Here is a 115343-nt window from a genome sequence, read left to right as displayed (position 1 = left end):
GTGTTCGTCCTCGTCGACCCGCAGCATTGATGCGCGCAGCAGCGGGGCGGTGGTCAGGTCGAACGGGCGCAGGATCTCGGCGTGAACGAGATCGAGGGTCAGCTGCGTCCGGTGTTCCGCGGGCTCGGTCCGGAGGTCCGTGACGGGCAGGTCGAGCGGCCGGGCCGGCTCGACCGAGGGGCTGGGGCGCCCGTCCTGCTCGGGGAAGGCGGTGCGCAGGACTTCGTGGCGCCGCACCAGCTCGGTGAGGCTGTGGCCGAGGGCGGCCACGTCCAGCGGCCCGTGCAGCCGGAAGACCTCGTGGACGTTGTACATCGCGGGGCCGTTGGACAGCCGCTCGATCAGCCACATGCGTTCCTGGGTGAACGACGTCACCTGCGCACCCTCCGGGCGGGGTGGGACCGCGGCCTCCGGCTTGCCCCCGGCGGCCCTGCTCCGGGCCGCGCGGACGCGTTGATCGAGCAGGGCCCGGGTGGCGGCCGGCGTGGCACCGGTCGAGGGGATGGCTCCGGGCGTGGCACCGGTCGGTTGGCCGGGCTCGGGTCGACTGTGCTGTGCCTTCACGGGTGACGGGCCTTTCCGGCGGGAAGCGGTTCCGCTTCGGCGGCGGCGCCGAGGTCCGCCAGCAACGCCGCGTCGATGCCGCCGGCGAGTTCGGCGACGGTCGGGTGGTAGAACAGCAGGGCGACCGGCAGTTCGAGGTCGAGTGCCCGGCCGAGTCGGGACATGACCTTCGAGGCGAGGAGCGAGTGGCCGCCCAGCTCGAAGAAGTCGCTGTGCACGCCGTCCGGGGTGACATCGAGCACCTCGGCCCAGGTCTCCAGCACGAGAAGCTCGGTCTCGGTCCTGGTGGCGGGAGCGCCGGCCTGGTCGGCATCGGGCTGCGGGGCCGTGGGCTGGACGGCGGGAGTGGCGGGAATGGCGGGAGCGGAGCGGCTCACGCGGAGGCCGGGAGGGGTCTCCCACGCCGATATCGGCCGTTCGGGACTGCCGACGAGATGGTCGAGCAGCGTCCTGAAACCCTCGGAGAGCTGCCGCACCGTGTCGCGGTCGAAGAGGTCGGTGGCGTAGCGGATGACGCCGGTGAAGCGATCGCCGCGGTCCGTTATGGAGACCTCGATGTCGAACTTCGCCACGTCGTTCGGTATCTGATGGTCACTCACCGCAAGCCCTGGAAGTCCGGACGGGAGCGCGGGCGGATCCTCCAGCTGGAACATGACGGTGAACAGCGGGTGTTGGCCGAGATCGCGTTCGGGCCGCAGCTCCTGCACCAGCCGTTCGAAGGGGACGTCCTGGTGGGCGTAGGCCTCCACCGCGCACCGCCGTACCCGGGCGAGCACGTCGGTGAAGCCGGGGTCGCCCGACAGGTCGGTGCGCAGGACGAGCGTGTTGACGAAGAAGCCGACCAGCGGCTCCACCTCGATCCGGGTCCGCCCGGAGATCGGTGTCCCCACCGTCACGTCGGCCTGTCCCGTGCAGCGCGCGAGCAGGACCTGGAAGGCGGCCAGCAGCGTCATGAACGGCGTCACCTCGTGGGCGCGCCCCAGTGTGCGTATGCGGTCGGCGAGTTCTGCGGGGATCTCGATCTCGACCTGGTCGCCCCGGCCTGACCACACCGCGGGGCGGGTTCGGTCCGTCGGGAGCGCCGACGGGCTCAGGTCGGCCAAGCGCTCGTGCCAGTAGGCGAGTTGGTCCAGCAGTGCTGTCCCGGCCTGGTGGCTCCGTTGCCAGTCGGCGAAATCGGCGTACTGGACGGGCAGGTCCGCCAGGGCGATCGGCCGGCCGTCGACGGCGGCGCCGTACACGGCGGAGAACTCCTGCCACAGCACCGACAGCGACCAGCCGTCACAGGCGATGTGGTGGATCACCAGGAGCAGCAGATGGTCGTCGGGGGCGGTGCGGATCAGTCGGGCCCGCAGCATCGGAGCGGTCCCGAGGTCGAACGGGGCCGCCAGATCGGCGGCCACCAGCTCCCGGGCCCGCTGCCAGGCCTGCTCCGCCGAGGTGTGCGTCAGATCGGTGATCGTCGGCACGAAGGTCTCGACCGGCTCCGTGACGTGGCACGGGCCGTCCTCGGAGTCGACGATCCTGCCGCGCAACACCTCGTGGCGCCGCACGACTTCGGTCAGCGCCCGGGCGAGCGCCCCCTGGTCCAGTCGGCCGCGCAGGCGAACCGCGGTCGGGACGTTGTGGTCCGGCCGACCCGGCCGCAGCCGATCGAGGAACCACAGCCGTTGCTGGGCGAAGGACAACAGGGTCGGAGCGTGCGCGCGCCGATCGGGGCCAGGCATGACGGATCCACCTTTCACGGCGATCGGGAACGCTTCAGCGCCCCGGAAATCCTCTCGCCGATTCGCTACTTCGCGAACAGTACGGCGGATACTAGGTGGCTCCCGTCTCACTCCACAAGATCGAGAAGAGGATTGCGGGCATCAAGACAATATTTACGCCAGCCCACGGGAATCCTTATGTAGATCGAACACGCTCCACGGCTAGCATCGGCGCGGCAGGCCATGGCACCCTCTCTGACGTCCCGTCATGGTGCGGTTCGAGGGCCACACTTCCGTGGACGGGCACCACGTGATAATTCTTCTGTCGCCAGCGGGCGGCCGGGTGGGCCCCTTTCGTGTCGGGCCCTCATTGTTCCGAATGAGATCGGTGAACCCGTTGCATGAACTCATCCGTTGTCTATGAACTCACCCCGTTGCATGAACTCGGAGAAGTCGTGATGCAGCAGCAGAACCTGGTGGGTTCATTCGTCTCGCACGCCACCAGCCACCCCGGTGATCCGGCGCTGGTATGGCACGGAGAAGAGACGACCTACCGTGAACTCCACCAGCTGGCGGAGCGGGAGCGCGTCCGGATCGCCCGGCTCGCCCCGGGCGAGGACGAGCCGATCGGCATCCTGGCCGCCAAGTCGCCCTCGGCGATCGCGCTGGTGCTCGCCTGCCTGCTGGAGGGGCGGCGCTTTCTGCTGCTGCCGGCGCCCACGCCGGAGGGGAGAACGTCCCACGCGTTGGTCGAGCAGGCCGGAATCCGGCACGTCCTGTCGCCGGAGAGCCCCCAGGCGCCCGGACCCGGGCCGGGTGCCTCGGACCGGCCGGCGCAACCGAAGGCGCCCCGCCGTACGGAGCCCGCCGACGTCTCCTTCATGTTCACCACCTCCGGTTCCACCGGGCGGCCGAAGATCGTGCCACTGAGTACGGGGGCGGTGGACCGCTTCACCACCTGGGCCGGCGAGCGGTTCGGCATCCGTCGGGGAACGACGGTCCTCAACTACGCCCCGCTCACCTTCGATCTGTGTCTGCTGGACATCTGGACCACGCTCAAGTACGGCGGCCGCGTCGTCCTGGTCGATCCGGCCCGGGCCACCCACCCGGGCCACCTGCTGGACCTCGTGTCCCGCCACGCGGTCCAACTCGTCCAGGCGGTACCGATGTTCTACCGGCTGCTGGTCGACGCGGCCACGGGGAGCGGCCGGCGGCTCGACACGGTCGAGCACGTCGTCTTCACCGGTGACAGCATGCCCGCCCGCTGCCTGGCCGAACTTCCGCAGCTGTTCACCGGCGCGCGGTTCTACAACGTCTACGGCTGTACCGAGACCAACGACAGCTTCCTGCACGAGGTCGACGGCACCGAGCCGGCGGACGGCCCGGTGCCGATCGGGCGCCCGCTGCCCGGAGTCCACGCGGTGATCGTCGGTGCCGACGGCGGGATCCTGACCGGGCCGGGAACCGGCGAGCTCCAGGTCGCGACGCCTTTCCAGACCGACGGCTATCTGGACCGGGAACAGGACGCGGACACGTTCGCGACCCACCACCACGACGGGGAGACGCGGCGCTACTTCCGCAGCGGCGACCTCGTGCGGCGTGACCGGGACGGCTGCATCACCCTGGAAGGCCGAAACGACCACCAGGTCAAGGTCCGCGGCGTGCGGGTCAACACCCATGAGGTCGAGCAGGTGTTGCTCGACCATCCTGACGTCGTCGAGGCGGCCGTGGTGGCCGTGCCCGACCCGGTGGCCGGCCGCCTGCTGCGGAGCGTGGTCCGTCGCGCCCCGGACAGCCGGCTGAACTCGCTGGCGCTGCGCCGGCACTGCGCACAACGGCTTCCGCTCACCGCGGTCCCCTCGGCCCTGCTGATCGTGGACGACCCGCTGCCCAGGACGTCCACCGGAAAGATCGACCGCAGGCCCGTCGAGCGCGCCTGCTCCCCGTCCCAGCCAAACGAAGGAACGGCCACGTGAAACACGCCGCGGTAGTCACGCAGTTCATCATCGAGGAGTTCCTGCCGGACGTCGGCGCCGGCGAGCTGGACTCCGACTACGACCTCGTGGACGGCGGGGTCATCGACAGCCTGGGCCTGCTCAAGACGATCGCCTGGCTTGAGGATCGCTTCGACCTGCGCGTTGAGGAGATCGACCTCGACCCGGACAGCTTCCGCTCCGTCGGCTCGATCAGCAGGTTCATCGAACGGGCCCAGCAGCACCGGACGGACTCCCACTAGTCATGCACGAGGTGCTGCGAGCGCTGATCGACCGGGACCGCTCCGTCGATCAGGAGATGTGGGGGTCCTTCTGGGACCAACTGCGTGACGGCGCTCTCCGGTCCGGCGAGACGGTGGCGCTGCTGTCCTCGCTGTCCACCCGGATGCCCGATCGGGACACGCTGGTCGGGATGCTCCGCTCGCTGGACGAGCGCCGGCCGGCCGTCGCCGCGCGGCTGGACGACACGGCCAACATCGTCGGCACCGGAGGCGGGCCGGCCACGTTCAACATCTCCACCGCGGCGGCGTTCGTCGCCGCCGCCCTGGGCGTCCGCATCGTCAAGACGGGATCCCGCGCCTACACGAGCACCTGCGGCTCCCACGATCTGCTCGACCGTCTCGGCATCGGAACGACCACCTCGTACGAGCAGACCGACGCCGTACTGGAACGCTTCGGCATCGCCTTCCCGGGGAACTTCGTCTACCCGCGGGAGGTGACGCTGCTGGCCCGGAGCATCGTGCCGATGGACCTGCGGATGATCGGCGGATTCATCAACTCCGTCGGCCCCTTCCTGGCCGCGGTGCCGGTCTCCGCCCAGCTCGTCGGTGTCTCGGACCATTCGCTGTTGCCGACCCTGGGCCATGTCGCCGCCACCGTTGCTGACCGGAGGATCTGGCTGTGCTCCAACGAGCTGGGAATCGACGAGCTCGTCAGCTCCGTCGACAACGTCGTCCTCACCAATGACGGCACCGACGGGATCCGGCTGCGGGCCGAGGCTCCCGGTCCCGGGCCCGGCGCGATCGCCGAACTGCGGCCGAGCGGAGGGGGAGCGGACGTGGTCGACCACTTCCTCGGCGTGCTCTCCGGAGACGGGACGGGTCTTGCGACGCGGACCGTCTGCCTGAACGCCGCCGCACTGGCCGTCGCGAGCGGGCTGATCGACGAGTGGCCGGAGGCGGTCAGGGCGGCCGACGACGTCCTTCGCAGCGGCGCCGCACGCGACCTCGTCGACCGCTTGCGTGCGCAACCGGCGCGCCGCGTGGTGGCTACGGAGCGTGCGCGGTGAGCGGGTTCTTCGCCCGCCGGCCACCGGACCAGCCCGGTCTGGCGATGTTCCTCAACGCCGGAGACCCCCCGCTGCCCGTCCTGGCCGACGTCATGCGGATGCTCGACGACTGCCGGGTGGACTGCCTGGAGCTGGCGGTGCCCTTTCCCCACTCGGTCACCGACGGGCCGGTCATCCGCCGATCGGCGCAGCGGGCCCTGGCCGACGGCGGCGGACTCGACGAGGTGCTCGACTTCCTCAGCGGGATCCTGCCCCGGCTGCGCCACCTGCGGGTGGCACTGCTGGCCGACTGGAGCCATACGGTCAGAGACCTGACCGTGCCCGGCTTCGTCCGGCGGGTCGCCGACTCGGGCGTCGACGGGCTGCTGGTCCACGGCCTGCCACCGCGGCTACGGGCCGACTGCCTCGAAGCGGTGCAGGAGGCGGGGCTGCCCATGGTCGCCACCTGCTACGCCGCGTCGGCGGCCGAGGTGAAGGCCGCGGCCGCCGAGTGCGCCACCGCGTACCTGTACCTGGTGGCCCACTACGGCCGCAGCGGCGGCAGGCTCACGGCCGACCGCCAGGAGCTGGCCGCCGCGCTGGCCGCACTGCGGAAGACGACCGCCGTACCGATCGCCGTCGGATTCGGCGTCCGCTCCAGGGCGGACATCGCCCTGCTGCACGGCCTCGGCGCCGACGCCGCGGTCGTGGGCAGCGCCGGGGTCGCCCGCATCGAGCACGCCCTCGCCGAAGGGGTCGACGTGGTCGAGGAGTTCCACACCTTCGTGCACACCATTTCGCCGTATTCAGCAAGCCGCTAGGAGGCACACCCGATGATCGTCCGACGCCTTGACGAGGTGACGACCGTGGACTGGGGCAACGGGCTCAGCCGCAGGTTCCTTCTCGAATCCGACGGCCTGGGCTACACGATGACGGACACCACCGTCCGCGCCGGCACCAAGTCGAGGCTGGAGTACCGCCGCCACCTGGAGGCCTGCTACTGCATCAAGGGAACGGGCGAGGTCGTGGACGCCGACGGCACGTCCCACCCGATCGAGCCGGGCACGCTGTACGCGCTCGACCGGCACGACGCCCACTTCCTGATCGCGGGCCAGGACGAGGACCTCCGCCTGGTGTGCGTGTTCTCGCCCGCGTTGCGCGGCGACGAACGCCACAACCTGGACTCAGCCGATTTCTCCGAGTACTAACAGGACTGACAGATGATCAGGTGGAACGCCGACCAGATCGCTCTGGGCGAGGGGATCGGCCAGTGGTGCGAGGAGCTCAGCTCCGGCCATCTCGAAGGGGACGCGGAAGGCGCCTTCCCGTGGGACAAGTGGAAGCTGATCCAGCGGTCCGGAATCCTCGGCCTGCCGTTCGACGAGCAGTGGGGCGGGCTGGGCCAGGACCTGCTCACCACCATGCACGTACTCGAACAACTCGGTACCGGGTGCCGTGACGGCGGACTGAACTTCTCGGTCGCCACCCACCTGGTCAGCGTCGGAGTCCCGCTGCAGCGGTTCGGCTCGCCGGAGCTCAAGGCGCGCCACCTGCCGGGGATCTGCTCCGGAGAGACGATCGGGGCGCACGCGATCAGTGAGACCGAGAGCGGCTCCGACGCACTGGCGATGAGGACCACGGCCACCCGCGAGAACGACGGCTTCGTGCTGCGGGGCGGCAAGTCCTTCGTCACCAACGGCCCGGTGGCCGACGTGTTCGTGGTCTACGCGCGCACCCACCCGAAGCACGGCCCGCTCAGCATCACCGCCTTCGTCGTGGAGCGGGACACCCCGGGGCTCGTCGTCGGGCCACCCGTCGCCACCATGGGGCTGCGGACCGCGCCGCTGAGCGAACTGCACTTCGACGACTGCAGGATCCCCGCATCCGCCGTGATCGGCCGGGTCGGATCCGGGTTCCTGGTCCTGGACCACGTGATGAAGTGGGAGATCCTCTGCTCCTTCGTCATCAACACCGGGCAGATGCGGTACCGGCTCGACCGCTGCGTCGAGTACGCCAAGGAACGCGTCCAGTTCGGCAAGCCGATCGGCTCGTACCAGTCGATCTCCCACAAGCTCGTGGACATGGAGATCCGCCTGGACACCGCGCGGAAATGGCTCTACGACACGGCGGTCCGGCTGACGGAGGGCGAGAACGTCACGAAGGACATCGCCGTCAGCAAGCTGCTCGCCAGCGAGAGCAACCTCTCCTCCGCGCTGGCCGCCGTGCAGATCTTCGGCGGCAGCGGGTACCTGGCCGAGTACGGACTGGAGAAGGACGTGCGCGACGCGGTCGCCGGTCCGATCTACTCGGGCACGTCGGAGATCCAACGCAACCGCATCGCCGCCATGTTGGGGTTGTGACACCTGATGCTGGTCAAGATCTGCGGAGCCGCCTCGGCCGAGGACGTGGCATCGCTCGACAGCGCCGGGGCCGACCTCGTCGGCCTGTGGCACGGCGTTCCCGGGGGTCGCGCGGAGCTGACGCTCCGTCAACTCACGGTGCTCGCGGACGTCGTACACCGAACGGCGCGACTGCATCCGGTCCTCGTGACCTTCCTCCGCGACGCCGAGGTGCTGCGCGCGGCGACGGCCGCGGCCCGGGTGCGGTGGGTCCAACTGCACGGCTACCAGCCGCCGGGCCTGGTCCGCGCCCTGAAGAGCACCACGGACCTCAACGTGGTCAAGGTGCTGCACCTCGGTGCGGACACCCGCGCGGAGCGGTCCCTGATCGCGGCGTACGAGCGGGCGGGAACGGACCTCTTCCTGCTGGACGCGGTGGCCGGGGACGGCCGGATCGGCAGTACCGGGCAACCGGCGGACTGCGGGGCCGTCATCGAGATCGCGGACCGCCTCTCGCGACCCTTCCTGCTGGCCGGCGGCATCTCGGCCGACAACCGGGAGGACTACCGGGCAGTGGTGGACCACCCCCTGTTCCTGGGCATCGACGTGGACACGGCGGCCAGGGACCTCGACGGACGGCTGAGTACCGACCGGGTCACGGCCGTGCGGCGCGGCTGGGGAGTGACGGACGGCACGGGGGCGGCCAGGCCCTCTCTTTCGGATCACGTCGGATCAGCGCGCGGCGTCGGAGTGCGTGCATCGCAAGGCGGAGGAGGGAGTCCATGCGGAGCATCGGCGACCGACGACAACGCGGCGAGGTGCGTGCTCCGGCGTCGTGCGCCCGGCGTGATCCGAAAGAGAGGGCCTAAATGACGGGCGAGTTCATCGAGGCGCTGCTGGACGCCCGCCGACCGGTGATCATGGAGCTCAAGCGGCAGGACGCCGCAGGGCACGACCTGTTCGGTGACAGGTCGGCCGCCCGTTTGGTCGCCGACTACCAGGACGTCGGCGCACCCTGCCTGTCCGTGGTGACCGGGCGGTGGTTCGGCGGCACCCGGGACCTGTTGCACGAGGTCGTGGCAGCGACGGACCTGCCCGTGCTGCAGAAGGACTTCATCACCCGCCGGAGCCAACTGCACCAGGCCCGCGAGAGCGGCGCGTCCGCGATCCTGCTCACCGCCGCGCTGCTGCCGCGCGCCACCCTGGGCCAGCTGGTCGACCTCGGCCTGCGCCTGGGCCTGACGCCGTTCGTCGAGGTCACCACCGAGGAGGAGATCAGCCGCGTGCCACGCGCCGAGGAGTGCGTGGTCGCGGTGAACAACAAGGACATCGCCACCCGCGAACGCGGCGCGGGCGACCTCGGGCGAAGCTCGTCACTCCTGCCCGCAGTGCTGAGCAGCGGCACCCGGTGCCCGGTGAGTGCCGGGGCCGTCCGCTGCCCCGATGACGCCGCCCGCCTGCTCGGGGAGGGCTTCGCCGGTGTGCTCATCGGGACGGGCCTCCTGCGCGCCGCCAGCCTGCCGGAATGGCTGGACGGCCTCGACGCCCGCCTCGACGCCCGTCTTGGCGCCCGCCTCGACGCCGGCCTCGACGCCGGCCTCGAACCGGATCCACCCGTCCGCCGCCCGGCGGACCCCCCAACCACCGACCTCTGGAGGTAACGGCATGACCAGCGAAGCACCCGAGCAGTGGAAGGTCGTCGTCAACGACGAGGAGCAGTACTCGATCTGGTCCGCCGACCGCGAGTCGCCGGCGGGCTGGCACGAGATCGGTGTACGGGGTGCGAAGGACGAATGCCTCGCGCACATCGAACGCGTGTGGACCGACATGCGCCCGCGCAGCCTGCGCCTGCGGTCCGTCCCGGAGGACGGTGCGCAGTGAACCGGACGCTCGCACCGCACGGTGCGCGCCGGGTGACCGAGCCCATGCTCTCCACCACCCTGAACCTCCCCGGGTGCCAGGCCCGAGGCTGGGTCGTCGTCGACTCCATGGTCGACGGCCTGGCCATGGGCGGCACCAGAATGACCCGGACGGTGACCGAGCAGGAGCTGACCGGGCTCGCCAGGGCGATGACCCACAAGCTGGCGCTGGTCGGCCTGCCCATCGGTGGCGCCAAGGCCGGCATCGCACCCGATCCGGGTGCCACCGTCGAACGGCAGGCGGTGATGCGGGGGTTCGGCCGCGCCGCGGCCCCGCTGCTGCACGGCGGGGTGTACCTGGGCTGCGACCAGGGCACCACCTACGCCGACCGGCAGCTGGCCTTCGAGGCCGCCGGGTACGACGTCACCCGCCGGCCCGGCACCACCCGCCTCACCGTCGGCTGGGCCGAACTGTGGGACCGCATGGCCGACATCACCGGGTTCGGCGTGGCCGTCGCGGTGCTCGGCGCCCTACGGGCCTCCGGTGCGCGGACCCCGCAGCGCATCGCGATCCAGGGCTTCGGCACCGTCGGGCGCGCGGTGGCCGGTCACCTGGCCGCCCACGGCCACCGGGTGGTGGCCGTGGCCGACGTCCGGGGCACCATCGAGGACCACCGCGGACTGCCCGTCGCCGAACTCGCCGCGCTCACCAGCAGCGACGGCACGATCGACCGGAGCCGGCTGCCCGCCCGGGTCACGGTCCACGGGCCCGGGCAGGCGTGGCTGCACGTCGACGCCGACGTGCTGGTGCTGGCGGCATCCGCCGCCGCGGTCGACGAGGAGGCGGTACCGGCGGTCCGGGCCCGCCTGGTGGTCGAGGGCGGAAACCTGAGCTGCACCGCACCGGCCCGCCGGTTGCTGCGCGAGGCCGGCCACACCGTCCTGCCGGACGTGGTGGTCAACGTCGGCGGAGCGGCGGCGACCGGGTGCGTGCTCGCCGGGCTGGCCCCGTCCGACCTGCCGCTCCCGCACCTGTCCGAGTGGCTGCGCGAGTGGGTCTCCAGCAGGATCGCCAGGAACTGCGAGCTGGTGCAGGAGCTGAGCGCCTCGGGCAGCGCCGATCCGGTCGCGCAGCTCCTCGGTCAAGCGGGTCGCCGATAATCGGGTTGCCGCGGCGGCCGGGCGTACGGCAGGGTCCGCACCATGTCTGAACTGCGCGAACTGCCTGAACCGCACGAACCCGAGCGGCCCGAACCCGAGCGGCCCGAACCCGAACTGCGCCGCCTCAGCTCCGACGACTGGCCGCTCTGGCGCGAGCTGCGCCTGGCCGCGCTGACCGAGGCGCCGTACGCCTTCGGCTCGACCCTGGCCGACTGGCAGGGCGCCGGCGACCACGAGGCCCGCTGGCGCTCCCGGCTGGAGATCCCCGGCGCCCTGGACCTGGTGGCGGTGCTGGACGGCCGCCCGGTCGCGATGGCCAGCGGCGTGCCCGCCGACGAGGACGAGACCGCCGCCGAGCTGATCTCCCTGTGGGTCGGCCCGGCGGCGCGCGGCCGGGGCGTCGGGGACCGGCTGATCGGCGAGATCGCCCGCTGGGCCGCCGAGCAGGGGTACGCCACTCTCAAGCTGGCGGTGAACCCGGACAACGACGCCGCCATCGCCCTCTACCGCCGCAACGGCTTCGCCGACACCGACGAGCCCGGCGACCTGATGGCCGACGGCGAGCGGCGCGAGCTGGTCCTGGCGCGGAAGCCCTGACACCGGGGCCCCTACGTCCGGCTGGTCACCTTCGAACGGGCGTGGGACGGGAGGCCGTTGGCGAGGTCCTCGATCATCAGGCGCCAGGCGATGGCGTCCGCCGCGGTGCGCAGCTGGGCGCTGCGCGGGCGTCCGGCGTCGGCGTCCAGGCGGGCGTTGAGCCAGTCCGACCAGGCCCGGGCCAGGGCGCGGACCTCCCGGGTGCCGGCCTCGGTGGGGGAGAGCCGGTCGCCGTCGCGGGTGAGGTAGCCCTCGGCGGCCATCCGGTCGAAGACCGGCTCCAGCACCTCGGGCGGTACCCGCTTGCGGGTGGCGATGAGGTCCAGGGAGGCCTGGCCGACGGCCTTGGTGTGGCCGGCGACCTCCATCAGCGCCCAGGCCCCGGCCAGGTCGACCCGGGTGTCGGCGTCGTCGACGATCGTGCGGACGGTGTCGAGGTCCACGCCGCGGACGAGTTTGCCGACCGCGAACTCCAGGTGCGGGTCGGAGTCGCTGGTGGTCGGCTGGGCGAAGCCCTCGCCGATGTCGGTGGAGCCGGCCCGGGCGGTGTCCCGCAGCTGCACCTGCTTGAGGAAGAGCGCGACCACGAAGCCGACCAGGGCGACCGGCACCGTCCACAGGAACACGGTGTGCAGGGCGTCGGAGTAGCCCTGGACGATCGGCGCCGCCTGCGCGGCGGGCAGTCCGTGCAGGCCCTGCGGGCTCTCGGCGGCGCGGGCGATCAGCGCCGGGTCCGCGCCGGTGAGGCGGGCCGAGGCGGCCACGCCCTTGGCCAGTTCGGTCTTGAGGCTGTTGGCGTAGATGGTGCCGAACACGGCGGTGCCGAAGGAGCTGCCGATGGTGCGGAAGAAGGTCACCCCTGAGGTGGCGGTGCCGAGGTCCGCGTAGTCGACGGTGTTCTGCACGGCGATGGTGAGCACCTGCATGCTCAGCCCGATGCCGACGCCGAGGACGAACATGTAGAAGGAGGCGAGCGCGGTGCCCGTCCCGGGTTCGAGCCGGGAGAGCAGGTAGAGGCCGACGGCCATCACCAGGGTGCCGACGATCGGGAACAGCCGGTACTGCCCGGTCCTGCTGACGGCGGTGCCGCTGCCGATCGAGGCGAGCAGCAGCCCGATCACCATCGGGAGCATCCGTACGCCGGAGACGGTCGCGGAGTCGCCGTCGACGTACTGCAGGTAGGTCGGCAGGAAGGTCAGCGCGCCGAGCATCGCGAAGCCGACGATGAAGCTGAGCACCGAGCAGACCGCGAACACCGGGTTGCGGAACAGCCGCATCGGCAGCATCGGTTCGGCGGCCCTGGTCTCCGCCCAACAGAACAGGCCGAGGGCGACGGCGCCGCCGGCGAACAGGGCGATGATCACCCCGGAGCCCCAGGCGTACTCGTTGCCGCCCCAACTGGTCGCCAGGATCAGGGCGCTGGCGCCGACCGCGACCAGCGCGATCCCCAGGTAGTCGACGACCGGGCGCAGCGCCGAGCGCACCGAGGGAATCGTCCGGGCGGCCGCGGCCACCACCACGATCGCGATCGGCACGTTGACGTAGAACGCCCAGCGCCAGGACAGGTGGTCGGTGAACAGCCCGCCCAGCAGCGGCCCGATCACCGTCGCCACGCCGAACACCGCGCCGATCGCGCCCTGGTACTTGCCGCGCTCGCGCAGCGGGATGACGTCCGCGATCAGGGCCATGGCCGTCACCATCAGACCGCCCGCGCCGATGCCCTGGAGCGCCCGCCAGGCGATCAGCAGCGTCATGTTGGTCGCCAGGCCGCAGAAGAACGAGCCGGTGATGAAGACGATCGCCGAGACCTGGAACAGCAGCTTGCGCCCGTACAGGTCGCCGAACTTGCCGGCCAGCACGGTGGCCACCGTCTCGGCCAGCAGATAGGCCGTCACCACCCAGGACATGTGCGCGGCCCCGCCGAGGTCCGCGACGATGGTGGGCAGCGCGGTGCCGACGATGGTCTGGTCCAGGGCGGCCAGCAGCATGCCGAGCACGATGGTGGCGAAGACGACGTTCCGCTGCCGGATGTCCAGCACCGGCGGGGCGGACGGCGGGCTTTCGGTGGCGGCGCTCATTCCCTCAGCGTCCGGGGCGCGCGCGCCGGACGCGATCGGGCTCGGCCGTCCGGGTGAACGGGCCGCGCGGGCGGGCCAGCCCGCCTGGCGGTGGCGGGCGGCGGGGGCGCACGATGGCCGGACGGCGTGTGCCCGGTGCCCGCCTGGCTCTCTCGTCCGGTCGGCGACGTGCCCGCCGGACGTTCGGAAGGGGCGCCCATGACGGCCCAACCCTCGCGCAGGATCCCGGACGGCCCGCCGCCCAGTGCCTCCGCCGTCAGCGGGCGGGCCGCGGCGCGGCGCTGGCGGGCGCTCGCGGTCTGCCTGGTGGCCGGGTTCATGACGTTGTTGGACGTCAGCATCGTCAACGTCGCCCTGCCGACCGTCCGGGCCGGGCTGCACATGTCCGACAGCGGCCTGCAGTGGGTGCTGAGCGGCTACGCGCTCGCCTTCGGCCTGGTGCTCGTCCCGGCCGGGCGGCTGGGGGACGCGCGCAGCCGGCGGACCGTCTTCCTCACCGGGCTGGCCCTGTTCACGCTGGCCAGCGCGCTGGCCGGGGCGGCGCGCAACCAGGATTGGCTGGTGCTGGCCCGGCTGTTCCAGGGCGCGGCGGGCGGTGTGCTCGTCCCGCAGGTGTCCGGGTTCATCCAGGTCCTCTTCCAGGGCGCCGAGCGCGGCCGGGCCTTCGGCGCGCTCGGCGCGACCGTCGGTCTGTCCACCGCCGTCGGCCCGCTGCTCGGCGGGCTGCTGATCCACCTGTTCGGCCCGCACGACGGCTGGCGCTGGGTGTTCTACGTCAACCTGCCGATCGGCGTGGCCGCCCTTCCGCTGGCCTACCGGCTGCTTCCGGCGCCGCAGGCCGCCGCGCGGGCCGGGCACCGTGACTTCGACCCGGTCGGGATGCTGCTGCTCGGCTCCGGGACGGTCGCGGTGCTGCTGCCGTTCGTCCAGGAGCAGCAGTGGCACAGCGCGGCCCGCTGGCTGCTGCTGCCGCTGGCGGCGGTGCTGCTCGCGGCCTTCGTCGGCTGGGAGCGGTACTACGCGCGGCACCGGGAGCCGCTGGTGAGCATGGGGCTGTTCGCGGTCCGCCCGTACGCGGCGGGGGTGACGCTGTCGCTGGTGTACTTCGCCGGGTTCACCGCGATCTTCTTCATCTTCACGCTGTACCTGCAGACGGGCCTGCACTACTCGGCGCTCGCGGCGGGTGTGGCGGTCACGCCGTTCGCGCTCGGCTCGGCCGTGGCCGCGGCGGTGGGCGGACGGCTGGTCGGGCGGCTGGGGCGGCGGCTGGTGCTGGCCGGGCTGCTGCTGGTGCTGCTCGGCCTGCTGACCTCGGCGCTGGCGGTACAGCAGTGGCCGGGACAGTCGGTGGCCTGGGCGACGGCCCTGCCGCTGCTGGTCGCCGGGGTGGGCAGCGGGCTGGTGATCTCCCCGAACCAGACGCTGACCCTCCAGCAGGTGCCGGTCGCCCGCGCAGGCAGCGCGGGCGGTGTGCTGCAGACCGCGCAGCGGGTCGGCTCGGCGGTGGGCATCGCGGTCGTCGGCTCGGTGTTCTTCGCCCACGCCCAGGGCCCGCGCCCGGACTGGGCGTGGGCCTTCCAACTGGGCGTGGCCGTCGCGGCGGGCCTGGTGCTGGCGGCGCTGCTGGTCGCGGTGGCGGACGTGGCGGCGGGCTGGCACGGCGATTAGGAATCCGGGGTCGGTCAGTGGTCGCGCCGGTGGACCACCGCCACGGCGACCGCCACCGAGGCGAGCGCCCAGGCCGCGTAGGTGGCCCAGGATCCGGCGACGGTGGCGGGGTGCGCCACCGGGAGCGTGTGCGTCAGGTCGACCTGGGACAGTCGCCGCCAGGCCTGCAGCGGCATGGCGTGCAGGAGGTCGGCCGACCAGCGGTAGCGCTCGTTGAAGAACGCGGGCAGGAAGAACAGCACCAGGACGGTGGACACCACGGCGCCGGCGGTGTGCCGGATCAGCGCGCCGAGGGCGAACCCGGCCAGTGCGCAGACCGGGGCGAACAGCGCGGCGGCCGCGACGAAGCGCAGCGCGGCCGGGTGGGCGAGGGACAGGCCGATGTGCGTGTCGGCGAGGACGGCCTGGCAGGCGACGAAGGAGACGCCCGCGGTGAGGACGCCGTAGCCGAGCATGACCACGGTCAGCACGCAGGCCTTGGCGGTGATCACCGCCCGGCGGTCCGGGACGGCCACCAGCGTGGTGCGGATCAGCCCGCTCGCGTACTCGCCGACCACGGCGAGCGCGCCGACGCTGCCCGCGACGATCATCACGACGTCGGCCGCGATGACGGTGAAGGAGTCGCCGAGCGCGACCTGCAGCATGGTGGTCGGATCGCCCTCGCCGACGGTGTAGTGGTCGTAGGTGTACCGGGCCGACTTGAGGTTGGCGGCGATGACGAACAGGGCGCTCAGGCCCAGGACCCAGGCGGTCGAGCGCAGCGACCAGAGCTTGATCCACTCGGCGGCGAGCAGGTCACGCAAGCGGGTGCGCGGGGCGGCGCCGATACCGGTCGAGGGCGTGGCGGTGGTGAGGGTCGGGGTGGTCATCGGGGCTCTCCGGCGAGGTATTCGACGCTGTCGGCGGTCAGTTCCATGAACGCCTCCTCCAGGGAGGCGTTGCGGGTGGTCAGGGAGTTCAGCAACAGGCGGTGTTCCAGGGCGAGTTCGCCGATCCGGGTGGCGTCGAGACCGGTCACGGCCAGCGCGCCGTCCGGGCCGGGCCGGACGGTGGCGCCCGCCGCGGTCAACACGGCCGCCAGCCGGTCGGGTTCGGCCGCCCGGACGGTGACGTCGGTGTGGCCGGCCCGGGCGGCGAACTCGGTGAGGCTCTCGTCGGCGATCAGCCGGCCCCGGCCGACCACCACCAGCCGGTCGGCGGTGTGCTCCATCTCGGCCATCATGTGGCTGGAGACGAAGACCGTCCTCCCCTCGGCGGCGAGGCGGCGGAACAGCCCGCGCACCCACAGCACGCCCTCCGGATCGAGCCCGTTGAGCGGCTCGTCGAACAGCAGCACCGGCGGGTCGCCCAGCAGCGCGCCGGCGATGCCGAGCCGCTGCCGCATCCCGAGCGAGTACCCGCGGATCCGGCGCCCGGCGGCCTTGGTGAGCCCGACCTCGTGCAGCACCTCCTCGACCCGCGCGGCCGGGATCGCGTTGCTGCGGGCCAGCGCCCGCAGATGGGCCGCGCCGCTGCGCCCGCCGTGGACGTCGCCCGCGTCGAGCAGCGCGCCGACGTCGCGCAGGCCGCGCGACCGGGCCCGGAACGGGCGGCCGTCGACGGTGGCGGTGCCGCCGGTCGGGTCGTTGAGGCCGAGGATCAGCCGCAGGGTGGTGGACTTGCCCGCGCCGTTCGGGCCCAGGAAGCCAGTGACATGGCCGGGCCGGACGGTGAAGGTGAGGCGGTCGACGGCGGTGGTGCGGCCGAAGCGCTTGGTCAGCTCGGTGACTTCGATCATGGGCTCAACGGTGCCTGGCAGGGCCCGGCCACCGCATCGGACCGGCGCTGACACCCCGCGCCCCGGCTGCCACCTCCGGTCGTACAACCACGGTCCGATGACGGGACCCGGGCCCGTCGTTACGATCTTCACATGTCTGCGACGCCCTCTCCGCCGCTGTTCCGGCGCGTCCCGCCCGAGGTCTGGGTCGGGGCCGCCTGGTGCGTGGCCGCCGCCTACCCCGCCGTCCTGCTCGGCGGCGCCGCCCGCCAGCACCACGGCGCCGCCGCGCACGGCGGGCTGGCGTTCACCCTGGCCACCACGGCGGTGGCCTTCGTCGGCGCCGCGCTGGTGCGCCGGTTGCCGGTGCTCTCGATCGTCCTGCTGCTCGTCGCCGCCTTCACCGAGACCGACGGCTGGGCCGCGAACACCCAGGTGCCTCCGGCCGCGCTGCTGGCCGTGGACGTCGCGCTCTGCCTGATCACCGCCACCCGGCCGCGCCGCAGCTCCCGGGCCGCGTTCGCGCTGGTGATGGTCTTCCTGGTGCTGCACATCGGCCTGGTGCATGGCAACACCGTCGGCATCTTCACCGGCACCCACATCGGCTCCGCCGACGGCGCCGCGCTGCTCGCCCTGATCGCCTGGCTGGTCGGCCGCTCGATGCGCGAGAACCGCGAGCACGCCCGGGCGTTGAGCACCCGGGCGGCGGCCGAGGCGGTCACCGCCGAACGACTGCGGATCGCCCGCGAGATGCACGACACCGTCGCCCACAGCATCGGCATCGTCGCCCTGCAGGCCGGCGCCGCCCGCCGGGTCATCGACACCCGGCCCGACCGGGCCCGGGAGGCGCTGGCCGAGATCGAGAACGCCGGACGGGAGACCCTGGCCGGGCTGCGCCGGATGCTGGTCGCGCTGCGCCGGGCCGACGGCGAGGCGTCCGCGATCGTCCCGCAGGGCCTGGCCGACCTCGACCGGCTGGCCGCCGCGACCACCGCCGCCGGCGTCCGGGTCGAGGTCCGGCGGCAGGGCGACCAGGGCCCGCTGCCACCGGAGGTCGACCTCTCGGTCTTCCGTGTCATCCAGGAGTCCGTCACCAACGTGGTGCGGCACGCGGACACCCGCTCCTGCCTGGTCCGGGTCGACCGCCGGACGGCGGGCGAGGTGTCCGTGGAGATCACCGACCGGGGCCGGGGCCGGGGCGGCGAGCCGGGCGGCGGCTTCGGCCTGGCCGGGCTGCGCGAGCGGGTCGCCCTGCTGCACGGCGAGTTCGACGCCGGGCCGCGCCCCGAGGGCGGCTTCCGGGTCACCGCCCGGCTGCCGCTCGCCGTGGAGGTGGGCGCGTGATCCGCGTCCTGCTGGTCGACGACCAGCCGCTGGTCCGGGCCGCGCTGGAGATGGTCATCACGGAGACCACCGACGCCGAGGTGGTCGGCGAGGCCGGCACCGGCGCCGAGGCCGTCCGGCTGGCCGGGGAACTGCGGCCCGACGTGGTCGTGATGGACCTGCGGATGCCCGGCATGGACGGCATCGAGGCCACCCGCCTGATCACCGGCGGCGGCGGGCCGGCCAGGGTGGTCGTGCTCACCACCTTCGACGACGACGACCACGTGTACGCGGCGCTGCACGCCGGGGCGTCCGGCTTCCTGGTCAAGGACATGGCCTTGGACGACATCCTGGCCGCCGTCCGGGTGGTCGCGGCCGGGGACGCCCTGATCGCGCCGAGCGTCACCCGTCGGCTGATCTCCTCCTTCGCGGAACAGCGGCCGGCCCGGGTGCCGGCCGCCGCACCGGGGCAGAGCCCGGCCGCCCGGCGGCTCGACGCGATCACCGACCGCGAGCGGGAGATCCTCACCCTGGTCGGCCGGGGCCTGTCCAACACCGAGATCGCCGCCGAACTGGTCCTCAGCATCGCCACCGTGAAGACCTACATGACCCGGCTGCTCGCCAAACTCGACGCCCGCGACCGGGTCCACCTCGTCATCCTGGCCTACGAGGCGGGCCTGGTCTCCGTCACGGGCTGAGGAGGTTCAGCGCTTGATCGCCACGCCCGCGTACATCGCGATGTCCTGGTCGCGGATCGGCGCGGCGTCGGCGTCCGGGCGCCAGTGGTGGACCAGGGTGACGCCGGGGTCGAGGAGTTCGTAGCCGTCGAAGAAGGCCGTGGTCTCCGCCTGGTCCCGGATCTGCAGCGGGATGCCGCGTGCGTTGTACTCCCGGCCGACGCCGCCCACGCCCACCGGGTCGGTGTCGCCGGTGAACACGGTCAGGGCGAGGAAGCTGCCCGGTGCGAGGGCGTCCATGAAGCGGCGCACGATGCCCTGCGGGTCGTCGTGGTCGAGCACGAAGTGGACGATGGCGATCAGCGACAGCGCCACCGGCTGGGACAGGTCCAGGACTTCGCGCAGCCGGGGGTTCCGGATGATCGACTCCGGGTCGCGGAAGTCGGCGTCCACGTAACAGGTGCGGCCCTCGGCCGTGCTGGACATCAGGGCCCGCGCGTGGGTGAGCACGATCGGGTCGTTGTCGACGTAGGCGACCCGGGCGTCCGGGGCGATCCGCTGGGCGATCTCGTGCACGTTGGGCGAGGTCGGGATGCCGGTGCCGACGTCCAGGAACTGCCGGACGCCGTGCTCCTCGGCGAGGTGGCGGACGGCGCGCTGCATGAACTCCCGGGTGGTGCGCATCGAGATCGGCAGCGAGGGCCAGGCCTGCACCGAGGCGTGCGCGGCGACGCGGTCCGCCTCGAAGTTGGTCTTGCCGCCGATGAGGTAGTCGTAGACCCGCGCCGAGTGCGGTACGTCCATCCGCAGATCCACCGAGGGGTACTCCTCCTGCGGACCGCGCTGCGCCCGGACCTCGTTCGACATGCTCGTCCTCCCGTTGCTGGGGTGCCGTCACCGGCCGCCACGGTGGCGGGCCATGGTGCGCATGGTAACGGTGTTCCGGGACGACGAGATGACGATCACTCAGCCTCCGGGTCGCCCCGCCGGGCTGCCGGCAGGGCGACCCGGCCGACTACTGGGGCTGGGCCGTCGGGTTGTCGGCGGTGAGGGCGCCGGCCTGCCCCGGGAGGACCGGGTGCTTCCCGTACGATCCGCCGGCGGCGGCGAGTTCACGCGCCGCGCCCGTCCAGGCGGCGCCGAAGGCCCAGGTCGAGAACCACTCGCAGAGGTACAGCGGCCGGACGGCCCAGTTCGAACCGATGCCGGTCACCCCGGCGACGACGGCGAGCAGCAGGAGGACCAGGATCAGCACCCCGGCCGCCAGGTACGCCCAGCCGACCCGGGACGGCTGGGCCGAACTCGGGTTCCGGAAGGAGAAGAGGCAGAACATCGCCAGCACGAACAGCAGCAGGCTCGCGAAGACGAGGTGCAGCACGCCGACCGTGGCCTGGAACGTCGTCGCGTCCCGGGGTGCGGTCGGGCACAGGGCGACCCCGAGCGCGAACACGCCGGCGGCGGTGCTCCAGCGGTCGTCGCGGCGGTCGAAGCGGTAGCAGATCAGGAACACCCCGAGCGCGCACAGGCCGCCCACGAAGAGGTTCCGGGTGCTGGTGTAGTACGAGCCGCTCATCGAGGCCGGCCAGAAGCCCGCCGTGCTCTGGCCTCGGAACTCGGCGAACAGCCAGTTCCCCAGCGGCAGCGCGAGCGGCAGCACTATGCCGATCAAGCCGACGCCGAGCCGTAGGAATGTGATGGTCCGTTCGTCCTGGTTGGTGTGGGTGCCTCCCCGGGCGGCGACCTCGTCGCGCCCCCGGGCTTCCGCCGTCCGTCCGTCGTGAGTCACGGACGCCTCCTTGCCCTCCGTGCAGTGACCAGCTGTCACCTGGTGTACCCGCCTCGCCGCCCGCCGCACCCCGGGTGACCGGGCGGTTTCGCGAAGTGTCACGCGATGGGCGGCGGGGCCGGAAGGGGAGTCAACCGGTGGGGCTGGCGGCCCTGGAGATGAGGGAGTCGAGCAGGGCCGCGCCGCGCTCGGCGTCGTCCACGCTGACGGCGAACTCGCCGCCGCGCCGGGTGCGGACCACCAGGCAGACCCCTCGGCGCAGCATCACCGTGGTGCCGAGCCCGTTGATGCGGTAGCCCCAGCCGCCGGCCTGGGCGGGGGTGCGGGTCTCGGCGCGGGCCGATTCGAGGTCGGCGGGGGACCAGCGCCGGCTGGGCCAACCGAAGGGGCCGAAGCCGACGGACAGGCCCCGGTCGGTCACCCGGGCCTGCACCGAGGAGCAGGCGAGCACGAGGACGGAGGTGGAGGCGAACGGCACGATCAGCGACCAGTTGAGCGCGATCAGCCCGCTGGCCGGGGCCAGCACGCCGCCCACCGCGCCCAGCCCGAGGACGGCGGCGGCCAGCTGCAGCCAGGGGTTGACGGCCCGGGAGAGCCAGACCAGCTGCTCGCCCGGGGCGGCCGCCGGCACCGTCGCCCCCGTCGCCGGGCGTGCCCCGGCCGGGGAGGCCTGGTGCGGGCGGGTGGCCAGCCAGGTCAGCAGGCCGGCCAGGCCCGCCGCCGCGATGATGAGGACCACCTCGACGCCCATCGGCGCGGCGTCCTGCCAGCGGGCGCGGTCCAGGTTGGCGTGCACGATGGAGGTCTGCGCCCCGGTCAGGAGCACGCCGCCGGTGGCCAGTGTCACCCCGGTGGCGCCGCGCGAGCGGGCGGGCCAGAAGCGGAAGGCGGCGGCGGTGGCCAGCACCAGCACCAGCCAGGTGGCCGCCGGGAACAGTGCGGCGGCCGTCAGCGACATGGCACCGTCCGGGTTCCGCCCGCTCCAGTGGGTGGCGAGCCGGTCCGGCAACCGGGAGCGCGCGGCCCACGGCAGCGCGATCAGCAGTCCCAGCACGCCGGCCGACCAGGCCGCCGCACCCCAGACCGCGCCGCGCTGCGGCCCGTTCCCCCGCCGCGCGTTCTCCCGACGCCCCTTCCCCTGACGCCCGTTCGTCCTGGGCCCCTCGTCCGTCACGACATCCCCCTGATCATGTCCACGAGATCGTTCGCGCTGTAGCCGGCCCGGGCCGCGTCTGCGACCAACTGCCGGACCCGCTCGGTGAGTTCGGAGCGGGTGTCGGCCTCCGCCGCGACGGTGATGCCGCGGCCCCGGCGGAACTCCAGCACGCCCTCGTCCCGCAGCGTGCGCAGCCCGCGCAGGATGGTGTTGGTGTTCACCCCCAGCGCCCGGGAGAGCTCCCGGGCCGGGGGCAGCCTGTCCCCGGGCGTGCACTCGCCCTCGGCGATGGCCCGCCGGATCGCGCCCGCGACCTGCTCGTGCAGGGGGCGGGCGTCGCCGGTGTCCAGCTTCAGCAACATGGTGCTATTGACGATAGCACCATCCGGATCATCCGGCGTCTGCGCGCAGGAGGGGGCGAAGCCAGGCCCTGGCCGTCCCCTCGCGCGCCCCGGCGCCCGGGCGGAGCATGGACACCGAGGAGGTGGCGGCGCGGCGGTGAGCGGACGACTGCGGGTGTTCCTGGGGGCGGCGCCGGGGGTCGGCAAGACGTACGCCATGCTCGCCGAGGGCCGCCGGCTGCGCGACGAGGAGGGCCTGGACGTCGTCGTCGGACTGGTCGAGACCTACGGCCGCCGGGGCACCGAGCAGCAGCTCGGCGACCTGCCCGTCCTGCCCCGCCGGACGGTCGGCCACCGCGGCACCACGTTCACCGAACTCGACGTCCACGCCCTGCTCGCCCGCCGCCCCCAACTCGCGCTCGTCGACGAACTCGCCCACACCAACGCCCCCGGCAGCAGCCACGACAAGCGCTGGCAGGACGTCCGCGAACTCCTCGACGCCGACATCGACGTGGCCACCACCGTCAACATCCAGCACCTGGAGAGCCTCAACGACGTCGTCGAACAGATCACCGGCGTCGCCCAGCGCGAGCGGATCCCCGACGAGGTGGTCCGCGCCGCCGACCGGATCGAACTCGTCGACCTCAGCCCGCAGGCCCTGCGCACCCGGATGGCCCAGGGCGCCATCTACCCGACCGACCGGATCGACGTCGCCCTCGACCACTACTTCCGGGCCGGCAACCTCGGCGCGCTGCGCGAACTCGCCCTGCTCTGGCTGGCCGACCGGGTCGAGGAGGAACTCGCCGACTACCGCGCCCGGCACGGCATCCGGGCGCCCTGGGAGACCAAGGAACGCATCGTCGTCGCCCTCAACGGGGCCCCGCAGGGCGAGCACCTGATCCGCCGCGGCGCCCGCATCGCCGCCCGGGTGCACGGCGACCTGATCGGCGTGCACGTCCGGCTCGACGACGGCACCGCCGTCCGCGAGCCGCCCACGCTCGCCGGGCAGCGCGCGCTGCTGCACGAACTCCACGGCGGCTACGTCGAGGTGAGCGGCGGCGACGCCGCCCGCGCCCTGGTGGACTTCGCCCGCACCGAGAGCGCCACCCAGATCCTGCTCGGCCCGACCAGCCGCAGCCGCCTGCGCGAACTGGTGTCCGGTTCGGTGATCAACCGCGTCATCCGGCTGGCCGGACCGATCGACGTCCGGGTCGTGCCCCCGCCCGAACCCGGGCTGCTGGCCGTTCCGCCCGCGCCCCGGCGCCGGCGCCCGGCCGCCGTCCCGGCACGCCGCCGACGCCTCGCCTGGCTGACCGGGCCGGCCGGGACGGCAGCCCTCGTCTGGGCGCTCTCCCCGCTGCGCGACGCGCTCGCACTACCCGGCGCCCTGCTCTGCCTGCTGCTCGCCGTCGCCGCCACCGCCCGGCTCGGCGGCCTGCTGCCCGCCGCCGGCAGCACCGCCGTCGGGCTGCTCGCCGCCGACTACTTCTTCACCCGGCCCTGGCACAGCCTCGCCGTCGCCCGCGGCGCCGACCTCGCGGCACTGCTGCTCTTCCTCGCCGTCGCCGGGATCATCGCCCACCTCATCAACGGCCTCGCCCGCCGGTCCCAGCAGGCCGACCGGGCCCGCGCGGAGGCGGCCGTGCTGGCCCGGCTGGCCGGCGACACGGTCGACGGCGGGGCCCGGGCACTGCCCGACCTGGTCGCCGACCTGCGCCAGGTGTTCGGCCTGGAGGGCTCCGTCGTCCTGGTCCGCTCCGGTCCGCTCTGGCGCCCGGTCGCCGCCTCCGGCGCCACCCTCCCGCAGCGCCCCGACGAGGCCTCACTCGCCGTCGACCTCGGCGCGGACACCGTCCTGGCGCTGCGCGGACCGGCGCTCACCGAGGAGGACACCCGGCTGCTGGGCCCCTACGTCACCCAGCTGCGGCTGGCCCGGGAGCGCGAGCGGCTGGCCGTCCAGGCCGCGGCGGCCGAGACCCTCGCCCACGCCGACGCCCTGCACACCGCGCTGCTGGAGGCCGCCGGGCAGGACCTGCACGCGCCGCTCGCGGCGCTGCGCCGCGAGGCCGCCGCCCTGCCGGGGCCGCCGGGGCGGCGGATCGCCGCCGAGACGCGCCGGATGGAACGCCTGGTCGCCGACCTGCTGGACCTCAGCCGGCTGCGGGCCGGCGAGAAGCCGGTGCTGCTGCGCCCCACCGCCCTCGCCCCGGTGCTCGCCGCCGCCCTCGCCGACCTGCCCGGCGAGCAGGGCGGCGTGCGGCTCACCCTCGCGGACGGCCTGCCGCCCGTGCTCGCCGACGCGGGCCTGCTGGAACGCGCCCTCGCGGACGTCCTCACGGCGGCCGCCCGGCCCGCCCTGGTCGACGCGGGCGCGGTGGCCGGGCGGGTCCACCTCCGGGTGACGGCCCCCGGCCCGGCCGCCGAGGGCACCGGCCTCATCGTGGCACGCGGCTTCGTCGAGGCGATGAACGGCGAACTGACCGCCGAACCCGCCCCCGGCGGCGGCACCGCCTACACCTTCGACCTCGCCCGCGCCCCGGGTGCGCCCCAGCGCTAGGGTCGGTAGCCCTCGGTCAGGCCGAACTCCCGGAGTGGCGCGCCGACTTCGGTCGACTCCGCCCGGTGCGGCCATCGCCGGCGCCGGAACTCCGGGCCGGGCAGGTCCGGCTCGGCCGGACGGGTGACGGTGGGTGCCGGTGGCCGGTCCGCGTATGGAGTGCGTTGGGAAGGCGGCCCCGGGCGTCAGGAAGGCGTCAAGGACGGGCGGCGGGCGGCGGGCGCGGCGGTTGGGTGGAGGGCGACGGACCAGGCAGGCAACGACGACGCGAGGACGGATCATGCACGGCAACGGACGGCACGAGGGCAGTGGCGGCGGCAGGGTGGTGGTCGGGGTCAGCGGATCGCTGGGCAGCCTCGCCGCCCTGCACCGCGGCGTGGCGGAAGCCCGCCACCGCGGCGCCGAACTCGTGCCGGTGCTGGCCTGGGAGCCGCCCGGCGGTGAGTTCGGATACCGCCGGTCGCCGTGCCCGCCGCTGCTCGCCGCGGTGCGCGAGGCGGCCGAGCGGCGGCTGCTGGACGCCCTCGACGCGGCGTTCGGCGGCGCCGACCCGGGCGTGCCGTTGCGCCCGCTGGTGATCCGGGGGGAGACCGGGCCCGCCCTCGTCCAGGCCGCCGACCGGCCGGAGGACCTGCTGGTCCTCGGCCAGAGCGGCGGACTGCTGCGCCGCCGGCTGCGGGGCTCGGTGCCGGCGTACTGCGCGCGGAAGGCGGGCTGCCCGGTGCTGACCGTCCCGGTGCCCGGGCTGCTGCACGAGCTGGAGGCCATGAACCGGCGCACCCGGTGGCACCTTCCGGTCGGCGAGATGTCCGAACTCCTCTTCGTGAAGGGTTAGTTCGCGGTGCGGATGTACGCGGCCCGGCCCGGCGGGCGGCACTACCACCCGGTGCTGGAGCGGCTGTCCGCCCCGACCTCGGGCACGGTGGCCCTGCTCGCCGGTGGCGCCCTGGCGCTGGGCCTCGGCGGGCTCGGCGAACTGCACTCCGGCTGGCTCGCCCACGTCGCCTACCTCGCGCTGTGCGGAATCGTCGGCGGCTTCTCCCGGCCCCGGGCGGCGCCGCTGATCGGACTGGCGGCCTGGCTCTGCTGCAACGCCTTCGCCGAGCACCGGTACGGCGAACTGGGCTGGTCCGGGCCGTGGCCGGAGGGCGGGCACCTCGCGATGTTCGCCGCCACCGCCCTGCTGGTGGCCCTGCCCACCACCCTGCCGCGCCGGACGGTCCGGGTGGCGCGGCTGCGCCTCGACACTCCCGTCTGAGGCCCCGAGACGGCCCGTCACCGGCCTTCGGGCCGGCCGGCGGGCTACGCCGAACCCCGGGCTCCGGCCGGTACTCCGGAGCCCTCGGCAACCGGTGGAACACAGGTAGGCGGCGCGCGGCGCCGTGGCGGCGGAGCGGTCGCCGTTCGGACAGCGGTCCCGTCGATCCGGTCGGGCACCGCCGCGACCGCACCACCGCCGCGCGCCGCGCGCCCCGTCCGCCTCCCACCCCGGGCCCCCGCCGCCCGGCCGCCCGCCCCGGTGGGCGCTACGCTGAGACGACCAGATCGGTCCTCGCGGCCCCCGCTGCGCACCTAAGGGGATGGGACCAGTGTCGGCCTCCCCGACCAGCCCCCCAACCGGCGTTCCGACCGGTTCCGGCGCGGGTGAGAAGGGCCTGAAGAGCGGCGCCCTGGGCCTGCTCTCCTCGGTGTGCATCGGCCTCGCCTCCACCGCCCCCGCCTACAGCCTGGCCGCGACGCTCGGCATCGTCGTGGTCGGCGTCGGCCTCCAGGCGCCGATCGTCACCGTCCTGGCGTTCATCCCGATGCTGCTGATCGCCTACGCCTACAAGGAGCTCAACGCCGCCGACCCGGACTGCGGCACCACCTTCACCTGGGCCGCCCGCGCGTTCGGCCCGCGCACCGGCTGGATGGGCGGCTGGGGCATCGTCGTCGCCGACGTCATCGTGATGGCCAACCTGGCGCAGATCGCCGGGGTGTACGGCTTCCGGCTGGTCGGCCTGGACTCGCTCGCGGCCAGCCGGGTGTGGACGACCACGGCGGGGGTGGTGTGGATCGTCCTGATGACGGCCATCTGCTACGTCGGCATCGAGCTGTCCGCCGCCCTGCAGCGGTGGCTGCTGGCCGTCGAGGTGGTGGTGCTGGTCCTCTTCTCGGTCACCGCGCTCGTCACGGCGTACAGCTCCGGCGCGCCCGCGACCGCCATCCCGGTCGACGCCTCCTGGTTCAACCCGTTCAACGTGCCCTCGACCTCTGCCTTCACCGCCGGGATGCTCGCCGCGGTCTTCATCTACTGGGGCTGGGACACCGCGGTGTCCGTCAACGAGGAGACCGCCGACTCCGCGCGCACCCCCGGCCGCGCGGCGGTCATCTCCACCGTGCTGCTGCTCTTCATCTACGCCCTGGTCGCCACCTCGGCGCAGTCCTTCGCCGGGGTCGGTGCCGACGGCATCGGGCTCGGCAACCCGCAGCACTCGGGGGACGTGCTGTCCGGCCTCGGCGACGCGGTGTTCGGCACCTCCGGCTTCGGCGCGGTGCTCAGCCGGCTGCTGATCCTGATGGTGCTGACCTCGGCCGCGGCCTCCACCCAGACGACGATCCTGCCCACGGCCCGCACCACCTTCTCGATGGCCAGCCACCGGGCCATCCCCAGCGGCTTCGCCCGGGTGCACCCGCGCCACCGGACCCCGACCTGGTCGACGGTCGCCATGGGCCTGGCGTCGATCGGCTTCTACGTGCTGCTCACCGCGATCAGCGGCAACGTGCTGGCCGACTCGATCGCCTCGGTCGGCCTCGGCATCGCCTTCTACTACGGTCTGACCGGCTTCGCCTGCGTCTGGTACTACCGCCGGGCGCTCACCCGCAGCGTCCGGGACTTCGTGGGCAAGGGCGTGCTTCCGCTGGCCGGCGGCCTGATGCTGCTGTACTTCTTCGCCTACGGCGCCTTCGACGTCTACGCCGACCCGGACTACGGCGCCACCTCGATCGACCTGCCGGTGATCGGCCGGGTCGGCGGGGTGACGGTGATCGGCCTGGGCGCACTGCTGCTCGGAGCGGTGTTGATGCTGGCGCAGCGGGTGCTGCAGGGGTCCTGGTTCCGCCACCCGGACGTCCCGGTGAGCGCCGCCGACCCGGCCGCCGCGCCCTGAGCCGGGCGACGGCCCCGAATCGGCCGGTTCTGACGCCTCCTTGACGCACGGCCACGTGTAAAGGGTGGGCAAAGCAGGCATATAGTTCCGGCAAATGACCGTTGCGGGAGGGGCCGGTATGGAGGCGACGCTGGAACCGGACTGGCGCACGCTCGGCGTCCTGGGCGCGGCCCGGGCCGCGCGCGGCGGCGGCGACGGCCGACTGGGGACGGAACACCTGCTGGCCGCCGTCGCCGGGACGAAGGGCCCCGCCGGCGAGGCCCTGGCGGCCGCCGGGGCGACCGCGACCGCCCTGCTCGCCGCGCTGCGCGACCGCCAGGGCGGCAACGGCGCGGCGCGCTGGAGCTCGGACGACGAGGCCGGCGCGAGCGTGCCCGCCCGGGACGCGCTCGGCCCGACCGGGGACCGCGGCCTGCTGCTCAGCGGCGCCGCCGCCCGCGCCCTGACCGGCGCGATGGACCGGGCCCGGCAGGGCGGCGAGCGGAAGTTCACCGCCGAACACCTGCTGCGCGCCCTGCTCGCCGACCGGCACGCCCGGGCCGTCGAACTGCTGCACGCGGCCGGCGCCGCACCCCGGGCGGTCCGCGACCGCCTGGACGCCGACGACCCGGAGGCCCCCGACACCGCCCCTGACGGCCCCGGCGCTCCCGCCGACGGCCTCGACCCGCTGCTGCGCCCCACCCGGGACGCGCTGCTCGGCCGCCGCCCGTACCCGCTCCCGCGCTGGAAGCGGCTGCTGGGGCGGGGCTCCGCCAAAGCGAACATCGCCACCACACCGATGGCCTGGGTCCGGCTGGAGACCGACGAGCAGGCGCAGCGCCTCGGCCGCCGCGCGCCGGGCACCGAGCACGTCCTGCTGGCCGTCCTGGCCGTCCACGAAATCGCCTGCCGGCACCCGCAGTTGGCCGGCGGGGGCGGCGCCGACCCGGCCGAGCGGCACGCGGGCGGCGTGCTGTTGGCCCGACTCGGCCTCGACTACGCCCGGGCCCATACCGCGCTGACCGTCGGCCAGGTGCGGCTCCCGGCCGACCCACGCGCCGTGGACGCCTACCTGGACGGCGCCCCCGCCGGACAGGGCACCGGGCCGCTGGTCCGTACCCTGCTGGAGGAGGACACCCGGGCCCGCCGCCTGGCGGACACCCTGTGCACCGACCCCGACGGCCTCCAGCGCGCGCTCGCCGCAGTCCTGCCGGACAGGCCCTCGGACACGCCCTAGAACGATCGGACCGAGGAGAGGAGCACCACCTGCGCGGCACCATCGGCGCGGAGCCTCAGCGGACGGCGAGTGCCAGGGTGATCGAGGTCAGCACCATCAGCAGCCCGAGCGCCACGAAGGCGTACTCCAGCGGCCTGCGCTCGCGGCCGTCCACCAGGACCTGCCGGGGATCGGCCGGGTCGTAGCGGACCGGCACGTGGCCGCCGTCCGGCAGCGGGTGGCGCGGGGTGGACGGGACGGGGGAGAAGACCTCCACCACCCGGCCGTCCGCGGTCTCGAACTGCAGCAGCGGGCGCGGCGGAAGCGCGCGGTCCTCAGGCGTGGGGACGCGGGCGCGCACCAGCGCCAGGGCCGGGACGCCGACCCGGCGCAGCCGTCGCAGCTCGCGCAGCCCGACGACCCCGGCGAGGTAGGCGACCACGCCGCCCAGCGCACCGAACACCACCACGGCGAACCCGGCCGTACCGCCCACCGTGCCTCCTTGCCCGCATCGCCCCCGGAATCCCAGTATCGCCGACCGCAGGCGGTCTTGACGCCCGGAATGGTCCAGTCCATTGTGGGGGCCCGGCCTGTTCCTTCCCCCCACCCCGTAGGAGCACCGTCCGTGACCTCCCCCACCTCCGCCCGCCGTACCCTCGCCGTCGGCGCCGCGCTGACCGCACTCGCCCTCGGCTGCGCGCCCTCCGCCGTCGCCGATCCGACGGCGGCCGCCGTCGTCAAGGTCACCACCACCAAGCAGCTCCAGGCGGCGCTCGCGGCCGCCGTGCCCGGCCAGACCATCCAACTCGCGGACGGCACCTACACCGGCAACTTCAAGGCCACCGCGCCCGGCACCGCCGCCGCCCGGATCACCCTCAGCGGCTCGGCCAAGGCCGTGCTCACCACCCCGACCGGCGGCGGCTACGGCCTCTACCTCAACGGTGCGAGCTACTGGACCGTCCAGGGCCTGACCGTCACCGGCGCCCAGAAGGGCATCATGACGGACGCCGCGAACTACGTGGTGATCGACGGTGTGACGGTCCATCACACCACCATGGAGGGCGTGCACTTCCGCAACTCCAGCGCGCACGGCACGCTGCGCAACTCGCGCATCCACGACACCGGCCTGAACCGGGACGGCATGGGCGAGGGCGTCTACGTCGGCACCGCCAACACCCTCGCCGACCGCAGCGACTACGTGCGGATCATCGGCAACACCTTCGGCCCGAACATCGGCGCCGAGAACGTCGACCTCAAGGAGGGCACCACCGGCGGCCTGGTCTCCGGCAACTCCTTCGACGGCGACGGCCTCACCGGCCGCAACTACGACGACTCCTGGGTCGACGTGAAGGGCAACGGCTACGTCGTCGAGAACAACACCGGCGTGCGCACCACCGACGACGGCTTCCAGACCCACAGCGTCCAACCCGGCTGGGGCTGCGGCACGGTGTTCCGGGGCAACCGCTCCGACCTCACCGGCGCCACCGGGCCGGACCGGTACGCGATCGACGTGACCGACTACGCCGCCGCCTGCCCGGTGACGATCGGCCCGGGCAACACCGTCACCGGGGGGCGGGGTCTGGTCAACCCCGGCGTCCCGGTCGGCTGACCCCTCGGGAGTCCGGGCGGCGGGTGGGGGTTCCCCCGCGATCGGGTCGGGCGGCAGCAGCCGTCCGGTCGGCAGGCCGGGCGACCTCCCCGGTGGTCTCGACGGGCGGCACCAGGCCTGCGGGCCGCCGGTCGGGCACGGGCGAGGTGTGTCACCCGGACGGGGGATGTTGGCGGGCGATTTGATGGATTTGCCCGGACTTCCCGCCTCAACCGGCGGTACGGGGCAGTAGGTTCGCTGGTCATGGCGGACGGTGGCGCGGCGGTGGGCCTGCGTGCGGTGACCAAGAGCTTCGGCGTGGTGCGGGCCGTCGACGGGGTGGACCTGGAGATCCGGTCGGGCGAGTTCTTCTCGATGCTCGGGCCCTCCGGATCCGGGAAGACCACGGTGCTGCGCCTGATCGCCGGATTCGAGGAGCCGTCGTCGGGCCGGGTGTGGCTGAACGGGCGGGACGTGACCCGGGCCGCGCCCTTCGACCGTGACGTCAACACCGTCTTCCAGGACTACGCGCTCTTCCCCCACCTGTCGGTTCACCGGAACGTGGAGTACGGGCTGAGGGTGAAACGGGTGCCGCGCGCCGAGCGGGCGGAGCGCATCGCCGCGGCACTCGCCATGGTCCGCCTCGACGGTCTCGCCGACCGTCGCCCGGCCGGGCTCTCCGGCGGTCAGCGCCAACGCGTGGCCCTGGCCCGGGCCTTGGTCAACCGCCCCCCGGTGCTGCTGCTGGACGAGCCGCTCGGCGCGCTCGATCTCAAACTGCGGCTGGAGATGCAGTCCGAGCTCAAGCGGATCCAGCGCGAGGCGGGCATCACCTTCGTCTTCGTCACCCACGACCAGGACGAGGCGGTGACCATGAGCGACCGGATCGCGGTCTTCAACGCCGGCCGGATCGAGCAGGTCGGAACCCCCGCCGAGGTGTACGAGCGCCCGGCGACACCGTTCGTCGCCGGCTTCGTCGGCACCGCGAACCTGCTGAGCGGCGAGGACGCCGCGCGGGTCTTCGGCTCGCCGGGCAGGTGGGCGGTCCGGCCGGAGAAGATCCGCATGTGCCGCCCGGACGATCCGGCCAGCCCGGACGAGGTCCGGGCGGCGGGCCGGATCACGGACGTCGTCTACGCCGGCGCGCAGACCCGGTTCGCGGTCGACCTGGCGGGCGGCGGCCGGCTCGTGGCCCTGCGGCAGAACCGGGACGGCTCCGGCGAGGACCTGGCCGGACTGGGTCGAGGCGGGGCAGGCGGGTCGTAGCGGAGGCCGCCGCGGGAGGAAGCGGCGACGGTCCGAGCCTCGGACCCACCGGTGGGCACCTCGTGGACTCCGGCCAGGTGTGAACCGCTGGATCCGCCACCGGTGGGGGCCGACGACCGGCCCTACAGTTCGCCGAGCGGTACGCCCGGGTCGGCGAGCGCCTTCGGGTCCACCGCCCGCCCGGAGCGGACCAGTTCGCGGATCGGGTCGGTGACGTCCCAGACGTTGACGTTCATCCCCGCCAGCACCCGGCCGTCGGCCAGCCAGAACGCGATGAACTCGCGGGTGGCCGGATCGCCGCGGAACACCACCCGGTCGTAGCCGCCCGGTTCGACGTAGCCGACGTACTCCATGCCCAGGTCGTACTGGTCGCTGAAGAAGTACGGCACCCGGTCGTACACCGCGTCCGGCTGCCCGAGCATCGCGCGGGCGGCGGTCTGCGGCTGGTTGACGGCGTTGGCCCAGTGCTCGACCCGGATGTGCTTGCCGAACAGCGGGTGGAAGGCGTTGGCGGCGTCGCCGGCCGCGTAGACGTCCGGGTCGGAGGTGCGCAGGTGCTGGTCGGTCTTCACCCCGTTGTCGACCTCCAGCCCGGCGGCCGCGGCCAGACCGGTCGCGGGGGAGATGCCGATGCCGACGACCACCGCGTCGGCCGCCACCGTCGTGCCGTCGCCCAGCCGCACGCCGCTCACCGTGCCGCCGGTGCCGGTCAGTTCGGTCACCTGGACGCCGAAGCGCAGGTCCACGCCGTGGTCGCGGTGCAGGTCGGCGAAGACCTGCGCGACCTCGCGGCCCAGCACGCGCAGCAGCGGGAGCTCGGCCGCCTCCAGCACCGTCACCTCGGCGCCCGCCGCCCGGGCCGCGGCCGCCACCTCCAGGCCGATCCAGCCCGCGCCGATCACCGCGATCCGGGCGCCCGGCCGCAGCACCGCCTTGATCCGCTCGCTGTCCTCGGCCCGGCGCAGGTAGAGCACGCCGTCCTGCTCCTCGCCCGGCACCGGCAGCCGGCGCGGCACCGAGCCGGTGGTGAGCAGCAGCTTGGCGTACGCCACCTGGCCGTCGTCGGCGAGCGTCACGGTGTGCCCGGCCGGGTCGATCGCGACCACCGAGGTGCCCAGCCGCAGCGTGATGTCGTTCTCCCCGTACCACTGCGGCGGGTGGACGTAGATCTTCTCCCGGGGCGTCGTGCCGAGCAGGTACCCCTTCGACAGCGGCGGCCGTTCGTACGGGCGTTCGTGCTCCTCGCCGATCAGGACGATGCCGCCCTGGTGGCCGGCCGCGCGCAGCGCCTCCGCGGCCTTGGCGCCGCCCAGGGACGCCCCGACGATCACGATCGGGCGCTCGCGCCCGCCGCCCTCCGCCGTTCCCGCCGTACCCGTGCCCATGCTGAACTCCTCACTCTCCGGCCGGAACCAGGGCCCGTCCTCGGACTCCCGCTCTCCGGAGACTCCCGCCGTCCGGACGCCCGGCGGGCGTGTGCCAGCGGGCCCTCGGGGTCAGCCTGCCGCCGTCCGGGTGGCGTGTCGAGGCCGGACCGGGCGCGCCGCGCCACGCTCCCCCGTACGAGTGAACGTGGGCCGCTGGGGGTGAAGGTGGGCCGCTACGGGTTCATGGCCTCCCTGACCAGCGCGGTGTCGGTGAACTGCTCGAAGCGGACGATCCGGCCGCCGCGCACCGTGAAGTGGTGGGCGGCCCGCACCGCGAGCGGCCTTCCAGTGGCCTTGTGCACGGCCGTGTAGCGGGCCAGCACGACCACGTTCTCGCCGTCGACGACGTAGGTGTCGTCGTGCGCCGTCCAGTTGTCCCACTCGGCCGCCAGACGCTCCATCACATTGGCGGTGACGCCCTTCGGGGTGCGGTAGGTGCCGGCCAGCGGGAAGCCGGCCATCTCGGTCCACTCGACGTCGTCGGCGAGCGTGGAGCGCAGCGCGGCCAGGTCGCCCCGGGCCGAGGCCAGGTACTGGCGGCGCACCACGTCGGCGGGGGCGGCGGACTCGGCGAACGAGGCGGTGTCCCTCGGGATCTCGATCATCGCGGCTCAGCTCCAGGCCATTTCGCCCAGGACGACCTTGGTGCCGATGTCGACGGCGATCCGCAGCCCCAGGTCCGGGAAGCGCCGTTCCAGCGCCTCCTTGGCGGCGGCCGCGTCCGGGGCCCGGTCGATCTCGGTCTCGAAGGCGCGCAGGTAGTCCCGGGTCTGCTGGACGGAGGTCAGGTCGGTGGGCGTCCCGGCGATCCGGTGGCCGGCCGCCACGAACTGCGGCTGGAGGGCCTCGATGCCGTCCAACAGGTCGATCCAGGCGGACCGCTGGGCGTAGGAGGGGGTGTCGGCCGTCCACACGTGCAGGCCCTCGAAGAGCAGCACGCCGCCGAGCACCGCGTGGTGGTGGTGCTGCCAGAGGTAGTGCCGGTCGGGCAGGTGGAAGTCGGCGCCGCGCAGCTCGAACCGGTGGCCCTCGAAGACGATCTCGTCGCCGTGCATCACCTCGGGCCGGACCAGCCGGGTGGGCAGCTCGGGGCCGAGGTGGGCCCAGGCCTTGAGCTTGCCCTCGTACGTCTCCTGGATGTGCTCGACGGTGTCGGCGGTGGCCAGGAACCGGGCCTGCGGGAAGGCGTCCTGGACCTCCTGGGCGCCGAAGTAGAAGTCCGGGTCGCCGTGGCTGATGAAGACGGTGGTCAGCCGCTTGCCGGTGGCACGGATCCGCTCCACCAGGCGGCGGCCGTCGGAGCGGGTGAACCCGGCGTCCACCAGCAGGACGTCCTTGGGGCCGGTGACCAGCACGGAGGTCTTGTTGAGCGAGCTGTCGGGGCTGTCGATGATCTCGAAGTCGAGTGCGCTCATGGGGGAGTTCCTTCCTCTGGGCCGGGCACGCCTCGCGGCCAGCATCGGCGCTGGGCGCCCCGCCCGCATCCGGAGGGACCCGACGCTCGAAAGGCCCTAGACACGGCTCCAGAGGGTGAGGTCGCTGCTGGTGGCCACGGCGAGGGTGCGGCCGGAGGGGGAGAAGCCGGCGGCGCGGAAGGTGGACCAGCGGGAGTCGAAGACGTGCCACCAGGTCTCGCCGTGCGTCCCCTTCCATGCCGGTGCCGCGCCGCCGATGAGCAGCACCCGGTGGTGCGGCCACTCCGGGGCGACCACCTCGACCTCCCAGCCGTCGGCGCTGGTGTGCAGGCCGCCGCCCCACAGCCCGGCCACCGGGATCCGGAGGTCCGCGACCGGGCCGAGGCCGGGGCAGGAGAGGTCCGGGCCGTCCGGGTCCTCCTCCGGGTCGTACTCGCGCTCCAGCTTCTCGCCGGTGACCGCGTCGAACAGGCCGTGCCCGCTGCTGGAGACCACCAGCACCAGGTCGTGGCCGGTGCCCGGGTCGGTGGCGAAACCGATGCCGAGCAGCCCGCCGACCGGGACCATCCCCCGGCCCACGGGCCGCCAGGGCTCCGGCGGGGCCGTCACCTCGGCATCGAGGACCCGGTCGCGAAGCTGCTGCTGGAAGGGGGTGAGCGCCATGCGGACGATCATGCCATCGCACCCGGCCGGGGCACCGCGCAGGCGGGGGCATGAGACGGCGGGGTGCCCGCCCTCGGCGTCGAGGCCGGGTCACCGCGCAGGCGGGGGCGTGCGGACGGGCCCCAGCCGGAGCACCGCCAGCGCCCCCAGCAGCGTGGCGCCGGCGAGCACCGGCCACAGCAGCCCGGGACCGACCGCCAGCAGCGCCGTCAGCACCGCCGGCGCCGCCGCCCGGCCCACGCCCGACGACACCTCCCAGCGCGCCAGGGCCCGCCCCAGCAGGTGCGGCGGGGCGACCGCCGCGACCAGGGCCGTGCCCGAGCCGGTGTAGAGGATCTCGCCCAGCGTGTACAGCACCGAGACCACCGCGACGCCCGCCGCCCCCGGCACCCCGCCCAGCGACCCGGCCGCCCAGAACCCCAGGTAGGACAGCGCCAGCACCACCCCCGAGGCCGCCAGCACGGCCCGCCGCGACCGGTCCGCCAGCCGCAGCACCAGGGCCAGCTGCAGGGCGATCACCAGCACCGTGTTGCCCACGAACACCCCCGAGGACCAGGCCGGCGAGGCGTGCAGATGCAGCACCAGCAGCGCCGGCAGCGCCACCTCCAGCACGTCGAAGCAGAACGCGTACGGCAGGTTGGCGAGACCCAGCAGGCTGATCCGCCGCAGCGGCTCGCCCGCCTCCTGCGGACGAGCCGCGCGGTCGGTGACGGCCTGCGGGGCCCGCACCCGCAGCGACAGCACCAGGGCGGCGGCGACCAGGCAGGCCGCGCCCGTCACCCAGGCCAGCGCCCGGACCGCGCCCGCCCCGCCGGTCACCGCCACGGTGGCCAGCAGCGCGCCCGCGCCCAGCCCGGCGTTGCGCAGCGACCGCCCGGCGGCGAGCGCGGCGTCCCGCAGCCGCCCCTCGGTCAGCGTGGACACCACCGCGGCGTGGGTGGTCGGCCAGGACTGGCTGCCCATCCCGAACAGCACCGCCGCCACGGTGAACCAGGCCAGGCCGTTCGCGGCCGGCAGCGTCAGCGCACCCGCCGCCCGCAGCACCAGCGTCGCCGCGGCGGGCAGGGTCCGGGCACCGCGGTCGATCCAGCGGCCGGTCAGCGGCACCACCAGGAGGCCGGCGACCATCCCCGCCGACATCGCCAGCCCGGCCGCGCCCGCGCCCAGGTGTAGCACCCCGACGCCGTACAGCAGCAGGAACGGACGCAGCATGCCGCCGCCCACCGCGTCCACCGCCAGCGCGACCGCGTAGCGGGGCCCGCCCGCGGCGGTCAGCAGGCTCAGCAGCGCGGACGGGCCCCGGCGGCCGGCCCCGACCGGCGGGGCGGGCGGTTCACCGGCCCGTACGGCGGCGTGGTCGTGGACGGACTTCTCCTGGATCAGGCTCATGGCCGGTACCGTCCGCCGCCCGGCGGCCGCCGGGCACGCGGATTGACGGTTCGCGTCAATCGACGCCGGCCGTGATCGGGCCGGGTGGCAGGATCGGGGCCGTGAGCGTGACCATCGACATCACCGCCCTGCCCGACGAGCGCCTGCTCTTCACGCCGTCCCCGCTCGGCGAGCTGAACGCGATGCTGCACGTCCTCGCCGAGCCCGCGCATCACCCCGCGCTGCACGGCTGGGCGTCCAGCACCACCGCGGCCGTCCCGCCCGAGCTGTCCGAACGGCTGCTGGAGGCCGACTTCCTGTGGCGCTCCTCCCGCGCCGACTTCCTCGTCCCAGGGCTTCCCGGCGCCACCCTCAGGGCCGAACTCGACGCCGTCGACCGGATCGACGACGAGCTGTACGTCGCCGCCGCCCTGATCACCACCTGCGGCTCCTCCCGGCTCGCCCACCGGCAGGCCTCGCCGCTCACCGACCCAGCCGCCAACGAGCGCGCCCGCGAACTCGCCCTCGCCCGCGGCCCCCGGCAGGCCGCCTTCGCCGACCGGCTGCTCGCCGACCCGCCCGCCGTCCGCGCCCTGGTCCGGCGGATGCTGGAGGACTGCGAGTCCGCGTTCTTCGCCGACGCCTGGCAGCGCGTCCTGCCCGACCTCGCCGCCGACGCCCGGTACAAGGCCGACCTGCTCGCCCGGCGCGGCCCCGGCGAGGCGCTGGCCGCGATCTCACCCTCCGTCACCCTCGACCAGGGCGCGGACGGGCGGCGGCGGATCGTCATCGACAAACTCCAGGACAACTCCACCAGCGGCACCGACAGCGGGGGAGTCACCTTCATCCCGACCGCCTTCGGCCGACCCCACCTGCTCGTGGTGCACGCCCCCGGCTGGCGGCCCGTCCTCCAGTACCCCGTGGCCGAGGCGGGCCTGCCCGAACCGGTCTCGCTCGCCCTCGTCCAGCAGCGGCTCGAAGCCCTCGCCCACCCCGTCCGGCTGCGCCTCGCCCGCACCATGGCGCGCGGGCCGCACACCACCGGCGAACTCGCCGCCGCCTGGATGCTCAGCGCCCCCGAGGTGTCCCGGCACCTGGCCGTGCTGCGCAAGGCGGGGCTGCTCACCACCCAGCGGCGCGGGCGGTACATGCTCTACCAGCTCGACCTCGCCGGCAGCGCCCGGCTCGGCTCGGACCTCCTGGAGGCGGTGCTGCGGTGATCACGCCGCGCTGGCCGTGCTGTGGTGACCGTGCTGCGGTGACCCTGGTGCGGTGACCGGGAACAGCGGCGGAGCGGAACGCGTTCGTCCGGGCATGACTGACGACGCCTCGCCCCGCATCCTGCGCTACGCCGCCTTCACCACCCGCCCCGAGGGCGGCAACCCGGCCGGGGTGGTGCTCGACGCCACCGGACTGACCGACGAGCGGATGCTCGCCATCGCCGCCGGGCTCGGCTACTCCGAGACGGCCTTCCTGACCGCGGGCCGGACCGAAGGCGCCCACCACGTCCGGTACTTCAGCCCGCTCACCGAGGTGCCGTTCTGCGGCCACGCGACGGTCGCCGCCGCCGTCGCCCTCGCCGGGCGCACCGGCCCCGGGCGCTACGTCTTCACGACGGCGGCGGGCGAGGTCCCCGTCCAGGTCGACCAGGACGCGGACGGCGTGCTGCGCGCCACCCTCACCAGCGTCGAGCCCCGGGTGGCGGACGTGACCGCGGCCGACGTCGACGAGGCCCTCGCGCTGCTCGGCTGGGCCCGCACCGACCTCGACCCGACGCTGCCGCCCCGGGTCGCCTACGCCGGCGCCCGCCACCTCGTGCTCGCCGCCGCCACCCGCGACCGCCTGGCCCGCCTCGCCTACGACTTCGACGGCCTCGCCGCCTACATGCGCGCCCGCGACCTGGTGACCCTCCAGCTGGTCTGGCGCGAGAGCGCCCACGTCTTCCACGTCCGCGACCCCTTCCCGGTCGGCGGCGTCGTCGAGGACCCCGCCACCGGCGCCGCGGCCGCCGCCTTCGGCGCCTACCTGCGGGACCAGGGCGCGGTGACGGCCCCGGCGGTGCTGACCCTCCACCAGGGCGAGGACCTGGGCCGCCCGGGCGTGCTGCGGGTCGAGCTGCGGGCGGAGGACCCCCGGGTGCGGGTGTCCGGCGCGGCGGTGGCGATCCCGTAGGGCCCGCCGCCACGACCCCCTCGGCCGCCGGATATTCGCTCGCGCACCCGGGCGGCGTGGGCGAAGCTGCCCGGATGCAGCGAGCGAGCGAACGCACCGTCACGGTCCACCTCACCCACGGGGACGAGTACTTCGGGCCGGTGGGCCCGTTCGAGGCGGCGGGCGGGTGGTGGTCGTCGGTGGACGGGGTGGTGGCGCGGACGTCCGAACTCGCCGGGGTGCCGGTGCTGGTGGTGCGGCTCGTGCGGGGGCGCAGCGAGCAGGGCGGGCACGGCGGGCAGGTGTGGTACCACGCCGAGGCCCTGGAGCGGCCCGGCGCGCTGGCGGCCCGGACGCCGGACGCCGGCACCGCCGCCCTGCTCGGCCCCGCCGAGCACCGCGCCGCCTGGGCCACCCCGGCCGGCCTGCGGGACGCGTTGGCCTGGGCGCGGGCGGAGCTCACCCGGGTGGGCCGCCCGGCGGCCGGACCCGCACGGCAGGTCCGCACCTGGAACCTCTCGGGCCTCGTCCGCATCCCGACGGCCACCGGCCGCGACGCCTGGCTGAAGACCACGACGCCCGCCTTCAACGCCCGCGAGGGCGAGGTCATCGCGCTGCTCGGCGGGGTCGACCAGGCCCTCGTGCCGCCGGTGCTGGCCGCCGACCCGGCGGGCGGGCGGCTGCTGCTGGACCACGTGCCCGGCACGGACTGCTGGGGCCCGTCCGCCGCCACCGTCGCCGACGTGGTGCCCCGGCTGGTCGCCGCCCAGGCGGCACTGGCCGCCGACGGGCGCGCGGCGGCGGCCGGGCTGCGCGACCGGACGCCGCGCACCCTGCTCGCCCAGGCCCGGGCGCTGCTCGACCGGCTCCCCGGCACGACCGGCCTGACGGCGCGGGAACTGGCCGACGCCCGTCGGCTGGTCGACGAACTCCCGTCGCTGCTGGAAGAGTTGGAAAGCTGCGGACTCCCGCAGGCGCTGGTGCACGGCGACTTCCACCCGGGCAACTGGCGCTCCGACGGCGAGCGTTCGGTGGTCGTCGACTACGCCGACTCCTGCCTGGGCCACCCCGCCCTGGACGGGCTGCGCCCGCGCGCCTACCTCGCGCCGGAGCGCTGGGAGCAGCTCGCCGCCGTCTGGTCGCGGGCCTGGCAGGAGCACGTTCCCGGCGCGCGGCCGCAGCGGGCGCTGGAACTCGTCGAGCCGCTGTACCACCTGTCCTACGCGCTGCGGTACCAGGAGTTCCTGGACCACATCGAGGCGAGCGAGCGCCCGTACCACGAGGGCGATCCGGCCGCCGAGCTGCGCGCGGCCCTGGCCTGCGCCGTCCGCCCGCGCTGACGGCGGGTCTTGAGGCCGGCGGGCCGGCGGACCGTAGACTTCCGGGGTGGATCGGACGACGCCAGGCCCCGTGCTGCCGGAGCTGCCGCTGCAGGAGCTGGAGTGCTTCTCCGTGCTGGTGCACCAGTTGCACTTCGGGCGGACGGCGGAGCTGCTGGGCGTCTCGCAGGGGCGGGTCTCCCAGCTGATCAAGCGACTGGAGAGCCGGGTGGGCGCCCCGGTGTTCCGACGGACCAGCCGCCGGGTCGAGTTGACCGAGCTGGGCCGCGCCCTGGCCGAGCAGGTGGTGCCCGCCTTCGACCGGCTGCGGGCGGGGTACGAGGCCGCCCGGGCCCGGGCGGCCTCGACGCACCGGCCGTTGCGCCTGGGCTTCCAGTGCGCCGTGTACGAGCCGGTCGCCCGGGCGATCGCGGGCCTGCCGGAAGGGGCGGCCCACCTGGTGGAACTGTCCTGGGGCGATCCGTTCTCCCACCTGGGCCGGGGTGAGATCGACCTGGCGATCGTGCTGTCCCCGTGCCGGGAGGAGGGCCTGCGGGTGCTGCTGGAGTTCTCCCGGCAGCCGATGTACGTCGCGCTGTCCGCCGCGCACCGCCTGGCCGGGGCGCCGAGCGTCGCCGGGGACGAGCTGGCCGCTCTGGCACTGATCGAGCCGCGCGGGCCCGCCCCCGACTACTGGCGCCGGGCGAACGCCCCGCGGCGGACCCGGGACGGGCGGGAGCTGGCCTACCAGGCCGGCGCCGCCACCGTCCAGGAGGGGCTGTCGACGGTGGCCAGCACCCGCCGGGGGCTGCTGCTGTGCGAGGCGAGCACGGCCTACGTCCAGCGGCCCGACATCCGCTACCTGCCGGTGCCGGACCTGGAGCCGTCGACGCTGCTCGTCGTGGAGAGCGAGCGGAGCTCGCACCCGCTGGCCGACCGGTTCGTGGAGCTGCTGGCGGGCTCCGTCAGGTGAGCCGGCCGCCGCGCGGCCGGGAGACCGCGGCGAGCAGCAGCCCGACCGCGGTGACCAGCCCGGCCGAGAGCAGCACGGCGCGGTTCCCGGCCCGGTCGATGACCAGCCCGCCGGCGAGCGAGCCGAGCGCGATGCCGGCGTTGAACACGCCCGCCCACAGCGCCGCCGAGGCCTCGATCCGGGCCGGGTCGGCGGTGCGGACCCAGGTCTGGGTGGAGATCGAGACCCCGCCGTACGAGGCGCCCCAGACGACGAGCGCGAGCAGGACCGCCGCGAGGCTCCCGGTGAGGAACGGCAGCAGGGCGGCGGCGAGCGCGACACCCGCGAGCGCGGTGGTCACGGCCGTCTTCGGGTGCCGTCCGGCCAGCGGGCCGAGGGTGAAGTTCCCGGCGACGCCGGCCAGTCCGTAGACGAGCAGGCAGGCGGCGATGGCGCCGCTGCTCAGGCCCGCGTCGAGTTCGAGCACCGGCCGTACGTAGGTGTAGCCGGTGAAGTGGCCGAGCACGACGAGCGCCGTGACGGCGAGCCCGGCGGCGACCCCCCGGTTGCGCAGGGCGTCGGCGATGCCGTCGAGCCGGCCCCGCTCGTGGACCGGGAGGGCGGGGAGCGTGCGGGCGAGGACGGCGGCGGAGACCGCGCCGAGCAGGGCGAGGGTCCAGAACGCGGAGCGCCAGCCGAGCAGGGCCGCGAGGTAGGTGCCGAGCGGGACGCCGAGCACCGAGGCGATGGAGACACCGGAGAAGATCAGCGTGGTGGCGAGCGCGATGCGCGGTCCGTCGGCGAGCCGGGGGCCCAGCCCGGCGGTGATGCCCCACACGATGCCCATCGCCAGGCCGAGAAGGACCCGACTGACGGCCAGGACGGGGTAGTTGGGCGCGAGTGCGGTGAGCGCGTTCGCCAGGGACAGCAGCAGCAGGAAGGCGATCAGCACGCCCTTGCGGTCCCGGAGGCCGATGAGCGCCGGCACGAAGGGGGAGAGGACCGCGGCGAGGATCCCGGTGATCGTCAGGGAGAGCCCGGTGACGCCGTCGGAGACGGCGAGGGTCTTCGAGATGGGCGTCAGCAGTCCCACCGGCATCATCTCGGAGGAGACCACGGTGAAGGTGGCGAGGGCGACGGCGACGATCGGCGCCCAGCGGGGCGGACTGCCGGGGGCGGCCGGGGGCGCGAGGGTTTCGGCGGTGGTCATGGGGCCAGCCCACCACCCGCGCCGAGGGCCGAACAAGATCGATGAGCTCATCCATCCATGAGCCCGGCTCATCGATCCGAGGGTGTCCCCGGTGCCGCCCGCCGCAGTGCGGAAAGGCGGCACCGGGGCGGGGTCACTCGGCCGGGGCGATCCGGTGGCCGCCGAGCGCCGAGTGGAGGGTGAGCGCCTCGACCGGGCAGAAGTCGACCGCCTCGGTCAGCGCCTCCGTCAACTCCGCGCCGCCGGCCGCGTACTCGGCCACCGGCTCGGCCAGCCCGTCGGCGCCGAGCGCCAGCGAGCCGGGGGCGCTGAGGGCGCACATCCCGGAGCCGATGCAGCGGTCCCGGTCGACCCGGACGACCACCGGGTCGGCGCCCGTCTCTGATCGGGCCGTCACCAGGAGACCTGGAGGGACTCGGGGCTGCGGGTGAGCAGACCGCGCCGCCAGTCGATCCCCTCGATGGGCCCGGTCAGGCGCAGCGAGGGCAGCCGGCGGGCCAGGCGGTGCAGGGCGAGTTCGAGCTCCATCCGGGCCAGCCAGGCGCCCAGGCAGTGGTGCGGCCCGGCGCCGAAGGTCAGCATCGGCGCCGCCAGCGGGGAGAACAGCTCGGTCAGCAGGTCCCCGGTGAAGACCGACGGGTCCTGGTTGGCGGCGCCGGTGTCGGCGGCGACGACGCTGCCGGCCGGGATCACCACCCCGCCGATCTCGACGTCCTCGATGGTGCGGCGCAGCAGTCCGGGCGTGTGCTGGACGTCGCCGAGCGGGACGGCGCGCAGGATCTGCTCGGTCGCGGCGGTGGCGCTGGCCTCGTCGGCGGCCAGCCGCTGCCAGGCCTCGCGGCCGTCGGAGAGCAGGTAGACCAGGGCGTTGCCGAGGCTGGTCATGGTGGTCTCGTGGCCGGCCACGACGAGGCCGATGACCAGCGTGACCAGCTGCCCCTCGGTGATCGAGCCGTCCTCGGCGGCGGCCGCGAGCAGGCTGCTGACCAGGTCCTCGCCGGGGTCGGCGCGACGGTCGGCGATCACGGCGGCGCCGAAGCCGGCGAACTCGGCCATGGCGGTGCCGATCTCCTCGGCCGTGTAGGCGGTGGCGGAGAGCGCGTGGTCGCTCCAGTGCGCGAGCTTCTTGCCGTCCAGGTTGTCCAGCCCCATCAGCCGGCTGATCACCTGGACCGGGAGCGGGCGGGTGTAGCCGGCGACGATGTCGGCGGGGGAGCCGTGGTCGATCAGCTCGTCGATCAGGGCCTCGATCACCGAGGCGACCCAGGGCCGCCAGCGGGCGATGGCACGCGGGGTGAAGGCCCGTTGCACGGTGCGGCGCAGCCGCTGGTGCTCGGTGCCGTCGATGTTCAGCATGCTCTGCGGGTCATCCAGGATGTTGGGGATGACGGTGATCTGCGGCGCGTCCGGGGCGTACAGCGGGGCGCGGCCCAGACGGGGGTCGGTCAGCACCTGCCGCACGTCCGCGTGGCGGCTGACCAGCCAGACGGGGGTGCCGGTGGGCAGCGCGGCGAGCCGGGGCGGGCCGGGCTCCAGGCGGCGCAGGCAGTGCATCGGGATGAGCGGGACGGTGCCGGTTCCGGCACCGGTCGCACTGTTCTCGGCGGACATCCGTACTCCAGACTCCAGGGCGGGGGGCCGCGCGGTGCGGCCCGACGGGGGGTGGAACCGGGATGGTGCGGGGACGGGTGGGGCGGGCCGGCGGCTCGGCTCGGGCCGGGTTCGGGCGGACCGGGACGAAGGTGGATCGGTGGAACGGGTGGATCGGAGGAACGGGTGGATCGGAGGAACGGGTGGGTCGGGACGGGGCGAAGGGGCGAAGGGCCGATCGGTGGGATGGATGGCGCGAATCGTGCGACGGCGGACGGTCGGTACGCCTCGGCACGGACGGTTCGCGGTGGCGCACCGTCGGGTGGGGCGAGTGTGCTGAGCGTGGTCGAGTGGACCGCTTCTGCTACGACCGTACGTGGGCCGCGGTGCGTGCGTCAGCGGCACTTCCAGCCAACGGCGGTCCTTTCCGGGCACTTCGGGGCTCGCTGACGGGCGCTCGGCGCCGCCCGTGCGCCCCGCTCGCCGGGCCGGGCCGGGTGACCGGCGGATATCTCGGCGGCATATGACGGTCGATCCGGCCGTCCCGGCCGCCGCGGTGAGCCGGATCACCCCGCCCGTTCCGTCGGTGGCCGCCGCAACGGGCGCTACGCTTCGTGGGCAGTCGTTTGTCGCAGGTCACGCCGGTGCAGAGCCGCATCGGCCGACGGAGGTGGATTTCGGATGGCCCAGCAGGTCAAGGCAGTCATCGCGCGCGCCAAGGGCGCGCCCGTGGAGGTGACCACGATCGTGGTGCCGGACCCTGGCCCGGGCGAGGCGGTGGTCAGGATCCAGGCCTGCGGCGTCTGCCACACCGACCTGCACTACCGCGAGGGCGGCATCAACGACGAGTTCCCGTTCCTGCTCGGCCACGAGGCGGCGGGCATCGTCGAGTCGGTCGGCGAGGACGTCACCGAGGTCGCGCCCGGTGACTTCGTCGTCCTCAACTGGCGCGCGGTGTGCGGCCAGTGTCGCGCCTGTCGGCGCGGCCGCCCGCAGTACTGCTTCGACACCCACAACGCCAAGCAGAAGATGACGCTCCTGGACGGCACCGAGCTGTCCCCGGCGCTGGGCATCGGGGCGTTCGCCGAGAAGACCCTGGTCGCGGCCGGCCAGTGCACCAAGGTGGACCCGGAGGCCTCGCCGGCCGTCGCCGGCCTGCTGGGCTGCGGTGTGATGGCGGGCCTCGGCGCCGCCATCAACACCGGGGGCGTCGGCCGCGGCGACTCGGTCGCGGTGATCGGCTGCGGTGGCGTCGGCGGCGCGGCCGTGATGGGCTCCCGCCTCGCGGGCGCGGCCCGGATCATCGCCGTCGACATCGACGACCGCAAGCTGGAGACGGCGCGCCGGCTCGGCGCCACCCACACCGTCAACTCCCGCACCACCGACCCGGTCGAGGCGATCCGCGAGCTGACCGGTGGCAACGGCGCGGACGTGGTGGTGGAGGCGGTCGGCCGCCCGGAGACCTATCGGCAGGCGTTCTACGCCCGCGACCTCGCCGGCACCGTCGTCCTGGTCGGCGTGCCCACGCCGGAGATGACGCTGGAACTGCCGCTGCTCGACGTGTTCGGCCGCGGCGGCGCGCTGAAGTCCTCCTGGTACGGCGACTGCCTGCCCTCCCGGGACTTCCCGATGCTGATCGACCTGTACCTCCAGGGCCGCCTGGACCTCGGCGCGTTCGTCACCGAGACCATCGAACTCGACGCGGTGGAGCAGGCGTTCGAGCGCATGCACCAGGGCGACGTGCTCCGCTCGGTGGTGGTCCTGTGAACGAGCGTAGCGAGCGAACCGTCGAGAGGTGCGCGTGGGGCGAAGCGCCTGCCGAGCGAAGCGAGGTGGACGCATGAGCGCCCGCATCGACCGGCTGGTGACGGCCGGGACCTTCGAGCTCGACGGCGGCAGCTGGGAGGTGGAGAACAACGTCTGGATCGTCGGCGACGACGAGGAGGCGGTGGTGATCGACGCCGCGCACGACGCCGACGCGATCGAGGCCGCGCTCGGCGGGCGCCGACTGCTGGCGATCGTCTCCACCCACGCGCACAACGACCACATCGACGCCGCCCCGGCGCTCGCGGCCCGCACCGGCGCGCCGATCCTGCTGCACCCGGACGACCTGCCGCTGTGGAAGCTCACCCACCCCGAGCGCCTCCCGGACGGCGAACTCGCCGACGGGCAGCGGATCGAGGTGGCCGGCACCGCGCTGACCGTCCTGCACACGCCGGGCCACGCCCCGGGCGCGGTCTGCCTGTACGCACCGGAGCTCGGCACCGTCTTCACCGGCGACACCCTGTTCCACGGCGGCCCGGGCGCGACCGGCCGGTCGTTCTCGCACTTCCCGACCATCATCGACTCGATCCGCGAGCGGCTGCTGTCGCTCCCGGCCGAGACGGTGGTCCGCACCGGCCACGGCGACCCGACCACCATCGGCGCCGAGGCCCCGGCCCTGCCGGACTGGATCGCCCGCGGGCACTGAGCGCGTTCACCGAACGCGGGCAGTGAGCACCGTACGGCCCCTGGAAGCAGCACCCTGCTCCGGGGGCCGTACGATCGCGACCATGTCCCACGACCCGCGTGACCTCGACGACGCCTTCCTCGCCTTCTGGCGCGAGCGTCACATCGCCACCCTGACCACCGCCCGCCCGGACGGCTCGCCGCACGTGGTGCCGGTCGGCGTGACGTACCAGCCGGAGACCGGGACGGCCCGGGTGATCACCAGCCGCACCAGCCGCAAGGCGCGCAACGTGGCGGCGGCCGGGCCGCAGGGCCTGCGGGTCGCGGTCTGCCAGGTGGACCGGGCGCGCTGGTCGACCCTGGAGGGCGTGGCCGTGATCCGGGACGAGCCGGAGCAGGTCGTCGATGCCGAGCGGCGCTACACCGAGCGCTACCGCGAGCCCCGGGTGAACCCGGACCGGGTGGTCATCGAGATCGCCGTCGACCGGGTCCTCGGCCGCGCCTGAGACCCACCCGTCAGGCGCGGTCGTGGTCCCCCGCCGCGCCGTCGATGAGCTCGCGCAGGATGTCGACGTGGCCCGTGTGCCGCGCGGTCTCCGTCGCTATCCCTCTTCTCCCAGGGAATCCCGGCCTTCAGGCCGGGCGGGAATGGGTCCTTGACACGGAGGCGCGGAGCGGCGGAGCGCAGTGCGCACTGTCAGTGACGTGTGGCATGTTGATCACCTCAACGGCCGAGGGGGTGTGCCCAATGATCCGCGCGTACAAGTTCCTCATGAGGCCCACCGTGGGACAGGCCCAGACCCTCGGGGAGATGCTGCGCGACCACTGCTCGCTGTACAACGGGGCGCTCCAGGAACGCCGGGACGCCTACCGGCACATCTCGAAGACGAGCATCCGGTACGGCGATCAGTCGGCGCAGCTCAAGGACATCCGGGCGTTCGACCCGGAGCGTCACGGGCGTTGGTCGTTCAGCTCGCAGCAGGCGACGCTTCGCCGTCTCGGCAAGGCGTTCCAGGCGTTCTTCCGGCGGGTCAAGTCCGGGGACACCCCCGGCTACCCGAGGTTCCGGGGCGTCAGCTGGTTCGACACGGTGGACTTCCCCAAGGACGGCGACGGCCGCCGCTGGTCCCGGTCATCAGGTGGTCGCGGTTGGTGTTGGTGTTGCCTGCATGAACACCACAACGTGCTGAATGTCCGCCAGCCGCCCGGGCCGGGCCGGCGCGGCGAGTGCCTGCTGGATGCTGATCGGGAGGGCGGACAGCACGGCGGCCGCCGCCGCGCCGCCGAGCAGGCTGCGGCGCGACAGTTCGGGCATCGGACTCATCGGGTGGGGCTCCTTGCTGACGGGCGCCGGGCCATCTGTTCGACCCGGACGAGCCTTGTTGTAAGGGACCGAGATGACCGGGGCCGGGGAGTTCGATGACGATCCGATGGCCGCCAAGGGGACCGGAGATGTACAGACAACTTGACGACTTGTCGAGGTGCGGGCCGGTTGGCGCACCGACCGGATGCGGCAGGCGGGGCTACCGCGTGGCCGTGCGGCGGGCAGGCTCGACGAGCTGACGGTCGAGGTGTTCGGCGCGGGGGGCGTCGCCGTGGGCGGTGTAGAGCTCGGCGGCGGCGTGGTGGTGGGTGGCGGCTTCGGCGGAGCGGCCGCCGACGGTGAGGAACTCGGCGAACTGCCGGTGGGCGAGGGCGTGCAGGCGGACGTTGCCGGTGGAGCGGCAGCGGTGGAGGGCGTCGTGCCAGGCGAGTTCGGCGCGGTCGCGGTCGCCGAGCGACTGGTGGGCGAGGGCTTCGCTGACCACTGCCCAGATGGCGGCGTTGGCGGTGGGCCGGTGGGGCAGCAGGGTGTGGGTCTCCCGGGCGTGGGCGAGGGCCGCGGCCGGGTCGCCGAGGCTGAGCTTGATCGCGGCGGCGTTGCTGAGGATGGTGGCGGCGTGTTGGCGCAGCCCGCTGCTCCGGACGAGGGCGAGGGCGGCCCGGGAGATCCGGTCCGCCTCGGCCGGGTCGCCGGACAGGGCGGTCATCGAGGAGAGGACGGAGAGGGCGTGGATGTGGCGGTCGCCGTCCTCGGGGGTGGTGCGGTCGACGGCCCGGGCGGCAAGGGGCAGCGCCTCGGCGACGTACCCGACGGTGCCGAGCGCGCAGGCGGTGGCGGCCTCCATCGCGGCGAGGCCCTCCCGACCGCCGTCGAGCCGGGCGGCGTGGAGGCCGGCCCGCAGGCAGGAGAGCCGGTCGACGACCCGGTCGGCGCCGTAGTACAGGATGGCGGTCACCTCGGCGAGGCGCCAGGCGCGTTCGTGGTCGGCGCGCTCGGCGGCGGCGGTGACCAGGGCCCGCAGGACCGGTTCCTCGGCGCGGCACCAGTCGAGGGTGGCGCGGACATCGGACAGGCGCGGGAGAGCCTGCGGGCCGGGGCCGGGCGGCCGGTACGGCCGGTAGTGGGGGTTGGTGCGCTGGACGGCGTGGCCGCCGGCGGCGAGCTCGTAGTCGGCGAGCCGTTGGAACGCCGTGTCCCGCCGTTCGGCGGGGAGGCCGTCGAACAGTTCGGCGCCGTAGAGGCGGACGAGGTCGTGGCGACCGTAGCGGCCGGGCGCGGGTTCGGTCAGCAGGTGGTGGGCGGCGAGGCTGCCGAGGGCGTGCCGGGCGGTCTCGGCGTCGGCGGCGAGCAGGGCGGCGGCCGCGGACACGTCGGTGGTGGTGCCGGGGTGCACGGTGAGCAGGGCGAGGAGCCGGCGGGCGGGTCCGGGGAGGTGGGGGTAGGTGCGCGAGAGCGCGGTCCGGACGCTGACCGCGCCGCCGTCGGTGCGGAGGGCGGTGAGGCGGGTCCGTTCGTCGGCCAACTCGTCGACGAGGGAGGCGAGTTCCCAGCCGGGGCGGGCGGCGAGGCGGTCGGCGGTGATCTGCAGCGCCAGGGGGAGGCGGTCGCACAGTTCGATCAGCCGGGCGGCCGCCGCGGGCTCGGCGGCCACCCGCTCGGCGGTCAGCCGATGCTCCAGCAGGCGGTGCGCGTCGGAGGCGGGCAGTGCGTCGATGTGGAGCAGAGCGGCGCCGTCGGTGACGACGAGTTCCTCCAGGGTGTTGCGGCTGGTCAGGACCGTGACGCAGGCGGGTCCGGCGGGCAGCAGTTCGGTGGCCTCGGCGGCCGTGCGCACGTTGTCGAGGACCACCAGCAGCCGACGGCGTCGGGTGAGGGCGCGGAACAGGTCGGCCCGGGCGGCGAGGCCCTCCGGGACGGCCTGCTCGGGCAGGCCGAGGGAGCGGAGGAAGCGGCCGAGGATCTGGGCCGGGTCGGCGGGGCCCGCCGGATCGAAGCCGCGCAGGTCCGCGAAGAGGCGGCCGTCGGGGAAACCGGCGGCGGCGCGGTGAGCCCAGCGCAGGACGGTCGCGCTCTTGCCGACCCCGGCGGGGCCGACCACCACGGCGAGCCCGCCGCCGCCCTGCTCGGCCCGGCCGTGGTGGTCGAGCCACCGCTCCTCGGCTTCGCGGCCGACGAACCCGTCCGGCGCGGAGGGGAAGTGGCGGATCGTCGGGGCGCCGTCGGTGAGGGCTTCGCCGGCCTCGGTCAGCTCGGCCAGGGCGGCCCGGAGCTCCGGTCCAGGGCCGACGCCGAGTTCCTCGTCGAGCCGGGCCGTGGCCTGCCGGTGGACGCGGACGGCGTCGGCGCCGCGCCCGCTCTGGTGCAGGCACCGGACCAGCAGGGCGGCGGTGGGTTCGCGCAGCCCGTCCGCGCGCACGCTCTGTTCCAGCGCCGGCACGGCCGCATGGCCGCGCCCGAGGCGCAGCAGGCATCGTGTCCACGCGGTGAGCAGCTCGGTCCGGGTGTCGTCGAGGCGGGCGGCGAGCGCGGCGGCGAGCGGGGTGGCGGGGAGGTCGGCGAGGGCCGCGCCGCGCCACAGCCGCAGGGCCCGCTCCAGCAGCGCGGCGGCGGTGGTGTCGTCGTCGGTGGCGGCGGCGCGCGCGGCCAGGGCTTCGGCGTGCAGGGCGTCGACGGCCTCGGGGTGCCCGGTGAGCCGGTAGCCGGGGGCGCTGGTGGTGATGGCGAGGCCCGAGCCGTCCAGCAGCCGGCGCAGGGTGGCGACGTGCCCCTGCAGCGCGGCTTTCGCGCGGGTGGGCGGCCGCTCGGCCCAGAGCAGTTCGAGGAGTTGGCCGACCGCGACGGTGCGGCCCAACTCCAGTGCGAGCAGGGCGAGTACGGCCCGCCGTTGCGCGCTGCCGACGGGGACGGCGGAGTCGGTGCCATCGTCCGCACCGGTGCCGTGCCGTAGCTCGACCGGGCCGAGCAGTCGTATCCCCATGTCTCCCGTCCCGCCGTCGTCCGGAGGGACCGGACAGGCCGTCGGGAAGTTTACCCGTGGGTAACCGGTGGTCGGCACCCCGTCGTCCGGGGAGTGCCGGACGTCGACCTGCCGTCAGGGCCTCTTCCGGGTGGGACCGATCACCGGCAGGTGGTGACACCCGGGGTGAGGTGGAGGCGCTCGGGGCGGGACGGGGGGCGGAGCTCGTCCGGGGAGAGGAGGTCGCGGCGCGACTGCCAGGCGAGCAGTCGGACGCGGGCCTGCTGGTCCCGGTCGTCCGCCGTCCCGGACATGGTGCCCGGGCCGACCTCGCGGAGCAGGACGCGGGCCGGGAGGTCCTCGCCGCCCGGCAGGACCTCCAGGACGGAGAACCACGAGCCGGGCGGGAACACCACCTCGGGCTCGCCGTCCTCGGAGATCACCGACGTGCGGCGGCCGGTGGCGGACCACACCAGGAACTCGACGGACGTCCCCGGCACGACCTCCGCCGCAGGCGTCCCGACCACCGGCGCGGGCTCCGCCAGCAGCGCTCCCGGCGCGTAGTGGCGCAACTCCTCCTCGCCCGCGTCGGCGCCCAGCAGAACGGCGCCCCGGTGGTTCGGCAGCCGCCGCAGTCCGGACCCCAGACACGCCAGATACGGATCCAGCGGTCCGGAGCCGGGCCGGCGGGCCGCCTCGACCAGCTCTGCGTGGAAGGCCGGGACACCCGTGTCGGTGTGGTGCAGGTAGACCGCCGCGAGGTCACTCTTCAGGTCGTCCCGGGCGTGCGAGCGCAGCGCCGGGAGCCGCATCGCGACCTGCTCGGCGCGGCTGGCGCAGCGCTGGAAGTGCTCGCCCAGCAGTGCCCGGAAGGCGGTCCGCTCGGCGGCCGTGCTCGGCCGCCCGGAGACCGCCGTGCCGTCGGGCGTGAGGAGTCGGGCGGTGCGGGGGGCCTCGGGCGCGGTGCCGGCGCGGGGTGCGGGCTCCTCGGCGGTGTCGGGAGGTGTGGCCGGCTCAAGGTTCGGGGCGGCCGGCTCGGGGGAGGATTCGGGGTCGGCAGCGGACTCGGCGTCGGGGTGGGGGACGGGGTCCGGCGCGGCGGCGGGCGCGGCGTCGGGGGTGGTTCGGCGGATCGTGCCGTGGGCCGGTGGCTCGGGTGCGGGGGTGGGTGCGGGCGCGCTCGTCGCGGTGGCGGACCGGCCCTCGGGGTCAGCGGTGTGGGTCCGGACGACCGGGGCCGGTCCGATGGCCGCCGTGGCGGTCTGGACGGGCGGCTCGGGGGCGGTGACGGCGGGCTCGGCGGTGGCCTGCGGTGCGGGTGCGGGTGCGGGTGCGGGTGTGGGAGCGGGCGTGGGTGCCGGCGTGACCGTTGCCGCGACGATGGTGAACTCGCCTGCAGAGTCAGGCTGTTCAGCGAGCTCGGCAGGGGGCTGCGGGGTGGCCGGGAGGGCGGGCCGGGCGGGTTGTTCCGAGCGGAGGGCGCCTGGGCGGCGCGCGCCGTCGATCAGCAACTCGGGTGCGGTCGTGCCGGGGGCGGTGAGGGCCGCGCGCAGGTCGTCGAGGACGGCGAGCACCTCCGGGGGCACCGTTCGCCCGTCCGCCCCGGCGATCAGCAGCGGGTGGGCGGGGTCCGGGTCGCGCAGGCGTGGGCCGCGGTCCTGCGGCGGCTCCTCGGGGCGCAGCCACAGGCCGGCGGGCACGGCTTCAAGCCGCCAGCCCGTGACCGGGGACTCGTAGAGGGCGGGTCCGCAGGTGGCCGGGCCGTCGGAGGTGGTGCGCCAGGCGGAGGCGACGACGCGGTGCCGCTCCGGTGAGGCGGTGAGCTCGGTCAGCCACGGCTCCCAGCCGGGGGTGCCGTCCGCGGTCAGCACGCGGGAGGAGAGGCCGCTGGTGGTGTGCATGGGCAGGCCGACGGCGGCGCGGAGGTCGTGGCCGAGTTCGGCCGCGAGCCCGGCGGCAAGGGCGGTGAGCGCGGTGGTGGGGGCCCAGGGGGCGCTGAGCAGCAGGTCGGCCGAGGGGCCGGGGAGCAGGGCGCGGAGCCGGGCGGCGAGGTCGGCGGCCGGGGGCAGGGGTGTGCCCGGGTGCCCGACGACGAGGATCACCGTGTCCTCGCCCGCGGTGGCCCTGGTGAGCGGGCCAGGGGGGCCGTCGGGGTCGGGCTTGCTGCGGAACCAGTAGCCGTGCGGCAGCGCGGTGACCAGCGGGTCGGCGGCGCCGACCGGCGGCGTGGCCGGGCCGCGCCGGACGGGCTCGGCGGGCTCGGCGGGCTCGGGCGTCGGCGGGACGGGCACGGCCGGGACGGACACCGTCACGGTCGGCTCGGCCGCCGCCACCGGGCTCGCCATCACCACGGTCTCCGCCGCTTCGCCGCCCGCCGGTTCCTCCGTCGGTGGATCGGCGGCCGGCTCCGTCGGCAGCGGCCAGACCGGCCCGAGCCGGCGCAGTTGTCCGGTCGGGGTGCAGAGCCACCAGGATGACGGCGCGTCGTCGGTCGGCCCGCTGGTCAGCAGGGTGCCGTCGGGCCGGAGGGTGACCAGCCCGTCCGGGGCGACGACGCCGAGGCCGGTCAGTTCGGCGATCCGTTCGGCGGGCCGGCGCCCGGTGTCCGGGGCGGTGGCCAGGCCGGAGGCGGCGAGGACGAGCGCGGTGGCGTCCCGGGTGGTGGCGGTGCGGGTCAGCTCGTCGAGCCGGCCGAAGAGGACGGCCGGCGCGTCGGGGGCGGCGGCGAGGACGGTGACGGTCCGGGCGACGTGGGTGAGCCGGGCCAGTGCCGCGGTCAGTGCGGCGGGTGGGGCGGCCGGGCCGGTGCCGTCCCCGCCACCGGGGGCGATGACGAAGTGCGGGCCCACCTGGTGCAGGGTGGCGGGCGTCGCGGCGGCGGAGTTCCGACGGAGGGTCAGCCGGCGTTTCGCCGGTGCGGCGCCGGGCGCGTCCCCTGCCGCTTGCGCTGATGTGCTCATCGTCCCGCCCTCCGTCCGCCCGGCCGCGTCTGCCGCACGTGTCACCCGGCTCTACGGCCCCCGTGCCCCTCCGGGTTCACCCCTCGTCCTCGTCCTCCTCCAGGACGGCGGTCTGCACCTGGACCGTGCGCCGGCGGGTGATGTGCAGGCCGCGCCCGGTCGGGAAGGCGCGGGGCTTGGTGGAGCCGAACAGGAAGCCCTCGCTGGGCGGGCAGGACAGCAGCACCACCGGGGTGTTGACCTCCTCCAGCTTGCGCAGCAGCTGGTCGGAGGAGGCCCGCCCGATGCCGTTGGCGCTGCGGGCGACGATCAGGTGCAGGCCGAGTTCGACACCCTGCGCCAGGTAGTCGAGCAGCGGCGCGAAGGGGTGGTCGTGGAGGCCGCCGGGGGAGCCGGAGACCAGCTCGTAGTCGTCGACCACGATGAACAGTTCCGGCCCCTCCCACCAGTCGCGCAGCCGCAGCCGGGCCGGGGCGATGTCGGCGCCGGGCAGCCGGTTGGCCATGGCGCGGGCGGCGCCGTCGACGATCTGGCGCAGCACGTCCACGCTGACGGCGTGGCCCAGCCGGTACTCCTGGGGCACCGCCTCCTGCAGGACCCGGCGGTAGTCGATGAGCATGATCCGGGCCTCGTCGGGCCGGTACGCGCTGGTGACGGCGGCGGCGACGAGCTTCAGCAGGTTGGTCTTGCCGGCCTCGCTGTCGCCGACGACCAGCAGGTGCGGGCTCTCCTCGAAGTCGTGCCACAGCGGGGTGAGCGAGACGTCCTGGAGGCCGATCGGGATGCGCAGCCGGCCTTCGGGGGCGGGCAGGGCGGCGGCGGGCAGTTGCAGCGGCAGCATCCGGATCTCCGGTGCGCGCGGGCCGGTCCAGTGGTCGGCGACGGCGTCGACCAGGTCGGCGACGCCCTCGCCGAGGTCGGCGGCGGTGCCGCTGCCGTCCAGCCGGGGCAGGGCGGTGAGGAAGTGCATCTGGTCGGAGGTGAGGCCCCGGCCGGGGATGTTCGGCACGGTGCCGGCGGCCCGCATGTTGATGGCGGAGTCGACGGCGTCGCCGAGCCGCAGTTCGAAGCGGGTGCCGAGGAGGTCGCGCAGGGCGCTGGAGACCTCGCCCCAGCGGGTGGTGCCGACGATCAGGTGGATGCCGTAGTTGAGGCCGCGCTGGGCGATCAGGGTGAGCGCGGGGGCGAGGTCGGGGAACTCCTGGCGGATGGTGTTCCAGCCGTCGATGACGAGGAAGACGTCGCCGTGCGGCTCGTCGGGCAGTTCGCCGGCCGCGAGGCGGCGGCGGAAGGCGGAGACGGAGTCGATGCCGAGCTCGGCGAAGCGCTGCTCGCGCCGGCTCAGGATGCTGTTGACCTCGGCGATGGTGCGCAGCACCCGCTCGGGGTCGTGCCGCCCGGTGATGCCGCCGACGTGCGGCAGGCCGCGCAGCGAGGACAGCGTGCCGCCGCCGAAGTCCAGGCAGTAGAACTGCACTTCGCGCGGAGTGTGGGTGAGGGCGAGGGCGGTGATCAGGGTGCGCAGCAGGGTGCTCTTGCCGCTCTGCGGGCCGCCGGCGATGCCGATGTGGCCGCCGGCGCCGGAGAGGTCGGCGGTGAGCAGGTCGCGGATCTGCTGGAAGGGGCGGTCGATGACGCCCACGGGGACGGCCAGGGTGCCGCGGTCGGCCGCGCTCTCGGTGGTGAGGCCGTGCTCGGGGTGCGGGGCGAGGGGCGGCAGCAGCTGGTCGAGGGTGGGCGGGACGCCCAGCGGCGGCAGCCACACCTGGTAGGCGGGCGGGCCGGCGTCGGTGAGCTTCTCGGCGGCGAGGTCGAGCAGGGTGTGGGTCTGCTCCGGCGTCTCCTCGGGCTCCTCGGCGGCCGACGGGGCGAGGGGCTGACGCGGCGCCACGTAGGCGGTGCCGTACCGGGCGACCTGGCCGGCCGCCTGCTGGCGGGCGGCGGCGGCGCGCCGGGCCCGGTAGGGGCCGGAGACGTACGCGGCCTTGAACCGGGTCAGGGTGGCGATGTCGCTGCGCAGGAAGCCGTTGCCGGGCTGGGAGGGCAGCTGGTAGGCGTCGGGGACGCCGAGGACGCCCCGGCTCTCCATCGCGGAGAAGGTGCGCAGGCCGATCCGGTAGGACAGGTGGGACTCCAGGGCGTGCATCCGGCCTTCGTCCAGGCGCTGCGAGGCCAGCAGCAGGTGCACGCCGAGGGAGCGGCCGAGGCGGCCGATCATGATGAAGAGTTCCATGAAGTCGCGGTGGGCGGCGAGCAGTTCGCTGAACTCGTCGACCACCACGAACAGCGTGGGCATCGGCTCCAGCGGGGTGCCGGCGGCGCGGGCGGTCTCGTAGTCGAGCAGCGAGCTGTAGTTGCCGGCGGAGCGGAGCAGCTCCTGGCGGCGGACGAGTTCGCCGTGCAGGGCGTCGCGCATCCGGTCGACCAGGGCGGCCTCGTCGGCGAGGTTGGTGATCACCGCCGAGGTGTGCGGCAGCCGGTCGAGGCCGAGGAAGGTCGCGCCGCCCTTGAAGTCGACCAGGACGAAGTTGAGCACCTCGGAGGAGTGGGTGAGGGCCAGCGCCAGCACCAGGGTGCGCAGCAGTTCGGACTTGCCGGAGCCGGTGGCGCCGATCAGCATGCCGTGCGGGCCCATGCCGCCCTGGGCGGACTCCTTGATGTCCAGTTCGACCGGCGTGCCGTCGCCGGAGACGCCGAGCGGCACCCGTAGCCGGTCCCGGACGCCGCGTCCGGCCCAGCCCTGGGCGATCTCGTGCCGGTGCAGGTCGCGGATGCCGAGCAGGGAGGCGAGGTCGTAGTCGGTGGCCAGCGGCTCCCCGGCGTCCGCCGAGTCGCCGATCCGGTACGGGGCGAGCAGGGTGGCCAGCCGGCGGGCGGCCGTCCCGGACAGGGCGTCGGGCCGGCCGAGGTCGGTGACGTCGTCGCGGTGGTTGCGGTCGGCGCCGACCATGTCGAGTCGGCCGTCCTCGATCCGCAGCCGCAGCCGGAAGCGCAGCGGCTTCCATTCGAGGGTGTCGCCGAGGTCGATCAGGACGGCGTTGCGCCAGCCGGCCAGCGCGGCCCGGCTGGTGGCCCCGGCCTGGGGGCCGTCCAGCACGATCACGGTGAACGGCTCGTCCCGGCCGGGCTGGGTCTCCGGCTCGAACGGGGGCCGGCCGGCGAACTCGCCGCCGAGCAGCTGCTCGATCTCCACCACGGATCCCGCGACCAGCCGCACCGGACCGACCCCGTCGGTGTCCTCGGGGTGCAGGGCGTGCGGCAGCCACTTGGTCCACTCCCACTCGGCCTGGTGCTCGGCGTCGGTGACGACGGCGATCCGCAGCTCGTCGGGGGCGTGGAAGAGCGCCAGCTGCGCCAGCATGGCGCGGGCCAGGGCGCGGGTCGCGGCCCGGTCGTCGCCGCGCAGCAGGACCTGCGCGTACCCGCGCAGGTAGACGGCGATGGGCTGGTCGGCGACGGTGCCGTAGGCGTTGATGAACCGGCGCAGCGCGTGCGCGCACAGCGGTTCCAGGTCCTCCACCGGCTTGGTGGACAGCGGTGCCAGCCGTACCGCGAGCCGCTGGTGCCCGAGGCCGATCCGGACGTCGCCGAAGTCGGGGTGGGTGCTGCGTCGCTCCCACAGCCGGGAGGTGCGGGCGAGCGAGGCGAGCGTGTCGGGGGCGGGGTGGCGCCAGGCCAGCGCCTCCTGCTGGCGGGCGATGTGGCCGCGCACCTGGCGGCGGACCTGGGAGAGGTAGCGCAGGTAGTCCCGGCGTTCGGCGCGCAGTTCGCGCTTGCGGTCACTGGCGCCGCGGATCAGCTGGGTGACCAGCATGCCAACGGCGGACAGCGCCATCATGCCGATCGCGACGTAGGTCAGGACGCCGCCGCCGTCGCCGGGGCGCAGGAAGACGAACACCATCGAGAGCGAGCTGAGCGCCATCGGCGCCATCGCGATCATGTTCGACATGCCGCTCTGCGCCTCGGGGAGGACGGGCGGCTCCTGCAACTGGATCTCGCCGTCGGGCATCGCCGGGCCAGGGCGCCGCGGCGGACGGTCGACCAGCACCACACTCAACGAAGGGCTCCTCGCGCAGGGGAACGGCCGCTCGGTGCTTCGGCGGCCCGGGACGCGCACCGTCCACCCGGGACGACGGGCGGCGGGCCCGGCCGGGTTCACCCGGTTCGCCGGGAACGCTCGCGGCGCTGCCGGGAACACTCGCCGGGAACGGCCGCGCGAACGGATTCCGCCACGCGCTGAACCCCGCGGGCGCCACCGGCCGTCCCTCCTGGTGAGGTGACGCCCGGGCTCGTCCTCCCCCAGGCGCTCCCGGGCCGTCACCTCGCCACGCCGTTCGGAGGCCAGGGCAAAAGGGAGAAGTGTGAACGGGAGCGCGACCGGCACCGCCGTCGCCGGACTGTGCCGACTGAGGTTCCGGACGCCGGAGGCGGTCCTGGAACTCGCCGTCCCCGCCGATGTACCGCTGGCCGACCTGCTGCCGGCCGTCCTCGCGCAGGCCGGCCCCGAGCTGGAGGAACAGGGCGTCGAGCACGACGGCTGGGTGCTGCAGCGCCTCGGCGGCCCGCCGCTGGACGAGGAGCTCGGCGCCGACGCGCTCGACCTGCACGACGGGGACGAGCTCTACCTGCGCCCGCGCCGCGACGCCCTGCCCGAGGTGCACTACGACGACCTGGCCGACGGCGTCGCCACCGGCATGCGGGCCCGTTCCGACACCTGGCGCCCGGCGCTCACCCACCACGTGGCGCTCGGACTGGCCGTGGCCGTCCTGGCCGGCGGGCTCGCGGTGCTGCTGCTCCCCGGCCCGGCGCAGACGCGCGCCCTGGCCGCCGCCGTCACCGGCCTGCTGCTGCTGCTGGGTGCGCTGAGCGCCTCCCGGGCGGTCGGCGACGCCGGCGCGGGCACCGCGCTCGGCGCCATGGCGGTGCCCTACCTCGCGATGGCCGGGGCGCTGCTGCCGGCCGGTGGCGGGGCCGGCGCGGTCGGTGCCCGGATGCTGGCGGGCGGCTGCGCGGCCGCCGGGGCGGCGGTGCTGGCGCTGGCCGCCGTCGGCTGCTCGGCGCCGCTGTTCCTCGGCGCGGTGCTGTTCGCCCTGTACGTCATGGTGGCGGGCGGGCTGACGCTGGGCGGGGAGGGCGGCCCCCAGGTGGCGGCCGTGCTGGCGGTGCTCGCGGTGATCCTCGGGGCCTTCGTCCCGGGCATCTGCTTCCGCCTGTCCGGGCTGCGGCTGCCCGCGCTGCCGCGCAACGCCGAGGAGCTCCAGGAGGGCATCGCCCCGGTCCCGAGCGCCACCGTCCGCAGCCGCAGCGACGTCGCCGACGGCTTCCTGACCGCCTTCCACCTGGCGCTCGGCACGGTCCTCACGGGATGCGTGACGCTGGTGGCCGGCGAACCCGGTTGGGCGGCCACGACCCTGACGGTGACCCTGTCCGTCCTGCTGCTGCTGCACTCCCGGGCGATCGGCAGCATCCCGCAGCGGCTGTCCGTCCTGCTGCCCGGCGCCTACGGCCTGGCGCTGCTGCTCGGCCACCTGGCCCTCGGCGAGGGGACCGGGGGCCGCCTGCTGGTGCTGGTCGGCCTGCTCGCCCTGGCGGCCGCCCTGGCCGTCGTCTCCTGGACGATCCCCGGACGCCGGCTGCTGCCCTACTGGGGCCGGGCCGCGGACCTGCTGCACACCGCCGCGGCGATGGCGGTGATCCCGCTGGCCCTGGCCGTGGCCGGGGTCTACCACGAGCTGCGCGCCCTGGCCGGCTGAGCCGACCCTGACGGACCCTCACCTTCCGCCGCCCCGAGGAGAACCACGAGATGCAGTCGAAGCGCGACCAGGTGCAGGCCCACCTGTTCGTGATGGGCAGGCTCGCCACCGGCATGCTGCGCGGCGAGCCCGATGCCGCCGACACCCCGGCCGGGCGCACCTCGCGGGGCACCGTCATCGGGGTGATCATCGCCGTGCTGGTGTGCCTGGGGGCCGCCGTGTTCGGGGCGCTCGTCCCCGGCGGCGCCACGGGCTGGCAGAAGCCCGGCACCCTGGTGGTGGTCAAGGAGAGCGGCGCCCGCTACCTCTTCCTGGACGGCAGCCTGCACCCCGTCCTGAACGAGGCCAGCGCCCGGCTGCTGGCCGGCGACCAGCTGGTGGTCGACCAGGTCAGCGTGCGCTCGCTGGCCGACACCCCGCGCGGCGCCCCGATCGGCATCCTCGGCGCCCCCGACGGCCTGCCCGGGGCCGACCAGCTCGCCGACGCGCCCTGGCTCGCCTGCGCCGTCAGCACGCCCGGACCGTCCGGCGGCCGCCTCCCGGAGCTGGCCCTGGCGGTCGGCCCGGGCCGCCGCGGCACCGGCCTGACGGACGGCCAGGGCGCCCTGGTCTCCGCCCCGGACGGTGCCGTGTACCTGCTCTGGCACGGCCGCCGGCTGCGCCTGGACACCGCCAACGGCGCCCGCCAGGCCCTCGGCCAGACCGCCGTCGCCCCCTACCCGGTGACGGCGGCCTTCCTCAACGCGCTGGCCGCCGGCCCGGACCTGGCCGCCCCCGACCCGGCGGACCGCGGCAAGCCCGGCCCGCAGCTCGGCACCCACGCCACCCGGATCGGCCAGCTGTTCACCGGCCCCGGCGGCGACCCCTACCTGCTGACCACGGCCGGGCTCGCCCCGCTCAGCCGGATGGCCTTCGAGCTGCTGCGCAACGACCCCCGCACCCAGAACGCCGCCTACGCGGGCGAGGCCGTCGCCCCCGCGCAGCTCGGCCCGGCCGACCTCACCGCGCACACCGCGCCCGCCCCGGCCGCCCCCGCCGCGGCCGGGCTGCCCACCGCGCCGCCCGAACTGGTGACGGTCCCCCAGGGCCGGGGCGTCTGCGCGGACCTGAGGCTCACCGACCAGGCGCCGACCACCTCCGTCACCCTGGTCGACACCGGTGCCGTCGCGGGCCCGCCGCCGGCCGCCCAGCCGGGCGTGGACCCGGCCTGCGCCGGCGCCGACAGCATCGCCGTCAAGCCCGGCGGCGGCGCCCTGGTCCGGGCGCTGTCCAGCGCGGGCGTCGGCGCCACCCTCTACCTGGTCACCGACGCCGGGGTGAAGTACCCGCTGGCCTCCGTCGCGGCCGTCAAGCAGCTCGGCTACGGCGAGACCGTCCCGTCGGCCGTCCCCGAGGCCCTGCTGTCCCTGCTGCCGACCGGGCCCAGCCTCGACCCGGCCGCGCTGACCGGCGCCGCGACCCCCGCGCCGCGGCCCTCAGGACCGGCCTGTTCGAGGTGAACCTGCGTCCGCCACGGGCCCGTTGAAGCAAATGGACCGGGTCGGCCGACCCGCCCGCGCGGCACCCGCCGCAGCCGGGAATCCGCACCGAGGAAGGGAAAGCAGTGAGCACTCCCATCGTTCAGACAGACGACGCGGCCGTTAAGGCCGTGATGGCGACCCTGGACAACCACATCCAGGCCATGATGAACGCCGGTCAGCGCGTCCAGGACGTCAACGACGAGGTCCAGCAGCACTTCAAGGCCGCGTGCAGCACCGCCTACCAGGGGAAGATCCACGACTGGCAGGAGCGGTACCAGCAGCTCAAGAACGCCTACCAGAGCTTCCAGGGGCGCTTCTCCGCCGGGCACGTCCAGATCAACAACGCCCACGACCAGGCCTTCGACGTCAATAACGGCTGGGGCGGCGGCGGTCCGGGGTCCGAGGTCTACAAGGGCCTCAACCCCTGATCCCACCCCCGCCGACCCACCGGACCGGGCCACCCCGGGCCGGACCCCAGCCGACCGAAAGGACCAGCCATGGCAAGCATCGAACTCCACCACGCCAACATCGACGAGGCGGCGGACGCCCTGACCCAGGCCGGCAGCGGTATGCACGCCGCGATGCAGGACTGCCTGCAGGCCATCCAGACCGCCGAGCACCAGCTCAAGGGTGACCTGGCCGCCGCCGCCCACTCCTTCTACCAGGTGCTGGCCGGACAGGACGCCGCCATGACCGACGACATCACCAAGGGCGCCGACGTCCTGCGCACCATGCACGGCCTGCTCCGCGACGCGGACCGGCGCGGTGCGGCGGGCATCTGATGACGGCCACGGAGCGGCTCGACCGGAGGGGCGGGTGCGATGTCCACTGATCCGGTGCTGCCCGCGCCCCCGCCAGGGCCTTCGAAGCCGGACCACGGCCACACGCTCAGCGTCAACCACGACGACCTGGAGTACTTCGCCAACACGATCCTGCCGTCCTACCTGAGCCAGTTGGAGACCGACCCGGGCTACTCGGCCATGCTGGGCTTCAGCGGCCAGGGCACGGCGGCCAAGGACCACCACTACGTCGCGCTGCTGGCAGGGAACTTCGACGGCGGCACCAACCTGCAGAAGGGGTTCGCGCATCTGGCGGGCTCCGTGGTGGGCGACTTCAAGATCTTCCACAACCAGATGGAGAAGGCCCGGCTCGACGTCCTGGACTTCCTCAAGACGATGGACACCGCTCACGACGAGGCCCTGACGGCCGCCGAGGTGATGCAGATCCTGCAGGACGTCATCGGCGCCGGTGGTGGCGGCGGTGGTGGAGGCGGCGGGAAGTAGTGGATTCCCCCTCCTGATCGGCCCCCTGAACCCCTGAACCCTCCTACTCGTCTGGAGACCCTCGTGTCCATGCTCTGGGAGGCGGTCCTCGCCGCCTTCGAATCCAAGCAGTCTCCGGTCGGGATCACCAAGCGGGAGGACGTCGCGGGACCGAAGGCCGCTCCCTGGCTGACCGGGAAGATGACCGTCGAGAACGGGTACTTCGACCCGAACGACGCCTCCACCCATTCGTACCTGAAGGACGGTTCGGGGACGGGTGACCCGTCCGTCTGGTGGGCGATGAACTTCTACGACGGCACCGCGAACAACAACACGGGGGGCCCGCGCCACTTCAAGATCAACGTCTACATCGACTACAGCAAGTGGGGGAACGACCCCAGCGGCGTGCTCTCCAAGTTCAACCACCAGGCCGAGCTGATCCTCGGCCCGATCCGGCCGGACGTCCCGACCACGGTGGCTCCGGACGCCAAGCAGGGCGAGTTCCCGATCAGCACCCGCGGGAACGACACGATCGACCCGCAGAGTCTGGTGGCCGGGGCCAAGGCGATCGACGACACCACCAAGTGGCTGTCGACACAGGCCGAGGAGTTCCGCAAGTGGGCCGACCAGATCGACGGCCCGGGCGACACGTGGGAGGGGGACGCGGCGGGCGAGTTCAAGAAGCTCCTTGAGCGGTTCGCCGTCGAACTCGACGACCTGAGCCACCAGTTGGTCGGAGCCGGCTACGGGCCGTACCTCAAGTTCGCGGCGCAGCGGATCGGCGTCGCCATCGAGGCCGTCAACGCGGCACAGGTGGCCTGGTACGCCGTCGGATTCCCGTACCAGTGCATCCTGGAGGTGCTGCGGGAGGAGATGGGCAAGGCGCCCATGTTCTGGACGGCGGACAGCACCTGGAAGTACGACACCTCCTCGCTGGGCGACCCCCGCAATGACGCCTTCTACACCGCACTCGACGCGAAGGCCAAGCTGAGGTGGCTGGAGAAGGTCGCCACCCTTCTGGACAAGCCCGGTGACGACGCGATGACGGCGCTGGGGACCGCGTACGAGCCGCTGATCTCCAAGCTCGGCTTCGACCTCCTGCCGGTCGGCATCACGCTGCCCCCGAAGGCCGTGCCCGACCCCAACAACCCCGACGCGCCTCCGCCGCCCGGCACCGGCGGCAACGACAAGTTCAACATCGGCGACGGCAGCGGGGGCAGCGGCGGGGGAGGTGGCGGGGCCGGTGGCGGGGGCGGCGGCGCCGGGAACAAGTTCAACCTCGGCGACGGCGCCGGGGGCACCGGCGGTGGCGGGGGCGGCGGCAACGGGAACAACCTGCACATCCCCCCGCCGATCATCGGTGGCAGCGGCGCCGGCGGGAACGGCGGCGGCGCCGGCGGCGGTGCCGGTGGCGGCACCGGTGCCGGGACGCCGATCCGCGACAAGGACGGCAACGTGCTCCTGGACAAGGACAAGAAGCCGATCCTCCTCCCGCCCGGCGGCTACCTCTCGGGCGGCAAGGTGTACGACGCCAACGGCAAGGAGGTGCTGGACAAGGACGGCAAGCCGATCGTCGTGCCGCCCGGCGCGAACGTGCCGGCGGGCACCGGCGGCGGGATCTACGGCCCCAACGCCAAGGTGCCGAAGGGCTCGACCATCCGCGAGGACGGCACGGTCGTCGACGCCGACGGCAAGCCCGTCCTGGACTCCCAGGGCAACCCGATCGTGGTGGAGAAGGACTCCTCGATCGCCGAGGACGGCACCCTGCTGGACGCCCAGAAGAAGCCGATCTCCGACTACATCCAGCGCTCGCGGGACCTCCAGCACGCCTGGACCACGGCCGGCGGCACCGGCAGCGGCGGCGGTGGAACCATCACCTGGGGCGGTGACATCGGCGGCGGTGCGCGCCCGCCGTCCACCGGCGCGCCCTGGACCCTGGACCTGGGGACCGGCGGCAGCGGCCTCGACCAGAACGGCGGCATCGGCTCGTTCGGCTCCTACCCGGGGCTGTTCAGCGGCGTGGGCGGAGGAGGGGGCGGCCTCAGCACCTCCGGCGGCAGCCCCCGGATCCTCAACACCTCCAGCGGGGTCGGCCCCCAGGTGGCGGAGAACGGCGGACTGCCGCCCGCGCCGAAGGTCGGCGGCACCGGTGCCGGCGCGGGTGCCGGTGCCGGCGCGGCCGCCGCGGAGAAGTCCGCGATGAGCCAAAAGGCCTCCGCGCTCGCCGCCGAGGAGGCCGCCGCGATGCGCGGCCGCTCGGTGAACACCAGCGGCGGCGGGATGCCCATGATGCCTCCGATGGGCGGCGGCATGGGTGGCGGCCAGGGCGAGAAGGGCCGTCAGCGGACCACCTGGCTGGCCGAGGACGAAGAGGTCTGGGGCACCGACACCGGTGCGGTCAGCGGAGTGATCGGCCGCTGAGCCGGCCTCGCGTTTCGAGAGTGGAAAGGAACACGGAGATGACGTTCTCGTTCGAGGAGCAGCTCGCCCAGGCGATGGCGGCCATGGAGGAGCAGCAGGCCAAGATGGCCGAGATGGCCCGGGAACTGCAGGTGGCCACGGCCTCGGCGACGACCAAGGACCGGATGGTCACCGCGAAGGTCGGCGCGCAGGGCGAGGTGCTCGCGCTGACCTTCCACACCACCGCCTACCAGGAGATGGCTCCCGCCGAACTGGCCGCCGTCCTCAAGGACGTGCTGAACGAGGCCAAGGCCCGGATGGGCGAGCGGATCAGCCAGTCGATGCGCTCCTTCGACGGGGTCGGCGAGACGCTGCGCCTGGCGGTCACCGGCGAGCGCGAGGAGGACCCGCTGCTGTCGGCGCTGGGCGGTCTGGACCTGGACGCGCTGCTGGCGCCGCTCACCGCGATGCGGCCGGGAGCCGACCGGGCCAGGACCTCCCACAAGCAGGACGAGTTCAATGGCTAAGCAGCTGAGGAAGCTTGAGGACCTGAAGGAAGCGTTCACCAAGTTCGACGACATGTCCGCGTTCGTCGACAAGATCTACGGCGAGGTCGACAACGTCAACATCATGAACAAGACGGCGGCCGGCTCCGACGAGATCGGCAAGCAGTACCACGAGAAGGTGGACGAGCCGACCACCAACCTGCTCGAACTGGTCGGTTCCATCAGGGACAAGCTGGCGAGCGTCGGGAGGCACGGCGTGAGCACGGCCAACCTGTTCGACTCGACCGACGAGCACAACACCGAGCTGGTGAAGTGACCCGCCGATAGCGCCGGACGGCGCCGTTCCCCACCCGCACCGCACTCAGCAGGCTTCGCAGCCGGAGGCTCCCCGCCATGGCCCACTCCTCGATGAACGTCTCGCCCGGCGTCGCGACGTTCTTCCACATCCTCACCGGGATGCCGTGGCCGGAGTCCAACGAGGGGGCGTTGCGGGACGTCCGGGACGAGTATGCGACGCTCGCCGAGGAGCTGCCGCAGCTCAAGACCTACATCGCGGATCTGGTGGCCGCGTGCCGGAAGCAGTTCGAGGGGGAGGCCGCCGAAGCCTTCGAACGCGAGATGGGGCGGTTCATCGGCGACGGGAGCGACACCGACTACGTCGGTGTCGCGACCGAACTCTGCAAGCAGCTCAGCGGGTTCGCGGGAAAGGTCGCGAACACCGTCGAGTACACGAAGTGGATGATCGTCGGCCAGATCATCCAGCTGCTGATCGAGATCGCGCTGGCCATCTTCTGGTCCCCGTTCACCGGCGGCGCCTCGCTCCTCGCGGTCGAGCCCGGCAAGCAGGTCGTCAAGACGATCATCATCAACCTGCTGAAGAAGCTCCTCCAGGTGATCCTGATGCACACCTTCTTCGGTGTGGTCGGCGGCCTGGTGATGGACGGGATCATCCAGGGCATCCAGTTCGGGCGGGGCGACCGCCACGAGTGGGACAAGGACCTGACCAAGCAGGCCGCGATCTTCGGCGCGATCAGCGGCGTCATCGCCGGTCCGCTGCACCTGCTGGGCATGGGCCTGGGCAAGCTCTTCGGCAAGATGTTCGGAAAGCTCTTCGTCTCGAAGGAACTGAGTGCCTCGCTGAAGAGCCTGGCCACCGGGCTCGCCAAGGGCGGGGCCAAGGACCTGGAGAAGCTCGGGGCCAAGGAGCTCGCGAACCTCGGCGCCAAGGAACTGAAGAACCTCGGGTCCAAGGAACTCGGCAACCTCGGTGGCAAGGAAGCCGGGAACCTCGGCGGCAAGGAGGCCGGGAACCTCGGGGGGAAGGAGGCCGGGTCGGGCGCCGGCCGGGCGATCGGCGACAAGACGGCGAACGAGTTCGCCAACAGCCTCGACAAGATCCTGCGGGAGCACTCCAACTACCTCTCCAAGGGCTTCGCGGCCGCCGGCAAGACCGGCGCCAAGGCCGGGTCCCAGTTCACGAAGAGCATGGCGGAGGCCTTCGAGAAGCATCTCGGCGCCGCCCTCGGCAAGGACCTCGCCCGCGAGCTGGGAACGAAGTTCGGCAAGGAGTTCGCCGAGAAGTGGGCCAAGTCGCCGGGGGCCCGCGCGGGCCTGGCCGCCACTCTGCGCGAGATCGCGAACAGTTCCAAGATCGCCAACGGAGAACTCCGGGTCCTGGCCGAGAAGCTGCCCGAACTCGCCGGCCGTGTCGACAAGATGAACAAGATGTTCGTGCTCGGCCACGCGCTCGGCGAACAGGTCAAGATGGGCGTCAACCAGTACCTGAGTGAGGGCTTCTACAACCTGATCTTCGAACCGAACCACGAGTTCTCGGCCAGCGGTTCGAGCTTCCTCGCCGGCTTCCTCATGGGCGGCGCGCGTCACCTGCTGCACGGCGTCACCTCGCCCCTGATGACCAAGTACGTCAACTTCGTCCGGGACCTCCAGCATGCCGACATCCCCCACGACGGCAGCAAGTACTTCCACCCGCTCCACCCCCTCACCCTGCTGTCCGTGGCCACCAACCTGTCGGGCCACGCCGTGCCGTTCCCGGTGCCCAGGCTCGGCGAGCGCCTCCCCGCCCCTGCCGAGGGCGGCGCGCACCTGACCAGCACCGAGGGCGGCGGCCACACCCCCTCGCTCACCCCGCCGTCCGGCTCGCACCGCACCGACGGCGGGCCCAGCACCGAGGGCGGGTCGAAGACGGACGGCGGGTCGACGGGCTCGAAGTCGACGGTCGGCGCGGAGGCGCCGGGCGGGGACAAGACCTCCAAGCCCGGCTCGCAGACCGGCACCGGCGGCCGGACCGCCCCGGACCCCGCCACCCCCCGCCCCACCGAGTCCGGGGGCGACCAGGGCAAGAAGACCGGTGGCACCACGGCGCCGGCGGGCGGCGGCGAGCCGAACAAGCCGCTTCCGAACAGGCCGGATCCGAGCAAGCCGGACCCGATCAAGCCGGATCCGAGCAAGCCGCTTCCGGATAGGCCGGATCCGAGCAAGCCGGACCCGATCAAGTCGGATCCGAGCAAGCCGCTTCCGGATAGGCCGGACCCGAACAGGCCGGACCCGATCAAGTCGGATCCGAGCAAGCCGCTTCCGGATGGGCCGGACCCGAACAGGCCGGACCCGATCAAGTCGGATCCGAGCAAGCCGCTTCCGGATAGGCCGGACCCGATCAAGCCGGACCCGAAGACGCCCGACCCGAACCCTGATCACAAGCCGGGCCCGATCAAGCCCGACCCGAACCCTGATCACAAGCCGGGCCCGAAGACGCCTGACCCGAACCCATCGAAGGACGGCGGCGGCGACGGACCGCCGCCCAAGACCGAGGGAGGCCCGGGCGACCGGAAGGATCCCGGTCCGAACGGTCCTGACAAGGACGTACCCAAGTCCGAGTTCGAACTCCAGCGGGAACGCGTCCGGGAACAACGCCTACAGGGTGAGGCGGATCGCGTTCGGTTTGAGGAGGCTCGGAGGGCGAGGGAGGCTGCGGAGGCGGCGAAGCAGCCCCAGGCGGATGGTGAGGCGCCCAAGGGGCCGGAGGGTGGGGAGAAGGAGCCGCTGCCCGACCCTGCGTACACGTCGCAGGCCGAGTTCTTCCGGCAGCTGCGCGAGCAGAATGTGGCGGACCGTGCGGCGAAGGAGGCTGCGGAGGCGGCCAAGCGGTCCCAGGCGGATGGTGAGGCGCCCAAGGGGCCGGAGGGTGGGGAGAAGGAGCCGCTGCCCGATCCCGCGTACACGTCGCAGGCTGAGTGGCTCCGGCAGCTGCGCGAGCAGGGTGAGGCGGACCGTGCGGCGAAGGCGGCCGAGGCGGCTGCTCGCAAGGCGAAGGAGGCGTCGGATCCGTCTGTTGAGGACGGTGAGGGGGCCAAGGATTCGGCCGGTGGTGAGAAGGAGCCGCTGCCTGACCCCGGGCACTCGGCGGAGGCTGAGCTGCATCGGCAGCTTCGCGAGCAGGGTGAGGCGGATCGCGCGGCGAAGGCGTTGTCGGACCCGTTGTTCGCGGACCGTGAGAAGGCCAAGGCGTTGGCCGATGCCAAGAGGCCGCGTTCGACGCGGGAGCTCAGATTCGGCACGATCGACGATCTGAAGGCCAAGGAGGAGAGCGACAACTCCGGTGCCGCCGCACCGAATTCCGGCGCGGGCGGGCGGCGCGAGGGTGGGTCCGGCCCGGCCGACGGCGGGGCGCAGACGCGGGGGAAGTCCGAGGGCAGCCAGACCCAGGTAGAGCCGGCCCCCGCGGACTCCGACCGTTCCGGTGGGTCGGGGTCGGGTGGTGGTGAGAAGTCGGCTCCGCCGAAGAAGACCGGGATTGCCGGGTTTGGTGACCTGAAGGATTCCGGCGAGGGTAAGGCTCCGGCGGAGAAGTTCCCAAGTGGTCGTGGGCATCTGTTGACGGATGATCCCCTGCCGGTGCCGTCGAAGGATGAGGGGCCGAAGGCGTCGGGTGGTGGTGAGAAGTCGGCTCCGCCGAAGAAGACCGGGATTGCCGGGTTTGGTGATCTGGAGGATGCGGGTGGGGGTAAGGCTCCGGCGGAGAAGTTCCCTCGTGGTCCTGGGCGTCTGTTGACGGATGATGGCCCGCCGGTGCCGTCGAAGGATGAGGGGCCGAAGGCGTCGGGTGGTGGTGAGAAGTCGGCTCCGCCGAAGAGGACCGGGATTGCCGGGTTTGGTGATCTGGAGGATGCGGGTGGGGGTAAGGCTCCGGCGGAGAAGTTCCCTCGTGGTCCTGGGCGTCTGTTGACGGATGATGGCCCGCCGGTGCCGTCGAAGGATGAGGGGCCGAAGGCGTCGGGTGGTGGTGAGAAGTCGGCTCCGCCGAAGAGGACCGGGATTGCCGGGTTTGGTGACCTGAAGGATTCCGGCGAGGGTAAGGCCCCGGCGGAGAAGTTCCCAAGTAGTCGTGGGCATCTGCTGACGGATGATCCCCTGCCGGTGCCGTCGAAGGATGAGGGGCCGAAGGCGTCGGGTGATGGTGAGAAGTCGGCTCCGCCGAAGACCGGGATTTTCGGGGTCGGTGACCTGAAGGATTCCGGCACGACGGGGTCGGAGGGCAAGGCCCCGGCGGAGAAGTTCTCCGGCCCGGGGGAGAAGCTGGGCGGCGAGGACGCCACCCGGGGCGGGCGCGTCACCGAGTCGGGCCAGCGGGACCGGCGCCGCGACGCCGCCGAGCAGCGCTGGGAGGACCAGAAGAACGATCCGGTTTTCCAGCAGGAGGCCGAGCAGCGCGCCCGGGAGGCCGCGGAGGCGGAGGCCAAGGAGGCTGCGCGCCGGAAGAAGCGGGCGGAGGACGCGGCGACCCGCGCCAAGGCCGAGGGGCAGGCCCTCCAGGAGCGGCAGCGTCTGCGCGCCGAGGAGACGGCCCGCGAGGAGCAGCGGGAGGCCGAGCGGCAGGCGCGGGAGGTTGAGCGGCAGGCGCGACAGGAGGCCGCGGAGGAGGCCGACTGGCAGCGGCAGTTGGCCGACATGCGAGACGAGTCGGGTGGCGGTTCCGGCGTGCACGGCGAGGTGTCCCTGGCCGAGGCGCGGAAGCTACTCGCCGAACACCGTTCCAACGGGGTGGCCGACCCCTGGCGCCGGCTGGCGTCCGAACTGGGCGTCGACGTCGACTCGTTGAAGCGCCACGACCTGATGCCCGACTTCCCGGGCACCAAGGGGGAGCGCGGCCGCGAGCACGGGCATGGGCGCGAGCATGAGCACGAGCGCGAGCACGAGCACGAGCGCGACACCACGGCGGAGGACACCGAGCCGGCACCCGACCGGAACCGTCTCGGCGAGGACGACGGCAGCTTCGCCCACAAGAAGACCGCGAAGAAGGCCGCGGCCCCGCCGGAGGCGATCGTCACCCGCGGCATCGACGGCACCGGCGGCACCGTCGACAAGGACGCCCTGGACCACGCCGCCGGGGAACTCGTCAAGGACACGGGCGGTTCGACGACGCTCCCGTCCGGCGAGGAGTCCTCCTCGTCCGCTCCGTCCTCGCAGCAGCGGCTGGCCGCCGGAGCGCTGCTGAAGATCCACGACGGCCTCTACCACCCCGACGAGCCCACCGGCGGGATCACCCGGGACTTCGACAAGGTCCGTGCGTTGCGTCGCATGGAGAACCTCGCACGCGACGAGTACAAGATGCGGGCGCCCTTCCTGACCGGCGGCTGGCTGGCCGGTATGGCGCACGAACTGAACGGGCTGCCCGAGTGGACGCGTCCGCTGCCGGAGCACCTGCGGGCGTTGGTGGACGCGGCCGCGAGGATCGACCCGGCCCTGAGCGGGGCCGATCTGCGCGCCGCCCTGCGGCGGGAGCTGTCGACGCACACGCCGAAGGAGGAGTCTGTCCCGGTCCCCGACAAGGCTGACCCTGCGCCGAAGGAGGAGTCTGTCCCGGTCCCCGACAAGGCTGACCCTGCGCCGAAGGAGAAGCCTGTCCCGGTCCCCGCCGGGGACGACCCGGTGCGACCGGAACCGGAGAAGCGCAAGACGCGCTACCAGACCCGCCCTTTGACGAACTCGTCCGGTGCCACGATCGGCATCGTGGTGGGCGGCGGGCGCAAGGCGGAGCCCGTGCCGGAGGCGGCCGAGGACGTGCGGACCGTCTACTACTGGTCCGACCCCGGGAAGCCGTCCGACGGAGCCCCCGAGCCCGTGCAGCGGCCCGGAGCTCAGCCGGGCGGCGACACCCCGGAGAAGAACAAGCACTACAGCCTGACCGAGATCACCGGGCACGAGCCGTTGCTCGTGCTGATCCCCGACAACCTGGAAGACCTCGAACCCGAAGCACTCGCCAAGGGCGTGGCGGCCGACCTGCCGCACGACGAGCTCACCCCCGAGACCCCGCTGGTGCTGGTCGGACCGGGTGCCCTGGGCGCGGAGCTGGACTTCCCGCGGGCGCTGGCCAAGGCGACCGGCCGTACGGTGTGGACCAACTCCGTCGCGACGTCGCTGACCGACGGCCTCATCAAGGTGAAGGCCAAACTGCGGCCCGAGCTGAAGGAGAGGAAGCATACGAAGGCCGAGCGCGGGTTCTGGATCAAGGAGGTTCCGCCGGACCCGACCCTGCCGGAGAACGAACGGGCCAGCTCCATCCCGACCATGGGTGTCCGCGACGACAACGGCCACCTGGTCGACGCGAAGAAGCCGGACGTGGTCGACGAGACGGACCTCGACAGCCAGCCCATCCTGTTCCCGCTCGGTCGGCAGTCGGGCGGCCGCCTCTACCGGGACAGTTCCCTCACCCGCAAGTGGGAGCCGATCCGGGACGGATTCGACCCCACCACCCCCCACTTCGAGTACCTGCCGTCCGACTACTTCGACCAGAAGGATTCCAGGCCCGCAGCCGAGTCGGACAACCCCGACCTCAGCACGATCGGGCTCGTCCCCTGGAACGTCTCGGACCCCATCTACACGTTCATGACGCACGCCACCCACCTCGCGGCGGCGCTGACCACCCTGTCGGACCAACCGAGCGGGAAGAAGAAGGTCTTCGTCACCGGCGAGGCGCTCGGCCAGGTCATCCGTCGGCGGCCCAGCTTCCGGCGCATGCCGCCCGACACCCAGATCGTGCTGCTCGCCTGCCAGGCGGGCGCCCGCGGCGACAACGGCAAGGTGGTGGCGCAGGAACTCGCCAACGCCACCGGGCGCGTCGTGTGGGCGTCCACGACCACGATCAGCGTGAGCATCGGCCAGCGCGTCGCCCCGCTCGGCATCCTGAGCGACGAACACGGCACGCGCGGACGCTGGATCAAGTTCGAGCCGGGAACCATGGAGCCGGACACCGAGCAGGGCTCGCGCCGGCCCGTTGTCGCGGAGACCTCGGACGCGAAGACCAAGAAGAAGAAGTCCCGGGCCGTCGGCGTGCTCGGTGGGAACGAGCAGGCCGCCGTCGTCCCTCCGACGGCACCGACGGCAGCGCCGACGACACCGGCCACGCGGGACTGGCCCGTGACGGGCCGGCGGACGGCGGGGGACGGGTCGCAGTTCGACGTCCTGCGGGTCCCGGGCGACGGCAACTGCCTGTTCACGTCGATTCTGGCCAGCGCGCCCAGGCAACTGGATTCCTGGGCCCACGGGCACCTGGACGTCAGGGGCGCGCGCACGACCGTCTCGCAGTGGTTCCGGGGGGAGGAGGGCGCCACGCAGCGGGGGGACCTCGACGCCCTGGGGATGAGTCCCCTTCGGTTCCTGCTCTCCGATCACGATCTCACTCACCAGCAGTTGGAAGCGATCGCCGGCGCGCAGGGCTTGGGTCTCACCAGAGACGAAGTGCTCGATCACATCCTCGCGGTGTTCGGTGCGGGCGGGCCGCAGCAGGAGGCGGTCTGGGCTCGACTGCTGGATCGGATCCCGGCGCTCAAGGAGCGGATGTGGGTGCAGCCGGGGGACAGCGATCCCCGGCGCCTGACGCCGTCCGACCTGACTGATCGGCGGCTCAGCGAGTTCGTGGACATGGCGGTGCGCAACCGCGTGCTGTGGAGCACCCCGTTCTACGACGAGATCGCGGTGGTCGCCGCCCACGCCTTCGGCATTCAGCTGAGGGTGCACGACCAGAACCCCGTGCCCCGCCTGATGAACGAGGCGTCGGAGCAGGTCGTCCACATCCTCCGCTCGAATGAGCAGGACATTCGAGTGACCCACTACAGCGCGATGCGGCCGACGACCCCTCAGCCCACCACGCAGCGCCCGGCCGAAGCGCCCTCGGTCACCGAGTCGCAGACCAAGCCGACTCCGCCGCCACTGAAGGAGCCCGAGCCGAAGCCGAAGTCGGATCACGAGGGGCAGCAGGAGCCGAAGCAGGAGGATCTGCCGAAGCAGGATCTGCCCAAGGAGCAGGATCTGCCCAAGGAGCAGGGTCTGCCCAAGGAGCAGGAACAGCCGAAGGAGCAGGAACAGCCGGAGCACGAGCAGCACAAGCCGGTCCTGCTCACGGAGCAGGACCTGCCGAAGGAGCAGGAACAACCCAAACAACAGGAGCAGCCCCAGCAGGAGCCGCCCCTCCCGGCCCCGCCGAGCCGGATGACGGAGCAGGGCTGGATCAGCGCCGGCGACCGGGTGGTGAAGGTCCACGGAACGGACGACCAGGTCGTGGCGGCAGTGCTCGCGAAGCTGCCCCCGAGTGTGTCCGCGAGCCGACGGGAGGAGATCCGGCGGCAGCTCGCCGAGCAGCTCGACGTTCGGACGCTGGCGCCCAACCTGTCCCGGATGACCCGGGGCGACGACGTGCTGGTGCCCCTGGACCTCGGCGGCGGCGCCGGGACGCTGCGGATCAGTGCCACGGTCGAGACGCCCGCATCGAAGCATCGGACGGAGAAGTTCGAGTTCGAGGACGGTGGTGACTCGTCCGCCGGAACGGGCGCCCTGCGCGAGAGCCGGTCCCGGTGGGGCGGCGGTGTGGTGGTGAGCGGCAAGCCGGCGTCGAACACCGGGGTGTCCGGGCCGGTGAGCGGGGCGGTGGACCGGAGCAGGGCGGTGACGGTCGCCGCGACCGGCCGGATGACCCACCGCAGGAAGACCGGGGAGCCGGTGCTGTGGATCGACGCGACGATCCGGCTGGACCTCGACTTCTCCGAGGTCCCGGGCGTGCGGACGCTCACGCGGCCGTTCTCCCGCACCCCGCTGGTGGGCACCGGGCGGACCGGCCCGGAGGAGCGTCCGGAGCCGGTGCTGCCGGTGCCGTTGTCGGTGCGGATCGTCACGCCGGCCGCCGAGGCCGTCCCCGCCGGGCCTCCGCCGGTGGTGACCCGCCACGCCCCGCCGACCCGTGTGCTGCGGACGGCGGCGCTGGGCGGGATGGACGTGGTCAAGAACGTCCACACGCTGCACGGGCGCGGGAACCGCACTGCCGGTGACACGGCGCTGTTCGGACCGGCCGCCGCGCCCTCCGGGTTGGAGGCCTTCGGGCGGCAGAGGTTCGGGGACGCCTGGAGTTCGGTGCGGGCCGAGATCCTCGCCCAGCTGGACCTGCCCAGCCTGCAGTCCCAGCTGAGGTCCATGACGACCGGTGAGCTGCTGGAGATCCCGCTGTCCGACGGCCGGGGCAGCATCCTGATGTCGGCGAAGGTGCTGGAACTGTCGCACCTGCGGAACACCGATGCGGGCGAGTTCAACACCGGCGCCGACATCACCAGCACCGTCACCTCGTCCGACACCAAGGCCCGGACGCTCGCGCTGGGCGTCTCGGTCAAGCAGTCGGGCGGAACGGGCTTTCTCGGCGGCGCCGGAACGGGGGGCCCGAGCGGGCAGCGCGGCAGCGACCGGAACACCATCGGGCAGAACTCCCAGCGGACCGGAACCGCCCTCAAGGCCAAGGTCCCGGGCACGATCTTCGACGGCACGGCCGAACTCACCCTGGTGCACCAGGATGCGGAGGGAAACCTCGCCCCGGGCCGGGCGACGACGCAGCTGGGCTTCCAGGCGCTCGTCGAGACCGCGGAATGCCGACCCCCCGGCGCGGAGAACACGTACCGTCCCGACGCCGAACCCGGACCGCTCCAGGCGCCGGAGCTGCCTCCCGGCTCCGCCGCGTGGGAGCCCAAGCCCGAGCTGTGGGGGTCCGACCCGGCGAAGGGCAAGAACGGCCTCCCGCCGGGCACGGTCGTGCTCGACGTCGTCCCGCACGCTCCCGGGACCGGCACCACCGAGCCCGTCAGGCCGCTCAGGGAGGTCCTGGAGGCGCTGGGGCGCCGGACCTTCGGCGCCCAGGGCTGGAACGAGCTCGGCCCGTTGGTGCGCGGGGCCTTCCGTCACGAGCGGCTCGGGGCCCTGCTGACCGGGATGAGCCACGGCATCGACCTCCGCTCGCCGCTGCTGGTCAGGACCGGTGAGCGGGACGCCCTGGTGCTGGCCGGAGCGAAGGTCCAGAAGCTGGAGTACGTTCGGGAGTTCGAGAAGGACGCCGAGCTGAACGTCGTGAACGAGTGGGCGGCGGGCGGCGGCGTCCGGGAGAACACGTTCTACACGGCGGGCGGCCAACTCCAGGGCGGGCCCGAGTTCAAGCCCCCCGGCACCGTCGTGGGGGTCACCGGCGGGGTCGGCCACACCACCCGGTGGCGCGGCGGCGACCGGACGGCCGACTCCGTCAGCGGCACCGCCAACGCGAAGTTCGCCGAGAAGATGGTCGTCTACCTGGCCACCGTCGAGCTGGACGTCAAGGTCGTCGAGGACGGCGGGGGCGGCACGACCACGCCCGAACGAGCCCTGGTCCGGGCGCTGTTGGCCGTCCCGCAGTCCCTGACGGAGTCGCACCGGACCCCGGAGGGCGAAGACCTTCCCCCGGCCCGCCTGGTGTTCGACCGCCCGAAGGTCCAGCCCGTCGACGAGACCCCTCATCCGGAGGAGACCCCGTTCGTCGAGGAGACGCCGGGCGTCGAGAACATCCCGCTCTTGCCGAAGGCCCCCCCAACGGGCGGCGCACCGGAACGGACGCTCACCGTGCAGCCGCCGTCCCGGGTGTCCCGGACCGGCGAGCTCGCTCCCTCCGACCCCGTCCTCGGGCTGCACGACGCGCGGGCCGTCCTCGACGCCGTGGGCGCGAAGCTGAAGCCGCTGTTCGGCGATCACTGGGCCTGGGTCGAGGCGGCCCTCGCCCCCCACCTCGACGAGACGGCGCTGCGCCCCCGGCTGTCGGCCCTCACCACCGGAGGCGGCTGGATCGTCTCGGTGTCGCACGAAGGGATCACCGTCGAGGTCCGGGTCGTCGGGGCCAAGGTGACCATGCGGGAGTACCAGGGGCCGATCGAGAAGTGCGAGTTCGAGCGCGGCGGCGAGACCGTGTCGTCCACCGGGGCGCTTCGCGACGTGCGCGGCGGAACCAGTGTGACGGCGGCGCTCGACATGAAGTTCCCGTACGTCGCGGTGACGCTCGGCCAGTCGTCCGCCGGGCAGGAGACGGTGGGCTCGACGCGGGACGTCGTGACCGGCCGGTCCGAGAAGGAGAAGACGGTCGAGCGGGCCGCCCGGTTCACCGGTGACGTGGAGTTCGACGTCGAGATCGTGGCGAAGCCGACGCGGTCGACGGCGCTGATCGGCCGGTCGGACCGGCAGCGGATCGCCCAGGCCTCGGGCCGGACGAACGCCGTCACGGCGGCCGGCTTCGTGTTCCCGGTCCGTGAACTGCCCATCGACCCGAAGACCGGCACCGCCCCGACCCCCGGCACCTTCCGCTCGGTGCCGGAGCGGATCGTGTCCTCGGGCGTGCTGAGCGGTTCCGACGTGATCCTGCGGGTCTGGGCGCCAGAGCCCAAGGACGGTGCGTCCGGCCAGGAGGGCGGGACGCCGGAACCCAAGGACGGTGCGTCCGGCCAGGAGGGCGGGACGCCGCCCGCCGGATCCCAGCCGACGGGCGGTCAGCAGTTCGTCCGCACCTCCTTGCTGGACCAGCTCGACGGCCGTGGACGGGAGGTGTACGGCGCGAGCTGGGAGCGGGTCCGGCAGGCGCTGCAGCCGGCCCTGCTGCCGGGAGCGCTGCAGTCCCGGCTGCGGGCGCTGATGGCCGGTCAGGAGGTCTTCGTGAAGGTGCCCGGCGGCACGGTGGTGCTCCGCTGGGCCGGGGTCCGGGAGATGCGGCACACCGCCGACACGGCCGAGACCGAGTTCGCGGCCGGCGGCACCAGCGGCGTCGCCGAGGGCGGCGCCGACGGGAAGGCCGGCCACAACCGGGCCACCGACGACACCTTCACCGGGCGGGTGGTGGGCACCACCGACCCGCTCGGGGCGATGCCCGCCGCCGTCGTGGCCGGCGCCACCCTGAGCCACGTCCGGGGCCAGGAGCGGATCGCGGAGCACGACGGCGGTGGCCGGACGGGCCTGGCGACCAAGACCAAGGTCGCCGGCAGCGTGTTCGAGGGCACCGCGATGATCCAGGTCGAGATGCGCCGCAAGGGGTCGGCGCGGCCCGTCCACGGGGCGGCCCCGCAGGAGGCGCGGACCGAACGGCTGCGCCAGGAGGAGCTCCGGCGGCAGACCGAGAAGCTGCCCGAGGGCGCCCCGCTGCCCAAGCCGTTCGAAGACGAACTCATCCGGCAGAGCCAGCGGATCCAGGACTCGGCCCGCGCCTGGCGGGAGAAGGAGGCCGCGAAGGAGGCCGCGAAGGAGACCCCGAAGGAGGCGGCGAAGGAGACCCCGAAGGAGGCGGCGAAGGAGACCCCGAAGGAGGAGGCTCCGCAGGACGGCAACGCGGAGAACACCGCCCCGACCACCCCGCACGGCACCGGCGCCCCGAGCACGCCCGTCGCGCCGACGACGCCCGGGCGCGGACGCCGTCAGGCCACCGTGCCCGTCGAGCTGGGCTTCGAGGTGCTGCTGGAGGCCTCCGACACGAAGGAGGTCACCACCCGGGAGGAGACCTCCTACCAGGCCCCGCGCCCCGGCCAGGAGGAGATCAAGTCGAAGCGCGAAACCGTCGAGACGACCCACCTGGTGCCGCCCCGGGAGGTGTGGGAAGGACTCGGCGCCGAGGACGTGGTCGTCGACCTGCCCGACGTCGGATCGCTGCGCAACCTGCTCACCACCCTGGGCCGGAACGAGTTCCGGCTGGAGGAGAACTCGGCCGCCATGCGCAAGCTCAGGCGGATGTTCGACCGGGGCACCCTGATCGACTCCCTTCCGGATCTGACGGCGGGAGGGGAGCGGGTCAAGACCCTCCGGCTGGGCGTCCTCGACAAGGTGAGCGTCACGGTGAAGGCCGAACTGGTCGGCCTCGGCCAGGGCCGCGAGGAGAAGAAGTCGGAGATCGCCCAGTCCGCCGAACTGGCGACCCGGTTCACCGAGCGGGCGCTGTCCTCCCGGATGACCCAGCTGATGGGCCAGATCGGCGTGGAGTTCTCCAAGGTCAAGGGCAAGATCATGACCGGGATCACCTTCGGCGGCGGCGCCGGCCGCCGCACCGGAGGCGAACGCACCCTTGCGGAACGGACCGTGGCGAACTCCAAGTACCCCGAGCCGCTGGTGCGGTTCCAGGGGCACGTGAAGTTCACCGTCTCCTTCCAGCACCGCTCCGGCCCGTGGTCGTGGCGGCCGCGCACGGTGGTCGGCGACGTCCCCGTCGTGGTGGGCGTCCCGAAGAAGTCGGTCACGCAGGAGCACACCGGGCCGAGCGACACCTACTTCACCAAGGAGAACTGGCGCAAGGGCCGACGGCCGTCCGACCGGTACGACCTCCCGCCGGACACGGAGGAGAAGCCGAAGCCTGAGGAACCAAAGCTCGAAGAGCCGAAGCCTGAGGAGCCGAAGCCTGAGGAGCCGAAGCCTGAGGAGCCGAAGCTCGAAGAGCCGAAGTTCGAAGAGCCGAAGCCTGAGGAGCCGAAGCCCGCACCCCCGGCCTCGAACGACATCGCCGGGCAGGTCGCCGAACTTCTCGGTGGCGCCCCCGGACAGCTGAAGCCGCCCGCCACGAAGCCCGCCGAGCAGGGCAAGGAGCAGAAGAGCGGAAACGGCGGCGAGCAGAGCGAGGAGAACAAGGACCAGGCCGACGAGCAGAGCGACCGCGACGAGGCGCAGTCCGAGCAGCCCAAGCAGCCTGCGCAGGAGAACGAGAACGAGGCCGAGGAACACCCCAAGCAGCCCGAGTCGGAGATCCACCAGGAGAACCAGACCGAGGAACACGCCGAGCAGAGCGACAAGGCCGAGGAGCAGCCCGAGCGGGAGAACCAGAGCGAGGAGCAGCCCAAGCAGCCCGAGGCCGCGGAGCCGACGAAGGACGCCGACACCGAGCCGCAGCAGGCGCATGAGCCGGAACAACTCGCCCCGCAGCCGCCCCAGTCCCTGCTGGTGCAGGCCAACCGGGGTGTGCCCGGCGACCGGAAGGGCCTGCGGATGGCCTCGGGAGCCTTCGTCGGCGCCGAGGGCCGGCACAACAACGCCCCTGCGGACGTCCTGGCGTTGACCCGTCGACTGGAGGAACTGAACGTCCTGCCGCCGGAGGCCGCCGGGGCCGTACGGCAGGAAGCGGAGCCGCTGCTCCGGAAGATCGAGGAGCGCCGGGTCAGGCTGCGCAACGCGCCGCCGTTGAAGAGCCCGGTGGCCCAGACGGCCGTCGAGCCGCTGGTGGAGGCCGCGGCCGGGTACCTGGGGGCGCCACTGTCGCGTGAGCAGGCCCGCACGCTCGGCCTGGAGCTCACCGACAGCGTCGGCCCCGGGGCGGTGAACAGCCCGGCGGACGTGCTGGCGGCGGGCCGCCGGCTCCACGAGCTCGGGCTGCTCGACGACGCGGCGCTCACTGCCCTCGCCGACGCCGGCCCGTTGCCGCAGGCCTTCCTCGACGGCCTGCTCACGCTGCGCGCCGACCACCTCGGCGGCCGCTTCGACCTGCCCGTTCCGGACGGCGGCCGCCAAGTGGCCGACGCCATGCGCGACCTGGCCCGGCGCGAGGTCGTGCTGGAGTGGCGCGCCTCGGGCGCGCTCGACCTGGAGAAGACCGACTTCGCCACCTGGGCGCTGGACGGCCCGGCCGACCAGCCGCCGCCGCTCGCGGCCGGCAGCACGCTCAACTGCTGGGAGTCCGTCCTGCTCACCGCGCACTCCCAAGGACTGGTCTCCTGGGAGTGGATCCACGAGACGTACGCGAGCGGTCTGGAGGGACCGCAGTGGACGAAGAACCTGATCTCCCGTCTGCTCCCGCACACCAGGACCACCTACGACTCGACCTCCCACGACACGCCGTTGCCCCGCGAGGGCGACATCGTGGTCTACGGCCAGGGCAACCACGTCGCCGTCGCCACCGGCCGGACGGACGAGAACGGCGCCCCGGTGCTGCTGAGCTTCGGCGTCAGCCCCACCGACAACGAGGCCGAGGTCAACCGGGTCATCGAGGCCGGCGCGACGGACCTCTACCCCGGCGGCGCCGACTTCGGCCCCGGCCCCTGGACCGTGCGGCCCGTACCCGAGGCCGCCGCGCCGCACGTCGAGCCGGTGACCCCGCCTCCACATGGTGAGCCGGTCGCACCGCCTCCGCACGTCGAGCCGGTCGCACCGCCGCCTCCGCCGCACGTCGAGCCGTCCGCCCCGGTCTCGCAGGTTGAGCCGGTGACCCCGCCTCTGCCTCCGCACGTTGAGCCGGTGACGCCTCCTCCGCACGTTGAGCCGGTGGCGCCGCCTCTGCCTCCGCACGCTGAGGCGGTGACCCCGCCTCCGCACGTCGAGCCGGTCGCGTCGCCTCCGTACGTCGAGCCGGTCGCGCCGCCTCCGCCCGCCGGGCCGCCGAGGGCGTCCGACATCCTGGAGATGGGCTTGCCGGACCGGCTCCTGACCCTGGACTCGCTCTCGCCCGACGTCCGCCGCGCCCTCGCGGCCGACACCGACTTCGTCGGACCCCTGCGGGAGCGGCTGTCCCCGGCGGAGTTCGCGACGGTCGCCGCCCGCCTGCTGGTGGACGTCGATCACCGGGTGCACCGCCCGGCGTCGGCGCGGCAGGCGGCGCACGCCCAGCTGGAGCTGATGCTCCAGAACCCGGACGTCGCGTCCGACCTGTTGACGCGGCGGGTGCGCGTGGTGGTCGTGCCGCGCGACGTCGCGATGACCGAGGTCGAGGGTTTCCGCCACATGGCCGGCGGAACCGTCGGCGAGGGTGGCCGCCTCTGGGAGACCGTCCGGGGCGCGGCCGAGCACGAACACATCGCGGTGACCGAGGAGAACCTGCTCGGCGAGGACACCGGCATCGGTGAGGTGGCGGGCTTCGAGGAGGGCTACTCCTCCACGACCCACGAATTCGCCCATGCCCTCCACGAGTTCAGCCTGACCGACGACGAGCGCTCGCTCGTGCGGGACGTGTTCCTGGACAACCACATGGCCGACACCCTGAGCCAGCTGTTCGGCACCGAGTCGACCGCCGCCTGGCCCGACGGCCCGGTACACGACAAGGACGGCAAGCTGGTCGGGAACTACTCCTCGTCGGACGAGCGGGAGTTCTTCGCGCAGCTGAGCAACGTGTACCTCGGGACCAACCGCGGCGACGACCCGGGCACCCGCCGGCCCCGCAACAACGGCGCCGACTGGGTCCGCGACCACGAGCCCGTGCTGCTGCCCATCCTGGAGCGGCTCTTCGGGGAGAACCCGGAAACGGCGCACGCCGGGCCGGTCAACCCGGTCCGCGAGACCCGCGCCGACAACGAGATGCTGGGCGGCTTCCTTGAGTTCATGCGCGGAGTCGACGGCGAGGAACACGTCGAGGAGGGCGGCGAGGAACACGTCGAGGACCTTGAGCCGCCCGTGCCGCCGCAGCCGCTCTCGGAGGCCGACCTGATCCAGCAGATCCTCAACCCCGCCGGATCCGGGAGCAGTTCGGCGGCCGCGTCCCCGCCGGGGACGCGCGGGGCTGATCGCGGCCGGGGACGCGGGAACGACACCAGGGGCGGAGCCCAGGGCGGGTTCGGACGGGGCCGCGGACGTGGGACCAGCGCCGATCCCGGTTCGACGCCGTCGAGCGATACCGGTGGTGGGCGCGGTCGTGGGCGTGGAACCGATACCGATCCCGGTGGTGGGCGCGGTCGTGGGCGTGGAACCGATACCGATCCCGGTCGTGGTCGTGGAACCGGTCGTGGTCGTGGTCGTGGAACCGTGGCACCGGGAGAGAACAACCCGCCCCGCTCGACCTCGCGCGGCGCGAGTTCGCAGTCGGCGAGCAGCCAGATCGGGCACGTGATCGAAAGGGACGGCACGCTCTACGTCACCAAGGGCACAGTCGGCGAGCCCGGCTACTCGGAGCTGCCTCTCGACCTGCGCGCGCCCAGCCTTGAGGCGTCTCTGGGGCAGGAGACCGACTCGTTGCGCGGAGCTTTCGGCCGCTCCCTGGACCGCATGGCGCGGGTCATGATGGACGCCGACCGGTACGGCCGCGGTGCGAGTTTCAAGGACACCGGCACGCCGCACCTCGCCCTGACCGTCATCGACGGCGTGGTCCATGTCGCGGGTAACTCCGGAATGGGGCCGGGCAAGATAAAGGACGCGACAGATCGCCTGGCGAACCTTGCCACGCCGGAGGGCCAGGAAGGCAGGAACCACGACCTGGCGAAGCTCCGAGCGATTCGGGACGGGAACTACCGGAGCAAGGACTTCGTGGGCTTCGACGACCACAGCCGGGGATTTGACGCGGTCCGCGAGGCGCTGAAGGAAACGAACAAGATCAAGTGGCTCCCCAACGTCAAGGGCAAGGGCGAGGGCTGCCTCCACGGTGAGATGGACCTCCTGAACGAGGTCCAGAAGCGGATGCAGGCGGAGTTCGACGAGGCCGTGAAGAAGGCCAAGGAAGCGGAGGAGGCCCAGAAGAAGAAGGAGGCGGAGGAAGCCGAGAAGGAGGGAAGCGAGGAGACGAAGGAAGAGGAGACGAAGGAGGCCGAGGCGAAGGAAGAGGACGCGACGGACGCAGAGCAGAAGGAGGACAGCGAGGGGTCGGACGGCGGGACATCCAGAGGCGGAAGCGGGAGGACGGCCGAGGAGAAGGGCAAGGCCAGGGCCGACGAACTGGGGCTGACGCCCTGGCCGATCGGTGGCAGGAAGCGCGACTGCATGGCGTGCCACTGGGCCCACGCCATCTTCAACGAGCACATCGCGAAGGGCCTCGGCTTCGTCGTGGTGACCGGCGGTACCCACGGAAAGATCTTCAACGGCTGGGCGGCACCGGACTGCATCAAGGAGCACCCGAAGGCGATGGCCGCGCTGGAGGCGAAGATCACCGGGACCGAAGTGCCGACCAAGGAGGGTGGCAAGAAGCTCGGCTTCGTGAACGGCGTGATCGTCGCTCCCCAGGGCTACACGCCGGCGCAGGGTGCTCATGACGAGCCGTACATCTCCGACTCCGAGCCTGGCTCCGAACCCGAGGCCGAGCACGACTCCGAATCCAAGGACGGCGACAAGCCGTCGGGCTCGGACCGGAACGAGAACGCTGACCAGGCCGCGACCGAGCAATCGAGCAGTTCGAGCAGCTCGAGCAACTCCGCGCAGACGACGACCTCCGAGCAGGCGCCGGCCACCCCGCAGACGACCATCGCGGGAGGACCCGGATCGAGCTCGGCGGGAGGGGGCAGCCAGACGCCCGGGCGCGGCCGGGGCCGGGGCCAGGGTGGCTGGAAGCGGGGGAACAGCCGGGGAGGGCGTGGCCAGAGCAGTGACGGGAACACCGGCTGACGAGTTCGTCCGCTGCTGAACCTCCGGGTGCTTCCCGGCCGTCGAGACGAATGGACGTGCCGTTCGGCCGCCTCGACCGGGGCCGACCGGCGGCCGTCCCTGCCGAGCATCGTCATCGAGGGCCAGGGGGCCATGGTGGGCAAGGACCGGAGCGGCCGGGGGAGCCGGACGGAAGGGGCGGAGGGCGCCGGGATCGAGCTGCCCGCCGTGGCGTGGGTCGTGCCCGAGGAGTTGGAGGCCCGCCCGGCGGTGGCCGCTAACGCTACGGCCGCGAAGGCGGAGCCCGCGAACGCGGAGTCGGCGAAGGCCGAGCCTGCCAAGGCCGAGCCCGCCAAGTCCGGGCCGGCGAAGGAGGAGCCCGCGGCGGTGTCCGCCAGCGGCGCGGCGCCGGCCGTCGAGAGTGCGAAGCCCGCCACGGGTGCCGCGACCGCTGCGGCCGCCGCCGAGGCGCCCGCGGGCGTGACCGCGGTCGCCGGCCCGGCGCCGGCCGAGGAGGAGGGCGGCGGACCGCGCCGGATCTCCCGGCCGATGGTGGCCGCGGCCGTGATCGCGGGCCTGGTACTGGTCGGTGTGCCGTTGGGCATCTCGAAGTTCGGCGGGGACGACCCGGGGCCGTCCGGTGCGGACGGTCCGCCGCCGGCCGGGTACACGCAGCAGGACGGCGGCAACGGGTTCGTCCCGGGTGCCGACGCGCACGGGAACCCGCTGGGCGAGCAGCCGGTGGCGAACGCTCAGCCGGTCGCCGGCCCGCCGGCCGGTGACGCTGCCGCGGCGGCGGCCGGCGGCGCGGCCGCCGCCGGCGGTGCCGTGCCGGACCAGGGCGACGGCGGCAGCCAGACCGTGCCGTTCGCCGGCCGGGTCCCGGCGGGCGGCGGTGCGCCGTCCACCGGTGGGAAGCCGGACCCGAGCAAGAGCGCCGGCGGCGCGCCGGCCAGCCAGGGCGGCGGTGGTGGTGGCGGCGCTGGAGCCGGTGCCGGAGCCGGTGCCGGAGCCGGTGCCGGTGCCGGAGCCCCGCAGACCCAGCCCCAGCCGCCGGCGGCCGCCCAGCAGCCGCCCGCCGCCCAGCAGCCGGCCGCGCCGCCCCCCGCCCAGCCCCCGGCCAAGGCCGCGCAGCCGGCCCCGCCCCCGCCGCCGAGCTACGCCGGGGTGGCCGGCCCGGGATGCAGCGGCGGGGGCGCCCAGGCACGCGGCTGGTTCGACAAGGGGCAGGAGGGCTGGCGGAACAACTCCGGCGGCTACGCGGGGGACGGCTGCAGCGGCGGCTACTACTCGATGCCGATGTCGGGCGACGCCAAGGACCACGACAACTCGGTGGTCTGGACGTTCAACACCGGGTCGGTCACCACCGGCAGCTGCCAGCTCTCGGTGTACGTGCCGAACAGCGGGGACGTCAAGGCGGTCGGCGGGGCGCCGTCCTTCTACACCGTCCAGAGCGGCTCCGCGTCCGGTTCCTTCCCGGTCAACCAGGTCGGCAGCCGGGGCCAGTGGGTCTCGGCGGGCACCTTCCCGCTCAACGGCGGCAAGATCGCCGTGGTGCTGCACGACCGCGGCCTGGACTGGGACGGTCCCACCAAGACGTACGCCCACCACGCCGCGTCCGCGATCCGGGCCAACTGCACCGGGTGACCGACCTGCGCCACCCGGCCCCCGGCCGGACCCGCACCACCGCACGACAGTCACGAACGACGGAGGAGAACGCGCCATGACCCGCCATGTGCTGACGGTCAGTGCGGAGCAGCGCGAGGGCGGCGGCTACCGCACGATCGGCGCCGCGCTGGAGGCGGCCCGCAGCGGCACGGTGATCAGCGTCCGCCCGGGCAGCTACGAGGAGAACCTGGTGATCACCAAGATGGTGACCATCACCGCCGCGGAGGCCCGGGGCAGCGTCCGGATCTCGCCCCGGCGGGGCGCGGTGGTCCAGGTGGTGGCCGAGGCCGTCCAGCTGACCGGGCTGGTGCTCCAGGGGCAGGACGAGGAACTGCCCACCGTCGACGTCCCGCGCGGGCAGGCCGCCCTGGAGGACTGCGAGGTGGCGGGCAACTCCTGGACGGCCGTGCTCACCCGGCAGCAGGGCTCGCTGGCGATGCGCGGCTGCCGGGTCGTCAACCCGGCCGGGGCCGGCATCGTGGAGACCTCCACCGGCACCAGCGTGATCGAGGACTGCGTGATCGAACACCTCGGCAGCTCCGCCGTGGTGATCGGCGAGCGGGCCAACCCCGTGGTCCGGGGCTGCGTGCTGCGCGATGCCCGCGGCAACGGGGTGTGCGCCAACGGCGAGGGCCGCGGCTCGATCGAGGACTGCGAGATCTCCGCCACCGACAAGCCGGGGATCGCGCTGGAGGAGCAGAGCACCACCCGGGTGCTGCGCACCACCGTGCGCAGCGCCCCGATCGGCGTCTACCTCAGCTCGGCCGCCCAGGTGCTGCTGGAGGACTGCGCGGTCGAGGACACCCGCGGCCACGGCCTCGTCCTGGCCGGCGGCACCGACCCGGTGCTGCGGCGCTTCCGGGCCGCGCGCACCAAGGGCCACGGCGTCCACGTGACCGACCGCTCCCGGGGTGCCTTCGAGGAGTGCGAGGTGGTCGGCGCCGAACTGGCCGGCATCCTGGTGGACGAGGCGTCCAGCCCGGCGCTGACCCGCACCGTCGTGCGCGACAGCGGCGGAGCGGGCGTCGAACTGGTCGGGGAGAGCGCCGCCGAGTTCGACCGGCTGGAGGTGCGCGGCGCGGCCGGCGCCGGAGTCAGCGTGCGCGACGGGGCCAACCCGCTGCTGCGCCGGCTGGACGTCGCCGAGGTGCTCGGCCACGGCGTCGAGGTGCTGCGGGAGGGGCGCGGGCGGCTGGAGTCCTCGGTGCTGGCCGCGACCGGGCTGGCCGCCCTGCTGGTCGCCGACGGCGGCAACACCCAGGTCGGCGGCACCACCGTCCGCGGCACCGCCGCGACCGGCAAGGGAGCCCCGAACGCGGCCGGTGTCGTCGGGGTCGAGGTCGGCTACGGCGGCATCGCCGGGCTCCGCGACTGCGACATCGCCGAATGCACCGCCGACGGCATCGTGGTCGAGGACGGCGGCGAGCTGACCATGGCCCGTTCCCGGGTCCACGGCAACCGCCGGCACGGCGTCCTGCTGGCCGCCGGCAGCCGGGCCGCCCTGACCGGCTGCGAGCTGGTCGGCAACACCCAGGACGGGCTGCGCGCCGAATCCGAGGAGCCGATCCGGATCACCGGCTGCACCGTCACCGGCAACCGCGGCTCGGGCCTGCGCCAGACCAGGCCCAGCGACCGGCTCTCGGTGGAGAACCTGACCAGCCGGGACAACGGGCGGGCCGACAGCCACGGCACCGCGACCGCCGCCGCCGACGACGACGGCCCGGTGGCCGCCCGGCTGGCCGGCGCGCCCGAGGCCGACGGCGCCGAGCCCACGGCGGAGGGCCCGGACGACCTGCCGCCGCCCGAGCCCGAGGGCCCGCAGGCGGCCCTGCAGGCGCTGGTCGGCCTGGAGGGGGTCAAGGAGCAGGTCGCCACCCTGGTCAACCTCAACAAGCTGGCCCGGCGCCGCGAACGGGCCGGAATGCCGGCGCTGCCGATGGGCCGGCACCTGATCTTCGCGGGCCCGCCCGGCACCGGCAAGACCACCGTCGCCCGCCTCTACGGCGCGATCCTCGCCGAGCTCGGCGTGCTGCGCAGCGGCCACCTCACCGAGGTCGCCCGGGCCGACCTGGTGGCGTCCATCGTCGGCGGCACGGCGATCAAGACCACCGAGGTGTTCCAGTCGGCGCTGGGCGGCGTGCTGTTCATCGACGAGGCGTACACGCTGTCCGCCGGATCCGGCGGCACCGGGCCGGACTTCGGCCGCGAGGCCATCGACACCCTGGTCAAGCTGATGGAGGACCACCGCGACGACGTGGTGGTGATCGTCGCCGGGTACTCGGACGAGATGCGCTCCTTCCTCGGCTCCAACCCCGGTCTGGCCTCCCGGTTCAGCCGCACCGTGGACTTCCGCAACTACTCGGCCGAGGAACTGGTCACCATCGTCGAGCGGGCCGCGGCCGGGCACGGCTACGAACTCGCCGACGCCACCCGGGAGGTGCTCGGCACGCACTTCACCCGGATGCCCAAGGGCGCCGACTTCGGCAACGGCCGCGCCGCCCGCAAGGTGTTCGAGGAGATGGTGGACCGTCAGGCGTCCCGGCTGGCCGTCCTGGCCGACATCACCGACGCCGACCTCGCCCAGCTGCTGCCGGAGGACCTCGGCGAGGAACTCGCCGGCGCGGCCCGCTCGGCCGGGTCGGGCGGACCGGGCGCCGAACGCGGCAGCGACCTGCTCGACCAGCTGCGGGAGATGGTCGGCCTGTCCGCCGCCAAGGAACAGGTCGAGAACCTGGTCAATCTGATCACCCAGGCCCGCCGCCGCGAGGAGGCCGGCCTGCCCACCGCCCGGATCAGCCACCACCTGGTCTTCGCCGGGCCGCCCGGCACCGGCAAGACCACCGTCGCCCGGCTCTACGGGGCGCTGCTCGCCGAACTGGGCGTGCTGCCGCGCGGCCAGCTGGTCGAGACCGCCCGGGCCGACCTGGTCGGCCGCTACATCGGACACACCGCCCAGCTCACCCGGGACGCCTTCGAACGCGCCCGGGGCGGCGTGCTGTTCATCGACGAGGCGTACACCCTCACCCCGCGCGGCGGCGCCGCCGGCGGCGACTTCGGCCAGGAGGCGGTCGACACCCTGATGAAGCTCATGGAGGACCACCGCGACGAGGTCGTGGTGATCGTGGCCGGCTACCAGGAGGAGATGCAGGGCTTCCTGAGCTCCAACCCGGGCCTGGCCTCCCGCTTCTCCCAGCAGATCGCCTTCGACCACTACAGCGCGGACGAACTCGTCACCATCGTGCGCCTCCAGGCGGAGGAGGCCGGCTACGTCTGCGCCCCCGAGACCCTGGCAGCCCTCGGCGAGTTGTGCGCGCTCGTCCCCCGGGACCGCAACTTCGGCAACGGCCGCTTCGCCCGGCAGACGCTGGAGGCGATGGTCACCCGGCAGGCCGGGCGCCTCGCCCGGTTCGACGTCGGCGACCTGTCCGAACTCAGCTTGCTGCTGCCCCAGGACATCCCCGGGCTGCCGCAGGGGAGCGCGGTGTGACCGGCGTGCCGGGCCGCTCGGTCCGGGCCGCCGCCGCCGTGCTCTGCTGCGGCGCCCTGCTGCTCCCGGCCGCCCCCGCCTGGGCCGCGCCGACACCCGGCACGGCGGCCCCGACACCCGGCGGGGCCGACCCGGCGGCGCTCCCCGTGATCGGCCAGAACCGGGGCGCCGGCCGGCCGGACGGCTGCCTCAAGCCCTCGGACAAGGGCACCGACCGGACCCCGTGGGCGCAGACCTACCTGCGCCCCGAGGCCGCCTGGCAGCTCAGCCGCGGCGCCGGGGTGACCGTCGCCGTGGTCGGCTCCGGGGTCGACCCGGCATCCGGGGTCCTGGACGGCCGCCTCACCCCCGGGCCGCGCGAGTTCGGCACCGGCGACTCCACCCGCGACTGCGTCGGCCACGGCACCTTCCTCGCCGGACTCATCGCCGCCCGGCGCCAGGACGGCGTCGGCTTCGCCGGCATCGCCCCCGAGGCACGGATCCTCGCCGTGGCCGTCACCGACGACGCGGGGATCACCACCCCGGCCCTGCTGGCCAAGGGCGTCCGGGACGCGGCCGACGGCGGTGCCCGGGTCATCGCGGTCGGTCTCGCGCTGCCGACCGGCGAGGCCGAACTGGGCGACGCCGTCCGCTACGCCACCGGCAAGGGCGCCCTGGTGATCGCCCCGGCCGCCCCCGACCAGGGCGGCGCCTCCCCGTCCGCCCCGTCCGCGCCGCCTGCCGCGGCCTACCCGGCCGCCCTCCCGGACGTCCTGGCGGTCTCCGACCTGGCCCCCAACGGCGCCCCGCCCAGCGGCGCGGCGGACGCCGTCCGGGTCGACCTGGCGGCCCCGGGCGACGCGGTGCTGAGCGTCGGGCCCGGCGGCAAGGGCTACTTCACCGGCGCCGGGCCCAGCTTCGCCACCGCCCTGGTGGCCGGCACCGCCGCCCTGGCCCTCGCCTACCGGCCCGACCTCACCCCGGCCCGCCTCGCCGATCGCCTCCGGGCCACCGCCTACCACCCCGGCACCGCCCTGCCCGACCCGCACCTCGGCTACGGGACCGTCGACCCCCTCGCCGCCCTCAGCACCCCCCTGCCCGGTGACGCCACGGCCACCCCCAGGCCGGCCCTGACGGTGTCCCTGGTCCAGGCCCCGCCGCCGGACCCGGCCCCCCACCAGGCCGCCCTGATCGCCGGCGGCACCGTCGCGGGCGTCACCCTGATCGTCGGCGCCGCCCTGATGTGCACCGCAGGCCGCCGGCGCGCCTGGCGGCCCGGCCGCTGGTCGGCCTGACGGGGCGCCGTGCGCGGCGCCCCGGGTCCCGTGGCCGGCGAGGGCCGGCCGTCCCGCGCGGACCGTCGCCGAGCAGCGTGCGGGGCGTCGCCGGAGAGCCGGTGCGACAGCCCGCAGCTCCGGCGATGACCGGCGCCCGAGTCGGTCGTCAGACGCCATCCTGCGCGGGGCGCGCGGCCCCGGCCTTTCCCGCGGCTGCTGGGCCCCGGCGTTGCCAGGCCGGCGGGCTTCTCCGTCCGGCCTGGTCAAGCCACCCGCCGTGCTGTTCGGGCGGCCGATCCGGTGGCGTCCCGCACGGGGCCTGTCGGGCTACCAGGTGGGCGCGGCGGCGGCGTGGGGGCCGGTGGCGGGCGGGGCGAAGTGCATGCCCTCGGCGACCAGGGCGGTGAGGTCGAGGTAGGCGCGGCGGGTCTTGGGGCGGAGCTTCTCCGGGGTGAACTCGCCGCCCAGGGCCAGGTGTTCGTCGAAGGGGAGGACCACGACGCCGCGGCAGCGGCTCTCGAAGTGGGCGACGAGTTCCTCGACCCGGATCGTCCGGCCGTTGCTCCGGACGCTGGAGATCAGGGTCACGCTGCGCTGTGCCAGTGAGCCGTAGCCGTTGGTGTACAGCCACTCCAGGGTCGCGTCGGCGCTGCTCGCGCCGTCGACGCTGGTGGTGGCGGTGATGACCAACTGGTCGGCGAGGTTGAGGACGGCACGCATGGAGCTGTGCAGCAGGCCGGTGCCGCAGTCGCTGAGGATGATCGGGTACTGCCGGCTCAGCAGGTCGACCAGCCGCCGGTAGTGCTCGCCGCTGAAGCTGTTGGCGATCGCCGGGTCCGCGTCGTTGGCCAGGACTTCCAGCCCGCTGGGGGTGAGCGAGGTGAAGCGGCGGACGTCCATGTAGCCGGTGATGGTGGCCTCGGCGGCGAGCAGGTCGTGGACGGTGGCCCGGGTCTCCCGGTGCACCCGCATGCTGAGGGTGCCGGTGTCCGGGTTGGCGTCGACGGCGACGACCTTGTCGGCGCGGGCCTCGGCGAGGACGGAGCCGAGCGCCAGGGTCGTCGAGGTCTTGCCGACCCCGCCCTTGAGGCCGACGACCGCGATCCGGAAGGAGCGGTGCAGCGGGGTGCGGATGGTCGCCGTCAGCCGCTCCCGCTCCCGTTCCCGCTCGCCCCGGCCGAGGCCGAGGCCGGCCGTGAGGGCCAGTGCCCGGCGGCCGCGTCGTGCGACGGGAGCCGGCTGCGGGGCCGGGGGCGGCGGCGGGGGGAACGGGGTGGTCCGGGGCGGCAGGGCGAATTCGGGGACCTGGGGGACTTGGGGGACCTGGGGGACCTGGGGGAGCAGCTCCGTGGGCGGCTCGGCCGGGGCCGGTCGAGCCTGCGGGGGTACCAGGACCGTCCCGAGGGTGTCCAGCGGCCGGCGCCAGTCCGGTCCGGCGGGGGGCCCGGCCGGTGGGGCGAGGGGGCTGTAGTCGGGGGCGAGGTCCCAGTCCGGGCCCTGCGTCAGACGGTGCACCCGCCCGGTGTGCGTGCGGTCGGCCGCCATGTGTCCGCCTCCTGTCGCCGCGTCGGCCCTGCTCGGTACACCGGATTCCGGCGTTTCCCACGCCGGCCGCGTACGGGCCGTCCGATCGGTTCAACGGGCAGGGCGGGGAGCACCGTTCAACGGGGCGTGAGACGGCCGGCTCACGTGCCCGGTTGCGCCCCGGACTCCGTGCGGCGGGCCCGTTCCGATGCGCTCGCCGTCGTCGCCGGGCCCGGGTGAACCGCTTGCGGTGGAGGGACCGTTGAGCGGGGCAGGGCGCGCATCGCGTCTCCCGCCACGCTTGGAGGACCTCTTGCGCACCACCCCGCACCGCGCCGTCCGCACGGCCTGGCCCGCCGGCCATCGGACGATGGGCTAGCCAGAGCCCGGGCGCGGACCTCATCGCCGACCGTACCGGTGGACGGGCGACAGCCGCCCGGCCGTACCGGAAAACCCTCTACTGGACCGGCTGTCAGTAGATACCGTCTTCCGATGGCACTCGGCGCGCGTCAAGTGCCACCACCCAGGAGGAACCGGTGTGAGTCCCGTGCGACGGGACAGGGGGAGGGACACGATGGATCCGGACGGGCCGGACATGCGCGAGGTGGTCGCGGCGCTGGTGCGGCAGGAGGAGCCGAGCCGGCCCGGGCCGCCCGTGCTGGCGGTGCCCGAGGGCGCGGCGGAGGAGGTGATCACCGTCGCCCGGCGGCTCGCCCTGCGGGCGTTGCCGACCGAGCGGTGGAGAACGGAGCCCGCACCCGGGCTGCAGGAGCTGGCGGCGGCGCTGGTGGTCGACGAGCACCCCTCGGCGCCGGGCTGGTCGCCGGCGGAGCGGGAACGGCTGGCGGCCTGGGTCGCGGTGCTGATCGAGCACCGGGGCGAGGAGGGGGTCCAGGAGCTGGTGCGGGTGCTCAACGAGGCCTGAGCGGACACCTGGGGGGCATCTGGGCGGGCACCTGAGCGGTGCCGTCGGCGGCGGCCCGGCCGTGCGGGGCCGGGGCGTTGGCGGATCGTTGGCGCGGCCTTGGCGGCCGCGGGCAGGCTGCTGTTCGTAGCCGCCGGGGACGTCCGGTCGGTGTGTCGCCCTGCCCTTGCCCGATCTGAGAGGTCGCGCGTGTCGAAGCAGCCCGTCGCCCAGCCCACGTCCGTCGCCCAGCCGCCCGCCGGCACGGACCCGTCGGCCACCACGGCTGTCGTTCCCGCGCAACGCACACCGCAGTCGGCCCGGCCGACCCTCGACCCGGAGACCCTCGCCGAGATCTACCGGCTGCACGGCGGCTACCTGCTGCGTGCGCTGCTGCGCGCCACCCACGGCGACCGGGGCAAGGCCGAGGACATCCTGCAGGAGACCCTGCTGCGCGCCTGGCAGAACCCCGCGGCGCTGGCCGCCGGTGCCGAGCAGAGCCGCCCCTGGCTGTTCACGGTGGCCCGGCGGATCGCGATCGACCACCACCGGATGGCCGCCGCCCGTGCCAAGGAGATGATCGGCGAGCCGATGGAGGACCGCCCGCTCAACGAGGACCCGTACGAGCAGGTGGTCGCCGCCCGGGACATCGCGCTGGCCCTTCGCCGGGTGCAGAAGCACCACCGCGAGGTGCTGGTCGAACTGCACCTGCGGGACCACTCGGTGCTGGAGGCGGCGGCCCGGCTCGGAGTGCCGCCGGGGACGGTCAAGTCCCGCAACTTCTACGCGATCCGGGCGCTGCGCCCGGTCCTCGCGGCGGAGCACGGTTACGGCCCGGCCGACCGCGGCCAGGCGGCCGCGCTCGACCGCTCCGGCGCCACCGCCTCGCGGTGACCGGCTCCTGGTGAGGGGTGCCCGACGACCGACTGCCGGTGACCGGTGACCGGTCAGGGCCGCCGGGCCGGACGCGAGTTCAGCGACTCCTCCAGGCTGGAGGTGAACTCGCTCTGCACCCCGGCCAGCCGATCGTGGCTCTGGAAGCGCTCCAGCGCCGAGCGCAGCCGGTCGAGCGCCTCCGGTTCGCGGCCCCGGCTCAGCAGGTAGGAGGCGTGGGAGTGTTCGGCGATCGCCTGCAGGTAGAGCAGGCCGGCCTCCTCGCAGCCGGCCAGCAGCCGGTGCCAGGCCAGGTCGGCGGTCTCGCCCCGCCCGTACGGGGGCAGGGCGTGCGCCTCGGTCAGCATCGACCACAGGTGGATCGAGGTGACCGGGCGGGCGGGCAGCAGCTCCCGGGCCTCGCGGGCCTGCCGTAGCGCGCCCTGCCGGTCCCCGGCCAGCAGGCTCACCCAGCTGTGGTGGACCAGCGCGACGGCCAGCCGTCCGGGGTCGCCGGTCTCCACGGCCAGCGCGGCCGCGCCGGACGCCAGCCGGGCGGCCTCGGTCGCGCTGCCCAGCATCGCGGTGATCAGCGCCTGGGTGGCGAGCGAGCGGGCGTGCACCGAGCGGCCCTCGGGCCCGGGTGCGGACTCGCTGCCGGCCACCGCCCGGCGCGCCGCCTCGGCCGCCTCCTGACGGCGTTCCAGCCCGAGCAGGGCGTTCGCCCGGGCGCCGTGCAGCTGGGCGGTGGCCGGCTGCTCGCCGCACCACTCGGCCGCCTTCTCACCCGCGCGCAGACAGGTCAGCCAGGCGGTGAACCGGCTGGAGCCGTAGTAGAGCGGGCTGGCGGCCAGAGCCAGCCGCCAGACCCGCCCCGGGTCGGTGGTGGCGGCGGTGATCAGCGCCCGGATCGCGGGCTCCTCGGCGTGGAACCACTCCAGCGCGCTGCGGATGCCGCCGGCCGGCGGCAGGGCCCTCGGCGGGTGGGCCGGCGTGCCGAAGCCGACCTGGCCGGGTTCGATGAGCTCGCCGCCGTACGACAGCGCCGCCTGGTAGTAGTCCAGCAGCCGTTCCCGGGCGAGGCGCCGGCGCGGCTCGGGCTGCTCGGCGAGCAGCCCGGCGCTGAACAGCCGGACCAGCTCGGCGCGGCCGTAGCGCCCGGGGGCGGCGCCGGTGAGCAGGTGGTGGGCGGCGAGTTCGCCGAGCGCCTGGCGGGCGGTGGCCGGATCGGAGCCGAGCAACGCGGCGCTGGTCAGCGTGTCGATCTCCCGGCCCGGGTGGACGGCGAGGAGGGTGAGCAACTCGGCGGCGCCGGGGGAGAGCCGGCGGTACGTCAGGAGCAGCTCGGTGCTGACGCCGGTCGTGCCGTCGGCGTCCAGGACGGGCAGCCTGGTCTGCTCGTCGGCGAGTTCGGCGACCAGGTCGGCGATCGTCCAGTCCGGCCGGGTGGCCAGCCGGGCGGCGGCGATCCGCAGGGCCAGCGGCAGGTGGTCGCAGAGCCCGGCCAGTTCGGCGGCGGCGGCCGGTTCGGCCCGCAGCCGGTCGGGGGTGAGCGCGCGCTCCAGCAGCCGTACGGCGTCGGCCCCCGGCAGCGGGGTCAGCCGCAGCAGGGCGGCGCCGTCGGCGGCCACCAGCCCCTCCAGCGAGCCGCGGCTGGTCACCACGGCGGCGCAGCCGGGCCCCTGCGGCAGCAGGTCGGCGACCTGGTCGGCGTCGGCGGCGTCGTCCAGGACCACCAGCACGCGCCGCCCCCTGGTCCGGTCGCGGTAGAGCGCGGCCCGTCCGTCCCGGTCCGCGGGCACGGCGGCCTCGGAGACCCCGAGCGCCCGCAGGAAGCCGCCGAGGGCGGCCTCCGGGTCCGCCGGGCCGGCCGGGTCGAGGCCCCGCAGGTCGGCGAACAGCTGCCCGTCCGGGAAGTGCGGGGCGCAGCGGTGCGCCCAGGCGGTGACCAACGCGCTCTTCCCGGCCCCGGCCGGGCCGACCACCAGTGCCAGGCCGTCACCGGCGCGCTCCGGGCCGCACTCGCGGTCCAGCCAGCGGCCCTCGGGCTCCCGTCCGACGAAGTCGACCGGGCGGCGCGGGAGCTGACGGGGCACCCGCGGGGCCGCCGGAGGGCCCGCCGGGCGGCCCGCCACCGGCGCCTCGGCGCCGTCCCCGGACAGCACCTCGGCGAGGGCCGCCCGCAGGGCCGGGCCGGGCCGGATCCCCAGCTCGCGGTCCAGCCGCACCCGGGCCTGGTGGTAGGCGGACAGCGCGTCCGCCGGCCGTCCGGCCTGGTGCAGACAGCGCATCAGCAGCGCCACCAGCTCCTCGCGCAGCCCGTCGGTCCGCACGCTCTGCTCCAGGGTCGGCACCGCCGCCGCCCCACTGCCCTGACGCAGCCGCAGCCCGGCCCAGCTGAGCACCGCGGCGGTGCGGGCCTCGCCGAGCTGGTCGACCACGGCCGCGCGCATGGGGGTGTCGGGCAGATCGGCCAGGGCCTCGCCGCGCCACAGTCGCAACGCCTGCTCCAGCAGCGCGATCGCCTCCGCGTCCGCCGCGCGGTTGCCGAGCCCGGCCCGCCCGGCGGCCTGGGCGGTCAGCGCGTCGAAGCGCAGCGCGTCCACCTCCTCGGCCGGACCGGCCAGCAGGTAGCCGGACGACCGGGTGTGCAGCACGAACGGCGTGCCGGCGATCGCCTTGCGCAGCGCGGCCACGTGCCCCTGCAGGGCGGCCCGGGCGCTGGCCGGCGGCCGCTCGCCCCACAGCAGTTCGCAGAAGCCGTCGACCCCGACCACCCGGCCCAGCCGCAACGCGAGCAGCGCCAGGATCGCCCGCCGCTGCGCCCCGGGGAGCGAGGCGAAGCCGTCCGTCCCGGCCTGCAGCTCCACCGGGCCGAGGAGCCGAATCCGCACCAATACCCCCACATGACCCCACGATGTCCAGGGCGTCCCCCCGCCCCACGATGTCCGGGGCGTTCCCCGGGGTGGAGCAGTGTAGTGCCCGGAAGTGTCCTGTTCGCGCCAGAACGCCCACCCCGGCGGGCGCCGCCGGGTGGCGGCACCGGCCGGGGACCCCATCCGGCTGCGGGCACCCGGCCGGACCAGGCCTATCCTCGGACGACGCCGGGAAGTCGCCGGCGGTTCTCGCCGGCGGCGGATCGGGTCGGCGACAGGGGAGGAGAGGGCCGCATGCACATCGACCTGCTCGGGCCGGTCGCCGTACGACGGGACGACGGGACGACGGTCACACCCTCGGCTCCCAAACGCCGTGCGCTGCTCAGCACCCTCGCCATCCGGCTCAACCAGACCGTCGCCACCGACGAACTGATCGAACTGGTCTGGGACGGCGACGCGCCCCCCACCGCCCGCGCCGCACTCCAGGGGCACGTCGCGGCGCTGCGCCAGCTCCTGGACGACCCCGGCCTCTCCCTGGACACCCGCGGCGCCGGCTACCTGCTGGTCGGCGCACCCGACCGGGTCGACCTGCTGCACTTCCGCCGCCTCTGCGACCAGGCGGGCGTGCTGCTGCCCGCTCCGCCCCCGCCGCCCGGGCAGGCGGAGCCGGACCCGGACGACCCGGCCGTGCCCCTGCTGCGCGCCGCCCTGGACCTGTTCCGCGGCCCCGTCCTCGTCGACTGCGGCTCCGCCCTGCTGCGCGAGCGCACCCTGCCGCACGTCACCGACCTGCGGCTGCGCGCCCTGGACCGGCTCGCCGAGGGCCTGCTCGGAGCCGGCCGCGGCGGCGAGCTGGCCGCCGAGCTGGCCGAGGCGGCGGCCGCCCACCCGACCCGGCAGACGCTGGCCGCCCGGCTGGTCCGCTGCCTCGACCAGGCCGGCCGCCGCGAGGAGGCGGCGGCCTGGTACGACCGGGTGGTGGCCCGGCTCTCCGGCCCGCCCGGCCCGGAGCTGCGCCGCGCCGGCGAACCGCCGGCGGACGGCCCCGGGCGGCCGGGCCCGTCCGGGGCCTCGCACCTCGGCTCGTCGCACCTCGGATCGCACCTGGGTTCGCCACAACTCGGTTCGCCGGACCGCAGGTTCACCGGCCGGTCGGCCGACCTCGCCCGGCTGGACGAGGCCCTGGCCGCCGCCCGGAGCGGCCACCCGATCCTGGTCACCGGAGCGGCCGGAGCCGGCAAGACCAGCCTCGTCCGGCACTGGGCGGAGCGCTGCGCCGAGCACTTCCCGGACGGCGTCCTGTACGCCGACCTGCGCGGCTTCGACCCGGCCGGGCCCCGCGAACCCGCCGAGGTGCTGGCCGGGTTCCTGCGCGCCCTCGGCGACGCCGCGGACGCCGTGCCCGCCTCGCCCGAGGACCGGCAGCAGCGCTACCGGGAGCTCCTGGCCGGGCGCCGGGTGCTGATCGTGCTGGACGACGCGCTCTCGTACGGGCAACTCGCCCCGCTGCTGCCCGCCCCGCCCCCGCCGGGGGACGGCCCGCCCGAGGACGGCGCCCCCGGCCTCCCCGGCGCCCCCGGCCTCCCTGGCGCCCCCGGCCTCCCCGGCACCCCCGTCACCGTCGTCACCAGCCGCAGCCGGCTGCGCGACCTGCTGGTCCGTGAGGGCGGCATCCCGCTCCCGCTGGACGCGCTCACCCCCGGGGACGCGGCCGAACTGCTCGCCCGGACCCTCGGCCCGGCCCGGGTCGCCGCCGAACCGGAGGCGGCCGCCGAACTCGCCGCCGCCTGCGACCACCTGCCGCTCGCCCTGCGCCTGGCCGCCGCCCGGCTGGCCGCCCGCCCCGGCTGGTCCCTGGGCGACCTCGCCGCGGAACTCACCGACGAGCAGACCGGCCTCGCCGCCCTGGCCGGGACCGGCCGCGGCCCACTCGGCGTCACCACCGCGCTGGACCACACGTACCGCACGCTCCCGCCCGCCCCGGCCCGGCTGTTCACCCTGCTCGGCCTGCACCCCGGCGCGGTGATCGACACCGCCACCGCCGCCGCGCTCGCCGACCTGCCGCCCGCCATCACCCGCACCCTGCTGACCCGCCTCGACGCCGTCCACCTGCTGGAGGAGACCACCCCCGGCCGCTACGCCCGGCGCGAGCTGGTCCGGCGCTACGCCGCCCGGCAGGCCGCCGAACTCACCTGCGACGACCGCTTCGTCGCCCTCGACCGGCTGATCGCCCACTACCTCGCGGTCACCGCCGCCTGGACCACCGGCGGCTGGACCACTGCCGCCCGGTCCGCCGCCGGCGGCGCGGCCTCGGTGGAGGCGGCCTCCTGGTTCCGCCGCGAGGAGAGCGCCCTGCGCGCCGTGGTGGTCTGCGCCGAGCAGTTCGGCCGGACCGCCGAATCCTGGCAACTCGCCCACCGGATCGGCCTGCTGTACGAGACCACCGGCCACGACCGGACCCACTGGCGGGCCGTCACCGAGGCCGGGCTGCGCGCCGCTCACGCCTGCGCGGACCAGGCGGCCGTCGCCCGGCTGGCCACCGACCTCGCCGTCCTGCACGTCGACCGCGCGGCCTACCGCACCGCCGTGCAGCAGCTGGACCGGGCCGTGGCCGCCGCGGACCGGGCCGGCGACCAGGTGCTGCGCCACCACTGCCGCCGGCGGGTGGCCGGTGCGCTGCTGCGGGCCGGCCGCCACGACCAGGCGCTGCCACTGCTCACCGACCTGGTGAGCGCCGCCCGTACCCCGGCCGTCGGCGAACTGCTCGTCCGGGCGCTCACCGACCTCGCCGACGCCCTGGTCCTGGCCGGTTCCCCCGGGCCGGCCCTGGTCCACGCCGACGAGGCCGTCCGGGTCGCCACCAGCCGCTCCGGCGGCGCCGAGGCCGTCCTCGCCACCCAGAGCCGGGCCCGCGCGCTGCACGCCCTCGGCCGCCGCGACGCCGCCCTCTCCTCGGCCCGACTCGCCGTCGCGCTCGGCCGGACGGTCGGCGACAGCGGGCTGGAGTCCCGCACCCACGGCCTGCTGGCCGACCTGCTCTGCGAGCTGGGCCGCACCACCGAGGGCGCCGCGGCCAGACGGCAGGCCCGGGCGCTGGCGGCGGGGGAGCGCTGACCGTGCCGGGCCGCCACCTCCGCGCCCGCCGCTTCCGCCCCCGCCGATCGGCACGACCACAGGCAGAACTATGGGCAGAACCAGTGCGCGGAACCATCCCGCCGGCCCGCCGCCCGCCGCGGCCCGACCGGCGCACCCGCCGCCTGAGCTGGTCCCTCGATGCGGGGGACGGATCGGACCCGAGGCATACTTCTGCCCGGGCATACTTCTGCCTGGGACGGTCGGTCAGGCACAACGTCTGGCAGAAGTAACGGCGCGATCAGAGGCGGGACATGACGGCTGCGGGCGGCACGGGGGCGGACACGGAGTCAGCGGGGGCCGGCGACTTCGGCCGCCTGCTGGCCGGGTACCGGGCGGCGGCGGGCCGGACGCAGGAGGAGCTCGCCGCGGCGGCCGGAGTCAGCCTGCGCGCCGTCGGCGACATGGAGCGCGGCCGTACCCGAGGACCCCAGCGGCGCACCGTCCGCGCCCTGGCCGAGGCGCTGGGCCTGGACGGTACGCAGGCCGCCGCGCTGGACCGGGCCGCGCAGTTCGGCCGCCCCCGGGGGACCAAGCCGGCCCCGGCCGCCGCCGTTCCCACGCCCGGTCCGGCCGCCCCCGCCCCCGCCGCCGCCGGGTCGATCGAGGCCGAGGACGCCGCGCCCGCCGCCCCCCTCACCCCCGGCGCGCTCGCGCTGCCCCGCGACATCGCCGACTTCACCGCCCGCGAGGACGCCCTCGCCCTGCTGGCCGAGCTGGCCAAGGACGACCGACCCGCGCACCCCAGGGTGGTGCTGATCAGTGGTCAGCCCGGGCTCGGCAAGACCGCCTTCGCCCTGCACGCCGCGCACACCCTGGCCCCGTTCTTCCCCGACGGGCAGCTCTCGCTCGACCTCGGCGGCATGTCCGCCACCCCGCTCTCCGCCCGCGACGCGCTCGGCCAGGTGCTGCGCGCCCTGGGAGTCGCCGACAACGCGGTGCCCGCCGGGACGGAGGAGCGGGCCGGCCTCTACCGCGCCCTGGTACGGGAGCGCAGGCTCGTCCTGGTGCTGGACAACGCCGCCGACGAGAGCCAGGTGCGCCCGCTGCTGCCCGGTTCCGGGCCGGCGGTGACCCTCGTCACCAGCCGCAACACCCTGGCCGGCCTGGAGTCGGTGCACCGCCTGCGGCTGGAGGCCCTCGCCCCGGGCGAGGCCGCCGACCTGCTGGCCCGGATCGCCGGCCGCGAGCGGATCGACGCGGCGCCCGACGCCACCGCCGAACTGGCCCGGCTCTGCGGCTACCTGCCGCTCGCGCTGCGGATCGCCGGGCAGCGGCTGATGGCCCGCCCGCAGCAGCCCGTCAGCCACCTGGTGCGCCAACTCGCCGCCGAGGAGAACCGGTTGGACCTGCTGGAGACCGGCGACCTGGCCGTCCGCCCGGCCTTCGCGCTGTCCTACCGGCGGCTGCCGGCCGAGTCCCAACTGGTGCTGCGCCGCTCCGCGCTGACCGCCGGTCACGACTTCACCGCCGCCGTCGCCGCCGCCTACGCGGGCCTGTCGGCGGTACGGACCGAACTCGTCCTGGAGCAGCTGATCGACGCCGGGCTGGTGCAACTGGCCACCCCGGAGCGCTACCGGCTGCACGACCTGGTCCGGCTCTACGCGGGCGAGCAGCTCGACGCGGACGAGCCCCCCGGGGAGGTGGCGAACGCCCGTGCCCGGGCGACCGGCTGGCTGCTGAACCGGGCCGCCGAGTTCGGCCTGCGGTTCGACCCGGACCGCGAGGCGGACCGGGACGCCGAGGCGCAGGCCGGACCGGGCGCGGACCGGGACCGGACCGGCCCCCCGGTGCCGCTCACCGAGGCGGCGCGCTGGCTGGAGGAGGAGCACCCGGAGTGGCTGGCGGCCCTCCACCAGGCCTTCGCCGCGGGCCGGCACCGGGAGGTCATCGACACCGCCGAGGCCATGCACTGGTTCTCCGACCGGCTGCTGAGCTGGGACATCTGGGCCGAGGTCTTCCAGCTGTCGGCCGATGCGGCCCGCGCCTGCGGTGACCAGCTGGCCGAGGCCGTCCACGTGAACTACCTGGCCTGGACGTACGTCACCTGCCTGCACCGGTACCAGCGCGGCGTCGAACTGGCCGGCGAGGGGCTGCAGCTCGCCCGCCGGATCGGCGCCCGGGAGCAGGAGGGCTGGGCGCTGGTCTACCTCGCCGCCGGCCTCCGGCACCTGAACCGGCACCGGGAGGCCATCGACGCCTACCACCAGGCCGCGGAGGCCTTCGACGCCGTCAACAGCCGCTCCGGCCGGATCGGCCGGCTGGTCACGCTGCGCGGGGCGGCCAACTGCCTGCGCGACTCGGGCCGGGCCGAGGAGGCGGTGCAGTCCCGCCGGCGCGCGCTGGCCGGCGCGCTGGAGCTGGTGGAGCGCTGGTCCTCGCCGCTGATGCACCTGATGGCGGCCATGACGGCGCACGAACTCGGCCTGGACCGCGCCGCGTTGAAGCGCTGGCCGGCCGCCGAGAAGGCCTACCGGCAGGCCCTGACCCACTTCGAGGCGACCGGCCGGCCGGACAGCATGACCAAGACCCTGACCGAGCTCGGCACCGCCCTGATCGAGCAGGGCCGCGCCGACGAGGCCCGCGAACTCCTCACCGAGGCGCTCACCGACCTCAGCGCGGACGGCCCCCGGCAGGGCCGCCGCCGCTAGGGCCGCTCCAGGGGCCGCCGCCGGTAGGCCCGCCCCAGGGGTCTGAAGCGCGTCCGCCCGCACGGCGTGCGGGCCGTACGGGCGGGTCGTGCGGAGACGGCGGGCCGGGAGGCCGGGTCAGATCCGGGTGTCCTCCACCACCGGCAGCGCGTCGTCCTCGGCGAAGGCGCTCGGGGCGAACGCGGTCCGCGGCGCGACGGCCGGCTTCTTGCCGCAGAAGGCCGGCTCCAGCGCGTTCATCAGCCCCTGCGTCACGGCGCCGTTGTTGGAGGCGTTGGCGAACACGACGACCGAGCGGTGGCCGTCCAGGCCGGCGAAGGACTGGGTCTGGAAGCCCTGGACGATGCCGCCGTGGCCGTACACGTCACCGCAGGAGAGCGAGATGCGGCGCAGCCCGAGACCGTAGCTGATCTTGGCGGTGGGGGTGGGCAGCGCGGCGGTCATCTGCTTCAGCGAGTCGTCCGAGACGAGCCCGCCGGAGCTGCCGGCCACCAGCGCGGTGAGGAAGCGGTCCAGGTCGGCGGCGTCGGAGATGACGGCGCCGGCGGTCCACACCCAGGAGCCGGTCTGCTCGGTGGAGTCCAGCAGCGGCTTGGTGCGGTCGTCGTTGGTGAGGTAGCCGGTGACGTGCGCGCCCTGGATCTCCTGGTCGGGCACGACGAAGGAGGTCCTGCTCAGACCGAGCGGCTCGATGATCCGATCGCGCAGGACGTCCGCGTAGGGGCGGCCGGTGAGGTGCTCGACCGCGAGGCCCATCAGGACGAAGTCGGTGTTCGAGTAGGAGTAGCGGCTCCCGGGTGTGTACTGCTGGCCGTGCTTGACGGACATCGCCACCAGGTCGCGCGGCTCGTACACGTTGGTGCGGATGCGCGCCTCGAAGGCGGCGGTGGTCTCCTCGCCGGCCTGCTCCAGCAGGTCGTTGGTGTGGTCGTAGATCCCGGCCCGGTGCTCCATCACCTGGCGGCCCGTCATGGTCCAGGTGTCCGGCAGGGTGCCGGCCGGCAGGTAGTCGCGCAGCGGCTGGTCGAGGTCGATCCGGCCCTGCTCCGCCAGCTGCATCACGAGAACGGCGGCGAACATCTTGCTGTTGCTGCCGACCCGGAACCGCCACGAGGAGTTCATCGGGGTGCCGTCGAGATCGGCCGTGCCGGTCGCCAGCGAACGGGTGGTCTCGCCGGCGCCGTGGTCGCGGATCACGGCGAAGGCGCCCGGGGCGCCGGCGGCGGTGGTGGCCTGGAGGGCGGCGAGCACCGCGGCCGTGTCCGGGGCGGGCGCGGTGGTGGTGCCCTGGTCGGCGGCCACCGCGTGCGCGGCGCCGGTCGCCAGCAGGACGACGCCGGCGGCCGCCACCGCGAGGGGACGCAGAAGGCTGATCTTCGCCATGATCCTCTGTTCTCTCATCAGCTGACGCGGCGTCCGGCCACGTCCTCGAAGATCCACTATCACCGGCCGAGGCGGTGGCTGGCAATGTGAACCCGATCGGCCGCACCATCCGTTTCCCGGCCCGGGGTCAAGGTTTTACCTGCTGTCGTCTACCCGCGTGGACCGATCCGCCCGATGCTGTTCGGGCGCTCTGCGCGTACTCCCGCACCCATGCCCAGGTCTTCCCCTCACCTCACCGATCGTGGAGTCCCGCATGCCCCTGGCCACCTTCGCGCGCCGCACCGGCGCGCTGCTGCTCGCCGCCGCCGGCCTGATACCGATGTCCGGCACCGCCCAGGCCGCCACCGCCGCCACGTACACGGCGATCGTGTTCCCGGACCAGGACCACGGCGTCGTCTACGACCTCATCAACTCCGCCACCCGCTCCGTCGACGTGACCATGTACGAGCTGCGCGACAGCACCGCCGTCAGCGCCCTGATCGGCCGCCGGCGGGCCGGCGTCCAGGTCCGGGTGATCCTCGACGGCCGGCACACCTCGGTCAACGGCGCCGCCTACTCGGCCCTCCAGGCCGCCGGCGTCGGGGTGACGTACTCCTCCTCCGCCTTCGTCTACACCCACCAGAAGACCGTCACGGTGGACGGCGCCAAGTCCCTGATCCTGACCGGGAACCTGGACGCCACCTACTACTCCTCCAGCCGCGACTACGGCGTCGTGGACACCGACGCCAACGACGTCACCGCGATCGAGCAGGTCTTCGCCGCCGACTACGCGCAGACCTCGATCACCCCCTCCGACGGCGACAACCTGGTCTGGTCGCCGACCGACTCGCAGACCCGTCTGCTGGCCCTGATCAACGGCGCGCAGCGCACGCTCGACGTGGAGCAGCTGGAGTTCGGCGACCCGGCCCTGGTGGACGCGGTGGCCGCGGCTGCCTCCCGGGGCGTCACGGTGCGCGTGGTCGGTATGAACCCGTCGTCCTACGGCAGTTCCTTCGACCAGGTGACCACGGCCGGCGGCCAGGTGGTCACCTACTCCTCGACCACGGGCCTGTACATCCACGCCAAGGCCATCGTCGCCGACTACGGCACGCCGTCGGCCAAGGTCTTCGCCGGTTCGGAGAACTTCTCCGACAACTCGCTGAACAACAACCGCGAGCTGGGCCTGATCACCACCGACTCCGGCGTGCTCGACACCGTCGAGTCCACCGTCGCCCGCGACTTCGCCAACGGCACGCCCTACTAGGCGTATCGCGGCCCCACCCCTGAACGAGCGGCCGCCCAGGCCGGTCTCTACCCAAGGACTTGTCATGACTTCGTCCACAAAGCCCCGTTCCCGCCGCACCGCCACCGCCCTCGGCTCGGTGGCCGCCCTCGTCGCCGCCTCCGCCGGCCTCTGGGCCGCCACCGCCACTACCGCGCAGGCCGCCGCCCTGCCCGCGCCCGACCACATCGTGGTCGTGGTGATGGAGAACCACGCCTACACCCAGGTCATCGGCAGCAGCAGCGCCCCCTACCTCAACTCCCTGGCCACCGGCGGCGCCAACCTCACCCAGTCGTTCGGCATCACCCACCCCAGCCAGCCGAACTACTACGCCTTGTTCTCCGGCTCCACCCAGGGCGTCACCGACGACAGCTGCGTCTCGGTCGGCGCCCTCCAGGCCCCCAACCTGGCCTCCGAGGTCACCGCCGCCGGCAAGACCTGGGCCAGCTACAACGAGACCCTGCCCGCGCAGGGCAGCACCGTCTGCGGCAGCGGCACGTACGCGCAGAAGCACAACCCCTGGTTCGGCTTCGGCAACGTCCCGGTGAGCTCGGCCAAGACCTTCACCCAGTTCCCGACCGACTACACCACCCTGCCGAACGTCTCCTTCGTCGTGCCGAACCTCTGCAGCGACATGCACGACTGCTCGGTCGGTACCGGCGACACCTGGATCAAGAACAACCTCGGCGCCTACGCCACCTGGGCCAAGAGCCACAACAGCCTGCTCGTGGTCACCTTCGACGAGGACAACCGCCTCGCCGGCAACCGCATCCCCACCGTCGTCTACGGCGCCCACGTCACCCCCGGCAGCAGCACCGGCACCACGGTCAACCACTACAACGTGCTGCGCACCCTGGAGGACCTCGCCGGCGTCACCACCCACGCGGGCAACGCCGCCAACGCCGCGGCCATCACGGGCATCTGGAACTGAGCTCGGCTTCCGAGGAGTCGACCCCGGCCGGTGGCCGCTCCGCGCCCGGCACGGGCCCGGCGGCCGCCGCGCCCGTGCCGAACCGCCGGACGCCGGGCACCGCCGCCGTCCCCGCGCACACCGCCGTCACCAGCGCCGCCGTCGCCAGCAGTGGCACCTCGCTGCCCCAGGCGTCGGCGGCCAGCGGCGCCAGCACGTACCCGAGCGGGGCGGCGGCCAGCGAAAGCAGCCAGTCGTACGAGGTGACCCGGGCCAGTATTCCGGCCGGGACGTCCTGCTGGACGACCGTCGCCCAGACCGGGTTGAGGAAGCCCAGGCCCGCCATGGCCACCGCGTACGCCCCGACCGCGACCGGGCCGGGGGCCGCCACGGCGAGCGCGAACAGGGGCAGCCCGTACAGGGCGAGGCCGAGGTTGGCGACCAGCACCGGGCGGCGCGGCCGGGCCCGTCCGGCGACCAGCGAGCCGACCAGCAGGCCCACCGCCCCGGCCTGGGTCAGCGCCACCCACACGCCGTCCCCGCCCAGGCGGGTGGCGGCGATCAGCGGGCCGAGGGTGAGCAGGACGGCACTGGCACCGTTCCACACCCCGTGGGCGATCAGGCTGGTCCAGTACCAGTCGCGGGAGCGCACCTCGCTCCAGCCCTCGGCGAGGTCCCGGCGCAACGAGCCGCGCTCACCGGGCCGGTGGCGGACGGTGAGCCGGGTCAGCAGCGCGGCGCTGAGCACGAACGAGGCGCCGTCGAGCACGAACGCCCACTCGGGCCCGGCGGTGTACACCAGCACCCCCGCCAGGGCCGGGCCCCCGAGCCGGGCGGCGCTGCCGGCCGAGGCGAGCAGGGCGTTGGCCCGCAGTCGTCGGGTGCCGTCGACGGTCGCCGCGACCAGCGGCGCGGCCGTCGGCATCGCGAAGGCGGAGGCGGCGCCGCCGATCGCCTCGGCGACCGCGATGTGCGCCAGGTCCGGGCGCCCGCCGACCAGTTCCAGCCCGACGAGCAGCTGGGCGGCGGCCCGGAGGAGGTCGGTGGTCAGTGCGACGAGGCGCGGGTTGAAGCGGTCCCCGACCACGCCGCCGAAGGGCAGCAGGGCCAGTCGCGGCAGCATCGCGCAGCCCAGCACCAGGGCGAGCGCGGCGGAGGAGCCGGTGGCGCGGGTGATGGCGATGGCGAGCGCGGCGGGGACGACGGCGTCGCCGAGGGTGGAGATGGTCCGGCCGATGAAGAGCAGCCGGAAGTCGCGGTGCCTCAAGGGGTGTTGACTCACCTGCCGCACTGTATTTCGGTGTCAAAGTTTCGGCAACGAAATTTCGGTACCGAACCATCTGGCAGGTGCGCTCCGGGGTGCTCTCCCTCCGCTTTGTAGACTCCTTCCATGGCACCGCACCCCCATGAGCGACCGACCCAGCCCCGCGACCGGACGGACGGCCACGTCGAACGCTGGCTGCCGGTGCTGCCCCACCTCGACCCCGACATCGAGGGCGCCGTCACCCGGATGTCCGAGCTCACCCGCCACCTCGGCCGCGTCCGCGAACAGGGCGTCGCCGACTACGGCCTGCAGAAGCACGAGTTCGACACCCTCCACGTCCTCGCCGGTCGCGGCGGCCGCGCCGCTCCCTCCGACCTGCGGGCCGACCTCAACCTCGCCCCCGCCTCCGTCACCGGCCGCCTCGAAGCCCTCGAACGCCGCGGCTTCATCGTCCGCACACCCTCCACCGTCGACCGCCGCAAGGTCGACATCGCCCTCACCGAGAGCGGCCGCGTCGCCTGGCGCGAGGCCCTCGGCGTCGTCGGCCGCGAGGAGCACCGCCTCCTCGGCGTCCTGACCGCGGACGAACGCCACACCCTGGCCGACCTGCTGCGCAAGGTGCTGCTCGCCCAGGAGGCCTCCGCGGCGGAGTGACGGCGGTTCCTGGTCACCCCTCGGGGCTCCACTCCCGGTGGCGGGCCCCGGGGGCGGCTGCGGCTCGGTCGGCGCCCTCCAGGCTCCCAACCTGGCCTCCGAGGTCACCGCCGCCGGCAAGACCTGGGCCAGCTACAACGAGACCCTGCCTCGCCGGCTCGGAGGATGCTCATCGGAGGATGCTCAGTCGAGGCAGAACTCGTTGCCCTCGATGTCCTGCATCGCGATGCACGACTCGTTCTCGCCGTCGGCAAGCAGCACCTGCACGCGTACCGCGCCGAGCGCGACCAGTCGTGCGCACTCGGCTTCGAGCGTGGCGAGGCGCTCTTCACCCACGAGCCCGGTGCCGACCCGCACGTCGAGATGCAGCCGATTCTTGACGACCCTGCCCTCGGGAACGCGCTGGAAGTACAGTCGCGGGCCCACGCCTGAGGGATCACTGCAGGCGAACCACGAACCCTGATCCTCTGCAGAGCGGGAGCGGTTGAAATCGTCCCAGGTGGCGAACCCCTCCGGTGGCGGCGGTGCGACGTACCCCAACACCTCGCACCAGAAGCGAGCGACGCGCTCGGGTTCTGCGCAGTCGAAGGTGACTTGGAACTGCTTGATCGATGACATCGGCGCACCATAGCAGGAGGGCTCTGTTGCTCGTCCTCCGGTAGGCGTAGGCATGTTGACGGAGGATGGCCCTTGAGTGCCACTGCTGTGCCGTGCGGTCGCAGGGGGTGACCCGATGTCGATGCCTCCGCCCTGAGGAGTGTCGATGCAACGAAACGCGCCCCGCCAGCAACAGGGAACTGGCGGGGCGGACTTGCTGAACTACAGGACGTCCTCGCGGTGCTTGTCGAACCAGCCCGCTGCGGTCACAAAGGTCCTGTTGCCGCTCCCGTTGACCCAGGTCCAGGAGAGCGTCGTGGGCGCCGACTCCGCGGTGGCGGTGTTCGCGTGGTGACTCGGGTGGTCCCACCAGGCGTCCGTACCAGCCGAACCGGCCGGGGCCGTGGCGGCGAATGCCTGGCCGCCACCGAGTCCGAGCAGCGCAGCTGCCGCTACGCCGATTACTGCACGCTTGATCACTATGGTCCTCCAAGGACTCGAAGGGGTCGGTGATCGCACTACAACAGTCGCCGGTAGACGAATGATCAACGCCGACCACGAGACCGCCCTGAGGGGTCCTTGAACGAAAGAAGCAGGCCCCGCCCGAAGGCGGGGGCCCAGGTCGTTTCCGGACCGGGTGGTGTCCGGGCGCGACGCGGGAGGTCGACGGGGGTGGGGGGAGAAGGTAAGGATGGGGGTGTGCGATTCGAGCGTGTGCCGATGCCGGCGGGGGTGGGGGAGCGGCCCCGGGACGGCCGGGGCTACCCGGTGCCGGCGATCACGCCGTGGCACGGCGGTGAGCCGCAGTTCGCGCTGACGGACCACGGCCGCAGCGCGAACTGTGCGCTGGAGCGCCGGTGTTCGGTGTGCGGGGGGTTCATGGCGCGGGGGCCCGTGTGGCGGGTGGTGGGGGCGGCGGAGAGCGCGGCGATCGCGGGGGCGCTCGCCGAGGGGCGGCCGTACCGCAACCTCGCGCCGACCATGGAGGGGCCGGGGCATCGGGCGTGCATGCTGTACGCGGCGATGGTGTGCCCGTACCTGGCGCGGCCGAACGCCCGCAGGGGCGTGACGGCGGACGGGGCGGACGCGGTGACGGCGGCCGCCGTGCGCGGCGCGGTGCGGGGCGGCGCGGGCGCGGTGGTCGGGTTCGGCGACTACGAGTACGCGGTCACCGAGACCCGGGTGCTGTTCCGCTTCCTCGACGTGGTCGAGTTCCTGCCGCACGAGTCCGCCGACGAGCATCTTCCCGAGCTGCGCGCCGAGTTGGCCGCCGGGGACTACGGCCGGTAGGCGGGGAGGCCCTTGACGGTGGAGACCTGGGTCGGGGCGGCGGAGCCGTCGGCGGGGAGGGTGCTGACGCCGTCGGGGGTGCGGGCCGCGATGGTCTTGCCGTCGGGGGACCAGGCGGGTTCGGTGTAGTCGGTGGTGGCGCCGGGGGTGAGGTCCTTCTCGTTCCTCTGGTCGAACTGGGTGGAGCGGCTGAAGAGGTGGTCGTGCCCGCTCACCGAGCGGACGAAGACGACGTGCTCGTCGTCGGGGGAGAGGGCCGGCTGCGAGCCCTTGCCCATGTCGCGGGCGGCGGGGCGGATGTAGTCGTCGTAGATGTAGACCTCGTTGGCGGGGGTGTTGGCGTAGGCGATCTCGCCGTGCCGGCCGCCGGCGTTGGCCCAGGTGTTGCCGGTCCGGGGCGGCTGCGGCAGGTTCGGGTTGCCGCCTTCCGAACTGTGCGGGGTGAGCACCTCGGGGGTGCCGCCGACGGCCTTGGCGGGGATCGTCTCCAGGCGCAGGACGCCGCCCTTGGCGGCGGCGAAGACGATGTTCTTGAAGCGCTCGGTGGCCTCGGGGAGGGAGTCGTCGCCGGGGTCCTTCGCCGCGTGCTGCCAGCTGGGGTGGGACCAGGTCTCGCCGCCCGGGTTCTTGGCGACGGTGGTCTTCCCGGTGCCGTCGGGGTTGGTGACGACGAGGTCGCCGTTGCCGTCGACGAACGCGGCCTTCGTGCCGTCGGGGGACCAGGCGAGGTCCCGGACGACGGTGCCGAAGTCGACGGTGGTGCCGTTCATCGCGACGGCCTGGGTGCCGGTGCTGATGGTCAGGCGGTTGGCGGCGGTGGTGCCGTTGGCCTCCTTGGCGCCCGGGGCCGGGGTGCCGCCGCCGGCCGAGGGGGAGCCCGGGGGCGTCGAGCCGCCCGGCGCCGCGGTGCCGGGAGCGGAGGTGCCGGGAGCGGAGGTGGCCGGGGCGGCGGTGGGATCCGAGCCGGCGTTGTCGGGGCCGCAGGCGGAGAGCAGGACGGCGCCGACGGTGGTCATCAGGGCGATCGCGGCGGCGGTGCCGAATCTGTTGCGTACGGACATTCCAGGTTCCCCCCTCGGCTGCGTTTCGCATTCGACCAGGAGCGTCCCAGCGCGAGGTCAGCGACCGGTGTGCGCGGTGTCACAGTCGTGGAACAACACCCTTGCTAGGCCCTACCCGGGATGGACCTCGGTGCGGAACGTGCGCAGCCCGCGCTTGTGGTAGTTGGGCAGGGCGTTGGGGTGGTCGTTGGTGTTGGTGCACAGCCAGACCCGGAGTGCGGTGCCGGCGCCGATGGGTTCGGTTGCCCAGGCCTGGCGGAGCGCGAGGGTCAGCGCGTAGCCACCGAGGCCTCGGCCGACCATCGCGGGCAGCAGTCCGAAGGTCGTGATCTCGACGTCCCCGCCGGGGTGCGGTTCGAGCGCGACGATTCCGGCGGGTTCGCCGTCGTGGGTGAGGAGCCAGCTCTGGCGCAGCGGATGCTGGGCGCGGTGGGCCGCCCAGTCCTGCTCGGTGCGGCTGGAGCTCTTCCAGCCGTGCGGCCTGCCGACCTCGGCCTGGACGACCTGTACGGCGGGGGACGTGGCGTCGGCGCGGAGCAGGGCGAGTGCGGGGACGGGCGGGGCGGGGCGCAGGTCCTCGGGGTCGGTCATCTCGAGGTAGGTGACGGTCTTTGCCATTCCGTCAGGCTACGACAGGGCGGTCGGGGCGGTCATGGTGGTCAGAGGCCGAGGTCGGTGAGGCCCGGGTGGTCGTCGGGGCGGCGGCCGAGCGGCCAGTGGAAGAGGCGTTCGTCGGCGGTGATCGGCAGGTCGTTGATGGCGGCGTGGCGGTGGGCCATCAGGCCGTTCGGGTCGAACTCCCAGTTCTCGTTGCCGTACGAGCGGTACCACTGGCCGGAGTCGTCGTGCCACTCGTAGGCGAAGCGGACGGCGATGCGGTCGCCGTCGTACGCCCACAGCTCCTTGATGAGGCGGTAGTCGAGTTCGCGGTGCCACTTGCGGGTGAGGAAGTCGGCGATCTGCTCGCGCCCGGTGAGGAACTCGGTGCGGTTGCGCCAGCGGCTGTCGGGGGTGTAGGCGAGGGCGACGCGCCGGGGGTCGCGGGTGTTCCAGGCGTCCTCGGCGGCGCGGACCTTCTGCCGGGCGGTCTCCCGGGTGTACGGGGGCAGGGGAGGGCGTTGGTCGGACACGGGATCTCCTCGGTGCGGCGGAGCCAGTGGCGAGAACGGTCGTTCTCGCCATATCGGCTACTCTAGGAGAACCATCGTTCTCACGCAAAGGGCGCGGCAGATGGAGCAGCACGACCCGCGGGACCGGATCCTCGACGCGGCCGAGGAGCTGTTCTACGGGCAGGGCATCCAGGCGGTCGGCATGGACGCCGTCCGGGCGGCCTCCGGCATGACGATGCGCCGTCTCTACCAGCACTTCCCGTCCAAGGACGACCTGGTCGAGGCGTACCTGCGCCGCCGGGACGGGCGCTGGCGGGCGAACCTCGCCGTCTACGTGGCCGGCGCCGCCGTCCTGCCGCGGGACCAGCTGCTCGCCGTCTTCGACTGGCTCGGCCGCTGGTTCGCCGAACCCGACTTCCGCGGTTGCGCGTTCGTCAACTCCTTCGGCGAGCTGGGCGCCGTCTCGCCGGCGGTCGCGGCGACCGCCAGGCACCACAAGGAGGAGTTCAACGCCTACCTCGCCTGTCTGGCCGAGGCCGCCGGGGCCCCGCCCGCCACCGCCGTCCACCTCGCGCTGCTCGCCGAGGGGGCGATGACCACCGCCGCCGTGCACGGCGACCCGAGCGCCGCCGCCGATGCCAAGGAAGCCGCCCGCGTCCTGCTGGACGCCGCCCGGCCCGCCCGCATCTGACGGTCGGCCGGTTAGGGTCTGGCCGGTGCGGGGGCCGTGCGCCGCTCGAACACCTCGGGCCGCGCCGTGTCCAGGGCCGTGGCGACGGCGCCGAGCAGGACGGCGTCCTGGCCGAGCCGGCTCGCCTCCAGCCGGGGCCGCAGCGGGGACCGCTCGTGCAGCGCCTGCTCCAGCGGGCGCAGCAGCAGGTCGGCACTGCGCCCGATGCCGCCGCCGAGGACGACCACGTCCGGGTCGAGCAGTGCGGCGACGACGGCGAGCGCGTAGCCGAGCCGGTCCACCTCCTGCCGGACGGCCTCGACCGCCGCCGGCTCGCCGTCCCGGGCCTGGGCGAACACCTTCTCGGCGGTGAGCGGCCGCCGCATCCCGAGGTCGAGGGCGGTGCGCACCACGGCGTCCGCGGAGACGGTCTCCTCCAGGGTGGAGCCGGTCGTGCCGGTGTTCCAGGTGGCGGTGGTGCAGTCGGGCAGCCGCATCAGTCCGAGTTCGCCGGCGGCGCCGTGTGCCCCGGTCAGCAGCTCGCCGTCCTTGACCACGCCCAGCCCGAGACCGGTGCCGACCAGCAGGTAGACGAAGAGCCGGCTGCCCGCGCCCGCACCGTAGGTGTACTCGCCGACGGCCGCGAGGTTGGCGTCGTTGGCGACGGTGACGGTGGTGCCCAGGCCGTCGGCTATGCGGTCGAACAGGCCGGGGCGGCCCCAGCCGGGCAGGCTGGCGGCGAGTCGGACGCTGCGCCGCCGTTCGTCCCAGACCCCGGGCGAGCCGGCCACCGTGTGTGCGACGGCGGTGGCCGGCAGGCCCGCCTCGGCGATGGCCTCCCGGGCAGCCGCCACGACGGCGTCGGCGACGGCGTTGGCCGAGCGGCCCCGGTTGGGCAGGTCGCGGCGGGCGACGATGTGCCCGGACAGGTCGGCGCCGGCGACCCGCAGCCGGGCCCGTCCGATGTCGAGTCCGAGGACGTGTCCGGCGGTCGGGTCGGTCTCGTACAGGACGGCGGTGCGGCCGCGCTCGGGCGCGAACCTGCCGGCCTCGCGGGTGAGTCCGGCGAGTTCGAGGGTGGCCAGCGCGGTGGAGACGGTGGGCTTGGACAGCCCGGTGTCGCGGGCGAGTTGGGCCCGGGAGAGTGGGCCGTACCGGCGCAGCCGCTCCAGCAGGAGCCACTCGTTGTTGCTCCGCAACCGCTGCCGGTTCCAGGGCTGTTGTCCATGTCCTGACAGTGGAGCGGGGGTGGCGGGCTGCGGCGCCCCGTCCGTGGCCGTGGTCCGTCCTGCTGCGCTCATTCGGCCGATCGTAGGGTACCCGTCAGTCGACGAACGAGGCCGGGCCGTGCGCGGATCGGCGGGGCCGAAGGCGAGCTGCCGGTGGCGCGGGGCTGAACGCGGACCACCGCCACCGGTGGGGCGGAACGCGAACCGCCGGCGGCGGCGGGGAGTCCCGGCGCCCTGCCGCCACCGGCGGTCGGATCGCCCGGCGGGGCCGCGTTCCCCGGGGTGGGGGAGTCCGGGAAGCTGGGCCGCGTCGGGCCGGGGTCCGGTCCCACACACCGGACCCCGGGCTTGGTGGAGGAGGTGGCTAGTTGATGGTGTAGCTGGAGCCGAAGGCGGTGACGTTGAGCGGGCCGTCCAGGTTGTAGTTGCCGGTGGCGGCGATCCGGCGCAGGCACTCGACCCGGTCGACGGACTTGCGCCACTCGTCGGCGGTGGAGGAGTTGGCAGGGTTGGTCAGGTCGTCGACGCGGACGTCGAAGAAGGCGTTCAGCCAGGTGTTCTCGCCGGCGCTGGACGGCGAGCCGACCTTGGCGTCGGTGCGGCTGATGAGCGCGGGCAGGGCGTCGTACTCGCCGCCGTTGCCGTGCTGGATGGAGGCGTCGTACAGCTCGGCGCGGGCGAGGGCGGTGGTGAGGCCGAGCTGGTCGGCCTGGTTCATGGCGGGGGTGAAGTAGCGCTGGTCGACCTGGTCGTCCTGGACCTGCCGGAAGGTGGCGTCCTCGGCGGCCTGCTTCCAGGCGGCGATGTAGTCGCTCTCGGGCAGGCCGCTGGTGTCGCCGCTGCCGGCGGCGGCCAGGCGCTCCAGCTCGGGGATGAAGCGGGCGAGCGGGTTGTCGGGGGCGACGTCGGTGTAGGCGCGGACGACCTTGAGCGCGTCGCCGTCGTTGGTGGTGAAGCCGGCCCGGCCGGCGGTGACGCCGCGGCCGTCGTTGATGTTCTCGGCGTAGCCGTACTGGAGCTCGGTGGTGCTGTTCTCGAAGATGCTGATCAGCTGGTCGGCGCGGCGGTGCTGGTCGGGGGTCAGTCCGCCGGCGGCCACCTTCTGCACGGCCGCGGCGGTCGCCGCCGTGGGGGTGGCGGAGGCCGAGGTGGCGGCCCAGGCCGGGCCGGCGGCCAGGGCGGCCGCCGCGGCGACGGCGGCGAGGCGTCGGGTTCGGGAAACTCGCATGGGTGTGCTCCGATCTCCGGGGCGGTGGCGCCGGAGGCAGTGGGGGGATGGCGCGTCGATCGACCGGGCGCCGTGGGGGCGCAAGAGCGCGAGCTCGCGGCAGCAGAGTACGGTCTGCGGCCGGCGACGGTCTATAAGGTAAGGAAAGTTTCCTAATAAAATTGCGCCGGGTTCGGAGGGGGCGTCCGGTCGTCGCCGAACCGGCCGTGCCGGTGGTACCGTCCGAGCGTCTGGCGACGTCGGCCCGGCCACCGCCGGGCCCGGCCCGCGAGCTCCCTGCACCGCCGAACCGGGCGCCCCGCTCGCACGCACACGCCGCGTGCCCGCCGCGTGCGCACCGCCCGCGCCGTACGCGCGCGCACCGCACACGCCCCAGCGCCCGGCCGCCCCCACCGAACCCCGACCGGCACGGAGTATCGACCCATGGGCATCATCCCGAGCACCATCCCACCCACCGTCACCCCGCTACGGCCGCCCCGC

General features: G+C 74.1%; 84 protein-coding genes and 1 pseudogene (2 of these 85 only partly in view). 51 read left to right on the top strand and 34 right to left on the bottom strand.

All coding sequences use genetic code 11. The features are described from left to right. Positions 1 to 375 carry the 5' portion of an amino acid adenylation domain-containing protein gene (locus ACIOJE_RS03975; protein ID WP_400773126.1) on the bottom strand. It extends 3663 nt beyond the left edge of the window, so the window shows 375 of its 4038 coding nt (coding positions 1–375); its start codon is at positions 373 to 375; its stop codon lies off the left edge, out of view. 185 nt (positions 376 to 560) lie between these two features. After that, on the bottom strand, positions 561 to 2291 hold the full coding sequence (locus ACIOJE_RS03970; protein ID WP_400773125.1) for a condensation domain-containing protein: 1731 nt from the start codon (positions 2289 to 2291) through the stop codon (positions 561 to 563). 437 nt (positions 2292 to 2728) lie between these two features. On the opposite strand from ACIOJE_RS03970, the gene ACIOJE_RS03965 reads away from it, so the two are divergent. Genes ACIOJE_RS03965 through ACIOJE_RS03915 form a run of 11 tightly spaced genes read left to right on the top strand, consistent with a single transcriptional unit; the run spans position 2729 to position 11487 of the window. Beyond that, the gene (locus ACIOJE_RS03965; RefSeq protein WP_400773123.1) at positions 2729 to 4246 is read left to right on the top strand and encodes an AMP-binding protein; all 1518 of its coding nucleotides are present in this window, start codon (positions 2729 to 2731) and stop codon (positions 4244 to 4246) included. After that, complete coding sequence (locus tag ACIOJE_RS03960) at positions 4243 to 4506, top strand: acyl carrier protein (RefSeq protein WP_400773121.1); 264 nt, start codon at positions 4243 to 4245, stop codon at positions 4504 to 4506. Before ACIOJE_RS03965 ends, ACIOJE_RS03960 begins: the two co-directional genes overlap by 4 nt. A 2-nt stretch (positions 4507 to 4508) precedes the next feature. Further along, positions 4509 to 5552: an anthranilate phosphoribosyltransferase gene (locus ACIOJE_RS03955; protein WP_400773120.1), complete on the top strand. Its 1044-nt coding sequence runs from the start codon at positions 4509 to 4511 to the stop codon at positions 5550 to 5552. After that, positions 5549 to 6352 (top strand): tryptophan synthase subunit alpha, encoded by an 804-nt coding sequence (trpA, locus tag ACIOJE_RS03950; protein WP_400773118.1) that lies wholly within the window; start codon positions 5549 to 5551, stop codon positions 6350 to 6352. The genes ACIOJE_RS03955 and trpA overlap by 4 nt, the downstream gene beginning before the upstream one ends. A gap of 12 nt (positions 6353 to 6364) precedes the next feature. Further along, a complete protein-coding gene (locus ACIOJE_RS03945) occupies positions 6365 to 6739 on the top strand; it encodes an ectoine synthase (RefSeq protein ID WP_280681363.1) in 375 nt (124 codons plus the stop codon). 12 nt (positions 6740 to 6751) lie between these two features. Beyond that, positions 6752 to 7891, top strand: coding sequence for an acyl-CoA dehydrogenase family protein (locus ACIOJE_RS03940; RefSeq protein WP_400773116.1), 1140 nt, complete (start codon positions 6752 to 6754; stop codon positions 7889 to 7891). 6 nt (positions 7892 to 7897) lie between these two features. Beyond that, entirely contained in the window at positions 7898 to 8743 is an 846-nt protein-coding gene (locus ACIOJE_RS03935; RefSeq protein WP_400773114.1) for an N-(5'-phosphoribosyl)anthranilate isomerase, read from the top strand. Then, complete coding sequence (locus ACIOJE_RS03930; RefSeq protein WP_400773112.1) at positions 8740 to 9531, top strand: indole-3-glycerol-phosphate synthase; 792 nt, start codon at positions 8740 to 8742, stop codon at positions 9529 to 9531. The genes ACIOJE_RS03935 and ACIOJE_RS03930 overlap by 4 nt, the downstream gene beginning before the upstream one ends. Before the next feature lie 4 nt (positions 9532 to 9535). Next, positions 9536 to 9751 carry an MbtH family NRPS accessory protein gene (locus ACIOJE_RS03925; protein WP_280681355.1) on the top strand — a complete coding sequence of 72 codons (216 nt, stop codon included), beginning with the start codon at positions 9536 to 9538 and terminating at the stop codon, positions 9749 to 9751. Positions 9752 to 9783: 32 nt separating this feature from the next. After that, complete coding sequence (locus ACIOJE_RS03920) at positions 9784 to 10890, top strand: Glu/Leu/Phe/Val dehydrogenase dimerization domain-containing protein (protein WP_400773110.1); 1107 nt, start codon at positions 9784 to 9786, stop codon at positions 10888 to 10890. A gap of 42 nt (positions 10891 to 10932) precedes the next feature. Beyond that, positions 10933 to 11487 (top strand): GNAT family N-acetyltransferase, encoded by a 555-nt coding sequence (locus tag ACIOJE_RS03915; protein WP_400773108.1) that lies wholly within the window; start codon positions 10933 to 10935, stop codon positions 11485 to 11487. A gap of 11 nt (positions 11488 to 11498) precedes the next feature. On the opposite strand, the gene ACIOJE_RS03910 is transcribed toward ACIOJE_RS03915, so the two are convergent. Then, positions 11499 to 13565, bottom strand: a complete 2067-nt coding sequence (locus tag ACIOJE_RS03910) for an MDR family MFS transporter (protein ID WP_280681346.1) — start codon at positions 13563 to 13565, stop codon at positions 11499 to 11501. Between the two features lie 198 nt (positions 13566 to 13763). Here ACIOJE_RS03910 and ACIOJE_RS03905 point away from each other — a divergent pair, with 198 nt between their 5' ends. Then, on the top strand, positions 13764 to 15233 hold the full coding sequence (locus ACIOJE_RS03905) for an MFS transporter (RefSeq protein ID WP_280681344.1): 1470 nt from the start codon (positions 13764 to 13766) through the stop codon (positions 15231 to 15233). A 14-nt stretch (positions 15234 to 15247) separates the two neighbouring features. On the opposite strand, the gene ACIOJE_RS03900 is transcribed toward ACIOJE_RS03905, so the two are convergent. Together ACIOJE_RS03900 and ACIOJE_RS03895 are read right to left on the bottom strand one after the other, a co-directional pair. Next, the gene (locus ACIOJE_RS03900; protein ID WP_280681342.1) at positions 15248 to 16102 is read right to left on the bottom strand and encodes an ABC transporter permease subunit; all 855 of its coding nucleotides are present in this window, start codon (positions 16100 to 16102) and stop codon (positions 15248 to 15250) included. After that, positions 16099 to 17010, bottom strand: a complete 912-nt coding sequence (locus tag ACIOJE_RS03895) for an ABC transporter ATP-binding protein (protein WP_400773105.1) — start codon at positions 17008 to 17010, stop codon at positions 16099 to 16101. The genes ACIOJE_RS03900 and ACIOJE_RS03895 overlap by 4 nt, the downstream gene beginning before the upstream one ends. Before the next feature lie 132 nt (positions 17011 to 17142). Between ACIOJE_RS03895 and ACIOJE_RS03890 the strand changes: the two genes are divergently transcribed. Then, entirely contained in the window at positions 17143 to 18333 is a 1191-nt protein-coding gene (locus ACIOJE_RS03890; protein WP_400773103.1) for a sensor histidine kinase, read from the top strand. Between the two features lie 50 nt (positions 18334 to 18383). Continuing rightward, positions 18384 to 19010: a response regulator gene (locus tag ACIOJE_RS03885; RefSeq protein ID WP_400773405.1), complete on the top strand. Its 627-nt coding sequence runs from the start codon at positions 18384 to 18386 to the stop codon at positions 19008 to 19010. Between the two features lie 6 nt (positions 19011 to 19016). Here ACIOJE_RS03885 and ACIOJE_RS03880 read toward each other — a convergent pair whose 3' ends face one another. From ACIOJE_RS03880 to ACIOJE_RS03865, 4 genes are all read right to left on the bottom strand, one after another. Beyond that, positions 19017 to 19856, bottom strand: a complete 840-nt coding sequence (locus ACIOJE_RS03880) for an SAM-dependent methyltransferase (protein WP_280681337.1) — start codon at positions 19854 to 19856, stop codon at positions 19017 to 19019. Positions 19857 to 20004: 148 nt separating this feature from the next. Next, the gene (locus tag ACIOJE_RS03875) at positions 20005 to 20775 is read right to left on the bottom strand and encodes a hypothetical protein (protein ID WP_280681335.1); all 771 of its coding nucleotides are present in this window, start codon (positions 20773 to 20775) and stop codon (positions 20005 to 20007) included. Positions 20776 to 20905: 130 nt separating this feature from the next. Then, positions 20906 to 21949, bottom strand: a complete 1044-nt coding sequence (locus ACIOJE_RS03870) for a DUF1648 domain-containing protein (RefSeq protein ID WP_400773102.1) — start codon at positions 21947 to 21949, stop codon at positions 20906 to 20908. Continuing rightward, the gene (locus ACIOJE_RS03865) at positions 21946 to 22293 is read right to left on the bottom strand and encodes a GntR family transcriptional regulator (protein ID WP_280681330.1); all 348 of its coding nucleotides are present in this window, start codon (positions 22291 to 22293) and stop codon (positions 21946 to 21948) included. The genes ACIOJE_RS03870 and ACIOJE_RS03865 overlap by 4 nt, the downstream gene beginning before the upstream one ends. A gap of 136 nt (positions 22294 to 22429) precedes the next feature. Between ACIOJE_RS03865 and ACIOJE_RS03860 the strand changes: the two genes are divergently transcribed. The 5 genes from ACIOJE_RS03860 to ACIOJE_RS03840 all read left to right on the top strand — a co-directional run bounded on the left by ACIOJE_RS03860 (position 22430) and on the right by ACIOJE_RS03840 (position 29194). Continuing rightward, positions 22430 to 24829 carry a DUF4118 domain-containing protein gene (locus ACIOJE_RS03860; protein WP_400773100.1) on the top strand — a complete coding sequence of 800 codons (2400 nt, stop codon included), beginning with the start codon at positions 22430 to 22432 and terminating at the stop codon, positions 24827 to 24829. 280 nt (positions 24830 to 25109) lie between these two features. Further along, positions 25110 to 25664, top strand: a complete 555-nt coding sequence (locus ACIOJE_RS03855; protein WP_280681326.1) for a universal stress protein — start codon at positions 25110 to 25112, stop codon at positions 25662 to 25664. 6 nt (positions 25665 to 25670) lie between these two features. Next, positions 25671 to 26087 carry a hypothetical protein gene (locus tag ACIOJE_RS03850; RefSeq protein ID WP_280681324.1) on the top strand — a complete coding sequence of 139 codons (417 nt, stop codon included), beginning with the start codon at positions 25671 to 25673 and terminating at the stop codon, positions 26085 to 26087. Between the two features lie 331 nt (positions 26088 to 26418). After that, complete coding sequence (locus ACIOJE_RS03845; protein WP_400773097.1) at positions 26419 to 27978, top strand: APC family permease; 1560 nt, start codon at positions 26419 to 26421, stop codon at positions 27976 to 27978. A gap of 94 nt (positions 27979 to 28072) precedes the next feature. Further along, positions 28073 to 29194 carry a Clp protease N-terminal domain-containing protein gene (locus tag ACIOJE_RS03840; protein WP_400773095.1) on the top strand — a complete coding sequence of 374 codons (1122 nt, stop codon included), beginning with the start codon at positions 28073 to 28075 and terminating at the stop codon, positions 29192 to 29194. A gap of 55 nt (positions 29195 to 29249) precedes the next feature. Here the strand turns inward: ACIOJE_RS03840 and ACIOJE_RS03835 are convergent, their stop codons facing one another. Next, positions 29250 to 29666: a DUF3592 domain-containing protein gene (locus ACIOJE_RS03835; RefSeq protein ID WP_400773094.1), complete on the bottom strand. Its 417-nt coding sequence runs from the start codon at positions 29664 to 29666 to the stop codon at positions 29250 to 29252. A 132-nt stretch (positions 29667 to 29798) separates the two neighbouring features. Here ACIOJE_RS03835 and ACIOJE_RS03830 point away from each other — a divergent pair, with 132 nt between their 5' ends. Beyond that, complete coding sequence (locus tag ACIOJE_RS03830) at positions 29799 to 30782, top strand: right-handed parallel beta-helix repeat-containing protein (protein ID WP_400773092.1); 984 nt, start codon at positions 29799 to 29801, stop codon at positions 30780 to 30782. A gap of 243 nt (positions 30783 to 31025) precedes the next feature. Then, a complete protein-coding gene (locus ACIOJE_RS03825) occupies positions 31026 to 32027 on the top strand; it encodes an ABC transporter ATP-binding protein (protein WP_400773090.1) in 1002 nt (333 codons plus the stop codon). Positions 32028 to 32149: 122 nt separating this feature from the next. Here the strand turns inward: ACIOJE_RS03825 and ACIOJE_RS03820 are convergent, their stop codons facing one another. The 5 genes from ACIOJE_RS03820 to ACIOJE_RS03800 all read right to left on the bottom strand — a co-directional run bounded on the left by ACIOJE_RS03820 (position 32150) and on the right by ACIOJE_RS03800 (position 36921). Next, entirely contained in the window at positions 32150 to 33412 is a 1263-nt protein-coding gene (locus ACIOJE_RS03820; protein ID WP_400773089.1) for an NAD(P)/FAD-dependent oxidoreductase, read from the bottom strand. 215 nt (positions 33413 to 33627) lie between these two features. Continuing rightward, positions 33628 to 34059, bottom strand: coding sequence for a nuclear transport factor 2 family protein (locus tag ACIOJE_RS03815; RefSeq protein ID WP_400773087.1), 432 nt, complete (start codon positions 34057 to 34059; stop codon positions 33628 to 33630). 6 nt (positions 34060 to 34065) lie between these two features. Next, positions 34066 to 34869 carry an MBL fold metallo-hydrolase gene (locus tag ACIOJE_RS03810; RefSeq protein WP_280681296.1) on the bottom strand — a complete coding sequence of 268 codons (804 nt, stop codon included), beginning with the start codon at positions 34867 to 34869 and terminating at the stop codon, positions 34066 to 34068. Positions 34870 to 34965: 96 nt separating this feature from the next. Next, complete coding sequence (locus ACIOJE_RS03805; RefSeq protein WP_400773085.1) at positions 34966 to 35532, bottom strand: hypothetical protein; 567 nt, start codon at positions 35530 to 35532, stop codon at positions 34966 to 34968. Positions 35533 to 35622: 90 nt separating this feature from the next. Next, a complete protein-coding gene (locus ACIOJE_RS03800) occupies positions 35623 to 36921 on the bottom strand; it encodes an MFS transporter (RefSeq protein WP_400773083.1) in 1299 nt (432 codons plus the stop codon). 101 nt (positions 36922 to 37022) lie between these two features. Between ACIOJE_RS03800 and ACIOJE_RS03795 the strand changes: the two genes are divergently transcribed. From ACIOJE_RS03795 to ACIOJE_RS03780, 4 genes are all read left to right on the top strand, one after another. Continuing rightward, positions 37023 to 38120 (top strand): DUF5937 family protein, encoded by a 1098-nt coding sequence (locus ACIOJE_RS03795; protein WP_400773081.1) that lies wholly within the window; start codon positions 37023 to 37025, stop codon positions 38118 to 38120. 94 nt (positions 38121 to 38214) lie between these two features. Beyond that, on the top strand, positions 38215 to 39072 hold the full coding sequence (locus ACIOJE_RS03790) for a PhzF family phenazine biosynthesis isomerase (protein WP_280681288.1): 858 nt from the start codon (positions 38215 to 38217) through the stop codon (positions 39070 to 39072). 74 nt (positions 39073 to 39146) lie between these two features. Further along, positions 39147 to 40391, top strand: coding sequence for a phosphotransferase (locus ACIOJE_RS03785; protein WP_400773079.1), 1245 nt, complete (start codon positions 39147 to 39149; stop codon positions 40389 to 40391). Positions 40392 to 40437: 46 nt separating this feature from the next. Beyond that, positions 40438 to 41343 (top strand): LysR family transcriptional regulator, encoded by a 906-nt coding sequence (locus tag ACIOJE_RS03780; protein WP_280681284.1) that lies wholly within the window; start codon positions 40438 to 40440, stop codon positions 41341 to 41343. On the opposite strand, the gene ACIOJE_RS03775 is transcribed toward ACIOJE_RS03780, so the two are convergent. The 3 genes from ACIOJE_RS03775 to ACIOJE_RS03765 all read right to left on the bottom strand — a co-directional run bounded on the left by ACIOJE_RS03775 (position 41336) and on the right by ACIOJE_RS03765 (position 44143). Further along, positions 41336 to 42532, bottom strand: a complete 1197-nt coding sequence (locus ACIOJE_RS03775) for an MFS transporter (RefSeq protein WP_400773077.1) — start codon at positions 42530 to 42532, stop codon at positions 41336 to 41338. The genes ACIOJE_RS03780 and ACIOJE_RS03775 overlap by 8 nt on opposite strands. Before the next feature lie 133 nt (positions 42533 to 42665). Further along, the gene (locus ACIOJE_RS03770) at positions 42666 to 42929 is read right to left on the bottom strand and encodes a ferredoxin (RefSeq protein ID WP_280681280.1); all 264 of its coding nucleotides are present in this window, start codon (positions 42927 to 42929) and stop codon (positions 42666 to 42668) included. Then, entirely contained in the window at positions 42926 to 44143 is a 1218-nt protein-coding gene (locus tag ACIOJE_RS03765) for a cytochrome P450 (RefSeq protein ID WP_280681277.1), read from the bottom strand. The genes ACIOJE_RS03770 and ACIOJE_RS03765 overlap by 4 nt, the downstream gene beginning before the upstream one ends. 660 nt (positions 44144 to 44803) lie before the next feature. On the opposite strand from ACIOJE_RS03765, the gene ACIOJE_RS03760 reads away from it, so the two are divergent. From ACIOJE_RS03760 to ACIOJE_RS03750, 3 genes are all read left to right on the top strand, one after another. After that, entirely contained in the window at positions 44804 to 45889 is a 1086-nt protein-coding gene (locus ACIOJE_RS03760) for an S-(hydroxymethyl)mycothiol dehydrogenase (RefSeq protein ID WP_400665843.1), read from the top strand. Positions 45890 to 45962: 73 nt separating this feature from the next. Then, positions 45963 to 46592, top strand: coding sequence for an MBL fold metallo-hydrolase (locus ACIOJE_RS03755; RefSeq protein ID WP_280681273.1), 630 nt, complete (start codon positions 45963 to 45965; stop codon positions 46590 to 46592). A gap of 82 nt (positions 46593 to 46674) precedes the next feature. Beyond that, positions 46675 to 47076 carry a pyridoxamine 5'-phosphate oxidase family protein gene (locus tag ACIOJE_RS03750; RefSeq protein WP_400773074.1) on the top strand — a complete coding sequence of 134 codons (402 nt, stop codon included), beginning with the start codon at positions 46675 to 46677 and terminating at the stop codon, positions 47074 to 47076. Between the two features lie 10 nt (positions 47077 to 47086). Here the strand turns inward: ACIOJE_RS03750 and ACIOJE_RS03745 are convergent, their stop codons facing one another. Further along, positions 47087 to 47176: a DUF664 domain-containing protein gene (locus ACIOJE_RS03745; RefSeq protein ID WP_400773403.1), complete on the bottom strand. Its 90-nt coding sequence runs from the start codon at positions 47174 to 47176 to the stop codon at positions 47087 to 47089. Positions 47177 to 47318: 142 nt separating this feature from the next. Between ACIOJE_RS03745 and ACIOJE_RS03740 the strand changes: the two are divergent. Then, positions 47319 to 47696: pseudogene (locus ACIOJE_RS03740) on the top strand (helix-turn-helix domain-containing protein); the annotation flags it as partial. Between the two features lie 9 nt (positions 47697 to 47705). On the opposite strand, the gene ACIOJE_RS03735 reads toward ACIOJE_RS03740, so the two are convergent. The 4 genes from ACIOJE_RS03735 to eccCa form a co-directional block, all read right to left on the bottom strand. After that, a complete protein-coding gene (locus ACIOJE_RS03735) occupies positions 47706 to 47894 on the bottom strand; it encodes a hypothetical protein (protein ID WP_280681606.1) in 189 nt (62 codons plus the stop codon). Positions 47895 to 48093: 199 nt separating this feature from the next. Beyond that, positions 48094 to 50871 (bottom strand): BTAD domain-containing putative transcriptional regulator, encoded by a 2778-nt coding sequence (locus tag ACIOJE_RS03730; protein WP_400773072.1) that lies wholly within the window; start codon positions 50869 to 50871, stop codon positions 48094 to 48096. A gap of 140 nt (positions 50872 to 51011) precedes the next feature. Further along, positions 51012 to 53810, bottom strand: a complete 2799-nt coding sequence (locus ACIOJE_RS03725) for a hypothetical protein (protein WP_400773070.1) — start codon at positions 53808 to 53810, stop codon at positions 51012 to 51014. Between the two features lie 76 nt (positions 53811 to 53886). Further along, entirely contained in the window at positions 53887 to 57867 is a 3981-nt protein-coding gene (gene eccCa, locus ACIOJE_RS03720) for a type VII secretion protein EccCa (protein WP_280681254.1), read from the bottom strand. A 304-nt stretch (positions 57868 to 58171) separates the two neighbouring features. Between eccCa and eccD the strand changes: the two genes are divergently transcribed. The 12 genes from eccD to ACIOJE_RS03660 all read left to right on the top strand — a co-directional run bounded on the left by eccD (position 58172) and on the right by ACIOJE_RS03660 (position 90265). Next, on the top strand, positions 58172 to 59563 hold the full coding sequence (eccD, locus tag ACIOJE_RS03715; RefSeq protein WP_400773068.1) for a type VII secretion integral membrane protein EccD: 1392 nt from the start codon (positions 58172 to 58174) through the stop codon (positions 59561 to 59563). A gap of 50 nt (positions 59564 to 59613) precedes the next feature. Beyond that, the gene (gene eccB / locus ACIOJE_RS03710) at positions 59614 to 61062 is read left to right on the top strand and encodes a type VII secretion protein EccB (RefSeq protein WP_400773066.1); all 1449 of its coding nucleotides are present in this window, start codon (positions 59614 to 59616) and stop codon (positions 61060 to 61062) included. Positions 61063 to 61166: 104 nt separating this feature from the next. Beyond that, complete coding sequence (locus ACIOJE_RS03705) at positions 61167 to 61511, top strand: hypothetical protein (RefSeq protein WP_280681248.1); 345 nt, start codon at positions 61167 to 61169, stop codon at positions 61509 to 61511. Positions 61512 to 61580: 69 nt separating this feature from the next. Further along, positions 61581 to 61865, top strand: a complete 285-nt coding sequence (locus ACIOJE_RS03700) for a hypothetical protein (protein ID WP_280681245.1) — start codon at positions 61581 to 61583, stop codon at positions 61863 to 61865. Positions 61866 to 61904: 39 nt separating this feature from the next. Next, a complete protein-coding gene (locus ACIOJE_RS03695) occupies positions 61905 to 62366 on the top strand; it encodes a hypothetical protein (protein WP_280681243.1) in 462 nt (153 codons plus the stop codon). Between the two features lie 63 nt (positions 62367 to 62429). Then, positions 62430 to 64766, top strand: coding sequence for a hypothetical protein (locus tag ACIOJE_RS03690; protein ID WP_400773063.1), 2337 nt, complete (start codon positions 62430 to 62432; stop codon positions 64764 to 64766). Positions 64767 to 64804: 38 nt separating this feature from the next. Next, a complete protein-coding gene (locus tag ACIOJE_RS03685; RefSeq protein ID WP_280681241.1) occupies positions 64805 to 65272 on the top strand; it encodes a YbaB/EbfC family nucleoid-associated protein in 468 nt (155 codons plus the stop codon). Next, entirely contained in the window at positions 65265 to 65567 is a 303-nt protein-coding gene (locus ACIOJE_RS03680) for a hypothetical protein (RefSeq protein WP_400665870.1), read from the top strand. The genes ACIOJE_RS03685 and ACIOJE_RS03680 overlap by 8 nt, the downstream gene beginning before the upstream one ends. Before the next feature lie 77 nt (positions 65568 to 65644). Continuing rightward, positions 65645 to 83857 carry a hypothetical protein gene (locus tag ACIOJE_RS03675; protein ID WP_400773061.1) on the top strand — a complete coding sequence of 6071 codons (18213 nt, stop codon included), beginning with the start codon at positions 65645 to 65647 and terminating at the stop codon, positions 83855 to 83857. Between the two features lie 132 nt (positions 83858 to 83989). Continuing rightward, entirely contained in the window at positions 83990 to 85483 is a 1494-nt protein-coding gene (locus tag ACIOJE_RS03670; RefSeq protein WP_400773059.1) for a hypothetical protein, read from the top strand. A gap of 76 nt (positions 85484 to 85559) precedes the next feature. After that, a complete protein-coding gene (locus ACIOJE_RS03665) occupies positions 85560 to 88991 on the top strand; it encodes a right-handed parallel beta-helix repeat-containing protein (RefSeq protein WP_400773057.1) in 3432 nt (1143 codons plus the stop codon). Then, entirely contained in the window at positions 88988 to 90265 is a 1278-nt protein-coding gene (locus ACIOJE_RS03660; protein WP_400773056.1) for a S8 family serine peptidase, read from the top strand. Before ACIOJE_RS03665 ends, ACIOJE_RS03660 begins: the two co-directional genes overlap by 4 nt. A gap of 309 nt (positions 90266 to 90574) precedes the next feature. Here the strand turns inward: ACIOJE_RS03660 and ACIOJE_RS03655 are convergent, their stop codons facing one another. Then, positions 90575 to 91792, bottom strand: coding sequence for a MinD/ParA family protein (locus ACIOJE_RS03655; RefSeq protein ID WP_400773054.1), 1218 nt, complete (start codon positions 91790 to 91792; stop codon positions 90575 to 90577). A 553-nt stretch (positions 91793 to 92345) separates the two neighbouring features. Between ACIOJE_RS03655 and ACIOJE_RS03650 the strand changes: the two genes are divergently transcribed. Beyond that, positions 92346 to 92696: a hypothetical protein gene (locus ACIOJE_RS03650; protein ID WP_280680815.1), complete on the top strand. Its 351-nt coding sequence runs from the start codon at positions 92346 to 92348 to the stop codon at positions 92694 to 92696. A 189-nt stretch (positions 92697 to 92885) separates the two neighbouring features. Continuing rightward, positions 92886 to 93569 (top strand): sigma-70 family RNA polymerase sigma factor, encoded by a 684-nt coding sequence (locus tag ACIOJE_RS03645; RefSeq protein WP_280680814.1) that lies wholly within the window; start codon positions 92886 to 92888, stop codon positions 93567 to 93569. Between the two features lie 53 nt (positions 93570 to 93622). On the opposite strand, the gene ACIOJE_RS03640 is transcribed toward ACIOJE_RS03645, so the two are convergent. Beyond that, positions 93623 to 96442, bottom strand: coding sequence for a BTAD domain-containing putative transcriptional regulator (locus tag ACIOJE_RS03640; protein WP_400773052.1), 2820 nt, complete (start codon positions 96440 to 96442; stop codon positions 93623 to 93625). Between the two features lie 276 nt (positions 96443 to 96718). Here ACIOJE_RS03640 and ACIOJE_RS03635 point away from each other — a divergent pair, with 276 nt between their 5' ends. Both ACIOJE_RS03635 and ACIOJE_RS03630 read left to right on the top strand, forming a co-directional pair. Further along, positions 96719 to 99538: a BTAD domain-containing putative transcriptional regulator gene (locus ACIOJE_RS03635; RefSeq protein WP_400773050.1), complete on the top strand. Its 2820-nt coding sequence runs from the start codon at positions 96719 to 96721 to the stop codon at positions 99536 to 99538. A 272-nt stretch (positions 99539 to 99810) separates the two neighbouring features. Continuing rightward, positions 99811 to 102207, top strand: a complete 2397-nt coding sequence (locus ACIOJE_RS03630) for an ATP-binding protein (RefSeq protein ID WP_400773048.1) — start codon at positions 99811 to 99813, stop codon at positions 102205 to 102207. 117 nt (positions 102208 to 102324) lie between these two features. On the opposite strand, the gene ACIOJE_RS03625 is transcribed toward ACIOJE_RS03630, so the two are convergent. Beyond that, positions 102325 to 103590 carry a serine hydrolase domain-containing protein gene (locus ACIOJE_RS03625; protein ID WP_280680807.1) on the bottom strand — a complete coding sequence of 422 codons (1266 nt, stop codon included), beginning with the start codon at positions 103588 to 103590 and terminating at the stop codon, positions 102325 to 102327. 253 nt (positions 103591 to 103843) lie between these two features. Between ACIOJE_RS03625 and ACIOJE_RS03620 the strand changes: the two genes are divergently transcribed. Then, positions 103844 to 104833 (top strand): phospholipase D-like domain-containing protein, encoded by a 990-nt coding sequence (locus ACIOJE_RS03620; protein ID WP_400773047.1) that lies wholly within the window; start codon positions 103844 to 103846, stop codon positions 104831 to 104833. Between the two features lie 64 nt (positions 104834 to 104897). Continuing rightward, the gene (locus ACIOJE_RS03615) at positions 104898 to 105782 is read left to right on the top strand and encodes an alkaline phosphatase family protein (RefSeq protein WP_400773045.1); all 885 of its coding nucleotides are present in this window, start codon (positions 104898 to 104900) and stop codon (positions 105780 to 105782) included. Here the strand turns inward: ACIOJE_RS03615 and ACIOJE_RS03610 are convergent. After that, positions 105763 to 107043, bottom strand: a complete 1281-nt coding sequence (locus tag ACIOJE_RS03610; RefSeq protein WP_400773043.1) for an MFS transporter — start codon at positions 107041 to 107043, stop codon at positions 105763 to 105765. The genes ACIOJE_RS03615 and ACIOJE_RS03610 overlap by 20 nt on opposite strands. Positions 107044 to 107151: 108 nt before the next feature. Here ACIOJE_RS03610 and ACIOJE_RS03605 point away from each other — a divergent pair, with 108 nt between their 5' ends. Further along, the gene (locus ACIOJE_RS03605; protein WP_280680802.1) at positions 107152 to 107679 is read left to right on the top strand and encodes a MarR family winged helix-turn-helix transcriptional regulator; all 528 of its coding nucleotides are present in this window, start codon (positions 107152 to 107154) and stop codon (positions 107677 to 107679) included. Between the two features lie 183 nt (positions 107680 to 107862). Here the strand turns inward: ACIOJE_RS03605 and ACIOJE_RS03600 are convergent, their stop codons facing one another. Together ACIOJE_RS03600 and ACIOJE_RS03595 are read right to left on the bottom strand one after the other, a co-directional pair. Next, positions 107863 to 108297 (bottom strand): VOC family protein, encoded by a 435-nt coding sequence (locus ACIOJE_RS03600; RefSeq protein WP_280680801.1) that lies wholly within the window; start codon positions 108295 to 108297, stop codon positions 107863 to 107865. Between the two features lie 201 nt (positions 108298 to 108498). Beyond that, positions 108499 to 108756: a hypothetical protein gene (locus ACIOJE_RS03595; protein ID WP_280680800.1), complete on the bottom strand. Its 258-nt coding sequence runs from the start codon at positions 108754 to 108756 to the stop codon at positions 108499 to 108501. 219 nt (positions 108757 to 108975) lie between these two features. Between ACIOJE_RS03595 and ACIOJE_RS03590 the strand changes: the two genes are divergently transcribed. Next, the gene (locus tag ACIOJE_RS03590; RefSeq protein WP_400773040.1) at positions 108976 to 109566 is read left to right on the top strand and encodes a hypothetical protein; all 591 of its coding nucleotides are present in this window, start codon (positions 108976 to 108978) and stop codon (positions 109564 to 109566) included. On the opposite strand, the gene ACIOJE_RS03585 is transcribed toward ACIOJE_RS03590, so the two are convergent. The 3 genes from ACIOJE_RS03585 to ACIOJE_RS03575 all read right to left on the bottom strand — a co-directional run bounded on the left by ACIOJE_RS03585 (position 109554) and on the right by ACIOJE_RS03575 (position 111757). Continuing rightward, positions 109554 to 110627 carry a hypothetical protein gene (locus ACIOJE_RS03585; protein ID WP_400773039.1) on the bottom strand — a complete coding sequence of 358 codons (1074 nt, stop codon included), beginning with the start codon at positions 110625 to 110627 and terminating at the stop codon, positions 109554 to 109556. The genes ACIOJE_RS03590 and ACIOJE_RS03585 overlap by 13 nt on opposite strands. A 111-nt stretch (positions 110628 to 110738) precedes the next feature. Continuing rightward, entirely contained in the window at positions 110739 to 111245 is a 507-nt protein-coding gene (locus tag ACIOJE_RS03580) for a GNAT family N-acetyltransferase (RefSeq protein WP_400773038.1), read from the bottom strand. Positions 111246 to 111286: 41 nt separating this feature from the next. After that, complete coding sequence (locus ACIOJE_RS03575; RefSeq protein WP_280680794.1) at positions 111287 to 111757, bottom strand: nuclear transport factor 2 family protein; 471 nt, start codon at positions 111755 to 111757, stop codon at positions 111287 to 111289. 100 nt (positions 111758 to 111857) lie between these two features. Between ACIOJE_RS03575 and ACIOJE_RS03570 the strand changes: the two genes are divergently transcribed. Next, positions 111858 to 112427 carry a TetR/AcrR family transcriptional regulator gene (locus ACIOJE_RS03570; protein ID WP_400773036.1) on the top strand — a complete coding sequence of 190 codons (570 nt, stop codon included), beginning with the start codon at positions 111858 to 111860 and terminating at the stop codon, positions 112425 to 112427. 11 nt (positions 112428 to 112438) lie between these two features. On the opposite strand, the gene ACIOJE_RS03565 is transcribed toward ACIOJE_RS03570, so the two are convergent. Both ACIOJE_RS03565 and ACIOJE_RS03560 read right to left on the bottom strand, forming a co-directional pair. After that, a complete protein-coding gene (locus ACIOJE_RS03565; RefSeq protein ID WP_400773035.1) occupies positions 112439 to 113707 on the bottom strand; it encodes an ROK family protein in 1269 nt (422 codons plus the stop codon). A 292-nt stretch (positions 113708 to 113999) separates the two neighbouring features. Then, the gene (locus ACIOJE_RS03560; protein WP_400773033.1) at positions 114000 to 114863 is read right to left on the bottom strand and encodes a chitosanase; all 864 of its coding nucleotides are present in this window, start codon (positions 114861 to 114863) and stop codon (positions 114000 to 114002) included. Between the two features lie 423 nt (positions 114864 to 115286). On the opposite strand from ACIOJE_RS03560, the gene ACIOJE_RS03555 reads away from it, so the two are divergent. After that, a protein-coding gene (locus ACIOJE_RS03555; protein WP_280680786.1) for an HAD family hydrolase crosses the window boundary here: on the top strand, positions 115287 to 115343 show its start. It continues 786 nt past the right edge of the window; only the first 57 of its 843 coding nucleotides appear in the window; the start codon lies at positions 115287 to 115289; its stop codon lies beyond the right edge, outside the window.

The organism is Kitasatospora sp. NPDC087861, from assembly GCF_044742585.1.
Taxonomy (GTDB): domain Bacteria; phylum Actinomycetota; class Actinomycetes; order Streptomycetales; family Streptomycetaceae; genus Kitasatospora.
The sequence above is the reverse complement of the archived record's forward strand: the minus strand, read 5'-3'. Positions and strand labels throughout refer to the sequence as shown.

Excerpts from the sequence above, each read along its gene's own strand:
- ACIOJE_RS03755 (WP_280681273.1), top strand. The coding sequence starts at position 45,963 with ATGAGCGCCCGCATCGACCGGCTGGTGACGGCCGGGACCTTCGAGCTC.
- eccB (WP_400773066.1), top strand. The coding sequence starts at position 59,614 with ATGCAGTCGAAGCGCGACCAGGTGCAGGCCCACCTGTTCGTGATGGGC.
- ACIOJE_RS03730 (WP_400773072.1), bottom strand. The coding sequence starts at position 50,871 with ATGGGGATACGACTGCTCGGCCCGGTCGAGCTACGGCACGGCACCGGT.
- ACIOJE_RS03560 (WP_400773033.1), bottom strand. The coding sequence starts at position 114,863 with ATGCGAGTTTCCCGAACCCGACGCCTCGCCGCCGTCGCCGCGGCGGCC.
- ACIOJE_RS03880 (WP_280681337.1), bottom strand. The coding sequence starts at position 19,856 with ATGTCGAACGAGGTCCGGGCGCAGCGCGGTCCGCAGGAGGAGTACCCC.
- ACIOJE_RS03935 (WP_400773114.1), top strand. The coding sequence starts at position 7,898 with ATGCTGGTCAAGATCTGCGGAGCCGCCTCGGCCGAGGACGTGGCATCG.
- ACIOJE_RS03630 (WP_400773048.1), top strand. The coding sequence starts at position 99,811 with ATGACGGCTGCGGGCGGCACGGGGGCGGACACGGAGTCAGCGGGGGCC.
- ACIOJE_RS03940 (WP_400773116.1), top strand. The coding sequence starts at position 6,752 with ATGATCAGGTGGAACGCCGACCAGATCGCTCTGGGCGAGGGGATCGGC.
- ACIOJE_RS03585 (WP_400773039.1), bottom strand. The coding sequence starts at position 110,627 with ATGTCCGTACGCAACAGATTCGGCACCGCCGCCGCGATCGCCCTGATG.
- ACIOJE_RS03945 (WP_280681363.1), top strand. The coding sequence starts at position 6,365 with ATGATCGTCCGACGCCTTGACGAGGTGACGACCGTGGACTGGGGCAAC.
- ACIOJE_RS03970 (WP_400773125.1), bottom strand. The coding sequence starts at position 2,291 with ATGCCTGGCCCCGATCGGCGCGCGCACGCTCCGACCCTGTTGTCCTTC.
- ACIOJE_RS03965 (WP_400773123.1), top strand. The coding sequence starts at position 2,729 with ATGCAGCAGCAGAACCTGGTGGGTTCATTCGTCTCGCACGCCACCAGC.
- ACIOJE_RS03760 (WP_400665843.1), top strand. The coding sequence starts at position 44,804 with ATGGCCCAGCAGGTCAAGGCAGTCATCGCGCGCGCCAAGGGCGCGCCC.
- ACIOJE_RS03700 (WP_280681245.1), top strand. The coding sequence starts at position 61,581 with ATGGCAAGCATCGAACTCCACCACGCCAACATCGACGAGGCGGCGGAC.
- ACIOJE_RS03805 (WP_400773085.1), bottom strand. The coding sequence starts at position 35,532 with ATGGCGCTCACCCCCTTCCAGCAGCAGCTTCGCGACCGGGTCCTCGAT.
- ACIOJE_RS03680 (WP_400665870.1), top strand. The coding sequence starts at position 65,265 with ATGGCTAAGCAGCTGAGGAAGCTTGAGGACCTGAAGGAAGCGTTCACC.
- ACIOJE_RS03580 (WP_400773038.1), bottom strand. The coding sequence starts at position 111,245 with ATGGCAAAGACCGTCACCTACCTCGAGATGACCGACCCCGAGGACCTG.
- ACIOJE_RS03905 (WP_280681344.1), top strand. The coding sequence starts at position 13,764 with ATGACGGCCCAACCCTCGCGCAGGATCCCGGACGGCCCGCCGCCCAGT.
- ACIOJE_RS03685 (WP_280681241.1), top strand. The coding sequence starts at position 64,805 with ATGACGTTCTCGTTCGAGGAGCAGCTCGCCCAGGCGATGGCGGCCATG.
- ACIOJE_RS03890 (WP_400773103.1), top strand. The coding sequence starts at position 17,143 with ATGTCTGCGACGCCCTCTCCGCCGCTGTTCCGGCGCGTCCCGCCCGAG.
- ACIOJE_RS03900 (WP_280681342.1), bottom strand. The coding sequence starts at position 16,102 with ATGACCACCCCGACCCTCACCACCGCCACGCCCTCGACCGGTATCGGC.
- ACIOJE_RS03695 (WP_280681243.1), top strand. The coding sequence starts at position 61,905 with ATGTCCACTGATCCGGTGCTGCCCGCGCCCCCGCCAGGGCCTTCGAAG.
- ACIOJE_RS03790 (WP_280681288.1), top strand. The coding sequence starts at position 38,215 with ATGACTGACGACGCCTCGCCCCGCATCCTGCGCTACGCCGCCTTCACC.
- ACIOJE_RS03665 (WP_400773057.1), top strand. The coding sequence starts at position 85,560 with ATGACCCGCCATGTGCTGACGGTCAGTGCGGAGCAGCGCGAGGGCGGC.
- ACIOJE_RS03930 (WP_400773112.1), top strand. The coding sequence starts at position 8,740 with ATGACGGGCGAGTTCATCGAGGCGCTGCTGGACGCCCGCCGACCGGTG.
- ACIOJE_RS03650 (WP_280680815.1), top strand. The coding sequence starts at position 92,346 with ATGGATCCGGACGGGCCGGACATGCGCGAGGTGGTCGCGGCGCTGGTG.
- ACIOJE_RS03775 (WP_400773077.1), bottom strand. The coding sequence starts at position 42,532 with ATGACCACCGCCGAAACCCTCGCGCCCCCGGCCGCCCCCGGCAGTCCG.
- ACIOJE_RS03885 (WP_400773405.1), top strand. The coding sequence starts at position 18,384 with ATGGTCATCACGGAGACCACCGACGCCGAGGTGGTCGGCGAGGCCGGC.
- ACIOJE_RS03605 (WP_280680802.1), top strand. The coding sequence starts at position 107,152 with ATGGCACCGCACCCCCATGAGCGACCGACCCAGCCCCGCGACCGGACG.
- ACIOJE_RS03735 (WP_280681606.1), bottom strand. The coding sequence starts at position 47,894 with ATGAGTCCGATGCCCGAACTGTCGCGCCGCAGCCTGCTCGGCGGCGCG.
- ACIOJE_RS03625 (WP_280680807.1), bottom strand. The coding sequence starts at position 103,590 with ATGGCGAAGATCAGCCTTCTGCGTCCCCTCGCGGTGGCGGCCGCCGGC.
- ACIOJE_RS03635 (WP_400773050.1), top strand. The coding sequence starts at position 96,719 with ATGCACATCGACCTGCTCGGGCCGGTCGCCGTACGACGGGACGACGGG.
- ACIOJE_RS03765 (WP_280681277.1), bottom strand. The coding sequence starts at position 44,143 with ATGTCCGCCGAGAACAGTGCGACCGGTGCCGGAACCGGCACCGTCCCG.
- ACIOJE_RS03865 (WP_280681330.1), bottom strand. The coding sequence starts at position 22,293 with ATGTTGCTGAAGCTGGACACCGGCGACGCCCGCCCCCTGCACGAGCAG.
- ACIOJE_RS03670 (WP_400773059.1), top strand. The coding sequence starts at position 83,990 with ATGGTGGGCAAGGACCGGAGCGGCCGGGGGAGCCGGACGGAAGGGGCG.
- ACIOJE_RS03925 (WP_280681355.1), top strand. The coding sequence starts at position 9,536 with ATGACCAGCGAAGCACCCGAGCAGTGGAAGGTCGTCGTCAACGACGAG.
- ACIOJE_RS03785 (WP_400773079.1), top strand. The coding sequence starts at position 39,147 with ATGCAGCGAGCGAGCGAACGCACCGTCACGGTCCACCTCACCCACGGG.
- ACIOJE_RS03620 (WP_400773047.1), top strand. The coding sequence starts at position 103,844 with ATGCCCCTGGCCACCTTCGCGCGCCGCACCGGCGCGCTGCTGCTCGCC.
- ACIOJE_RS03800 (WP_400773083.1), bottom strand. The coding sequence starts at position 36,921 with ATGAGCCTGATCCAGGAGAAGTCCGTCCACGACCACGCCGCCGTACGG.
- ACIOJE_RS03815 (WP_400773087.1), bottom strand. The coding sequence starts at position 34,059 with ATGATCGAGATCCCGAGGGACACCGCCTCGTTCGCCGAGTCCGCCGCC.
- ACIOJE_RS03855 (WP_280681326.1), top strand. The coding sequence starts at position 25,110 with ATGCACGGCAACGGACGGCACGAGGGCAGTGGCGGCGGCAGGGTGGTG.
- ACIOJE_RS03910 (WP_280681346.1), bottom strand. The coding sequence starts at position 13,565 with ATGAGCGCCGCCACCGAAAGCCCGCCGTCCGCCCCGCCGGTGCTGGAC.
- ACIOJE_RS03825 (WP_400773090.1), top strand. The coding sequence starts at position 31,026 with ATGGCGGACGGTGGCGCGGCGGTGGGCCTGCGTGCGGTGACCAAGAGC.
- ACIOJE_RS03725 (WP_400773070.1), bottom strand. The coding sequence starts at position 53,810 with ATGAGCACATCAGCGCAAGCGGCAGGGGACGCGCCCGGCGCCGCACCG.
- ACIOJE_RS03955 (WP_400773120.1), top strand. The coding sequence starts at position 4,509 with ATGCACGAGGTGCTGCGAGCGCTGATCGACCGGGACCGCTCCGTCGAT.
- ACIOJE_RS03655 (WP_400773054.1), bottom strand. The coding sequence starts at position 91,792 with ATGGCGGCCGACCGCACGCACACCGGGCGGGTGCACCGTCTGACGCAG.
- ACIOJE_RS03570 (WP_400773036.1), top strand. The coding sequence starts at position 111,858 with ATGGAGCAGCACGACCCGCGGGACCGGATCCTCGACGCGGCCGAGGAG.
- ACIOJE_RS03615 (WP_400773045.1), top strand. The coding sequence starts at position 104,898 with ATGACTTCGTCCACAAAGCCCCGTTCCCGCCGCACCGCCACCGCCCTC.
- ACIOJE_RS03895 (WP_400773105.1), bottom strand. The coding sequence starts at position 17,010 with ATGATCGAAGTCACCGAGCTGACCAAGCGCTTCGGCCGCACCACCGCC.
- ACIOJE_RS03565 (WP_400773035.1), bottom strand. The coding sequence starts at position 113,707 with ATGAGCGCAGCAGGACGGACCACGGCCACGGACGGGGCGCCGCAGCCC.
- ACIOJE_RS03840 (WP_400773095.1), top strand. The coding sequence starts at position 28,073 with ATGACCGTTGCGGGAGGGGCCGGTATGGAGGCGACGCTGGAACCGGAC.
- ACIOJE_RS03675 (WP_400773061.1), top strand. The coding sequence starts at position 65,645 with ATGGCCCACTCCTCGATGAACGTCTCGCCCGGCGTCGCGACGTTCTTC.
- ACIOJE_RS03915 (WP_400773108.1), top strand. The coding sequence starts at position 10,933 with ATGTCTGAACTGCGCGAACTGCCTGAACCGCACGAACCCGAGCGGCCC.
- ACIOJE_RS03600 (WP_280680801.1), bottom strand. The coding sequence starts at position 108,297 with ATGTCATCGATCAAGCAGTTCCAAGTCACCTTCGACTGCGCAGAACCC.
- ACIOJE_RS03750 (WP_400773074.1), top strand. The coding sequence starts at position 46,675 with ATGTCCCACGACCCGCGTGACCTCGACGACGCCTTCCTCGCCTTCTGG.
- ACIOJE_RS03820 (WP_400773089.1), bottom strand. The coding sequence starts at position 33,412 with ATGGGCACGGGTACGGCGGGAACGGCGGAGGGCGGCGGGCGCGAGCGC.
- ACIOJE_RS03810 (WP_280681296.1), bottom strand. The coding sequence starts at position 34,869 with ATGAGCGCACTCGACTTCGAGATCATCGACAGCCCCGACAGCTCGCTC.